Source organism: Tsuneonella litorea, from assembly GCF_025154015.1.
In the GTDB taxonomy this organism is placed as follows: Bacteria; Pseudomonadota; Alphaproteobacteria; order Sphingomonadales; family Sphingomonadaceae; genus Tsuneonella; species Tsuneonella litorea.
On sequence record NZ_JAOAMV010000003.1, the window covers coordinates 169,669 to 279,008 of the forward strand.

Annotated in this window: 123 protein-coding genes, 3 tRNA genes and 1 other RNA gene (2 of these 127 only partly in view); 57 read left to right on the forward strand and 70 right to left on the reverse strand. The window is 67.5% G+C overall.

Annotated features, from left to right (window positions below):
- Positions 1-36, reverse strand: partial view of a glycine--tRNA ligase subunit alpha gene (locus N0B51_RS07295; protein ID WP_259961654.1) — the start only. The gene continues 879 nt to the left of window position 1, outside the view; only the first 36 of its 915 coding nucleotides appear in the window; the start codon lies at positions 34-36; its stop codon lies off the left edge, out of view.
- Positions 37-193: 157 nt separating this feature from the next.
- Here N0B51_RS07295 and N0B51_RS07300 point away from each other — a divergent pair, with 157 nt between their 5' ends.
- The 5 genes from N0B51_RS07300 (at position 194) to pth (ending at position 4,338) form a co-directional block, all read left to right on the forward strand.
- Positions 194-1,114, forward strand: coding sequence for a TraB/GumN family protein (locus tag N0B51_RS07300; RefSeq protein ID WP_259961655.1), 921 nt, complete (start codon positions 194-196; stop codon positions 1,112-1,114).
- Positions 1,111-1,992 (forward strand): TraB/GumN family protein, encoded by an 882-nt coding sequence (locus N0B51_RS07305; protein WP_259961656.1) that lies wholly within the window; start codon positions 1,111-1,113, stop codon positions 1,990-1,992. Before N0B51_RS07300 ends, N0B51_RS07305 begins: the two co-directional genes overlap by 4 nt.
- 105 nt (positions 1,993-2,097) lie before the next feature.
- Positions 2,098-2,802 (forward strand): 50S ribosomal protein L25/general stress protein Ctc, encoded by a 705-nt coding sequence (locus N0B51_RS07310; protein WP_259961657.1) that lies wholly within the window; start codon positions 2,098-2,100, stop codon positions 2,800-2,802.
- Between the two features lie 241 nt (positions 2,803-3,043).
- Complete coding sequence (locus N0B51_RS07315) at positions 3,044-3,691, forward strand: glutathione S-transferase family protein (RefSeq protein WP_259961658.1); 648 nt, start codon at positions 3,044-3,046, stop codon at positions 3,689-3,691.
- A gap of 77 nt (positions 3,692-3,768) precedes the next feature.
- Positions 3,769-4,338, forward strand: coding sequence for an aminoacyl-tRNA hydrolase (gene pth / locus N0B51_RS07320; RefSeq protein ID WP_259961659.1), 570 nt, complete (start codon positions 3,769-3,771; stop codon positions 4,336-4,338).
- On the opposite strand, the gene N0B51_RS07325 is transcribed toward pth, so the two are convergent.
- Entirely contained in the window at positions 4,335-4,565 is a 231-nt protein-coding gene (locus N0B51_RS07325) for a hypothetical protein (protein ID WP_259961660.1), read from the reverse strand. The genes pth and N0B51_RS07325 overlap by 4 nt on opposite strands.
- A gap of 74 nt (positions 4,566-4,639) precedes the next feature.
- Here N0B51_RS07325 and N0B51_RS07330 point away from each other — a divergent pair, with 74 nt between their 5' ends.
- From N0B51_RS07330 to N0B51_RS07345, 4 genes are all read left to right on the forward strand, one after another.
- Positions 4,640-5,620, forward strand: a complete 981-nt coding sequence (locus N0B51_RS07330; RefSeq protein WP_259961661.1) for an SDR family oxidoreductase — start codon at positions 4,640-4,642, stop codon at positions 5,618-5,620.
- Positions 5,621-5,720: 100 nt separating this feature from the next.
- Positions 5,721-6,821 (forward strand): redox-regulated ATPase YchF, encoded by a 1,101-nt coding sequence (gene ychF, locus N0B51_RS07335; protein ID WP_259961662.1) that lies wholly within the window; start codon positions 5,721-5,723, stop codon positions 6,819-6,821.
- A 59-nt stretch (positions 6,822-6,880) separates the two neighbouring features.
- The gene (locus N0B51_RS07340; RefSeq protein ID WP_259961663.1) at positions 6,881-7,681 is read left to right on the forward strand and encodes a DUF1206 domain-containing protein; all 801 of its coding nucleotides are present in this window, start codon (positions 6,881-6,883) and stop codon (positions 7,679-7,681) included.
- Between the two features lie 108 nt (positions 7,682-7,789).
- On the forward strand, positions 7,790-8,254 hold the full coding sequence (locus tag N0B51_RS07345) for a MaoC family dehydratase (protein ID WP_259961664.1): 465 nt from the start codon (positions 7,790-7,792) through the stop codon (positions 8,252-8,254).
- 28 nt (positions 8,255-8,282) lie between these two features.
- Here N0B51_RS07345 and N0B51_RS07350 read toward each other — a convergent pair whose 3' ends face one another.
- Positions 8,283-8,783 carry a hypothetical protein gene (locus N0B51_RS07350; RefSeq protein ID WP_259961665.1) on the reverse strand — a complete coding sequence of 167 codons (501 nt, stop codon included), beginning with the start codon at positions 8,781-8,783 and terminating at the stop codon, positions 8,283-8,285.
- On the reverse strand, positions 8,783-10,624 hold the full coding sequence (mutL, locus tag N0B51_RS07355) for a DNA mismatch repair endonuclease MutL (RefSeq protein WP_259961666.1): 1,842 nt from the start codon (positions 10,622-10,624) through the stop codon (positions 8,783-8,785). Before mutL ends, N0B51_RS07350 begins: the two co-directional genes overlap by 1 nt.
- 190 nt (positions 10,625-10,814) lie before the next feature.
- Between mutL and N0B51_RS07360 the strand changes: the two genes are divergently transcribed.
- From N0B51_RS07360 to N0B51_RS07385, 6 genes are all read left to right on the forward strand, one after another.
- Positions 10,815-11,858 (forward strand): rod shape-determining protein, encoded by a 1,044-nt coding sequence (locus tag N0B51_RS07360; RefSeq protein ID WP_259961667.1) that lies wholly within the window; start codon positions 10,815-10,817, stop codon positions 11,856-11,858.
- Positions 11,859-11,875: 17 nt separating this feature from the next.
- Entirely contained in the window at positions 11,876-12,778 is a 903-nt protein-coding gene (gene mreC, locus N0B51_RS07365) for a rod shape-determining protein MreC (protein WP_259961668.1), read from the forward strand.
- Positions 12,775-13,332 (forward strand): rod shape-determining protein MreD, encoded by a 558-nt coding sequence (locus N0B51_RS07370; RefSeq protein WP_259961669.1) that lies wholly within the window; start codon positions 12,775-12,777, stop codon positions 13,330-13,332. Before mreC ends, N0B51_RS07370 begins: the two co-directional genes overlap by 4 nt.
- Positions 13,332-15,467 (forward strand): penicillin-binding protein 2, encoded by a 2,136-nt coding sequence (gene mrdA, locus N0B51_RS07375; RefSeq protein WP_259961670.1) that lies wholly within the window; start codon positions 13,332-13,334, stop codon positions 15,465-15,467. Before N0B51_RS07370 ends, mrdA begins: the two co-directional genes overlap by 1 nt.
- The gene (rodA, locus tag N0B51_RS07380; protein WP_259961671.1) at positions 15,464-16,579 is read left to right on the forward strand and encodes a rod shape-determining protein RodA; all 1,116 of its coding nucleotides are present in this window, start codon (positions 15,464-15,466) and stop codon (positions 16,577-16,579) included. Before mrdA ends, rodA begins: the two co-directional genes overlap by 4 nt.
- A 99-nt stretch (positions 16,580-16,678) precedes the next feature.
- Positions 16,679-16,754 (forward strand) — tRNA-Lys (locus N0B51_RS07385).
- Between the two features lie 10 nt (positions 16,755-16,764).
- Here N0B51_RS07385 and N0B51_RS07390 read toward each other — a convergent pair.
- Together N0B51_RS07390 and N0B51_RS07395 are read right to left on the reverse strand one after the other, a co-directional pair.
- Positions 16,765-17,478 (reverse strand): acyl-CoA dehydrogenase family protein, encoded by a 714-nt coding sequence (locus tag N0B51_RS07390; RefSeq protein ID WP_259961672.1) that lies wholly within the window; start codon positions 17,476-17,478, stop codon positions 16,765-16,767.
- A complete protein-coding gene (locus tag N0B51_RS07395) occupies positions 17,475-18,626 on the reverse strand; it encodes an acyl-CoA dehydrogenase family protein (protein ID WP_259961673.1) in 1,152 nt (383 codons plus the stop codon). Before N0B51_RS07395 ends, N0B51_RS07390 begins: the two co-directional genes overlap by 4 nt.
- A gap of 83 nt (positions 18,627-18,709) precedes the next feature.
- On the opposite strand from N0B51_RS07395, the gene N0B51_RS07400 reads away from it, so the two are divergent.
- Together N0B51_RS07400 and N0B51_RS07405 are read left to right on the forward strand one after the other, a co-directional pair.
- Entirely contained in the window at positions 18,710-19,510 is an 801-nt protein-coding gene (locus N0B51_RS07400) for a crotonase/enoyl-CoA hydratase family protein (protein ID WP_259961674.1), read from the forward strand.
- Positions 19,507-20,706 (forward strand): CaiB/BaiF CoA transferase family protein, encoded by a 1,200-nt coding sequence (locus tag N0B51_RS07405; protein ID WP_259961675.1) that lies wholly within the window; start codon positions 19,507-19,509, stop codon positions 20,704-20,706. The genes N0B51_RS07400 and N0B51_RS07405 overlap by 4 nt, the downstream gene beginning before the upstream one ends.
- On the opposite strand, the gene N0B51_RS07410 is transcribed toward N0B51_RS07405, so the two are convergent.
- The 5 genes from N0B51_RS07410 to N0B51_RS07430 form a co-directional block, all read right to left on the reverse strand.
- Positions 20,703-20,867, reverse strand: coding sequence for a hypothetical protein (locus tag N0B51_RS07410; protein ID WP_259961676.1), 165 nt, complete (start codon positions 20,865-20,867; stop codon positions 20,703-20,705). The genes N0B51_RS07405 and N0B51_RS07410 overlap by 4 nt on opposite strands.
- A gap of 96 nt (positions 20,868-20,963) precedes the next feature.
- Positions 20,964-22,379: a dihydrolipoyl dehydrogenase gene (lpdA, locus tag N0B51_RS07415; RefSeq protein ID WP_259961677.1), complete on the reverse strand. Its 1,416-nt coding sequence runs from the start codon at positions 22,377-22,379 to the stop codon at positions 20,964-20,966.
- Positions 22,380-22,388: 9 nt separating this feature from the next.
- The gene (locus tag N0B51_RS07420) at positions 22,389-22,742 is read right to left on the reverse strand and encodes an acyl-CoA thioesterase (RefSeq protein WP_259961678.1); all 354 of its coding nucleotides are present in this window, start codon (positions 22,740-22,742) and stop codon (positions 22,389-22,391) included.
- A gap of 32 nt (positions 22,743-22,774) precedes the next feature.
- A complete protein-coding gene (locus tag N0B51_RS07425) occupies positions 22,775-23,035 on the reverse strand; it encodes a hypothetical protein (RefSeq protein WP_259961679.1) in 261 nt (86 codons plus the stop codon).
- A gap of 3 nt (positions 23,036-23,038) precedes the next feature.
- A complete protein-coding gene (locus N0B51_RS07430; RefSeq protein ID WP_259961680.1) occupies positions 23,039-24,313 on the reverse strand; it encodes a pyruvate dehydrogenase complex dihydrolipoamide acetyltransferase in 1,275 nt (424 codons plus the stop codon).
- Positions 24,314-24,434: 121 nt separating this feature from the next.
- Between N0B51_RS07430 and N0B51_RS07435 the strand changes: the two genes are divergently transcribed.
- Complete coding sequence (locus N0B51_RS07435) at positions 24,435-24,887, forward strand: universal stress protein (RefSeq protein WP_259961681.1); 453 nt, start codon at positions 24,435-24,437, stop codon at positions 24,885-24,887.
- Between the two features lies 1 nt (position 24,888).
- On the opposite strand, the gene N0B51_RS07440 is transcribed toward N0B51_RS07435, so the two are convergent.
- The 9 genes from N0B51_RS07440 to radA form a co-directional block, all read right to left on the reverse strand.
- A complete protein-coding gene (locus tag N0B51_RS07440) occupies positions 24,889-27,153 on the reverse strand; it encodes a ribonuclease R family protein (protein WP_259961682.1) in 2,265 nt (754 codons plus the stop codon).
- A gap of 46 nt (positions 27,154-27,199) precedes the next feature.
- Entirely contained in the window at positions 27,200-28,579 is a 1,380-nt protein-coding gene (locus tag N0B51_RS07445) for a M28 family peptidase (RefSeq protein WP_259961683.1), read from the reverse strand.
- Positions 28,580-28,641: 62 nt separating this feature from the next.
- Positions 28,642-30,183 (reverse strand): aminoacyl--tRNA ligase-related protein, encoded by a 1,542-nt coding sequence (locus N0B51_RS07450; RefSeq protein ID WP_259961684.1) that lies wholly within the window; start codon positions 30,181-30,183, stop codon positions 28,642-28,644.
- A 58-nt stretch (positions 30,184-30,241) separates the two neighbouring features.
- Complete coding sequence (gene phaR, locus N0B51_RS07455) at positions 30,242-30,811, reverse strand: polyhydroxyalkanoate synthesis repressor PhaR (protein WP_259961685.1); 570 nt, start codon at positions 30,809-30,811, stop codon at positions 30,242-30,244.
- A gap of 91 nt (positions 30,812-30,902) precedes the next feature.
- Positions 30,903-31,943: an alanine racemase gene (gene alr, locus N0B51_RS07460; protein ID WP_259961686.1), complete on the reverse strand. Its 1,041-nt coding sequence runs from the start codon at positions 31,941-31,943 to the stop codon at positions 30,903-30,905.
- Positions 31,940-33,604: an MFS transporter gene (locus N0B51_RS07465; protein WP_259961687.1), complete on the reverse strand. Its 1,665-nt coding sequence runs from the start codon at positions 33,602-33,604 to the stop codon at positions 31,940-31,942. Before N0B51_RS07465 ends, alr begins: the two co-directional genes overlap by 4 nt.
- Before the next feature lie 36 nt (positions 33,605-33,640).
- Positions 33,641-34,087, reverse strand: a complete 447-nt coding sequence (locus N0B51_RS07470) for an iron-sulfur cluster assembly scaffold protein (protein WP_259961688.1) — start codon at positions 34,085-34,087, stop codon at positions 33,641-33,643.
- Entirely contained in the window at positions 34,084-34,614 is a 531-nt protein-coding gene (locus tag N0B51_RS07475; protein WP_259961689.1) for a CvpA family protein, read from the reverse strand. Before N0B51_RS07475 ends, N0B51_RS07470 begins: the two co-directional genes overlap by 4 nt.
- Before the next feature lie 17 nt (positions 34,615-34,631).
- On the reverse strand, positions 34,632-35,999 hold the full coding sequence (gene radA, locus N0B51_RS07480; RefSeq protein WP_259961690.1) for a DNA repair protein RadA: 1,368 nt from the start codon (positions 35,997-35,999) through the stop codon (positions 34,632-34,634).
- 73 nt (positions 36,000-36,072) lie between these two features.
- Here radA and N0B51_RS07485 point away from each other — a divergent pair, with 73 nt between their 5' ends.
- Positions 36,073-38,466, forward strand: coding sequence for a patatin-like protein (locus tag N0B51_RS07485; protein ID WP_259961691.1), 2,394 nt, complete (start codon positions 36,073-36,075; stop codon positions 38,464-38,466).
- On the opposite strand, the gene N0B51_RS07490 is transcribed toward N0B51_RS07485, so the two are convergent.
- The 3 genes from N0B51_RS07490 to dnaK form a co-directional block, all read right to left on the reverse strand.
- On the reverse strand, positions 38,382-38,852 hold the full coding sequence (locus tag N0B51_RS07490; RefSeq protein ID WP_259961692.1) for a low molecular weight protein-tyrosine-phosphatase: 471 nt from the start codon (positions 38,850-38,852) through the stop codon (positions 38,382-38,384). The genes N0B51_RS07485 and N0B51_RS07490 overlap by 85 nt on opposite strands.
- Positions 38,849-39,970 (reverse strand): molecular chaperone DnaJ, encoded by a 1,122-nt coding sequence (gene dnaJ / locus N0B51_RS07495; protein ID WP_259961693.1) that lies wholly within the window; start codon positions 39,968-39,970, stop codon positions 38,849-38,851. Before dnaJ ends, N0B51_RS07490 begins: the two co-directional genes overlap by 4 nt.
- A 75-nt stretch (positions 39,971-40,045) precedes the next feature.
- The gene (gene dnaK, locus N0B51_RS07500) at positions 40,046-41,980 is read right to left on the reverse strand and encodes a molecular chaperone DnaK (protein ID WP_259961694.1); all 1,935 of its coding nucleotides are present in this window, start codon (positions 41,978-41,980) and stop codon (positions 40,046-40,048) included.
- 187 nt (positions 41,981-42,167) lie between these two features.
- Here dnaK and N0B51_RS07505 point away from each other — a divergent pair, with 187 nt between their 5' ends.
- The 3 genes from N0B51_RS07505 (at position 42,168) to N0B51_RS07515 (ending at position 44,434) form a co-directional block, all read left to right on the forward strand.
- The gene (locus N0B51_RS07505; protein WP_259961695.1) at positions 42,168-42,629 is read left to right on the forward strand and encodes a copper chaperone PCu(A)C; all 462 of its coding nucleotides are present in this window, start codon (positions 42,168-42,170) and stop codon (positions 42,627-42,629) included.
- A gap of 80 nt (positions 42,630-42,709) precedes the next feature.
- A complete protein-coding gene (locus tag N0B51_RS07510) occupies positions 42,710-43,162 on the forward strand; it encodes a vgr related protein (RefSeq protein ID WP_259961854.1) in 453 nt (150 codons plus the stop codon).
- A 108-nt stretch (positions 43,163-43,270) separates the two neighbouring features.
- Positions 43,271-44,434, forward strand: a complete 1,164-nt coding sequence (locus N0B51_RS07515; RefSeq protein ID WP_259961696.1) for a PrnB family protein — start codon at positions 43,271-43,273, stop codon at positions 44,432-44,434.
- Between the two features lie 45 nt (positions 44,435-44,479).
- Here N0B51_RS07515 and N0B51_RS07520 read toward each other — a convergent pair whose 3' ends face one another.
- The 5 genes from N0B51_RS07520 to N0B51_RS07540 all read right to left on the reverse strand — a co-directional run bounded on the left by N0B51_RS07520 (position 44,480) and on the right by N0B51_RS07540 (position 48,167).
- Positions 44,480-44,773: a YMGG-like glycine zipper-containing protein gene (locus tag N0B51_RS07520; RefSeq protein ID WP_259961697.1), complete on the reverse strand. Its 294-nt coding sequence runs from the start codon at positions 44,771-44,773 to the stop codon at positions 44,480-44,482.
- A gap of 69 nt (positions 44,774-44,842) precedes the next feature.
- Positions 44,843-46,072 (reverse strand): threonine synthase, encoded by a 1,230-nt coding sequence (locus tag N0B51_RS07525; protein ID WP_259961698.1) that lies wholly within the window; start codon positions 46,070-46,072, stop codon positions 44,843-44,845.
- 4 nt (positions 46,073-46,076) lie between these two features.
- Entirely contained in the window at positions 46,077-46,652 is a 576-nt protein-coding gene (locus tag N0B51_RS07530) for a nucleotide exchange factor GrpE (RefSeq protein WP_259961699.1), read from the reverse strand.
- Positions 46,653-46,665: 13 nt separating this feature from the next.
- Positions 46,666-47,712 carry a heat-inducible transcriptional repressor HrcA gene (gene hrcA, locus N0B51_RS07535; protein WP_259961700.1) on the reverse strand — a complete coding sequence of 349 codons (1,047 nt, stop codon included), beginning with the start codon at positions 47,710-47,712 and terminating at the stop codon, positions 46,666-46,668.
- Positions 47,709-48,167, reverse strand: a complete 459-nt coding sequence (locus tag N0B51_RS07540; protein ID WP_259961701.1) for a hypothetical protein — start codon at positions 48,165-48,167, stop codon at positions 47,709-47,711. The genes hrcA and N0B51_RS07540 overlap by 4 nt, the downstream gene beginning before the upstream one ends.
- 101 nt (positions 48,168-48,268) lie before the next feature.
- On the opposite strand from N0B51_RS07540, the gene rph reads away from it, so the two are divergent.
- Both rph and rdgB read left to right on the forward strand, forming a co-directional pair.
- Positions 48,269-48,985 (forward strand): ribonuclease PH, encoded by a 717-nt coding sequence (gene rph, locus N0B51_RS07545; RefSeq protein WP_259961702.1) that lies wholly within the window; start codon positions 48,269-48,271, stop codon positions 48,983-48,985.
- Positions 48,982-49,608, forward strand: a complete 627-nt coding sequence (rdgB, locus tag N0B51_RS07550) for an RdgB/HAM1 family non-canonical purine NTP pyrophosphatase (protein WP_259961703.1) — start codon at positions 48,982-48,984, stop codon at positions 49,606-49,608. The genes rph and rdgB overlap by 4 nt, the downstream gene beginning before the upstream one ends.
- Before the next feature lie 3 nt (positions 49,609-49,611).
- Here the strand turns inward: rdgB and N0B51_RS07555 are convergent, their stop codons facing one another.
- Positions 49,612-50,133 carry a CAP domain-containing protein gene (locus N0B51_RS07555; protein ID WP_259961704.1) on the reverse strand — a complete coding sequence of 174 codons (522 nt, stop codon included), beginning with the start codon at positions 50,131-50,133 and terminating at the stop codon, positions 49,612-49,614.
- A gap of 72 nt (positions 50,134-50,205) precedes the next feature.
- Between N0B51_RS07555 and hemW the strand changes: the two genes are divergently transcribed.
- Together hemW and N0B51_RS07565 are read left to right on the forward strand one after the other, a co-directional pair.
- The gene (gene hemW, locus N0B51_RS07560; protein WP_259961705.1) at positions 50,206-51,357 is read left to right on the forward strand and encodes a radical SAM family heme chaperone HemW; all 1,152 of its coding nucleotides are present in this window, start codon (positions 50,206-50,208) and stop codon (positions 51,355-51,357) included.
- Entirely contained in the window at positions 51,354-52,241 is an 888-nt protein-coding gene (locus N0B51_RS07565) for a tyrosine recombinase XerC (RefSeq protein WP_259961706.1), read from the forward strand. Before hemW ends, N0B51_RS07565 begins: the two co-directional genes overlap by 4 nt.
- Here N0B51_RS07565 and N0B51_RS07570 read toward each other — a convergent pair.
- Positions 52,238-52,864 carry a DedA family protein gene (locus N0B51_RS07570; protein WP_259961707.1) on the reverse strand — a complete coding sequence of 209 codons (627 nt, stop codon included), beginning with the start codon at positions 52,862-52,864 and terminating at the stop codon, positions 52,238-52,240. The genes N0B51_RS07565 and N0B51_RS07570 overlap by 4 nt on opposite strands.
- Positions 52,865-52,936: 72 nt before the next feature.
- Between N0B51_RS07570 and N0B51_RS07575 the strand changes: the two genes are divergently transcribed.
- On the forward strand, positions 52,937-54,376 hold the full coding sequence (locus N0B51_RS07575; RefSeq protein ID WP_259961708.1) for an AMP nucleosidase: 1,440 nt from the start codon (positions 52,937-52,939) through the stop codon (positions 54,374-54,376).
- Here the strand turns inward: N0B51_RS07575 and N0B51_RS07580 are convergent.
- From N0B51_RS07580 to trmD, 9 genes are all read right to left on the reverse strand, one after another.
- Positions 54,354-54,884 (reverse strand): YbjN domain-containing protein, encoded by a 531-nt coding sequence (locus N0B51_RS07580; protein ID WP_259961709.1) that lies wholly within the window; start codon positions 54,882-54,884, stop codon positions 54,354-54,356. The genes N0B51_RS07575 and N0B51_RS07580 overlap by 23 nt on opposite strands.
- Before the next feature lie 58 nt (positions 54,885-54,942).
- Positions 54,943-55,698: an alpha/beta fold hydrolase gene (locus tag N0B51_RS07585; RefSeq protein ID WP_259961710.1), complete on the reverse strand. Its 756-nt coding sequence runs from the start codon at positions 55,696-55,698 to the stop codon at positions 54,943-54,945.
- A complete protein-coding gene (locus tag N0B51_RS07590) occupies positions 55,695-56,144 on the reverse strand; it encodes a GFA family protein (protein ID WP_259961711.1) in 450 nt (149 codons plus the stop codon). Before N0B51_RS07590 ends, N0B51_RS07585 begins: the two co-directional genes overlap by 4 nt.
- Entirely contained in the window at positions 56,141-56,785 is a 645-nt protein-coding gene (locus N0B51_RS07595) for a 2-hydroxychromene-2-carboxylate isomerase (RefSeq protein ID WP_259961712.1), read from the reverse strand. Before N0B51_RS07595 ends, N0B51_RS07590 begins: the two co-directional genes overlap by 4 nt.
- Positions 56,786-56,798: 13 nt before the next feature.
- On the reverse strand, positions 56,799-57,419 hold the full coding sequence (locus tag N0B51_RS07600) for an aspartate-semialdehyde dehydrogenase (protein WP_259961713.1): 621 nt from the start codon (positions 57,417-57,419) through the stop codon (positions 56,799-56,801).
- On the reverse strand, positions 57,416-58,441 hold the full coding sequence (locus tag N0B51_RS07605) for an aspartate-semialdehyde dehydrogenase (RefSeq protein ID WP_259961714.1): 1,026 nt from the start codon (positions 58,439-58,441) through the stop codon (positions 57,416-57,418). Before N0B51_RS07605 ends, N0B51_RS07600 begins: the two co-directional genes overlap by 4 nt.
- Before the next feature lie 183 nt (positions 58,442-58,624).
- A complete protein-coding gene (locus tag N0B51_RS07610; RefSeq protein ID WP_259961715.1) occupies positions 58,625-59,839 on the reverse strand; it encodes an APC family permease in 1,215 nt (404 codons plus the stop codon).
- A 112-nt stretch (positions 59,840-59,951) separates the two neighbouring features.
- Positions 59,952-60,317, reverse strand: coding sequence for a 50S ribosomal protein L19 (gene rplS / locus N0B51_RS07615; protein ID WP_311201831.1), 366 nt, complete (start codon positions 60,315-60,317; stop codon positions 59,952-59,954).
- A gap of 5 nt (positions 60,318-60,322) precedes the next feature.
- Positions 60,323-61,054: a tRNA (guanosine(37)-N1)-methyltransferase TrmD gene (gene trmD, locus N0B51_RS07620; RefSeq protein ID WP_259961716.1), complete on the reverse strand. Its 732-nt coding sequence runs from the start codon at positions 61,052-61,054 to the stop codon at positions 60,323-60,325.
- Positions 61,055-61,092: 38 nt separating this feature from the next.
- Between trmD and N0B51_RS07625 the strand changes: the two genes are divergently transcribed.
- Positions 61,093-62,043: an NAD(P)/FAD-dependent oxidoreductase gene (locus tag N0B51_RS07625; protein WP_259961717.1), complete on the forward strand. Its 951-nt coding sequence runs from the start codon at positions 61,093-61,095 to the stop codon at positions 62,041-62,043.
- Between the two features lie 36 nt (positions 62,044-62,079).
- Here N0B51_RS07625 and N0B51_RS07630 read toward each other — a convergent pair whose 3' ends face one another.
- The 6 genes from N0B51_RS07630 to N0B51_RS07655 form a co-directional block, all read right to left on the reverse strand.
- Entirely contained in the window at positions 62,080-62,808 is a 729-nt protein-coding gene (locus tag N0B51_RS07630) for a DUF5818 domain-containing protein (protein ID WP_259961718.1), read from the reverse strand.
- A gap of 43 nt (positions 62,809-62,851) precedes the next feature.
- On the reverse strand, positions 62,852-63,334 hold the full coding sequence (gene rimM / locus N0B51_RS07635) for a ribosome maturation factor RimM (RefSeq protein ID WP_259961719.1): 483 nt from the start codon (positions 63,332-63,334) through the stop codon (positions 62,852-62,854).
- Between the two features lie 9 nt (positions 63,335-63,343).
- Positions 63,344-63,865 carry a 30S ribosomal protein S16 gene (gene rpsP / locus N0B51_RS07640; RefSeq protein WP_259961720.1) on the reverse strand — a complete coding sequence of 174 codons (522 nt, stop codon included), beginning with the start codon at positions 63,863-63,865 and terminating at the stop codon, positions 63,344-63,346.
- A gap of 33 nt (positions 63,866-63,898) precedes the next feature.
- Complete coding sequence (ffh, locus tag N0B51_RS07645) at positions 63,899-65,377, reverse strand: signal recognition particle protein (RefSeq protein ID WP_259961721.1); 1,479 nt, start codon at positions 65,375-65,377, stop codon at positions 63,899-63,901.
- A 118-nt stretch (positions 65,378-65,495) separates the two neighbouring features.
- Positions 65,496-65,571, reverse strand: a tRNA-Ala gene (locus N0B51_RS07650).
- A gap of 106 nt (positions 65,572-65,677) precedes the next feature.
- Positions 65,678-66,004: a TIGR02300 family protein gene (locus N0B51_RS07655; protein ID WP_259961722.1), complete on the reverse strand. Its 327-nt coding sequence runs from the start codon at positions 66,002-66,004 to the stop codon at positions 65,678-65,680.
- A 111-nt stretch (positions 66,005-66,115) separates the two neighbouring features.
- Here N0B51_RS07655 and aroA point away from each other — a divergent pair, with 111 nt between their 5' ends.
- The 8 genes from aroA to N0B51_RS07695 all read left to right on the forward strand — a co-directional run bounded on the left by aroA (position 66,116) and on the right by N0B51_RS07695 (position 72,976).
- Positions 66,116-67,477 (forward strand): 3-phosphoshikimate 1-carboxyvinyltransferase, encoded by a 1,362-nt coding sequence (gene aroA / locus N0B51_RS07660; RefSeq protein WP_375545940.1) that lies wholly within the window; start codon positions 66,116-66,118, stop codon positions 67,475-67,477.
- Positions 67,474-67,731: a CBU_0592 family membrane protein gene (locus N0B51_RS07665; RefSeq protein ID WP_446033478.1), complete on the forward strand. Its 258-nt coding sequence runs from the start codon at positions 67,474-67,476 to the stop codon at positions 67,729-67,731. Before aroA ends, N0B51_RS07665 begins: the two co-directional genes overlap by 4 nt.
- Positions 67,728-68,357, forward strand: coding sequence for a (d)CMP kinase (locus tag N0B51_RS07670; RefSeq protein ID WP_259961723.1), 630 nt, complete (start codon positions 67,728-67,730; stop codon positions 68,355-68,357). The genes N0B51_RS07665 and N0B51_RS07670 overlap by 4 nt, the downstream gene beginning before the upstream one ends.
- 125 nt (positions 68,358-68,482) lie before the next feature.
- Positions 68,483-68,857, forward strand: coding sequence for a hypothetical protein (locus N0B51_RS07675; RefSeq protein ID WP_259961724.1), 375 nt, complete (start codon positions 68,483-68,485; stop codon positions 68,855-68,857).
- A gap of 251 nt (positions 68,858-69,108) precedes the next feature.
- Complete coding sequence (rpsA, locus tag N0B51_RS07680) at positions 69,109-70,824, forward strand: 30S ribosomal protein S1 (protein WP_259961725.1); 1,716 nt, start codon at positions 69,109-69,111, stop codon at positions 70,822-70,824.
- Positions 70,825-70,912: 88 nt separating this feature from the next.
- The gene (gene gloB / locus N0B51_RS07685) at positions 70,913-71,671 is read left to right on the forward strand and encodes a hydroxyacylglutathione hydrolase (protein WP_259961726.1); all 759 of its coding nucleotides are present in this window, start codon (positions 70,913-70,915) and stop codon (positions 71,669-71,671) included.
- Between the two features lie 2 nt (positions 71,672-71,673).
- On the forward strand, positions 71,674-72,000 hold the full coding sequence (locus tag N0B51_RS07690) for a DOPA 4,5-dioxygenase family protein (protein ID WP_259961727.1): 327 nt from the start codon (positions 71,674-71,676) through the stop codon (positions 71,998-72,000).
- 1 nt (position 72,001) lies between these two features.
- Positions 72,002-72,976: an NADPH:quinone oxidoreductase family protein gene (locus tag N0B51_RS07695; protein WP_259961728.1), complete on the forward strand. Its 975-nt coding sequence runs from the start codon at positions 72,002-72,004 to the stop codon at positions 72,974-72,976.
- On the opposite strand, the gene N0B51_RS07700 is transcribed toward N0B51_RS07695, so the two are convergent.
- The 6 genes from N0B51_RS07700 to N0B51_RS07725 all read right to left on the reverse strand — a co-directional run bounded on the left by N0B51_RS07700 (position 72,973) and on the right by N0B51_RS07725 (position 76,100).
- Entirely contained in the window at positions 72,973-73,581 is a 609-nt protein-coding gene (locus N0B51_RS07700; RefSeq protein WP_259961729.1) for a flavodoxin family protein, read from the reverse strand. The two genes, N0B51_RS07695 and N0B51_RS07700, sit on opposite strands and share 4 nt — an antisense overlap.
- Positions 73,582-73,640: 59 nt before the next feature.
- Positions 73,641-74,180, reverse strand: coding sequence for a F0F1 ATP synthase subunit B family protein (locus N0B51_RS07705; protein WP_259961730.1), 540 nt, complete (start codon positions 74,178-74,180; stop codon positions 73,641-73,643).
- Entirely contained in the window at positions 74,173-74,667 is a 495-nt protein-coding gene (locus N0B51_RS07710) for a F0F1 ATP synthase subunit B family protein (RefSeq protein WP_259961731.1), read from the reverse strand. The genes N0B51_RS07705 and N0B51_RS07710 overlap by 8 nt, the downstream gene beginning before the upstream one ends.
- A gap of 68 nt (positions 74,668-74,735) precedes the next feature.
- Positions 74,736-74,963: an ATP synthase subunit C-like protein gene (locus N0B51_RS07715; RefSeq protein ID WP_259961732.1), complete on the reverse strand. Its 228-nt coding sequence runs from the start codon at positions 74,961-74,963 to the stop codon at positions 74,736-74,738.
- Positions 74,964-74,996: 33 nt separating this feature from the next.
- Positions 74,997-75,749 (reverse strand): F0F1 ATP synthase subunit A, encoded by a 753-nt coding sequence (locus N0B51_RS07720; protein ID WP_259961858.1) that lies wholly within the window; start codon positions 75,747-75,749, stop codon positions 74,997-74,999.
- A gap of 42 nt (positions 75,750-75,791) precedes the next feature.
- Complete coding sequence (locus N0B51_RS07725) at positions 75,792-76,100, reverse strand: AtpZ/AtpI family protein (RefSeq protein ID WP_259961733.1); 309 nt, start codon at positions 76,098-76,100, stop codon at positions 75,792-75,794.
- Between the two features lie 168 nt (positions 76,101-76,268).
- Between N0B51_RS07725 and nhaA the strand changes: the two genes are divergently transcribed.
- A complete protein-coding gene (gene nhaA / locus N0B51_RS07730; RefSeq protein ID WP_259961734.1) occupies positions 76,269-77,453 on the forward strand; it encodes a Na+/H+ antiporter NhaA in 1,185 nt (394 codons plus the stop codon).
- A 19-nt stretch (positions 77,454-77,472) separates the two neighbouring features.
- On the opposite strand, the gene nhaD is transcribed toward nhaA, so the two are convergent.
- Entirely contained in the window at positions 77,473-78,777 is a 1,305-nt protein-coding gene (nhaD, locus tag N0B51_RS07735; RefSeq protein ID WP_259961735.1) for a sodium:proton antiporter NhaD, read from the reverse strand.
- Between the two features lie 64 nt (positions 78,778-78,841).
- Entirely contained in the window at positions 78,842-79,279 is a 438-nt protein-coding gene (locus N0B51_RS07740) for a VOC family protein (RefSeq protein WP_259961736.1), read from the reverse strand.
- 86 nt (positions 79,280-79,365) lie between these two features.
- Here N0B51_RS07740 and N0B51_RS07745 point away from each other — a divergent pair, with 86 nt between their 5' ends.
- On the forward strand, positions 79,366-80,133 hold the full coding sequence (locus tag N0B51_RS07745) for an SIMPL domain-containing protein (RefSeq protein ID WP_259961737.1): 768 nt from the start codon (positions 79,366-79,368) through the stop codon (positions 80,131-80,133).
- Positions 80,134-80,174: 41 nt separating this feature from the next.
- Here N0B51_RS07745 and N0B51_RS07750 read toward each other — a convergent pair whose 3' ends face one another.
- Complete coding sequence (locus N0B51_RS07750; RefSeq protein ID WP_259961738.1) at positions 80,175-80,930, reverse strand: TorF family putative porin; 756 nt, start codon at positions 80,928-80,930, stop codon at positions 80,175-80,177.
- Positions 80,931-81,205: 275 nt separating this feature from the next.
- Here N0B51_RS07750 and N0B51_RS07755 point away from each other — a divergent pair, with 275 nt between their 5' ends.
- Both N0B51_RS07755 and N0B51_RS07760 read left to right on the forward strand, forming a co-directional pair.
- Complete coding sequence (locus N0B51_RS07755) at positions 81,206-82,009, forward strand: metallophosphoesterase family protein (protein ID WP_259961739.1); 804 nt, start codon at positions 81,206-81,208, stop codon at positions 82,007-82,009.
- A complete protein-coding gene (locus N0B51_RS07760) occupies positions 82,006-83,316 on the forward strand; it encodes a UDP-glucose dehydrogenase family protein (RefSeq protein ID WP_259961740.1) in 1,311 nt (436 codons plus the stop codon). The genes N0B51_RS07755 and N0B51_RS07760 overlap by 4 nt, the downstream gene beginning before the upstream one ends.
- Positions 83,317-83,319: 3 nt before the next feature.
- On the opposite strand, the gene rnpB is transcribed toward N0B51_RS07760, so the two are convergent.
- From rnpB to N0B51_RS07780, 4 genes are all read right to left on the reverse strand, one after another.
- An RNA gene (gene rnpB, locus N0B51_RS07765) (RNase P RNA component class A) lies at positions 83,320-83,708 on the reverse strand.
- A gap of 7 nt (positions 83,709-83,715) precedes the next feature.
- Positions 83,716-84,354, reverse strand: coding sequence for an N-acetylmuramoyl-L-alanine amidase (locus tag N0B51_RS07770; RefSeq protein ID WP_259961859.1), 639 nt, complete (start codon positions 84,352-84,354; stop codon positions 83,716-83,718).
- A gap of 68 nt (positions 84,355-84,422) precedes the next feature.
- Positions 84,423-85,067 (reverse strand): histidine phosphotransferase family protein, encoded by a 645-nt coding sequence (locus tag N0B51_RS07775; protein WP_259961741.1) that lies wholly within the window; start codon positions 85,065-85,067, stop codon positions 84,423-84,425.
- Between the two features lie 127 nt (positions 85,068-85,194).
- On the reverse strand, positions 85,195-85,602 hold the full coding sequence (locus N0B51_RS07780; RefSeq protein WP_259961742.1) for a M67 family metallopeptidase: 408 nt from the start codon (positions 85,600-85,602) through the stop codon (positions 85,195-85,197).
- A gap of 17 nt (positions 85,603-85,619) precedes the next feature.
- On the opposite strand from N0B51_RS07780, the gene N0B51_RS07785 reads away from it, so the two are divergent.
- From N0B51_RS07785 to N0B51_RS07800, 4 genes are all read left to right on the forward strand, one after another.
- On the forward strand, positions 85,620-86,564 hold the full coding sequence (locus N0B51_RS07785; protein ID WP_259961743.1) for an RluA family pseudouridine synthase: 945 nt from the start codon (positions 85,620-85,622) through the stop codon (positions 86,562-86,564).
- A 188-nt stretch (positions 86,565-86,752) separates the two neighbouring features.
- On the forward strand, positions 86,753-87,616 hold the full coding sequence (gene rpoH / locus N0B51_RS07790) for an RNA polymerase sigma factor RpoH (RefSeq protein WP_375545943.1): 864 nt from the start codon (positions 86,753-86,755) through the stop codon (positions 87,614-87,616).
- An 81-nt stretch (positions 87,617-87,697) separates the two neighbouring features.
- Entirely contained in the window at positions 87,698-89,227 is a 1,530-nt protein-coding gene (locus N0B51_RS07795) for a M28 family peptidase (RefSeq protein ID WP_259961745.1), read from the forward strand.
- Between the two features lie 57 nt (positions 89,228-89,284).
- Positions 89,285-89,683 carry a cupredoxin domain-containing protein gene (locus N0B51_RS07800; protein ID WP_259961746.1) on the forward strand — a complete coding sequence of 133 codons (399 nt, stop codon included), beginning with the start codon at positions 89,285-89,287 and terminating at the stop codon, positions 89,681-89,683.
- A gap of 7 nt (positions 89,684-89,690) precedes the next feature.
- Here N0B51_RS07800 and N0B51_RS07805 read toward each other — a convergent pair whose 3' ends face one another.
- Both N0B51_RS07805 and N0B51_RS07810 read right to left on the reverse strand, forming a co-directional pair.
- Positions 89,691-89,963, reverse strand: coding sequence for a DUF4242 domain-containing protein (locus tag N0B51_RS07805; protein ID WP_259961747.1), 273 nt, complete (start codon positions 89,961-89,963; stop codon positions 89,691-89,693).
- Between the two features lie 63 nt (positions 89,964-90,026).
- On the reverse strand, positions 90,027-90,563 hold the full coding sequence (locus N0B51_RS07810; protein WP_259961748.1) for a 2OG-Fe(II) oxygenase: 537 nt from the start codon (positions 90,561-90,563) through the stop codon (positions 90,027-90,029).
- A gap of 106 nt (positions 90,564-90,669) precedes the next feature.
- Between N0B51_RS07810 and mtgA the strand changes: the two genes are divergently transcribed.
- The 5 genes from mtgA (at position 90,670) to N0B51_RS07835 (ending at position 94,261) form a co-directional block, all read left to right on the forward strand.
- Entirely contained in the window at positions 90,670-91,338 is a 669-nt protein-coding gene (mtgA, locus tag N0B51_RS07815) for a monofunctional biosynthetic peptidoglycan transglycosylase (protein WP_259961749.1), read from the forward strand.
- Between the two features lie 4 nt (positions 91,339-91,342).
- On the forward strand, positions 91,343-92,248 hold the full coding sequence (locus N0B51_RS07820; protein ID WP_259961750.1) for a cation diffusion facilitator family transporter: 906 nt from the start codon (positions 91,343-91,345) through the stop codon (positions 92,246-92,248).
- Positions 92,249-92,302: 54 nt separating this feature from the next.
- The gene (locus N0B51_RS07825) at positions 92,303-92,866 is read left to right on the forward strand and encodes a sigma-70 family RNA polymerase sigma factor (protein WP_259961751.1); all 564 of its coding nucleotides are present in this window, start codon (positions 92,303-92,305) and stop codon (positions 92,864-92,866) included.
- Positions 92,863-93,576, forward strand: coding sequence for an anti-sigma factor (locus N0B51_RS07830; protein ID WP_259961752.1), 714 nt, complete (start codon positions 92,863-92,865; stop codon positions 93,574-93,576). Before N0B51_RS07825 ends, N0B51_RS07830 begins: the two co-directional genes overlap by 4 nt.
- 106 nt (positions 93,577-93,682) lie before the next feature.
- Positions 93,683-94,261 carry a fasciclin domain-containing protein gene (locus N0B51_RS07835; RefSeq protein ID WP_259961753.1) on the forward strand — a complete coding sequence of 193 codons (579 nt, stop codon included), beginning with the start codon at positions 93,683-93,685 and terminating at the stop codon, positions 94,259-94,261.
- Between the two features lie 235 nt (positions 94,262-94,496).
- On the opposite strand, the gene clpX is transcribed toward N0B51_RS07835, so the two are convergent.
- Both clpX and N0B51_RS07845 read right to left on the reverse strand, forming a co-directional pair.
- Positions 94,497-95,762, reverse strand: coding sequence for an ATP-dependent Clp protease ATP-binding subunit ClpX (clpX, locus tag N0B51_RS07840; protein WP_259961754.1), 1,266 nt, complete (start codon positions 95,760-95,762; stop codon positions 94,497-94,499).
- Positions 95,763-95,944: 182 nt separating this feature from the next.
- On the reverse strand, positions 95,945-96,646 hold the full coding sequence (locus N0B51_RS07845) for an ATP-dependent Clp protease proteolytic subunit (RefSeq protein WP_259961755.1): 702 nt from the start codon (positions 96,644-96,646) through the stop codon (positions 95,945-95,947).
- 199 nt (positions 96,647-96,845) lie between these two features.
- Here N0B51_RS07845 and N0B51_RS07850 point away from each other — a divergent pair, with 199 nt between their 5' ends.
- The gene (locus tag N0B51_RS07850; protein ID WP_259961756.1) at positions 96,846-98,942 is read left to right on the forward strand and encodes a TonB-dependent receptor plug domain-containing protein; all 2,097 of its coding nucleotides are present in this window, start codon (positions 96,846-96,848) and stop codon (positions 98,940-98,942) included.
- On the opposite strand, the gene N0B51_RS07855 is transcribed toward N0B51_RS07850, so the two are convergent.
- The 3 genes from N0B51_RS07855 to N0B51_RS07865 form a co-directional block, all read right to left on the reverse strand.
- Positions 98,939-99,316 carry a DUF1622 domain-containing protein gene (locus N0B51_RS07855; protein ID WP_259961757.1) on the reverse strand — a complete coding sequence of 126 codons (378 nt, stop codon included), beginning with the start codon at positions 99,314-99,316 and terminating at the stop codon, positions 98,939-98,941. The genes N0B51_RS07850 and N0B51_RS07855 overlap by 4 nt on opposite strands.
- Before the next feature lie 44 nt (positions 99,317-99,360).
- Positions 99,361-100,920, reverse strand: coding sequence for a trigger factor (gene tig / locus N0B51_RS07860; protein ID WP_259961758.1), 1,560 nt, complete (start codon positions 100,918-100,920; stop codon positions 99,361-99,363).
- Between the two features lie 61 nt (positions 100,921-100,981).
- Positions 100,982-101,066: transfer RNA gene (locus N0B51_RS07865), tRNA-Leu, on the reverse strand.
- A gap of 153 nt (positions 101,067-101,219) precedes the next feature.
- Between N0B51_RS07865 and N0B51_RS07870 the strand changes: the two genes are divergently transcribed.
- From N0B51_RS07870 to N0B51_RS07880, 3 genes are read left to right on the forward strand one after another with little or no spacing between them, the layout of a single operon-like run.
- Positions 101,220-101,402 carry a hypothetical protein gene (locus N0B51_RS07870; RefSeq protein WP_259961759.1) on the forward strand — a complete coding sequence of 61 codons (183 nt, stop codon included), beginning with the start codon at positions 101,220-101,222 and terminating at the stop codon, positions 101,400-101,402.
- The gene (locus N0B51_RS07875) at positions 101,399-101,560 is read left to right on the forward strand and encodes a hypothetical protein (RefSeq protein WP_259961760.1); all 162 of its coding nucleotides are present in this window, start codon (positions 101,399-101,401) and stop codon (positions 101,558-101,560) included. The genes N0B51_RS07870 and N0B51_RS07875 overlap by 4 nt, the downstream gene beginning before the upstream one ends.
- Positions 101,561-101,603: 43 nt before the next feature.
- Positions 101,604-101,885 carry a DUF3297 family protein gene (locus tag N0B51_RS07880; RefSeq protein ID WP_259961761.1) on the forward strand — a complete coding sequence of 94 codons (282 nt, stop codon included), beginning with the start codon at positions 101,604-101,606 and terminating at the stop codon, positions 101,883-101,885.
- Here N0B51_RS07880 and N0B51_RS07885 read toward each other — a convergent pair whose 3' ends face one another.
- Complete coding sequence (locus N0B51_RS07885; RefSeq protein WP_375545941.1) at positions 101,886-102,635, reverse strand: CHAP domain-containing protein; 750 nt, start codon at positions 102,633-102,635, stop codon at positions 101,886-101,888.
- A 133-nt stretch (positions 102,636-102,768) separates the two neighbouring features.
- On the opposite strand from N0B51_RS07885, the gene der reads away from it, so the two are divergent.
- A complete protein-coding gene (gene der, locus N0B51_RS07890) occupies positions 102,769-104,154 on the forward strand; it encodes a ribosome biogenesis GTPase Der (protein WP_259961762.1) in 1,386 nt (461 codons plus the stop codon).
- On the opposite strand, the gene bfr is transcribed toward der, so the two are convergent.
- From bfr to N0B51_RS07910, 4 genes are all read right to left on the reverse strand, one after another.
- Positions 104,151-104,642, reverse strand: coding sequence for a bacterioferritin (bfr, locus tag N0B51_RS07895; protein WP_259961763.1), 492 nt, complete (start codon positions 104,640-104,642; stop codon positions 104,151-104,153). The two genes, der and bfr, sit on opposite strands and share 4 nt — an antisense overlap.
- 110 nt (positions 104,643-104,752) lie before the next feature.
- Positions 104,753-104,941, reverse strand: a complete 189-nt coding sequence (locus N0B51_RS07900) for a (2Fe-2S)-binding protein (RefSeq protein WP_259961764.1) — start codon at positions 104,939-104,941, stop codon at positions 104,753-104,755.
- Between the two features lie 57 nt (positions 104,942-104,998).
- Positions 104,999-106,258, reverse strand: a complete 1,260-nt coding sequence (locus N0B51_RS07905; protein WP_259961765.1) for a DUF418 domain-containing protein — start codon at positions 106,256-106,258, stop codon at positions 104,999-105,001.
- Positions 106,259-106,303: 45 nt separating this feature from the next.
- Positions 106,304-107,449 (reverse strand): SPOR domain-containing protein, encoded by a 1,146-nt coding sequence (locus N0B51_RS07910; protein WP_259961766.1) that lies wholly within the window; start codon positions 107,447-107,449, stop codon positions 106,304-106,306.
- A gap of 230 nt (positions 107,450-107,679) precedes the next feature.
- Here N0B51_RS07910 and N0B51_RS07915 point away from each other — a divergent pair, with 230 nt between their 5' ends.
- The 3 genes in view from N0B51_RS07915 to N0B51_RS07925 are tightly spaced (at most 28 nt apart) and all read left to right on the forward strand, a layout consistent with a single transcriptional unit that may run on beyond the window.
- Positions 107,680-108,402 (forward strand): AAA family ATPase, encoded by a 723-nt coding sequence (locus tag N0B51_RS07915; protein ID WP_259961861.1) that lies wholly within the window; start codon positions 107,680-107,682, stop codon positions 108,400-108,402.
- A gap of 27 nt (positions 108,403-108,429) precedes the next feature.
- On the forward strand, positions 108,430-108,966 hold the full coding sequence (locus N0B51_RS07920) for a hypothetical protein (RefSeq protein ID WP_259961767.1): 537 nt from the start codon (positions 108,430-108,432) through the stop codon (positions 108,964-108,966).
- Positions 108,967-108,994: 28 nt separating this feature from the next.
- A protein-coding gene (locus tag N0B51_RS07925) for an SPOR domain-containing protein (RefSeq protein WP_259961768.1) crosses the window boundary here: on the forward strand, positions 108,995-109,340 show its 5' portion. The gene runs 1,028 nt beyond the window's last position; only the first 346 of its 1,374 coding nucleotides appear in the window; it begins with the start codon at positions 108,995-108,997; the stop codon falls past the right edge of the window.

Here is a 109,340-nt window from a genome sequence, read left to right on the forward strand (position 1 = left end):
GTTGGCCGGGTTCCTGGCAGGAGCGTCGCGCGTCATGGTGCGGCGCGCAATGGCGCAGGCGCGAAAGGGCGTCAACCGCGCCCCGCGCGGGCCGCACAGGGTTCGCGCCGCAGCCGGCTGGCGGGGAGTTGACAGGCTGCGACAGAAACCGATTTTGCTTTTCCTTTACGCCGGTATCGCAAACAAGGACGCCATGACCCGATTGCTGCGCACCCTTGCCCGCTCGTTCGCCCCCGCCACGCTGCTGCTCGCGGCCCCTGCCTGCGCGTCCACGCCGGCGACCGCGACCGCCGCCGTGGTCCCTGCACAGGCGGGCCCCGCGCTGTGGAAGGTCGCCGACGAGGATACGACGATTTACCTGTTCGGGACTGTCCACGTTCTGCCCAAGGGCGGTACCTGGTTCGACGATCGCATCTCCGGCGCGCTCGCCGCGTCCGACACGATCGTCACCGAACTGCCGCCGACCGCGATGTCCGACCCGAGCGCGCAGACGACCATCATGGCGCTCGCCATGTTGCCGCCCGAAAAGACCCTGCGCGCCATGCTGACCGACGAGCAGCGCGCGACCTACGAGGCGGCACTCGGCAAGCTGAAGATGCCCCCGCAGGCGCTCGACCGGTTCGAGCCGTGGTTCGCCGCCATGACCCTTTCGATGTTGCCGCTGCTCCAGAACGGTTACGCCGCCGACAGCGGGGTCGAGAAGGTTCTCGAGGCGAAGGCGGCCGCCAACGTCAAGCGCGAGGCGGTCGAGACGCTCGAAGGCCAGCTCAGGCTGTTCGACGAACTGCCTGCCGATGAGCAGGCGGCCTTCCTCGCCAGCGTGTCCGAGCAGATCGACCAGGTGGTCCCGCAACTGGCCGAGATGGTCACCGCGTGGGAAGCCGGCGATGCCGACCGGCTCGCCGCGCTGATGAACGAATCGATGAAGGACGATCCCGTCCTCGCCGAGCGGCTGCTCTACGGCCGCAACCGGACCTGGGCCGGCTGGATCGCCGATCGTCTCGCGCAACCAGGCACCGTATTCATGGCGGTCGGCGCAGGGCACCTGGCGGGCGAGAAGAGCGTGCAGGAAGCACTCGCCGCTCGCGGCATCCAGAGCGTGCGGGTCCAGTGATCCGCAGCGCACTGGCGCTGTGGGTCACCGTCCTGCTCGCCGCCTGCGGGCAAGACGCGGCGGCGCCCGAGCTGCCGCCCGCCAACCCGGCCCTGTGGGAAGTCACCCGGGCCGACGGCGGAACGGCCGGGTGGCTGTTCGGCACGATCCACGCGCTGCCCGAAGGCGCCAGGTGGCGCACGCCCGTGGTCGACAAAGCCATCGTCGAGGCCGACATGCTCGTGGTCGAGGCGAAGGACCTGGCCGACGACGGAAAGCTCGCCGCCACCTTCACGCGGCTGTCGCACTCGGCCGACGGCCTGCCGCCGCTGTCCCAGCGCGTGCCCGAGGCCTTGCGCGCGCGGCTCCGGGCGCTGCTCGCGAAGGGCGGGTACCGCGAGGCCGATTTCAAGGCGATCGAGACCTGGGCCGCCGCGCTCATGCTCGCCCAGCTTGCCGACGATTCGATCGGCGAGAACGGCGTCGACCGTGCGCTCCTGCGTGATTTCCGGGCGCGGCGGGTCGAGGAACTGGAAGGGATCGAGGGGCAGTTCGCGATATTCGATTCGCTGCCCGAGGAAGACCAGCGCGACCTGTTGGGCGCGGTGGTCGAGGAGGACACGATGACCGCCGGCGACACCGCCAAGCTCGCCAAACTCTGGCTTGCGGGCGACATGACCGCAATCGCGAAGGAAGGCGACGAAGGGATGCTCGCCGATCCCGAGCTCAGGGCCGCTCTCCTCACCGACCGCAACATCGCGTGGGCCGAACGGCTGGAATCGTTCTACAAGGCCGGATACCGGCCGTTCGTGGCGGTCGGCGCCGCGCACCTCGCGCCGCCCGGCGGCCTGCCCGAGCTGCTCGAAGCGCGGGGCTACACGGTGCGCCGCGTGCGTTAGCCTTGCTTTTCGCCCCCGCGCCCGCTAACGGCCCGCCCTTCGGCGTCATGGTCATCCCTGGAGGCGTGACGGACCGAAGTTCAAACGCATTCGAAAGGCACTACGATGAGCGACGCTCTGACCCTGCCGGCCGAGGCGCGCGAACGGGCTGGCAAGGGAGCCTCCCGTGTACTGCGCCGCGAAGGCCGTGTTCCCGCCGTTATCTACGGCGGCAAGGAAGAACCCACCCCGATTCACGTCGAGGCCAAGGAGCTGATCCGCCAGCTCGGCACCGGCCACTTCATGAACTCGATCGTGATGATCGAAGTCGGCGGCAAGAAGGTTCGCACGCTCCCCAAGGACGTCGCGTTCCACCCCGTCAGCGACCGGCCGATCCACGTCGACTTCCTGCGCCTGGCCAAGAACGCCAAGGTCGAGGTGATGGTCCCCGTGGTGTTCCTGAACGAGGAAAAGAGCCCGGGCCTCAAGAAGGGCGGCGTGCTCAACGTGGTGCGCCACGAACTCGACCTCATCTGTGAAGCGGACAAGATTCCGGCCGAGATCGAGATCGACGTGACCGGCAAGGAAGTCGGCGATTCGATCCACATCAGCGAGGTTACCCTCCCCGCCGGTGCGGAAAGCGCGATCACCGACCGCGATTTCACCATCGCGACGCTCGTCGCTCCGTCGGCGCTCAAGAAGGCCGAAGGTGCCGAGAGTGCCGCTTCGGGCGAAGGTGCCGGTGCCGACATGGAAGCGGGCGAAACCGCCGCGACCGAACAGGGCCCGGACGACGACGCGGCCGACGAGCAGGAAGAGAAGAGCGAGTAACGCTTTCCTCCAGCTTGACGCACAGCAAGCGCCGGTCCTCGCAAGAGGGCCGGCGTTTTGCATTTCAGCGCCGAGCAAACACCGCTCGGGCCGCAAGTCGCGAATCGCTCTGCCAAGCCGTCACAACAGTTCATCTCCCTTCCTGCAGACAAGAGCAGGGCGATGCTCTAAACAATACGCCTTCGGGCCTGCTCAAAACACAATCGCAATGATCGGAGGTATTGGCACAAGGAGAGGACGGATGCTCTTTTACGACAGCTTTGGCATGAACCCGCGCATGGTCAGGTTCTATCTGGACGAGAAGAACCTGAAACCCGACCGGATCTCGGTCGATATCTTCGGCCTCGAGAATCGCAAGGAACCCTACCTCGGCAAGAATCCGTCCGGGCAGACCCCCCTGCTCGAACTCGACGACGGGTTCTGCCTCTCCGAAACGGCAGCGATCTGCGAATACCTCGAAGAGTTGAACCCCGATCCCCCGTTGATCGGAAGCACGCCCCGGGAGCGGGCGGAAACCCGGATGTGGTGGCGACGGGTCGAAATCAACATCTGCCTCCCGCTCGTCTATGGCTTCTACTTCGACGAGGGGTACGAGATCTTCAAGGATCGCACGCATTGTCCGCGCGACGCCGCCAAGGGCATGAAGGAACGTGCGCAAAAAGGAATGGAGTGGCTGGATCCCCTGCTGGACGGCCGCACCTGGATCGCCGGCGACCGGTTCACAATGGCCGACATCTGCCTCTACGTGTACATCGACGCAGTTCGTGACGTGAACCAGCCCATGCCCGAAGGCTGCGACAACCTTTCGGGGTGGTTTCACCGCGTCCAAGCCCGCCCAGCGGCCGGTAAGAGTCAAATGCTCAAGACCGATTTTGGACTGGTAGGTTAAGTACCCGGCCTACCGGGACCAGTAGCAGTACGGCATCGTGCCTTGGCTGGTATCGCCGGCTGGGCTAGGCGCGCGCCATGCAAGTCTGGACAGGCCTCGGAAACCCCGGTCCGCAGTACGCGATGCACCGGCACAACGTCGGGTTCATGGCCGTGGACGCCATTGCCGAAGTGCACGGGTTCGGCCCGGTGCAGAAGAAGTTTTCCGGCTGGGTGCAGGAAGGACGGATCGGGACCGAGAAAATCCTCCTGCTGAAACCCGCGACGTTCATGAACGAGAGCGGCCGGGCGGTGGGTGAGGCCCTGCGGTTCTACAAGCTGGATCCCGAGGCGCTGACCGTGTTCCACGACGAACTCGACCTCGCGCCGTTCAAGGTCAAGGCGCGCGTCGGCGGCGGACTTGCCGGGCACAACGGGTTGCGCTCGATTGACCAGCACCTCGGTCCCGACTTCCGGCGCGTGCGGATCGGCATCGGTCACCCGGGCCACAAGGACCGCGTGACCGGCCACGTTCTCGGCAACTACGCCAAGGCCGAGATCGACGACCTCGCCGCCATGCTCGGTGCGATCGCGGCAGAGGCGGAGTGGCTGGCGAAGGGCGACGACGCGCGCTTCATGAGCGAGATCGCGCTGCGCCAGCAGGCCTAGAGGTCGATCGAGGCGCCCGGTTTCGGCGTCCAGCCGAGCGCGCCCATGCAGGCGACGAAGAAATCGCGCCTGTTCTGCACCTTCGCGATTGTCTCCAGAAGCTCCGTGCAGCTCTTCTCAGCCTGACCGAACGGGGTGCGCGTTCCGCCGGACCAGTCATCCGGATCGGTCGTGCTGCACGCGGTCATCGCGAGCAGGACCGGCAAGGCGAAAAGGGTGCGACGCATGGCCCCATGCCTTAGCCCGTGCGGCTCGACGCGCAAGACGATTGCCGATAGCCTGTCAGCCGAAGGAGAGGTCCATGCCGATTGCCCGCCGCCATCTGCTTGCCGGTGCCGCAGCTGCCGGGACGCTTGCCGCGACCGCGCGCGCCGCCGGCCCTTCCTCCGCGCCCTCGCTCGCGGGCAAGGCGATCCTGATCACCGGCACCTCGTCGGGTTTCGGCCGCGCCGGTGCCGAACACTACGCGCGTCTCGGCGCCAAGGTCTTCGCGACCATGCGCAACATGCCCCGTGCCGAGGCCGATGAGCTGCGCAAGCTGGCCACGGACGCGAAGCTCGACCTGACCGTCCTCGAACTCGACGTGCTCGACGAGGACATGGTGAACCGTGCGGTCGGGGAGGCCGAGCGGCTGACCGGACGCGGGCTCGACGTTCTGGTCAACAACGCCGGTATCGGCATCACCGGCCCGGTCGAAGTGCAGGACATGGAGGCGACCCGTCTCGCGTTCGATACCAACGTCTTCGGCTATCATCGCCTCGCCCGCGCGGTCCTGCCGGGAATGCGGGCGCGCAAGAGCGGGCTGATCGTCGCGGTGTCGAGCCAGCTCGGCCGGGTGATCGTGCCCTTCGCCGGGCACTATTCGGCGACCAAGTTCGCGGTCGAGGCGATGTTCGAGCAGCTCGCCTACGAAGTCGCCCCGCACGGGATCGAGGTGACGATCATCGAGCCGGGCGGATACCCGACCAAGGTCTGGGTCAACCGCAATCGCTATTCGGCGGAGCTCAGGAAACGCGCAGCCGAGCGTCACACCGCTGGCTACCCCGCCGTGGTCGCGCGGATGGGCGAAGAGGACGGGTCGGGCCGCTCCGCGGACGTGATGGACATCCCGCGCGCGATTGCCGAGATAGCCGCGATGCCGGCCGGCTCCCGCCCGCTGCGCCGCCCCGTCGCGGCGGGCACTGTGCCGCAGGTCGCGATCAACGAGGTATCGGCCCGCACGCAGCTTGCGATGCTCGGCAACTCGCCGCTGGGCGCGTTCGTCAAGGACGTGCTCGACTAGTATCGCAGGCGCAGCGCGTTCGGAAAGCGATCCAAGGGTGGCGCCCGCCGCTGCCCGGCGCTAAGGCGCGCGCCATCACCTTCACGAGGAAGAAATCACGATGGGATTCCGCTGCGGAATCGTCGGGCTGCCCAATGTCGGCAAGTCGACCCTGTTCAACGCCCTCACCGAAACGCAGGCCGCCCAGGCGGCGAACTACCCGTTCTGCACGATCGAGCCCAACGTCGGCCAGGTCGCGGTCCCCGACGAGCGGCTCGACGCGATCGCCCGCATCGCCAAGTCGGCCAAGATCGTGCCGACCCAGCTCGCCTTCGTCGACATCGCCGGCCTGGTGAAGGGCGCCAGCAAGGGCGAGGGCCTCGGCAACCAGTTCCTCGGCAACATCCGCGAGGTCGACGCGATCGTCCACGTCCTGCGCTGCTTCGAGGACGACGACATCCAGCACGTTGCCAACAAGGTGGACCCGATCGCCGACGCCGAGGTGGTTGAGACCGAACTGATGCTGGCCGACCTCGAGAGCCTCGAAAAGCGCGTTCCGGCCGCGCAGAAGCGCGCGACCGGCGGCGACAAGGAAGCCAAGGTCATGGCGAGCGTGCTCGGCCAGGCGCTCGAGCTGCTGCGCGAAGGCAAGCCCGCCCGCCTCACCGAGCCCAATGGCGACGACGAGGAAAAGGTGTTCGCGCAGGCCCAGCTGCTGACCGCCAAGCCCGTCCTTTATGTCTGCAACGTCGCCGAGGAGGACGCCGCCGAAGGCAACGCGCTCTCCGCGCTGGTATTCGAGAAGGCTAAGGCCGAAGGGGCAGAAGCGGTTGTCGTCTCGGCCGCGATCGAGAGCGAACTCGTCGCGATGCCGGCAGAGGACCGCGCGGAATACCTCGAGGCACTCGGCCTCGACGAGAGTGGCCTCAGCCGGGTCATCCGGGCGGGTTACAAGCTGCTCGGCCTCAAGACCTTCTTCACCGCCGGTCCCAAGGAGGCACGCGCGTGGACTTTCCCGGCCGGCGCGCGGGCACCGCAGGCCGCCGGCGAGATCCACACCGACTTCGAGCGCGGCTTCATCCGCGCCGAGACGATCGCGTACGACGACTACGTCGCGCTCGGCGGCGAGGCCGGAGCGAAGGAAGCCGGCAAGCTGCGCCAGGAGGGCAAGGACTATGTCGTGCAGGACGGCGACGTGATGATGTTCAAGTTCAACGTCTGATTGCCCGGACCCATTGCCGCCTTCGCCCGTTCAGGTTCGAAACGGGGAGATTGCACGCGATGGTCGACAAGTCCGAAAAGTTCAGCTGGCTGGTACGCCTCGGCTATGCGGCGCGCGGCCTGGTCTATCTGCTGCTCGGCTACATCGCGCTGGAAACGGCGGGCAAGGCGAAGGATGGGCAGGCCGCCGTGTTCGACATGGTCCAGGACGTCCCGCTGGGCACCGCGATGCTCTACGTCATCGCGATCGGTCTCGTGGCGTACTCGGCATTCAAGGCGATCGACGCGGCGACCAATCTCGAAAACCACGACGACGATGCCGAGGGCAAGGCCAAGCGCATCGGTTCGGCGGCGAGCGCGGTGGCGTACTTGTCGCTTGCCTGGACCGCGTGGCAATTCGCCACGGGCGACCAGCAGCAGTCCTCGTCCTCGGCCGGTGATACGCAGGAAAGGGTCAGTACGCTTCTGAGCTGGGATATCGGTCCCGTGGTGCTCGGCGTCGTGGGGCTCGGCTTTCTCGCCGCCGCCGCAATGCAGGCGAGGAAGGCGATGGACGCGCACTTCATGAAGCACGTGAGCGGGCGCGCGCCCAGCTATGTCGAGCCGCTCGGCCGCGCGGGATATGCGGCCCGTGCGGTCGTGTTCCTGCTGATCGGCTGGTCGCTGATGAAGGGCGCGTGGTTCGACCAGTCGAGCGAGGTGAAGGGGCTCGGCGACGCGATCGTTTCACTCAGCGACATGGGCGTGCTCTACACGCTGGTCGCCATCGGCCTGGTCCTGTTCGGGATATTCACGCTGATCGTGGCGCGCTACCGGATCATCCCGGACATCGGCCACGGCGACCTCAGGCCGCGGGCCTGATCGCCTCGACCCGGCCCGACCCGATCCGGCCCGGCGCGACAGTCCTTACGCAATCCTTCCGATCAGCTAAACGCCATCGCTCGACTCGGCGTTGGAGGAAACGGGCGCGTGCAATATTTCGAGGATCTCGAGCTGGGCAGGACCGCCCGCTTCGGCCGCTACGAAGTCACCCGCGAGGAAGTCGTCGCCTTCGCCTCGAAGTACGATCCGCAGCCCTTCCATCTCGATGACGACGCGGCGGCCGCCACGCATTTCGGCCGCCTCTCGGCAAGTGGCTGGCATACCTGCGCGATGACCATGGCGATGCTGGTCGAGAACCTGAAGGCCAACCGCCAGGCGGGCCTCGGTTCGCCGGGCATCGATCAACTGCGCTGGATCAAGCCGGTGTTTCCCGGCGACACGCTGCGCTGCGAAAGTGCGGTGATCGAGAAGCGCCGCAGCAGGTCGCGACCCGAGATGGGCATATTCAAGTCGAGCCTGACCGTGTTCAACCAGAACGACGAGCCGGTGATGAGCATGATCTCGAACGGGCTCATCGCGGTGCGCGATCCTGCCGCCCCGATTGAGGACTAGCCCGGCAGGCCCTTTCTGCAGGCCAGCCTCAGCTGCCGCATTGCGCCACTCCGCTGGCTTCGTAGACGATCTGGTCGCGGTCGTTGCGCAGGATCAGGCGCGCGGGGAAGTTGACCGTCTCGATGCCGTCCTGCTCCCCCTCGCCCTCGCCAATGTCGAGCATGAACGACCAGGCCGCGGCGGTATACTTGCCCTTGGCGCCCAGCGGCAGATCGGAACTGCCGGCGTCGGGGGCGAACCCCTCGAGCTTGCCGTCGATCTTCATGTACCCGTGACCGGGCTGCGCAAGCGCGATCGCGGCCATGCTGCCATCGGGCGCGAAGTTGCAGCCCGCGCCGTAGAGATCGTATTTCTCGATATCGGGGTACAGGATCTTGTCCGGCGTCACCGGCACCGGCGGCGCTTCCTGCGCCGCCTTCACCGCCGCGACGTCGGCCTCGTCGCGCAGGGCCTGCTCGCGGGCACTCGGCTCTTTGCTGTCACACCCCGCCGCGGCGAGCGCCAGCGGCAGTACCCAGATCGCTCGCATCAATGTCTCCCGAAGAGCTTTTCGACATCTTCCATGCGGAGCTTAACCCACGTGGGCCGCCCATGGTTGCATTGGCCCGAGCGGGGCGTGCGTTCCATTTCGCGCAGGAGCGCGTTCATCTCGGCGACGGTGAGCGTGCGCCCGGCGCGGACCGAGCCATGGCAGGCCATCGTCGCCAGCACGAGGTCGAGCTTCTCGCCCAGCAGCAACGCTTCTCCATGGTGCGCGAGATCGTCGGCGATGTCGCGCAGGAGCTTGCCCGGGTCTGCCTTCGCCAGCGCGTGCGGCAGGCTGCGCACGAGCATCGCGCCGGGGCCGAACCGCTCGACCTGGAGGCCGAGTTCGGCGAGCTTGGCGGCGGCGCCCTCGAGCCGGTCGCAGTCGACCTCGTCCAACTCGACCACGTCGGGAATCAGCAGCGCCTGCGGCCGGGCCGTCGCCTCGCCCGCGCCGGCGGCCTTGAGGCGTTCGAGGACGAGCCGTTCGTGCGCGGCGTGCTGGTCGACGATCACGAGCCCGTCCGCCGCCTCGGCGACGATGTAGGTCTGCGCGACCTGACCACGGGCGACGCCGAGCGGAAACGCCTCTGGCGCCTCGGGCAGCGGCGCGGCTTCTTCGGCGCGGCCCAGCGGCTCTGCCCCGGAGCGGTCCATCACCTCGCCCTCGTAGGCGCGCCACGCCTGCGACGCCTCGCGCACCGATGCCGATGGCCGCGTCCAGTCCCGCCCGGCGAAGATCGAGGCCAGTGCAGGCGCGGGCTCCGCGCGCACCGGCTCGCTGATCCACCGGCCCATTGCGGCCCCGTCGGGCGCCTGCGCGCTGCGCCGGTCGCCGCTAGCAAGCGAGTGCCGCAGGCCCGAGACGATGAATCCGCGCACCGCTGCCGCGTGGCGAAAGCGCACCTCCGTCTTGGCGGGGTGGACGTTGACGTCGACTTCCTCGGGCGGGAGGTCGAGAAACAGCGCCAGAACCGCGTGCCGGTCGCGCGCGAGCATGTCGGAATAGGCCCCGCGCACCGCGCCCACCAGGAGCCGGTCCTTCACCGGTCGTCCGTTCACGAACAGGTACTGGTGATCGGCGACCCCGCGGTTGTAGGTCGGCAGGCCGGCGATCCCGGTCAGCCGCATCGTGCCCGCTCCGCTCGGCTGCTCGAGGTCGATCGCGACGCCGTTGTCCTTGAGCTCGCGCGCGACGACCTGCGCGACCCGGTCGGCCAGGTCCTGCCCCGGTTGCAGCGAGAGGATCGTCCGCCCGCCCCCTCCACCCGTCGCATGGTCGAGCGTGAAGCCGATCTCGGGCCGGGCCATCGCGAGGCGCTTCACGACGTCGGCGCAAGCGGCGTACTCGCTGCGCGCCGTGCGCAGGAACTTTCGGCGTGCCGGGACCTTGCCGAACAGGTTTTCCACCCGCACGCGGGTGCCCGGCGGCAGCGCGGCCGGGCCTTCGGCGGTCAGCGTCCCGTGATCGACCACCCGCCGCCAGCCCTGTTCCGCACCGCGCACCCGGCTCTCGACGGTGAACTTCGCGACGCTCGCGATGCTCGGCAGTGCCTCGCCGCGAAAGCCGAGCGTCGCGACGAGCTCGATGCTTTCGTCGGGCAGCTTCGAGGTCGCGTGGCGTTCGAGCGCGAGCGCCATCTCGGCCGGGCTCATGCCGCAGCCGTCGTCGGTCACCTCGATCCGCTCGAGTCCGCCCTCGACCAGCGTGACCGCTATCCGGGTGGCGCCGGCGTCGATCGCGTTCTCGACCAGCTCCTTGAGCGCGGCCGCCGGCCGCTCGACCACTTCGCCCGCGGCGATGCGGTTGACCAGGCTTTCGGGCAGGCGGCGGATTTCGGCCATTAACCGCGACTAGCGACCAAACGTCATAATTTCGAGGCGATCTGTTGAGATAGCGGTGGATCGCACAAGAAAAATTTTGGCGTTTTGAGGCGTGTTTCGATAAGGGACGCGCATCCCCCGTCACACCCGGGTCGCGACTGTCGCAGGTCCTGCGGCAAGGGCCTGAAACATATATGGAACGCGCACCGCAATGGGCTTTTTCTCGAATCTCCTGAAATTCGGCTCGCAGAACATGGCGATCGACCTCGGCACCGCGAACACGCTGGTCTACGTCGAGGGCCAGGGAATCATCCTGAACGAGCCGTCGGTCGTCGCAATCGAGACTCAGAACGGCATCAAGCGCGTGAAGGCCGTCGGCGACGACGCGAAGATGATGATGGGCAAGACGCCCGACAACATCGAGGCGATCCGTCCGCTGCGCGACGGCGTCATCGCCGACATCGAGATTGCGGAAGAGATGATCAAGCACTTCATCCGCAAGGTGCACGGCAAGAAGAGTCTGCTGCGCTATCCGGAAATCGTGATCTGCGTGCCTTCGGGCTCGACCTCGGTCGAACGCCGCGCGATCCGTGACGCGGCGAGCAACGCGGGCGCCAGCCAGGTCTACCTCATCCTCGAACCGATGGCGGCGGCAATCGGCGCCGATATGCCGGTGACCGAACCGGTCGGCAGCATGGTCGTCGACATCGGGGGCGGCACGACCGAGGTCGCGGTTCTCTCGCTTCGGGGCCTCGCCTACACCACCTCGGTCCGCACCGGCGGCGACAAGATGGACGAGGCGATCGTCAGCTACGTGCGTCGCCACCACAACCTGCTGATCGGCGAGGCGACCGCCGAGCGCATCAAGAAGGATTACGGCATCGCCCGTCCGCCGGAGGACGGCGTGGGCGAGACCATCACGATCAAGGGCCGCGACCTCGTCAACGGGGTGCCCAAGGAGATCCAGATCAACCAGGGCCACATCGCCGAGGCGCTCTCCGAACCGATCGGCGCAATCGTCGAGGGAGTACGCATCGCGCTGGAGAACACCGCGCCCGAACTCGCTGCCGACATCGTCGACCAGGGCATCGTGCTCACCGGGGGCGGCGCGCTGATCAGCGGGCTCGACGACCACTTGCGCGAAGAGACCGGCCTTCCCGTCTCGATCGCGGAAGACCCGCTGTCCTGCGTCGCGATCGGCACTGGCCGGGCGATGGAAGACCCGGTCTATCGCGGCGTGCTGATGACCGCCTGACCTGAAGGACGATTGAAATGGCGCCGCCTTCCTCACGGCGCTCCGGGCATTCGCGCAGGGCGCAATACGGACAGTTCACGGGCTACGTGCTCGCCGCGATCGGCGCTGCGCTCGGCGCGGTGCTGCTCGGCATCTCGCTGTGGCGTCCGACCTCGTTCAACGGGGTGCGCACCGCAGCGGCGGACACGGTCGCCCCCGCCGGCGAAGCGGGCGCAGTCGTGCGCACCGAGGGCCAGAGCCTGTTCGACAAGATCTCGGGCTACCTCCAGGCCGGCGCGCAAAACGCCGAACTGCGCAAGGAAGTCGAACTCGCCCGCATCCGCCTCAAGGAAGCGGAGGCGGTGCGCGAGGAAAACGCACGGCTCAAGGCATTGCTGGGCTTCCGCGAATCCGAGGTCAAGCCGGTGGCCGTGGCGCGACTGGTCGCATCGACCGCGACGAGCACCCGCCGCTTCGCCTATCTCGGCGCAGGGCGCGACCAGGGCGTCGGCGTGGGAATGCCGGTTCGCTCCCCCCGCGGCGTCGTGGGCCGCGTGCTCGAAGTCGGTGACGACAGCGCGCGGGTCCTGCTTCTCGGCGACAGCGAAAGCGTAATCCCGGTCCGCCGCGCGAAGGACGAGGTGGTCGCCTTCGCCGAGGGGCGCGGCGACGGGCGCCTGCGCATCCGGCTCATCAACCTCGGCATCAACCCGCTCCGGAGAGGCGACGTCTTCGTCACCAGCGGCGCGGGCGGGTACTACCGCCCCGGCATCGCGGTGGCGATCGTCCAGGAAGTCACGCCCGACGGGGCGGTGGCGGCGGTCATCAGCGATCCGGCGGCGACCGACTTCGTCTCGGTCGAACCGATCTGGCAGCCACGCGCGGTCGACGCCGCCAAGACCCCCGTCAGCCAGGAAGTCGGCGGGCCCGCCGGCGAATGATCGGCGAGCTTTCAAGCCGCGCACGCCGCGATCGCTACGGGTCGAAGATCAATCGCACCCACTCGCCGATCCGCGCCTATGTCGTCCCGTGGGCGTCGATCATGCTCGGCTCGGTCCTGCCACTGTTCGTGATCGCGAGCGCGGTGCCGCTCATACCGCCGCTGGGATTCCTCATGCTGCTGTCCTGGCGACTGGTGCGTCCGGGCCTGTTGCCGGTCTGGGCGGGTTTTCCGCTGGGTCTGTTCGACGACATGTTCAGCGGTCAGCCATTCGGCAGCGCTATCATGCTTTGGTCACTCACAATGATCGCGCTCGAAATCATCGAAACCCGGTTTCCCTGGCGGGGGTTTTTCCAGGACTGGGCAGTCTCGGGCTTCCTGGCGATCTGCTACCTCATCGCCGCCGCGGTCTTCTCCGGCGGACGCGTGGGACCGACGATGCTGCTGGTCCTCGCCCCGCAGGCCTTGCTTACCCTCGCGCTTATCCCGGTGCTCTCGCGCTTCGTCGCCGGGCTCGACCGGTTCCGCCTTGCGCGCGTCAGGGGGATCGACTGATGGCCCTGCTCCGGAGGCGCCGGGCAAGCCGCGCGAAGCCGATCACCAGCCCTGCGACGCTGTCGGCCAGCTTCGAGCGGCGCAGCTTCGTCGTCGGCGCGGTCCAGGGCGGCGTCGGGCTGCTGCTCGCGGGGCGGATGACCTACCTCTCGGTATTCGAGAGCGAGAAATACACGCTCGAATCCGAGAGCAACCGGGTCAACCTGTCGCTGATCCCCCCGCGGCGCGGCTGGATTCTCGATCGCAACGGCGCGCCGCTTGCATCGAACAAGGCCGACTTTCGCGTCGACATCATCCCCGACAGGATGCGCGACCCCAAGGCCGAACTTGCCACGCTCGCGCCGCTGCTCGGCCTCGATGCGGACAAGCTGCGCGATCTCCACGACAAGATCGACGCCAACCACGGTTTCCAGCCGATCGAGGTCGCCAGCGGGCTCAATTACGAGCAATTTGCCGCAGTCAGCGTGCGCCTGCCCGATCTTCCCGGGGTCGTGCCGCAGCGCGGTTTCTCGCGCTTCTATCCGACCGGCCCCGCAGTGGGCCACCTGATCGGATTCGTCGGTCCGGCCAACGCCGAGGAATACCAGAAGGATCGCAACCCGATCCTGATCACGCCGGGCTACAAGATCGGCAAGGACGGGATCGAAAAGCAGTTCGAACAGCGGTTGCGCGGGGTCCCCGGCGCGCGCCGGGTCGAGGTTACCGCGACGGGCCGCATGGTGCGCGACCTCGCTACGCGCGAGGACGTGCAGGGCGATCCGGTCCAGCTGACGATCGACGGGCCTCTGCAGGATTACGCAGCGCGCCGGCTCGGCCTCGAATCCGGCTCGGTGGTGGTGATCGACTGCCAGACCGGCGATTTGCTCTGCATGGCGTCGATGCCGAGTTTCGATCCCAACAGCTTTTCCGACGGCATAGGGCGCGTCGAATACTCGATGCTCAGCCAGGACGAGCGCGTGCCCTTGCGCAACAAGGTGCTGAAAGGACTGTATCCGCCCGGCTCGACGGTGAAGCCAATGGTTGCAATGAGCTTTCTCGAGGCCGGGCTTGATCCCAATGCCGCGACCAGTTGCGCGGGCGGACTGCGGGTGGGCAATCGGGTGTTCCACTGCTGGAATCGCCGCGGCCACGGCCATGTCGACATGGCCAAGGGCATCTACCAGTCCTGCGACGTCTATTTCTATCACTTCGCGCAGCAGATCGGCATGGACACCATAGCCGCGATGGCGCGGCGCTGCGGCATGGGGCAGGAATTCCCGCTTCCGGTGCTGAGCCAGTTCTACGGCACCGTCCCCGACCCGGCGTGGAAGCTGAAGAAATATGGCCAGGAGTGGCAGGCGTACGACACCGTCAACGCGACCATCGGCCAGGGCTACATGCTGGCCAATCCGCTGCAGCTGGCGGTGATGGCGGGGCGCCTTGCGACGGGCAAGAAGCTGATGCCGCGGCTTCAGCTCAATCCCGACGAACCCAACCCCGCGTCGATGAACTTCCACGGCGACCATGTGCAGGTGATCCAGAACGCGATGAGCGACGTCGTCAACGGGCCTGGCACAGCCGGCCGTGCGCGCCTGCCGATCGACGACGTGCTGATGGCCGGCAAGACCGGGACCGCGCAGGTCGTCGGGCTCAACATCTCGTCGGGCAAGGGCGGAATCTGGAAATACCGCGACCACGGGTTGTTCATCTTCTTCGCCCCGTTCGACAACCCGCGCTACGCGGGGGCCGTGGTCATCGAGCACGGCGGCGGATCGGGCGCGGCATATCCGATCGCGCGCGATGTGATGACCTTCATGTTCGATCCGCAAAAGGGGCTCGAGGCGCTTTACGCGCTCGAGAAGCAGTGGGGCGGCACGGCGCAGGAGCGGCTTACCGCGCGCTACGCCGCGTTCGCCGCCGCCGCGGGCCAGAACATCGGTCCCGCCCCCAGGCGCGAGGAAGACGTCTTTGCGCGGGTCGACGCCGAATCGCGCGCCGCCCAGACCCGGCCCCAGCCGCTTGAAACGGGCGCGGTCGCCCCGCCCCCGGAACCCGTTGCCAACACCGTGCCGCCCAATGCCGACCAGGCGATACCGGTGCCCTCGCCCGGCCCTTCGCCGCTGCCGTCGCCCGCGCCTTTCCCGGAGCCGCGATGAATTCGGTCGTGCCCGCTCCCGTCGCGCGGCAGCCGTGGGCGATGCTCGCTCCGCTGATCCTGCTCACCCTGTTCGGGTCGGCGGTGCTGTTTTCCGCGGCGGGAGGGAACCTGCAGCCATTCGCCCTGTCGCACCTGGTGCGCTTTGCGATCTTCCTGACGATGGCGAGCGTGATGACGCTGTTCAGCCGGGAATTCGTTCGACTGTTCGCCTATCCGGCATACGCCGTCATCCTGCTCCTGCTGGTGGGGGTCGAGGCACTCGGCTTTGTCGGCGGGGGTAGCCAGAGGTGGATCAACTTGGGTCCCATCGTGCTTCAGCCTTCGGAACTGATGAAGCCGGCGGTCGTCCTTGCCCTTGCCCGCTTCTACGGCGACCTGCCGTCGGGAATGGTGCCGACCTGGCGCTCTCTCGTGCCGGCAGGGGTGATGATCGGGGTCCCCATGCTGCTGGTCCTCGCGCAGCCCGACCTCGGCACCGCGCTCGCGATCGGGTTCGGCGGCGCGATCGTCATGTTTCTCGCCGGCCTTCCGCTCAAGTGGTTCGGCGGCGCGGCGGCGGCGGGCGCGGCGCTCGCACCGCTGGCGTTCTTCTTCGGCCTGAAGCCCTATCAGCAGCGGCGGGTATTCACCTTCCTCGATCCCGAAAGCGATCCGCTGGGGGACGGCTATCACATCACCCAGTCCAAGATCGCGATCGGTTCGGGGGGTATAACCGGCAAGGGCTTCAACGAAGGGTCACAGAGCCACCTCAACTATCTGCCCGAACCGCACACCGATTTCGTGTTCGCGACGATGGCCGAGGAGTGGGGACTGATCGGCGGGTTGTTCGTCCTGCTCGCCTTCTTTCTGATCCTGCGTTGGGGTTGGAAGGTGGCGCTGGCTTCGGAGGACCGCTTCTCGCGGCTGCTGGCCGGCGGCATGGTCGCGACGGTGTTCTTCTACGTCGCGATCAACCTGATGATGGTCATGGGCCTGGCCCCGGTGGTCGGCATCCCGCTTCCGTTCATGAGCCACGGGGGCAGCTCAATGATGACCAACATGATCTGCCTGGGCACCTTGATGATGATCCATCGCTGGAACGTGCGGAGCGGGCGGCGCGGACTTTCGTAAGGCGGCCGGATTGGCCCTTGGCATCTGCGAGAGGGACGCTATATGCGCCTCTCCCGACGATTCGGGGCCTGCGCAATCGGGCCTTCAGGATGCCGGAACGGACGCATAGCTCAGTTGGTAGAGCAGCTGACTCTTAATCAGCGGGTCCTAGGTTCGAGCCCTAGTGCGTCCACCATCCTTCCCCTTCAGAACAGCACATTGCGGATCCAGTCGAGGGCGTTTTCGTCGCTGGCCAGCAGCGCGCGGCCGAGAGCGATCGACCACGCTGTCTCTCCGCCTTCCTCGAGGCGCCAGGCGTGCAGGCGGCGCGTGTAGAGCTGAAGGTCGTGTTCGGCGCTGATGCCGATCGCGCCGTGGACGGCGTGGGCCGTGCTGGCGACGTGGGGGGCATGCATGGCGGCGACCGCCTTTGCGAGCGCTGCGCGTTCCGCGGTTGGCCAATCACAATCCGCCGCAAGCTGGACCGCCATTCGTATCGCCACGACCTCCTCGGCCATGAGCGCAAGCTGCTGCTGCACCGCCTGCTGCCGCCCGATCGGCTTGCCGAACTGGCTTCGCTCGCCGGCATAGGCGGTCGTCATATCGAGCACGCGGTCGGCCGCTCCCGAAATCGCGGCGGCAAGGAGGACCGGTTGCGCGGTGTCCGGGTCCCGACCCGACCGTCCGATCATCGCTTTTCCGATGGCGAGCGGCGCCGCGCGGCGGCCGATCGCGCGCCACAATGCCGCGACCTCTGCGAACGGCAGCGCCATGTCGGGCGCCAGCGCGTCGAGGAAGCCCGATTGCTCGATCTCCACGCGCTCAGGGCTCCAGTCGCCTCCTGCATCGATCGCGCGCACCCGCGCGGGCAGAAACAGCTTGTCCAGCATCGCCTCGAACGGGGACAGGAACGCGCTCATCGGAGGCCCATCCCGCGGGCGATTATCCCGCGCAGGATCTCGCGCGTGCCGCCCCTGAGCGAGAAGCTGGGCGCGACCAGCGTGAGGTAGCGCAGCGCCGCCACCAACTCCGTATCGGCCGATTCGTCTGGATGGGCGGCGAGGTCGTCGGCGATGGCAAGCGGGAGCTCCTGCTCGAACGCGGTGCCGAGGTCCTTGACGAGCGATGCTTCGACCACCGGGCTCTCTCCGGCGGCGAGCCGCGCGGTGCAGGCGATCGACATCGCGCGCAGGGCCGCCAGCCGCGCCGCGAAGCCCCCGACGAGCGCCGCCGCCCGGTCATCCGTTCGGCCAACGGCGCGCAGGTGCGCAATCCAGGCCTCGAGCACGACATGGCTCGAATAGATGCGCTCTGGCCCGCTTCGCTCGAAGGCGAGTTCGGCGGTTACCTGTGCCCAGCCCTGCCCCTCCTCGCCGATCAGCGCGTCGGCGGCGAGGTCGACGTCCTCGAAAAAGACCTCGTTGAAATGCGCGTCGCCCGCGAGATCCCGGATCGGACGCACCGAGACGCCGGGTGCCTTGAGCGGGACGATCAGCTGCGACAGGCCCGCATGGCGATCCTCGGGCCCGCCGGACGTCCGCACGAGCGCGATCATGTAGTCGACGTGGTGCGCGCCGGTGGTCCACAGCTTCTGGCCATTGAGGCGCCAGCCGTCCCCGGTTCGCTCGGCGCGGGTGCGCACCGCGGCCAGGTCGGAACCCGCGCCCGGTTCGCTCATCCCGATGCAGAACAGGGCCTCGCCCCGGCAGATCCGCGGGATGTATGCGCGCCGCTGCACCTCGGTGCCATAGTTCAGGATCAACGGTGCGCTCTGCCGGTCGGCAATCCAGTGCGCACCCACCGGGGCCCCGGCTGCCAGGAGTTCCTCGACGACAACGAAGCGCGCGAAGGGGCCGCGACCACCGCCGCCGTATTCGGTCGGAAGGGTCAGGCCGAGCAGGCCCGCCGCGCCAAGCCGGCGGCTGAACGCCGGGTCGAACCCCATCCACGAGCGCGCGCGCCGATCGAGCGCCATCCCGGCGACCGCCTCGCGGGCGAGCGCGCGGACCTGCGCCCGCAACGCTTCGTCTTCCGGCGGAATCGCCGCGAGGGTCAGGGTATCGAACACGCGAGGGCCTGTCTGGGACACCGCGGCCTCGATCGCAATCCCGCGCATTGCGGCGCCGGGTCGCCCGTCCTACAGCCCGCCCTATGGGAGACTTCCTCAAGACAGAACGCGACGGCCCGGTGCTGACCGTCACGATGAACCGGCCCGCAGACCGCAATGCGATCACGGATCCCGACCAGAGCGCGGAGTTCGTCGCACTCGCCGAAGAGCTGGCCCGCGACCGCTCGGTCCGCGCGATGGTCCTTACCGGGGCGGGCAAGTCGTTCTGCGCAGGCGGCAACGTCAAGTCGATGAAGGAGAAGACCGGCCTGTTCGCCGGGTCGCCGTTCGACCAGCGCACCCATTACCGGACGACCGTCCAGACCATCGGCAAGGCGCTGTGGGAGCTCGAAGTGCCGGTCGTCGCGGCGATCAATGGCCACGCCATCGGCCTCGGACTCGACATCGCGCTGATGTGCGACGTCCGGGTCATGGCCGAGGACGCGCTGGTCGCCGAAAGCTACGTCAGGCTCGGCATCATTCCCGGCGGCGGAGGCGCGTGGCTGCTGCCACGGGTCGTCGGCCTGTCGAACGCGAGTTTGTTGACCCTGACCGGAGACACGATCGATGCGCCGACGGCGCTGCGCTACGGGCTCGCGAGCGAGGTCGTGCCGACTGCGGATGTCCTGCCGCGTGCGCAGGAAATCGCCCGCGCCATCGCCGCCAATCCCGGCCACGCGACGCGCATGGCGAAGCGGCTGATGCGCGAAGGAATGGACCAGAAGCTGCCTACGCACCTCGAAATGGCCGCCGCCTACCAGGCATTGTCGCACCACACCGCGGACCACGCCGAGGCGATCGACGCCTTCCTCGGCAAGCGCCCCCCGGAGCTACGCGACACGTGACCGGCGCGCTCGAGGGGATTCGGGTGCTGGATCTATCGCGCGTGCTCGCGGGACCGTGGAGCGCGCAGGTGCTTGGCGATCTGGGGGCCGAGGTGATCAAGGTCGAACAACCCGGCGCGGGGGACGACACGCGCGCGTGGGGGCCGCCGTTCCTGCCCGATTCGAACGATTCAGCCTATTTCTCGTGTGCGAACCGCAACAAGCGTTCGATCGCCATCGACATCGCCTGCGATGAGGGTGCCGAGCTGGTCCGCAAGCTCGCCGCGCGCTCCGACGTGGTGATCGAGAACTTCCGCGTCGGCGGGCTTGCCAAGTACGGCCTCGACTACGACGACCTGCGCGCGGTAAAGCCCGACCTCGTCTGGTGCTCGATCACCGGGTTCGGGCAAACCGGTCCGGAGAAAGACCGCGGGGGGTACGACTTCCTGATCCAGGGAATGAGCGGGCTGATGAGCGTCACCGGCGCGGCGGACGGCCCGCCGACCAAGGTGGGCGTGCCGATCAGCGACCTGACCACCGGGCTCTACGCCGCGATCTCGATCCTCGCCGCGTTGCGCCACCGCGACCGCACCGGCGAAGGTCAGCGCATCGATCTCGCGCTGCTCGATGCGCAGGTGGCGCTGATGAGCAACCAAGCGGCAAACTGGCTCAACGGCGGGCCGGAACCGCGCCGGCTCGGCAACCAGCATCCCAACATCGTGCCCTACCAGGTGTTCGCCTGCGCCGATGGCGACATCCTGATCGCAACCGCGAACGACCGGCAATTTGCCAAGCTGTGCCGGGTCCTCGGCCTCCCGGAACTGGCAGATGATCCCCGGTTCGCCGCGATGAGCGCGCGGGGGACAAACCGGAATGTACTGCTGGCGATCATCGAGCCGGTGATCGCCGGCTGGAGATCGGACGACCTCGTCGCCGCGCTCAACGACGCGGGCGTGCCGGGCGGACGGGTGAATACCGTGCCCGAGGCGCTGACGCATCCGCAGATCGCGGCGCGCGAGCTTGTCGGGTCGATCGAGCGGCACGACGGCACCGCGGTTCGCTTCGTCGGCTACCCCGCCAAGCTCTCGGCCACGCCGGCGGCGTACCGGTCTGCCCCCCCTCGCGCGGGCGAGGACGCGGACGCCGTGCTGCAATCCGTACTCGATCTCGACGAAGCCGAGATCGCCCGCCTGCGCGATGCCGGGGCTATCGGCTAGGAAAGCGGTTCCTGATCCGGGATGCGCACCGCGCGGTCCAGCATATCGGGCCGCGTCACTTCCGCATCGCGGCGATCGCGCTGGGGGCTGATGAAGCGGTCCGAGTACCGATACCAGACCATTCCATCCGGTTGCGGGCTTTCCTCGATCTCGAATTCCATGCCTGCGACTCCTCTCCCGACCGAAATGCCGGGAGGCGAGCCGCGTTCCGCGAATTTGCGACGAATTGCAGGGACTTGCGACGAAGCGATGGCGCCTCAGATGTGCAGCGCGCGGCCATAGGCGGCCAGCACGCTCTCATGCATCGATTCGCTGATCGTCGGGTGCGGGAAGATCGTGTTCATCAGTTCCGCCTCGGTCGTCTCGAGCGTCTTGCCGACGACGTAGCCCTGGATCATCTCGGTCACTTCGGCCCCGACCATGTGCGCGCCCAATAGCTCGCCGGTCTTTGCGTCGAACACGGTCTTCACGAAACCTTCCGCCTCGCCGAGCGCGATCGCCTTGCCGTTGCCGATGAACGGGAAGGTCCCGGCCTTGACCGCGTAGCCCGCTTCCTTCGCCTTCGCCTCGGTCAGGCCGACGCTGGCGATCTGCGGGTGGCAATAGGTGCAGCCCGGGATGTTGTTGCGGTCGAGCGGGTGAGGGTGGACATCCTTGTTGCCCAGTTCCTTCGCGATCGCCTCGGCGGCGGTGACGCCCTCGTGGCTCGCCTTGTGCGCCAGCCACGGACCCGGCGTGCAGTCGCCGATCGCCCACAGGCCCTTCGACTTCGTACGGCCATAGGGATCGATCTGGATGAACCCGCGGTCCATTTCGACGAGCTTTTCGAGGCCCACGTTCTCGGTGTTCGGCACGATGCCGACCGCGACGATGCAGTGGGTGAAATCGGTCTCGGAGACCTTGCCCGTTTTGTCCTTGATCTTCGCCTTCACGCCGCTGCCGGAAACCTTGATGTCCTCGACCCCCGCGCCGGTCATGATCGTCATGCCCTGCTTGGTCAGGCTCTTTTCGAGGAAGGCGGAGACGTCGGCGTCCTCGACCGGAACGATCCGGTCGAGCATTTCGACGACCGTCACCTCGCAACCCATGTCATTGTAGAAACTGGCGAATTCGATCCCGATCGCGCCCGAACCGATGACGAGCAGCTTCTTCGGCATTTCCGGCGGGGTCATCGCGTGGCGATAGGTCCACACGCGCTTGCCATCGGCCTTGGCGAACGGCAGGTCGCGCGCGCGGGCGCCGGTGGCGACGATCACGTGCCTGGCGGTAAGCTTTTCCTCCCCCTTCTCGCCCTTCACCGTCAGCGAAGTCGGGCCGGTCAGCGTGCCAACACCCATGTGCACCGCGATCTTGTTCTTCTTCATCAGGTGCGTGACGCCCTGGTTGAGCTGCTTGGCGACGCCGCGGCTGCGCTTCACCACCGCCTCGAGGTCCGCCTCGATGCTGCCGGCGATCTTGAGGCCGTAGTCCTTGGCGTGCTGCGCATAGTGCAGGATCTCGGCACTTCGGAGCAGCGCCTTGGTCGGGATGCACCCCCAGTTGAGGCAGATCCCGCCGAGCAACTCGCGCTCGACGATCGCGGTCTTGAGGCCCAACTGCGCGGCTCGGATCGCCGCGACATAGCCGCCGGGGCCGCTGCCGAGCACGATGACGTCGTATTGGGTGTCAGCCATGGGTCTTTCCTAGTCGTTCGCCGTAAGCGCGGCTTCGGCCACCGCGCGCGGCTTGTTGTCGTCATCGAGAAGCACGAACTTGAACGTGCCGCTGCACACCTTGGTCGTCGCCTCGCCATTGCGCTCCCGCGCGATGCCCTCGGCGGCGACGGTGAGCGAGGTGCGCCCGGTCGCGGCGACCTCGCAATAGACGCTGAGCTCGTCCCCCACCGCCATCGCGCCGGGAAAGGCAAAGTCGGTCGCCGAGACCACCACCGCCCTGCCCTTGCCGACACGCGACGCCAGCGCGCCTGCGCCCAATGCCATCTGGCCCATCAGCCAGCCGCCGAACACGCCGCCATAGGGGTTGGTGTCGGAAGGCATCGCGGTCACGCGGATGAGGGGAGCGCGGTCGGTCAAACCAGTAACCGCGAGTCTTGATCGACGAGCCTAGGATCGACGGAAGACTCGCAGGCGAGCGCCGTGCAAAATCGTAGGAAAGCATCTGGTTGATCGGGTGCTCTCGGAACAATTCGGCAGAGGCTCGACCAAACGTCGCCTACAGTTACCCACTTGGGCGCATCTTCGATCGGCACGTCGACGCCAAAGCGGGCAAACGCGTTTTCAATGGCGATGGCTTCGTCGCCATCACCTCCAAGGCCGACGGACTCAAGCATGGCTCAAGCCACCAGCCCCAGCGGCGCTTCCACCAGCGTCTTGAACGCCTGCATCAGTTCGGCCCCGTCGGCGCCGTCGATGGCGCGGTGGTCGAAGCTGCCGGTGGCGCTCATCACGGTGGCGATGGCGAGTGCGTCGTCGACGACGTACGGGCGCTTCTCGCCCGCGCCGATCGCCATGATCATGCCCTGCGGCGGGTTGATCACCGCCTCGAACTGCTTGATCCCGTACATGCCCATGTTCGACAGGCTGGCGGTGCCTCCCTGGAACTCCTCGAGCTTGAGCTTGCCCTCCTTGGCGCGGCCGGCAAGGTCCTTCATCTCTGTGCTGATTGCGCTGACCGACTTGGCGCCGGCGTCCTTGACGATCGGGGTGATGAGGCCGGTGGGCACCGACACCGCGACCGAGATGTCGGCGCGGCTGAAGGTCAGCAGCTCGTCGCCCGCGAACTGGACGTTGCACTTGGGCACCTGGAGCAGCGCCTTGGCGAGCGCCTTGATCATCAGGTCGTTGACCGACAGCTTCACGCCCTGCGGCTCGAGCGCGGCGTTGAGTTCGCTCCGCAGCTTGAGCAGCGCGTCGAGGCGCACGTCGACGGTCAGGTAGATGTGCGGCACCTGCTGCTTCGATTCGGTCAGGCGGCGCGCGATTGTCTTGCGCATCCCGCTGAGCTTCTCGCTCGTGTGCGGAATGCCGAAGTCCTGCGCGGCGGCGGGTGCCGGTGTCGGGGCGGCGCTCGGCGCGGGAGCGGCGGCGGTAGCCTGGGCGGTGGCGCCCGCCTGCGCGCCTTCTACGTCGGCCTTGACGATGCGGCCGTTCGGACCCGAACCCTTCACGCCCTTGAGGTCGATGCCCTTCTGTTCGGCGATACGTTTCGCCAGCGGCGACGCGATGACGCGGTCGCCCGATGGCTTGGGCGCGCTGGCCGCGGGAGCAGGCGATGGAGTGGCGGCGGGGGCGGCTTTCGCCTCCTCCTTCGCCGGAGCGGGTGCGGGTGCCGGTGTCGGCGCGGCAGCCGCCTCTCCCGCGTCCTCGCCCTCGCCCGCGAGCATGGCGATCACGGTGCCGACCTTTACGCCTTCGGTGCCCTCGGCCACCTCGATCTTCGCGATCGTGCCTTCGTCTACCGCCTCGAATTCCATCGTCGCCTTGTCGGTCTCGATCTCGGCCATGACGTCGCCGGCCGAAACCGTGTCACCCTCCTTCACGAGCCATCTGGCGAGCGTGCCCTCTTCCATCGTCGGCGAGAGGGCGGGCATCTTGATCGGCGTCGGCATGGCTGTCCTTCACTGGGGAGTGATCGTCGCCCGCTTTGGCAAAGCCGTAGCGTCCGGGCAAGCGGCTTGCCCTGAATACGTTTTCCGCCGATATCGCTGCGCTGAGAGGGGGCGGGCCGCCATGCGTGTCTATCTGGTGATTATGGACGAGACCGACGAGGCCCTGCGCGCGCTGCGGTTCGCCAGCCGCCGGGCGATGAAGACGGGGGGATCGGTCCACATCCTCGCCCTTGTCCAGCGCGAGAACTTCAACGCTTTCGGCGCGATCCAGGCGACGATCGAGCAGGAAGCGCGCGACCGGGCCGAGATGGTCGCCAGCAGCGCCGCCGGATCGATCTTCGCGGAAAGTGGCAAGATGCCGGTTATCTCGGTCAGAACGGGCGGCGCGCAGGAAGTCATCAAGCAGTACCTCGACGAACACCCCGAAGTCGCCGCCCTGGTGCTGGGGGCCGCTGCCGAAGGTGGGCCAGGACCGCTGGTGACGCATTTCAGCGCCGCCGCGGGGCACCTGCCCTGCCCCCTGTTCGTCGTCCCCGGCGGGCTCACCGACGAGGACATCGATCGCCTGAGCTAGCCTATTTCTTGCCCCCCCTGCCCTGGTGGCGGATATTGCCCGGGCGGCCGCGCCTGCCCTGTGCGTGTTTCGGTTTCGGCTTACCGGACGGCTTTCCCTTCGCCGGCGGGCGATTGCCGCGCGGCTCGATCCGGCCTTCCTGCCCCGGCAGCTCGAACTTGAGCGCGCCGGTAAGCGGGTTCGCCTCTGCCAGCCGCAGTTCGAGCTTGTCGCCCGGTGCATAGGTGGTCCCGCTGTCCTGCCCCACGAGCCGCTGCGAAGCCTCGTCGTAGCTGAAGTACTCGCGGCCAAGCGTCGAGACCGGGACCAGTCCGTCGCCGCCCACGCCCACGATCGTCGCGAAGAACCCGAAGCCCTGAACGCCGGTGATGCGGGTCTCGAATACCTCGCCCACTCTCCCTGAGAGCCACGCGGCGACGTAGCGGTCGATCGTGTCGCGTTCTGCCTCCATCGCGCGGCGCTCGGCCTGGCTTATCGCTTCGGACACCTTCGACAGGTCCGCCTTGTCACGGTCGGACAGGCCGCTGGTCTCGGGGATGCCCGTCGGCGGCTTGGGCTGCTCAAGCTTGTAGGCGTCGACCAGCGCCCGGTGCACGAGCAGGTCGGCATAGCGCCGGATCGGCGAGGTGAAATGCGCATAGGAGCCGAGCGCGAGGCCGAAATGTCCTGCGTTCGCCGGTCCGTAATAAGCCTGGGTCTGGCTGCGCAGCACGGCTTCCATCACCTGCGCCTTTTCGCTCTCGTCGCCGATGTCCTTGAGCATCCGGTTGAACAGGCTTGGGGTGATGACCTGGCCCAGCGCGAGGCTGTGGCCGAAGGTCTTCATGTAATCGCGCAGCGCCACCAGCTTCTCGCGCCCCGGTGCCTCGTGGACGCGGTAGACCACCGGCGCGGTCTTGGCCTCGAGCGCCTTTGCGGCGGCCACGTTGGCGGCGATCATGAAATCCTCGACCACGCGGTGCGCGTCGAGCCGTTCGCGCACGGCGATCTCGGTTATCTTGCCCTGATCGTCGAGCCTGACCTGTCGCTCGGGCAGTTCGAGTTCGAGTGGGTCGCGTTCGGCACGGGCGGCGGCGAGGAGCTTCCATGCGCCCCACAGGTGCTGCAGGTGTTCGGGCGCGCTGCCGTCGTCGATCTGCGCCTGCGCGTCCTCGTAGGCGACGTTGTGCGCGATGCGCACCAGCGCGCGGGTGAAGCGCCACTTGGTGACCTTGCCCTGCGGGGAGATGCGCAGGTGACACGCCATCGCCGCGCGGTCCTCGCCCTCCTTCAGCGAACAGACGTCGGCGCTGAGCACTTCGGGCAGCATCGGGACGACCCGGTCGGGGAAATAGACCGAGTTGCCGCGCTTCCTCGCCTCGCGGTCGAGCTGTCCGCCGGGGCGGACGTAGAACGACACATCCGCGATGGCGACGAGCGCGCGGTAGCCACCCTCGCCGTCGGGTTCGGCCCAGATCGCATCGTCATGGTCGCGCGCATCGGCCGGGTCGATCGCGACGATCGGCAGGCCGGTCAGGTCCTCGCGGTGCTCCTTCGAAAGCGGCAGCTTCGCCGCGCGCTCCGCCTCGGCGAGCACCTCGTCCGAAAAGACGTGCGGGATGCCGTGCTTGGCGATCGCGATCAGGCTGAAGGACCGGGGTTCGAGCGGGTCGCCGAGGACCTCGACGACCTTGACGCCCGAGCGCGGGCTCTTGCCGGCGGGCTCGGCGAGCACGAGCTGGCCTTCCTCCGCCCCGCCAAGATCGGCGATCGGCGCGGAACTGCGGACCTTCTTGTCCACCGGGGCGAGCCAGCCCTTGCCGCTGCGGTCGATCTCGACCACGCCCATCAGCCCGTCCTCGCGGGCGGGCAGCTTCTTCATCGGGTGCGCGCGCCACCCGCGCCCGGTTTCCTCGGTGCGGGCAAGGATGCGGTCGCCGACCTTGAGCGCGGGAATCTTGGCGTTGCCCCTGCCCTTCTTTCCCTCGATCACCCGCAGGCGCGGGGGCGGCGCGCCGTCGTCGGGCGACCAGGCGTCGGGGATCGCATAAGGCTCGCCGTCGTCGATCTCCGCGATGCGCAGCACGGTGACCTTCGGCACCCCGCCCATGCGGTGATAGGCGGTCTTCTTGCCGTCGATCAGGCCTTCCTCGGCCATGTCCTTGAGCAGCGCCTTGAGCGCGATCTTTTCCTGTCCTTTCAGCCCGAACGCCTTGGCGATCTCGCGCTTGCCGGCGATCTTGTCGGACGACTGGAGGAACTCGAGGACCTGCGCCCGGGTGGGCATGGCGGATTTGGAACGTTTCTGCATCGCGCCCGATATGGGGGCGGTCCTAGGGCTTGTCACCTTCCGGTTCGGCCAGGGGCGTAAAGGCACCGCCGGGCACTGCGCTGGCGACCGGGCTGCACACGTCCCCGGTCGCGCACGAACTGACTCCGAAGATCCAGTCGTCGCCGCGCAGCTTGGCGACGAACGCGAAATCGCGCTGGTCGACCGGCGTGACCGGGCGGACGTCCGCCGCCGTTTCCGAATGGACGATGGCGACAGGCTCTCCCCAGTCGGCCGCATCGGTCCGGCGGGCGAAGACCCGGTAGCCGGTCGCCCCGGCCACGCCCTTCCACGCTATCGAAGTATCCGTGCGAACGGCAGCGTCGGCCATCGGCGCGGGCGGCATCGGCGCGTGCGCCAGCCGGTCGAGCGCGCGAACGTTCAGCGAGGTCACCCTGGCGAGATAGGCGAAGTCCATCTCGTCCACCGTGTCGCCGAACTTCGTGCCGCCCTCGGTCCTCAGGTCCTGGTGCTGGTGCTCGTAATCCTCGACCGCGACCGAGAAGCGGATCGCGGGATACCCCTTGTCGAGGAACGGCAGGTGATCGCCGCCCCGGCCCATGCGGTCGGCCCGCCAGATCGGACGCACTTCGAGCGAAGGACTATCGAGTCCGTCGATGAAGCGCGAGAGATTGCGGCTTGGGCTGTCGTTCTCGCCGCCGTCGCGGCGCTGCGCAGCGCGCGCCGCATCGTTGAGGTCGGCGCGCGGCCCTTCGGAAAAAACGCGCACGTGGTCTGGATCGCAGTAGCCATCCGAACCGCACGAATTGCCGACGATGTCGTTGTTGAGCACGGCCTTCACTGTCCAGCCCTGCGCCTCGGCATAGTCGGCCAGCAGTCTTCCGCCGAGAAGCCCCTGCTCCTCGCCCGAGAGCAATGCGTAGACGATCGTCGTCGGGTACTTGTGCTGCGACAGCACCCGCGCGGCTTCGATCACGAGCGCGGTGCCGCTGCCGTCGTCGTTCGCGCCAGGCGCGTCGGAGGTGAAGTCCATCACGTCGCTCACCCGGCTGTCGATGTGCCCCTGCACGATGACCACCTCGTCGGGCCGCTCGAAGCCGCGCTGGATTGCGACGACATCGACGATCTTCGTCGGGCGCGAGATGCGGCCGCCTTCGACCACGCGCTCGGGCAGCACGATCTCGAGGCAGCCGCCACAGGCCTTGCTCGTCTTGCGCAGCTCAGCCTCGCCCCAGCGCCGCGCGGCGCCGATGCCGCGGGTCTTGTGATGGGGATCCGACATCGTGTGGCGGGTGCCGAACCCCACCAGCCGCTCGACGTCGGACTTCAGGCGCGCCTCTGACACGCCCTCTGGCGGCCGGTCAGCGGCGCTGAGGGGAACGGCGGCGAAAAGCGCGGCGGTGGCGAAAAAGCGTGTCTGCATCGGGCCTTGTTAGTCCCCCCGGCGCGGTTGGCAAGCGCCAGGGGGCCGCGCCGATCGCGTCGTCAATATGCCTTGGCGACCAGCACGCGTTCGACCGCCGGGCTACCGGTGAAGATGCAGGTTCCATCGGCCGGCGGCGCCCCGACCGGCACGTTGCGCAGCGTGAGCTTGAGCGCCTTGAGCCTTTCGGTCACGGCGTCCAGCGCGGCGCCGGTGGGCTTGGACCACTGGACCTCGGCCCAGCCGGGATGCTTCACCCCTTCGCCGAAAAAGGCCTCGAGCCCGGCGAAATCGGTGATCGCACGATCGATCCGGCGGTCGCGGATCGCCGCCGCCTCGGCAAGCAGGCTCGCCTGCATTGTTTCGAGCGCGGCGGGAATTGCCGATGCGGCATCGTCCAGCGAAGGGAAAGTGAAGGCGGGCTTGCCGTTTTCGCCCCACAGCGCGTCGCGGCGCAGCAGGCTGACCTTGCCGCCTTCCATGTCGCGCCCGCCGACCTCGACGATCAGCGGGGCACCCTTGCGCACCCAGTCCCACCGCTTGGCCGTGGCCTTGCCGGGCTTCGCGTCGAGCAGCACGCGAACCGGTTCGCCGAGCGCGCTGGCGCCTGCGAGCCTGGCGCGAAGCCCCTCGCAATAGTCGATCAGCGCGCCGTCGCCGTCGTCCTCGCGCAGCATCGGGACGATAACCACCTGCCACGGCGCGATCGCCGGCGGGACCTTGAGCCCGTCGTCGTCGCCGTGGACCATGATCACGCCGCCGATCATGCGGGTCGAGACGCCCCAGCTGGTCGTGTGGGCGAGCTGCTGGCCGCCGTCGCGGTCCTGAAACCGGATGCCCGACGCCTCGGCGAAATTGGTGCCGAGGTAGTGGCTCGTGCCCGCCTGCAGCGCCTTGCCGTCCTGCATCATCGCCTCGATTGACCAGGTTTCGACCGCGCCGGGAAAACGCTCGTTCTCGGGCTTTTCCCCGGCGATGACCGGCAGCGCGAGGTCTTCCTCGGCGCAGGCGCGGTAGACCTCGAGCATCCGCAGCGTATGCTCCTTCGCCTCAACCGCCGTCTCGTGCGCGGTATGGCCTTCCTGCCAGAGGAACTCGCTGGTGCGCAGGAACATCCGCGTGCGCATTTCCCAGCGCATCACGTTGGCCCACTGGTTGAGCTTGAGCGGCAGGTCGCGCCAAGACTGGACCCAGCGTGCCATCGCGTCGCCGATGATCGTCTCGCTCGTCGGGCGAATGACGAGCGGCTCTTCGAGTTTCGCCTCCGGGTCAGGGACCAGTCCGCCCTTGCCGTCGGCGATCAGCCGGTGATGGGTGACGACCGCCATTTCCTTGGCGAAGCCTTCGACGTGCTCGGCCTCACGCTCGAAGTTCCTGAGGGGGATGAGCAGCGGGAAATAGGCGTTGTCGTGACCCGTCGCCTTGATCCGGTTGTCGAGCAGGCGCTGGATGCGTTCCCAGATTCCGTAGCCCCACGGCTTGATCACCATGCACCCCCGCACGCCCGATTCCTCGGCCATGTCGGCGGCGGAGATGACTTCCTGGTACCAGGCGGCGAAATCGTCGGCGCGCTTGACCGACAGGGCATGGCGAATCTGGGACACGGAGTAATCTTCCTAGCGGTGGCCGGCGCCCCCTAGCGAGCGAGCGGCGAAGCCGCAATTACTGGCCGAGATCGTCGAGCTTCTTCTGCATCGCGGCCATCTGCGCGCGAAGTTCGGCGATCTCGTCGGAGTTCTTCGCCGCAGAAGGCGAAGCGGACGAGGTCGCCTTCTCGCCCCGCTTGGGCATCAGCGCGTCGGACGCGGCGCGCATCATCGCCATGTTCGTTTCGGCGATCTTGGCAAATGGCGTACCCTGCGCCCGGGCCATGAAGCTCTCGTGGAGCTTGGCCTGGTTGGCGCGGAAATTATCCATCATCGCGTCGAGATAGGCCGGCATCATCGACTGCATCGAATTGCCGTACATCGAGATAAGCTGGCGCAGGAAACCGATCGGGAGCATCTGCTCGCCGCCGCTCGATTCCTCTTCCATGATGATCTGGGTCAGGATGGTGTGGGTGATGTCCTCGCCGGTCTTGGCGTCGAGCACCTTGAAGTCGACGCCGTCGCGGGTCATTTTCGCGAGGTCATCGAGCGTGATGTAGCTCGACGTGCCGGTGTTGTAGAGCCGCCGGTTGGCGTATTTCTTGATGACGATCGCGCCGTCTTCGTCGGTTGCCCGCTTGGCCATGTGCCTGAGACCCTGGTTGATTGCCGTTCACTCTTAGCACTCGCAGCATTTGCAGCGCAACAAATGCTGCAAACTTTGTGCGCAGCATCGTTCAGCGCCGGAGACGGACGCCTGTCGTCGTCAGCACCTCGTATTGCGAAAGTCCCGACCGTGCCGCTTCGTCCGGCAGGTCGAACGGGACCTCGACCCAGTCGCCTTCCCCAAGTTCAGGCGCGGCAGCAAGGTCGACGACCACCATGTCCATCGACACCTTGCCGAGCAGGGGCAAGGCCGCCCCCTCGTGCCGGAAGGCGTGGTCCCGGCCGCGAGCGCGCAGGAAACCGTCGGCATAGCCAAGCGAGACGACACCGACCCGCATCGCCTCGCGCGCGCGGAAACTGGCATTGTAGCCGATGCCGTCCCCGGGAGCGATCCGGCGCACCTGCACGATGGCTGCTCGGGGCCTCGCGACCTGGCGGATCACGCCTTCGAACGCACTGCGCGGGACGCCGCCGTACAGCGCGATGCCGGGCCGGGTGACGTCGAATGCAAAATCCCCGCCGAGCGCGATGCCGGCGCTGTTGGCGAGGCTGCGGCGCCTTGCCGGGATCGCAGCGGTCGCCTGGCGAAAGCGCGCGAGCTGCTCGGCGTTCTGCGGCACGTCCTCGTCGGCGCTCGCGAGATGGGACATGAGGATTTCGACCTCGAGGCCGTCGATCACGGGATCGCCGATTGCCTCCATCGGCAGCCCGAGGCGGTTGATCCCGCTATCGACCATCAGGTCGCAGGCACCCCCGCCGCTCGCCTGCCACCGCGCGGCCTGCTCGATGCTGTTGAGCACCGGACGCACCCCGGTGGCGCGGGCGAAGGCGCAGTCTGCCTCGTTCCGCGGCCCGTGGAGGACGGAAACCTGCGCCGGAGGAACGTGCGCGATGACCCCGGGCACTTCGCTCCAGTGCGCCACGAAGAAATCCCGCGCCCCCGCCCGCGCGAGCACCGGCAGAACGTTCGCCGCGCCCAATCCGTAGCCGTCCGCCTTGACCGCCGCGCCTGCGCGCGCCGCGCCCGACATCTTGTCGAGCGCGCGCCAGTTGGCGGCCAGCGCCTCCGCGTCGAGATCGAGCCGCAGGCTGGGCGGCGGGAGGTCGGTCATGGCGTCGCGGGCGATACCGGTGGCGCCTCGCCGCTGTCCTCGAAATCACGCGGCGGCCCGCCGCGGATGCCCCACCAGGCGACCAACAGCCCGAACGCGACGATGCCCCAGGTGTACCACAGCCCGGCATAGGCGTTGCCCGTCGTGGCGACGATGTAGCCCGCGATCAGCGGCAGGAAACCGCCGAGGTAGCCGGCGCCGATATGATAGGGGATCGACATCGAGGAATAGCGGATCTGCGGCGGGAACATCTCCGCCAGCAGCGCCGCTACCGACCCGTAGGTCAGCGCCGAGAGCATCCCGAGCGCGCAGACCAGCGCGACGATGCCGATCAGGTTGGCGAGCGGAGGGTGCTGCGGTGAGAAGTCATATCCCTTCGCCTCGAGCGCCGCCTGGAATGCGGCCTTGCCGCTGGCGCCCTCGAGGATATCGACCGAGAGCACATCCGAACCCGCGGTCACGACGGTCGCGCCTTCGCCCGGTGCCACGTCATAGCTGACGCCGAGCGCGGTCAGGTCTGACAGCACCCGCCCGCACTCGGTCGCCTGGACGCTCGCGAACGGATCGTAGGTGCAGCCGTCGCCCGAGACGACCACCGGCTCGCTCCGCGCGCTCGCGGCAAGGCCAGGGTTGGCGAGCGCGCCGATGCCCCAGAAGATCGGGAACAGCAGCACCAGCGAAAGCGCCGCGCCGACGACGATCGGCAGCTTGCGCCCGACCCGGTCGGACCACTTGCCCACCACGAGGTAGAAGCTCATCGAGATGCCGCCCGCGATCAGCATGATCCATTCGCTGGTCGCCGCGTCGACCCGCATCGGTCCCTTGAGGAAGCTGAGCCCGGAAAAGAACGCGGTGTACCAGATCGTCGTCAGCACGCCGGTAATGCCGAACAGCGCAACGAAGATCCGCTTCTTGTTGCCCGGGTAGGTAAAGCTTTCCACGAAGGGATTTCCGGCCATTTCGCCGGCCTCCTTCATCGCCTTGAACACCGGGCTCTCGGAAAGCTTCAACCGCATCCACAGGCTGATCCCGAGCAGGATCAGGCTGAGCAGGAACGGCACGCGCCAGCCCCAGGCGTTGAAGGCGTCCTCGGGAATGAAGGTCCGGCAGGCGATCACCACGATGATCGACAGAACGAAACCGCCGACGACGCTGGCCTGGATGAAGCTGGTGTAGAACCCGCGCTTTTCAGGCGGCGCGTGTTCGGCGACATAGATCGCCGCGCCGCCGTATTCGCCGCCGAGCGCAAGGCCCTGAAGGATGCGCAGCAGTATCACGATGGCCGGCGCGAGCAGGCCGATCGTCGCCGCGCCGGGCACCAGGCCGACGCCCGCGGTCGCCACCCCCATCAGCGTGACAGTGACCAGGAAGGTGTACTTGCGCCCCAGTTTGTCGCCGAGGAACCCGAACAGGATCGCGCCCAGCGGACGGAACCCGAAGCCGACCGCGAAACCGGCCCAGACGAGCAGCAGTTGCAGCGTCTCGTTGTCGGCCGGGAAGAAGGCCTTGCCGATCAGCGCGGCGAGCGTGCCGTAGATGAAGAAGTCATACCATTCGAAGACCGTGCCCGCGCTCGAAGCAGCGATGACGAGGCGGATCTCTTTCGCGCTCGGCTGGTGATGCGTCGACCGTGCTCCCGGCGCGGCGGCGATTTCGCTCATGGCGGCGTGGCTCCCCTTCCTGTTCGGGCGCAAGCTCTAGCGAGGCGACTCCTGCTTGGAAAGCGCGGCCAGCGCCGCATCCCATGGCAGCAGGATCGCGCCGTGCCGCGCAGGGTGCGCGCGGGCCGGTTCGAGCACCGACAGGCCCGGCCACGCGGACGCCGGCTCCAATCCCGCCAGCCAGCCGGCGATCTGTGCCCGAGCCGCCGCGATTTCGTCTTCTGCGCACCCGGTCGCCGCGTTCGCGAACAGCGCGGCCGCGGCCTGCCCCACCGCGCAGGCGCTCACCCGCAGGCCCAGGCGCTCGATCCGACGATCATCGCCGAGCGCGGCAGACAGCAGGAGCGCGCTTCCGCAAGTCCGCGAGCGGGCCTCGCCGATCAGCGGCATCGACGGATCGAATGGAAGCGTGCCGAGCGATACGGCAAGCGCGAGCAGGTCGGGCGTGTAGAGCGCAGATCCCCCGCGGGCCGGTGCGGTCACCGGCGGACCGGGATCCGCGACTGCGCCTTGCGCCGTTCCTCGTCGCGATCCTCGATCAGCTGGACCAGGGCATCGGCGCTGGCGTTGACCAGCGGATACGTGCGGGCCTGCTTGATCCAGTCGGGCCGCCCGGCGATGCCCCATGCCGCATCGTAGCCAAGCACCAGCAGTGCGAAGCCGCAAACCACCACGATGGCGCCCTTGATCGCGCCGAATCCGAAACCCAGGACCCGATCGATCGGACCGAGCATCGAAACCCGGCTGCTCTCGCCGAACCGCCCCACGATCAGCTTGATCCCGGCGTAGGGTATGAGGAGCAGCATCGCAAAGGCCGCCGTCGCCGCCGCCGGCGGGCTGCCGACCTTGGGGAGAAGGAAATCATAGAGGGGGGTATGCAGGTTATGGATTGCAAGAATCGCGACGGCCCAGACGATGAGCGAGAGCAATTCCTGCACGAAACCGCGCATGAAACCGCCTACCGCCGCCGTCCCGACGACCAGGAGAACAATTAGATCGAAACCCGTCATTCGCGATCCCGGCCCTGTTATGCCGATGCCATTACCCGGTCAACGAGATTGGCGAGCCGGCTTAGACCGCGATAGTTAAGTCCCGATGAACCGGCATCCACGTCGGCCGGGCCGTACCCGGTGCCGAAGCCGAGCTTGGCCGCCTCGCGCAGCCGCAGCCCGGCGTGGGCAACGGGGCGGATTTCCCCTGCCAGCGAGATCTCGCCGAACCACACGCCGCGGGTTTCGAGCGGCTTGTCCGCGAGCGCGGATACGAGCGCGGCGGCTACCGCGACGTCTGCCGCCGGGTCCGAAAGCCGGTAGCCCCCCGCGACGTTGAGATAGACTTCGGCCGACGAGAAATTGAGCCCGCAGCGCGATTCGAGCACCGCGAGAAGCATTGCGAGCCGCCCGCTGTCCCAGCCCACCACCGCGCGGCGCGGGGTAGCGCCCGACTGCAGCTTCACGATCAGCGCCTGGATCTCGACCAGCACCGGCCGCGTCCCCTCGAGCGCGGGGAACACCGCGCTGCCGGCGAGCGGTTCGTCACGGCCCGACAGGAACAGCATCGACGGGTTGCCGACCTCCGCAAGGCCCGCCCCCTCCATTGCGAACACGCCGATCTCGTCGACCGCGCCGAAGCGGTTCTTGAGCGCGCGCAGGATGCGGTACTGGTGGCTCCGCTCGCCCTCGAAGCTCATCACCACGTCGACCATGTGCTCGAGCACGCGCGGCCCGGCGATGGTGCCGTCCTTGGTCACGTGACCGACGAGCACCAGCGCGACGCCGTTTTCCTTGGCATACCGGATCAGCTCAAACGCGCAGCCGCGCACCTGACTGACCGTGCCCGGCGCGCCCTCGATCGTGTCGGAGTGCATCGTCTGGATCGAATCGACGACCAGCAGCGAGGGCGGCTCCATTGCTCCAAGCGTGGTCAGCAGGTCACGCACGCTGGTCGAACTGGCGAGTTTGATCGGCGCATCGGCCAGCCCCAGCCGGCCGGCGCGCATCCGCACCTGGCCGGCCGCTTCCTCTCCGCTCAGGTAGACCACCGGCAGCCCGCGCTTGGCCACCGCGCCCGCGCTCTGCAGCAGGAGTGTCGATTTGCCGATGCCCGGATCGCCGCCCATCAGGACTGCCGATCCCGGGACAAGCCCGCCGCCCAGCGCGCGGTCGAACTCGGCCAGCCCGGTCGGCAGCCGCACCAGCGGTTCGCCCGGCGCGTCGAGCGCCTCGAACGCGAGTCTGCGCCCCCCGCTCGACAGATCGTGCTTCATCGAGAACACCGTCGCCGGCGCGTCCTCGACCAGCGTGTTCCATTCTGCACAGTCGGCGCACTGGCCCTGCCAGCGGCTGCTCACCGAACCGCAGTTCTGGCACACGTAGCGGCGTTTCGTCTTGGCCATCGCCTCGACGCGTAACCGGAACATTCGTGGAACGCAATTGCGCTTCCGCCTTTTGCCCGGCACAAGCAGTGCCATGCGGCAGAAAGAACTCCGATTGGCACTCGTATGCTACGGCGGGGTCAGTCTGGCGGTCTACATGCACGGGGTCACCAAGGAGCTCTGGCACCTTGCCCGGGCAAGCCGCGACCATGTCGGCGACAGCCCCCCGGCCGCAGGGGTACGCGCGGTGTACCGCGATCTGCTAGCGCGAATCGAAGGCGAACACGGCCTGCGGCTGCGGGTCCTGCCCGACATCGTCACGGGGGCGAGCGCGGGCGGCATCAACGCGATCTTCCTGGCCGAGGCGATTCATTCGGGCGCCAGCCTCGAACCGCTGACCGAACTGTGGCTGGAGACCGCCGACGTCGACCGGCTGCTCGATCCCAAGGCGCGCCCCTGGTCGCGCGCGGCGAAGTTGTGGGCCATGCCGCTCGTCTGGTGGCTGCTGCGCCGGCCCGGCAACGCGGTGAGCGAAAGCGTCGCACCCGAAACGCGCGCCGAAGTGCGCCGCAAGGTTTCCCACCTGATCCGCGGGCGCTGGTTCGAGCCGCCGTTTTCGGGACTGGGCTTTTCCAAGCTGCTCTACGACGGCCTGATGGCCATGGCGGCGGAAACGCCCGAGCCGCCTCTCCTCCCGCCCGGTCACCCGCTCGACCTGCTCGTCACCGCGACCGATTTTCGCGGGCACCTGTCACTGCTGAGGCTCAACAGTCCGCCGGCGGTCGAAGAGAGCGAGCACCGCCTGCCGATCGGCTTTCGCAGCAAGGTGCCCGCGCAGGGCGGCGAGCCGCTGGCCGAGCCTCTCGAACTGACGTTGGCGGCGCGCGCGACGGCGAGCTTTCCGGGTGCCTTTCCGCCCCTCCAGCTGGGCGAGATCGACGAGCTGGCCCTCGACCGCGGGCGCGAATGGGCCACCCGGTCGCAGTTCGTCGAACGGGTCATGCCGGTGCACGCCCGCCAGGGCAACGCCGAGAACGTCTCGCTCATCGATGGCTCGGTGCTGATCAACGCGCCTTTCGCCGCCGCGCGGGCCGCGCTTCCGTCGCGCCCGGCCCAGCGCGAGGTCGACCGGCGCTTCGTCTACATCGATCCAACCCCCGATCGCTTCGGCACGGTCGGCGCGCGGATCGACAAGCCGGTCGGCTTCTTCGCGGCGATCGTCGGCTCGATCTCGGCCATCCCGCGCGAGCAGCCGATCCGGGACAACCTCGAGGCGCTGGAGAAGCAGACCCGCGAGGCGATCAAGTTGCAGCGCATCGTCGGTGCGCTGCGACCCCAGGTCGAGGAATCGGTCGAGCGCCTGTTCGGCCTCACCCTGTTCCTCGACAAGCCGACGCCCAAGCGGCTCGCAAGCTGGCGCAACAAGGCGCAAACCGCCGCAGCGGAGAAGGCCGGCTACGCCTTCCATCCCTATGCGCAGGCGAAAGTCGCGGGCATCGTCGACACGCTGGCACGGACCGTGCTCGAGTCGGCGCCTGCGCTCAAGCTCGCCGACGCCGAGCCGATCGTGCTGCGGCTGCGCGAGGAACTCGACGCGCGCGGCCTCGCCTCGCTGGTCGAGCCATCGGGCACCGCGAGCCCCGAGGCGATTGCATTCCTGCGGGCGCACGATCTTGCCTTCCGCATCCGGCGGTTGCGCCTGATCGCCCGCCGGCTGTCGCGCGAATGGGAAGCGGATCCCTCGATCCCGGATGAGGCGCTCGAGGCAGCCCGCGAGGCGATCTACCGCATCCTGGCCCTGTATTTCGCGCGCGAGGGCACCGGCCACCTGGGCGACGACTTCGCGGTTATCGCCGAGAACGTGATGAGCGATCCGGGCGCGGTGCTCGACGCACTCGCCGAGCGGCGGCTGCTACCGGAAATTGACGCCCAGGCCGAGCAGCTGCTCGCCGACGCGCTGGAGGCCATGCCCAAGGAGCTGCGCCGCCGGGTGCTGCTCGCCTATCTCGGGTTTCCCTATTACGATGTCGCCACGCTCCCGCTTCTCCAGAACGAGGGGTTGACCGAGTTCGACGCGGTGAAGGTCGATCGCATCAGCCCCGAGGACGCACGCTCGATCCGCGCCGGGGGCACCGGCGCGACGCTGCGCGGGACCGAGTTCTACAATTTCGGCGCGTTCTTCAGCCGCGCCTACCGGGAAAACGACTATCTGTGGGGGCGGCTCCACGGTGCGGAACGGATGATCGACCTTGTCTGTTCGACCCACCCAGGCTTCGAGGAAAGCGATTGCGCCGAGTTCAAGCGGCGCGCGTTCCTGGCCATCCTCGACGAGGAAGAAGGCCGGTTGCTGGCGGATCCGCGGCTCGTCTCGGATATCCGCGCCGAGATCGGCGCGGCGCGCGGTCAGCCTGCCAGGGACGAGACGATCATGCGCGCGGCAAGCGAAACGTCGTCCCAGGTGTCTTCGAACAGTTGCTCGCCGCCGTAATAGGGGTCGCGGACGCTGGCGCCTTCGCGTCCCGGTACCGCGTCGAGCAGGAGCGCAACGCGCGCGGTCGCATCGCGGGGCATGACCGCGTGCAAGTCGGCGAGGTTCTGCGCGTCCATCGCAAAGATGTGCGTGAAACGGCAAAAGTCATCGGAAGTGACCTGCCGCGCACGCAGGTCGGAAATGTCCGTTCCCGCCGCCCGGGCGACCGCCTGCGCACGCGGATCAGGCGGATTACCGGCGTGCCAGTCGCCGGTACCCGCCGAATCGATCTCGATCGACAGCCCCGCGCGCTCGGCTTCGATCCTCAGAGCGGCTTCCGCCAGCGGCGAACGGCAGATATTGCCGAGGCAAACCAGCAGGATCGCCGGACGCCCGGTGGTCACCCGCCGAACGCTGTCCTGAGCCGGTCGAAGAAGCCCTTGCTGTCCGGGCATTCGTCACCGGTTTCGGTTTCGCGGAATTGCTCGAGGATCTCGCGCTGCGCACGGGTCAGCTTCGTCGGTGTCTCGACCACGATCTCGACCACCATGTCGCCGCGCCCGCGACCTTGCAGCACGGGCATCCCGGCGCCGCGCACGCGCAGCTGCTTGCCGCTCTGGATGCCCGCCGGGATGGTGACCTGATGGTGGTCACCGCCCAGGTCGGGAATCTCGATGCTGTCGCCCAGCGCGGCGGTGGTGAAGCTGATCGGCACGCGGGTGAGCAGCGTCGTGCCCTCGCGCTGGAACACCGGGTGCGGTCTTACGTGCACGAAGATGTAGAGGTCACCCGGTGGCGCCCCGCGCGGTCCGGCCTCGCCCTTGCCGGAAAGGCGGATGCGCGTGCCGGTATCGACGCCCGGCGGGATCTCGACGTCGAGCGCCTGCGGCCGGTCGATCCGCCCTTCGCCGCGGCAATCGCGGCACGGGCTCTCGATCACCTCGCCGCGGCCATGGCAGTTGGGGCACGCGCGCTCGACGACGAAGAAGCCCTGCTTGGCGCGCACCTTGCCCATGCCCCCGCAAAGGTTGCAGCGGCGCGCCGACGTGCCCGGCGTCGCCCCCGACCCTTCGCATGTGTCGCAGGTCTGGCTGACTTCGATCTCGATCTGGCGCTCCCTGCCGTGGAACGCCTCGTCGAGGGTGATCTCCATGTCGTAGCGCAGGTCGGCGCCGCGGCGCGGCTGCTGGCGCCCGCCGCCGCCAAAGGCGCTGCCGAAGATGGTCTCGAAGATGTCGCCGATGTCGCCGAAGTCCTGGCCGCCGAAGCCGCCGGGACCGCCGCCGCCCTGCTGGAAGGCGGCATGGCCGTAGCGGTCGTAGGCCGCGCGCTTCTGCGGGTCCTTGAGGCATTCGTAGGCCGCCGAAACGGCCTTGAACTTGTCCTCGTTTTCCTTGCACCCGGCATTGCGGTCCGGGTGGTACTGCATCGCGAGCTTGCGATAGGCGCTCTTGATCGTGGCCGCGTCCGCATCGCGGGCAACGCCGAGCACTTCGTAGAAATCGATTTCGGTAGCCGACATTGCTTGCCCCGCCCTAAACCGTTCCGCCACCGATGCGGATTCGCACCGGTGGCGGTTGGGTTTCCATTCGGGCTATCAGCCCTTGGCGTCTTCGTCGACTTCGGAGAACTCGGCGTCGACCACCTCTTCCTCCGATCCGGAACCGTCGGCGGCCCCGTCAGCAGCGCCACCGGCGGGGGCATCGGCCGAAGCCTGCTCCTGCTGGTAGATCTGCTGGCCCATCTTCATGGCAACGTCGGTCAGCGCCTGCGCCTTGGCGTTGATCGCGTCGACGTCGTCGCCTTCGAGCGCGGTCTTGGCCTCGGCGATCGCCGTCTCGACCTGGCCCTTGAGGTCCGCGTCGATCTTGTCGCCGTGCTCGGACAGCTGCTTCTCGGTCGCGTGGACGAGGCTGTCGGCCTGGTTGCGCGCCTCGGCGGACGCACGCCGCTTCTTGTCCTCTTCGGCGAACTTCTCGGCGTCCTGCACCATCTGTTCGATGTCGGAATCCGACAGGCCGCCAGAGGCCTGGATACGGATCTGCTGCTCCTTGCCGGTGCCCTTGTCCTTGGCCGAGACGTTGACGATGCCGTTGGCGTCGATGTCGAAGGTGACCTCGATCTGCGGCACGCCACGCGGCGCCGGGGGAATGCCGACGAGGTCGAACTGGCCGAGCAGCTTGTTATCCTGCGCCATCTCGCGCTCGCCCTGGAAGACGCGGATGGTCACCGCGTTCTGGTTGTCCTCGGCGGTCGAATAGGTCTGGCTCTTCTTGGTCGGAATCGTCGTGTTGCGGTCGATCATCTTGGTCATGATGCCGCCCAGCGTCTCGATGCCCAGCGACAGCGGGGTGACGTCGAGCAGCAGCACGTCCTTGACGTCGCCCTGCAGCACACCGGCCTGGATCGCCGCGCCCATCGCCACGACCTCGTCAGGGTTCACGCCCGTGTGCGGTTCCTTGCCGAAGAACTCCTTCACGAACTCGCGCACGCGGGGCATCCGGGTCATGCCGCCGACGAGCACGACGTCGTCGATCTCGCTGGCCTTGATGCCCGCGTCCTCGAGCGCCTTCTTCATCGGACCCTTGGTGCGTTCGATGAGGCCGGACACCATCTTTTCGAGGTCCGCGCGGCTGATCGTCTCGACCAGGTGCAGCGGGGTGGTGCTGCCGCCTTCCATGCGCGCAGTGATGAACGGCAGGTTGATCTCGGTGGTCTGCGCGCTCGACAGCTCGATCTTGGCCTTCTCGGCGGCTTCCTTGAGCCGCTGGAGGGCGAGCTTGTCGGTGCGAAGGTCCATGTTCTCCTTCGACTTGAAGCGATCCGCGAGCCACTCGACGATCGCCGCGTCGAAGTCCTCGCCGCCGAGGAAGGTGTCGCCGTTGGTCGACTTAACCTCGAACACGCCGTCGCCGATCTCGAGGATCGAGACGTCGAAGGTGCCGCCGCCAAGGTCGTAGACCGCGATCGTCTTGCCCTCGCTTTTCTCGAGGCCATAGGCCAGCGCGGCCGCGGTCGGCTCGTTGATGATGCGCAGCACTTCGAGGCCGGCGATCTGGCCGGCGTCCTTGGTCGCCTGGCGCTGGGCGTCGTTGAAGTACGCGGGAACGGTGATGACCGCCTGGGTGACGGTTTCACCGAGGTAGCTCTCGGCCGTTTCCTTCATCTTCTGGAGGATGAACGCGCTGACTTCCGACGGGGACAGGTCCTTGCCGCCGGCCTTGACCCAGGCGTCGCCGTTCTTGCCCTTGACGATGGTGTAGGGAACCAGCTCGGTGTCCTTCTTGGTCACCGGATCGTCGAAGCGGCGGCCGATCAGGCGCTTGACCGCGAAGACGGTGTTGTCGGGGTTGGTGACCGCCTGGCGCTTGGCCGGCTGGCCGATCAGCCGCTCGCCGTCCTTGGTGAATGCGACGATCGAAGGCGTGGTGCGCGCGCCTTCCGAATTCTCGATCACCTTCGGCTTGCCGCCATCCATGACGGCAACGCACGAGTTCGTGGTGCCGAGGTCGATACCGATAACTTTGGCCATGGTTTCCCTATTCGTCTGGTACGTTGTTGGACACCGCCCTTCGGACCCCCCGCAGCTGCGGCAAGACCCTCTCGGCGGCTCGGATTGCGCGGGCGATATAGGTGCGGAATTTCTTGGCACAAGGGACCGGGACCGCTACCTGATCGGCCTGTTTCATAGGGGGAAAACGATGTTCTCAAGGTCGCTCATGGCTCTCGCGCTCGGTTGCGCCGCGCTTTCGCTCGGGGGATGCGGGGAAACCCCGGCAGAGGCGCCCGCGGAAGAGGCCGGCATTCCAGGCATGGCGATCACCAATGCCCGCCTGGTCCTGCCCCCCGTCGCCGGCAACCCGGCGGCGGTCTATTTCGACCTCGATTACGAGGGCGACCGCAATCTCGCCCTCAACCGCGCCGAGGTTAAGGGCGCCAGGAGCGCGACGTTCCACGACTACGGCGAATACGACATGAAGGTGCAGATGATGGACATGCTGCCCATGCCCATCAAGAAAGGCGACAAGGTCAGCTTCGAGCCGGGCGGCAAGCACATCATGGTGATGGAACCGGACGACACGCTGAAGCCCGGCGGTACGGCGGAAGTCACCATCATCGTGTCGGGCGGCAAGAGCCAGACCTTCGATGCGCCGATCAAGGCGGCCGGGGACGAACGCTGACGCGGACGGTCGACAGTCTCGGCCTCGAGAACCACGACGAGGCTGTCGCCCCCTCCTGCCCCGCCGGCGGCAAGCGCGCACTGACGCCGGGCGAGATCGCGCTCGCCCGGTCCGTTTTCGGCAGCGCGATCGACTACTCCACGGTCACGGTCCGGCGCCGCAAGTTCTTCCCGTTCCAGCCCCGCCACGTCACCATGGCCCCGCGCGGCCACCTGCATTTCCATCCCGGCGGGAAGGGTTATTGCGACGACTTCGCGCGCGCTCCGAAACTTGCCCAGGGGCTGTTCATCCACGAAATGACGCACGTCTGGCAGACCCAGACGCGCGGCGAATGGTACCTCCTGCTCCACCGCCACCCCTTCTGCCGCTACGACTACAGCCTCAAGCCCGGGTGGAGCCTCGAACGCTACGGCATCGAGCAGCAGGCGCAGATCGTGAAGCACGCGTTCTGGCTGCGCAACGGCGTGGCGGTGGCGGGCGTGGCGGATGCAGGCGCGTATGACCTGCTGGTCCGGTTCCCCGGCGCCGGATAGTCCGGGTGGTTTATCCACCGGTCCGGGTTGAGCCGCCCGGTTTCAGTTGATACCTGTTGCCCATCGATCCGGGCGGCCCAACCCGCGCCCGGCAAGCGGTGCATTCCAATGGAGATCACAGACTACGGAATGTCGCGGGAACGCGGCTTCCTTTCGCATTACGAGATCGACGAGATCGCCCTGCCCTCGATGTTCGACGCGGTCCGCGAGGCCGCCGGAAACCTCTCCGGCCTCCTGTCCACCGGGCGTGTCCGGCACTGGCTCGACCAGCTTGCCGATCCGGGCCTCGAGGACTGGGCCCGCGAGGCGGCTGAAGAGGAAGTCCGCACCGCGATGGTGCATTACAGCTTCCTGGTGCAGGCCTATGTCTGGGGCGAGCCGATGCCGCCCGAGCATCTTCCCGCCAACCTTGCCCGGCCGATGGTGGCGATCGCCGACCGGCTCGGCCAGGCGCCGCTCCTGCCCTATTCGGCCTACGTGCTCGACAACTGGGCGCGGCTCGACAAGTCGGGTCCGATCGCGCTCGAGAACATCTACATGGTCCAGAACTTCCTCGGCGGGGACGACGAGAACTGGTTCGTGATGATCCACGTCGCGATCGAGGGCGAGGCGGGCGTGCTGCTCGACAACGCGGCGAAGCTGGTAACGGTCGCCCGCAACGGCGATGACGCCGAAGCCGAGCGCCTGCTGGTCGAGATGGATGCCGCGTGGGAGCGCATCTACGGCCATTTCGCGCGGATGCCCGAGCGGTGCGATCCGTACATCTATTTCCACCGGGTGCGGCCCTATATCCACGGCTGGGCGAACAACCCCGCCCTCAAAGGCGGGGGCCTGGTGTACGAGGGCGTGGACCGGTTCGAGATGAAGCCGATGGCCTATCGTGGGCAGACCGGCAGCCAGTCGTCGATCGTCCCGGCGATGGACGCGCTGTTCCAGGTGGGACATTCCGACGACCCGCTGCGCCAGTTCCTCGACGAGTTGCACCAGTACCGCCCCGTGCCGCATCGCCGGTTCATCGAGGACCTCGCCGCGCAGTCCAACCTGCGCGCGTTCGTGAGCGGTTCCTCGTCGCAGAGCCTCAAGGACGCGTTCAACGCCTGCCTCGAACAATCCGCGCGGTTCCGCACCCGTCACCTCGAATATGCCGCGAGCTACATCAACAAGCAGGCCGGCAGCATCGCGGGCAATGACCCCGACGTCGGCACCGGCGGCACCCCGTTCATGAAATACTTGAAAAAGCACCGCGACGAGAACGCCGCGCAGCTGGTCTGAACGAATGGGCCGCCCAGCCGGGCGGCCCATTTTCGTTGGCCTTGATCAGTAGCGAGGATCGGCCGGATAGCCGGCGGTCCCAAAGCAGTCGTCGTCGAGGTAACGGTTATCATAGTAACCGTCGCAATCGTCATTCTTATCGACGAAGTACCCAGCAAGGCCGCCAGCGGCTGCGCCTGCCAGCGCGTAGGTCTTGATGTCGGCGCCGGTCAGGGCGGCGACACCGGCACCGAGCGCGGCTCCGCCCAACGCGCCCTCGGCGGCGTAGTTCTGCGCGCACGCGCCCAGCGGAATCGTCGCAATCGCTACTGCGGGAGCGATCAACATACGGGTATTCATGACATTTCTCTCCGTTGTCCCTGTCGGGGATTTACGGACCCGCTGATGCTTTGTTCCGGAAGGGGGCGCCTAGAGCGTCGCGAGGTCGGGCAACTCGTTCTTGTCCAGCGTCTGCGAAAAATCCGCCAGCGGGTACTTGAGGCCGGTCGCGCAGTTGAACAGCACCGCCTCGTCGCCTTCGTCGATCCAGCCTTCGGCGACCGCCTTGCGCCATGCGGCGAGGGTTGCCCCGCCCTCGGGGCACAGCAGCAGTCCGTCGCGCCTTCCGCAGTCGTCGACGGCGGCCAGCGTATCGGCGTCGTCGACCGCGATGGCCCGGCCGCCGCTTTCGCGCACCGCCCGCAGGATCAGGAAGTCGCCGACCGCCTTGGGCACCCGGATGCCCATGGCGATAGTCTGTGCGTCCTCCCACCGCTCGGCGTGCTCGACCCCGTCTTCCCAGGCTTTCACGATGGGAGCGCAGCCGCTCGCCTGCACGGCGAACATCTTCGGCCGTTCGCTGCCGATCCAGCCGAGCGCCTCGAGTTCGTCGAATGCCTTCCACATCCCGATAAGGCCGGTTCCCCCACCCGTCGGATAGAAGATCGCCTTCGGCAGGCGCCAGCCGAGCTGGGCGGCAAGTTCCAGCCCCATCGTCTTCTTGCCCTCGATCCGGTACGGCTCCTTCAGCGTCGAGAAGTCGAACCACAGCCCTTCGGCCGCACCCTTGCCCACTATCGCACCGCATTCGTCGATCAGGCCGTTGACCCGGTAGACCCGGGCGCCCTGCGCGGCGATCTCGCGCACGTTGATCTCGGGCGTGTCGTCGGGACACAGGACCACCGTCTCGATACCGGCCCGCGTGGCATAGGCGGCGAGCGCCGCGCCCGCGTTGCCGTTGGTCGGCATGGCGATGCGCGTGACGCCGAGCTCCTTTGCCATCGCAACCGCCATGACCAGCCCGCGCGCCTTGAACGAGCCGGTCGGCAGGCGCCCTTCGTCCTTGACGATGACGCCGCGCGCCGCCGCGCCGGGGATCGGGATCAGCGGCGTCTCGATCTCTCCCAGGCTGACGATGCTGGCGGCGTGCCGGACGGGCAGGAGTTCACGCCAGCGCCACAGGTCGGTCGGACGCGTTTCCAGCGCGCCGCGCGACAATGCCTTGCCGGCCACGGCAAGATCGTAGCGGACCAGCAGCGGCCGTCCCGCCGCTGACAATCCGTGGAGCGTGTCGGCCTCGTACCGCTCGCCGGTCAGCGAGCATTCGAGGTGGGTTACGAAAGTCGGGCGCTCGCCGACCAGGTTGCCGGTGAGCGCCACGGCGTCAGGGCTTCTTCGCCACGCCGACCATCGCCGGGCGCAGCAGGCGGTTCTTGATCATCCACCCGCTCTGCATTTCCTGCACCACGGTGCCGGGCTCGTGCTCCTCGGTCGGAATCTCGAGCATGGCCTGGTGCTGGTTGGGGTCGAGCGGCAGGCCGGTCGACGCGATGCGGGTGATCCCGTGCGACGCGAAGACTTTTTCCACCTCGCGCTGGGTCGCCTCGATACCGGTGACCATCGCCTTCATGCGCGGATCGTCGTGCAGGTCGGGGGGGATCGCCTCGATCGCGCGGACGAGGTTGTCGTAGACCGACAGGATGTCGCGCGCGAAGCCGGTCGCGGCATAGGCGCGCGCGTCGGCGATGTCCTTTTCCAGCCGGCGGCGCACGTTCTGCGTCTCGGCGCGGGCGTAGAGGATGTCCTGGTTGGCCTTGTCGAGATCGTCCTTGAGCGCAGACAGGGCGTCGGACAGGCTGCCTTCCTCTTCCTTGCCCTCGTCGTCGATCATGTCGGCGGGAACGCCGTCGAGTTCTTTCGCCACGGCCTCGTCGGCCGCCTGCTTGTCATCTTCGATCATTGTTTTTTCGTCGTTATCCGATGATTTTGCCCAGTGAGCGGGCCGTGAAATCCACCATGGGGACGACCCGCGCGTAATTCAACCGCGTCGGCCCGATCACCCCGAGCACGCCGACCACCCGCCCCTCACGGTCGCGGTAGGGCGAGGCGATGACCGACGAGCCGGACAGCGCGAACAGCCGGTTCTCGCTGCCGATGAAGATCCGGGTCGCTTCCGCGCTGCGCGCCGATTCGAGCAGTTCTGCCACCGCTTGCTTGTCCTCCAGATCCTCGAGCAGCTGGCGCACCCGGTCGATGTCGCCCAGCGCGCTCTCGTCGAGCAGGTTCGCAGCGCCACGCACGATCAGGACCGGGCGCCGCGCGGCATCCTCGCTCCATACCGCAAGGCCGCGTTCGACGAGGTCGCGGCTCGCGGCGTCGAGCTGCGAGCGGCCGGTGACGAGTTCGCGGCGCATCGCGGCGGCCGCCTCGGCCAGCGTGCGTCCGGCAAGGCGCGCGGTGATGTAGTTGCCGGCGGCCTCGAGCGCCGAGGCGCTCGCCGGCGCGTCGAGTTCGAGCACCCTGTTCTCGATCCCCCCGTCCTCGCCCACCAGCACCGCGAGCGCGCGGTTCCCGCCCAGCGGGACCAGCGTGAGCTGGGCCAGCCGCGGTTCGCGGCGCGGCACCATCACCATGCCCGCCGCGCCCGAGATGTCGGACAGCAGCGCGCTCGTCGCCTCGAGCGCGGCCTCGATCGGCCCGGGTGCCGAAATCCGCTTCTGGATCGCGCGGCGCTCTTCCGCCGAAGGCTCCGCGACCTGCATCATGCCGTCGACGAACAGGCGCAGCCCGGTCTCGGTCGGCATCCGCCCAGCGCTGGTATGCGGCGCAGCGAGCAGGCCGAGGCCTTCGAGTTCGGCGAGCACCGACCGGATCGACGCGGGCGAGAGGTTGAGGCCGCCCTCCCCTGCCAGCGTCTTCGAACCCACCGGCTGGCCGCTGGTGAGGTAGCCTTCGACCACCAGCCGAAAAATGTCCCGCGCGCGGGTGCTCAGCTCGGGAATGGAGGCTTCGTTGCTCACTGCTCCAGCTTCAATTCGACCACGTCCTCGTCGCTGTCTGCGGTGCGCCCCTCGATCATCTGGCCGATGGGCCGCAGCGCATCGAGGAGGCCCACCGGAATACCCTTGCAGCTATCGGCGAAGGTGGCGGAGTGGATCGTGCCCTGCTCGCGCCACGACAGCCTGAATGATAGAACATCGGTTGAACCGGGTACGCATGGCTCGCCCGCAAGCCCTCTGAAGCGCGCGAGCTGTTCGCGGGCCTTGGCGAAAGTCCCGGCCTCAGCTTGCGAAACCTCCGGCGCGGTCGCGCCCCGGTGAGGGTCGTTATCGAACAGCTCGACGCGCTCGGTCGCATCGATGCGAAATCCGCTTGCCGGACCGAGGCCGACGAGGATTTCGAACATCACTTCGTCAGGAGGCGGGACGGCAGCAGCCGCCGCTTCGGTCGCCAGCAGTATTGCAAGCAGGTTCATCCCTGCGGATTTAGCGCGTCGCGTCCCGCGCTCAAGGCCCATACTGGCAAAGTCACCGTCTAGCGCCTAGGCGCTCCGCAGCGACTCACAAAGGATTCCCCATGCGACCTTCCGGCCGCGCGCCCGACGAGATGCGCGCCATTTCGATCGAGACCGGGTTCACCAAGCACGCCGAGGGCTCCTGCCTCGTCAGCTTCGGCGACACCCGCGTGCTCGTCACCGCCTCGGTCGAGGACCGCATACCGCCATGGCTGCGCGGCAAGGGCGAAGGCTGGGTCACCGCCGAATACTCGATGCTGCCGCGCGCCACGCACACCCGCGGCCAGCGCGAAGCAGCCAAGGGCAAGCAGAGCGGCCGCACGCAGGAGATTCAGCGGCTGATCGGGCGCAGCTTGCGCTCGGTGGTCGACCTCAGGAAGCTCGGCGAGCGGCAGGTGGTGCTCGACTGCGACGTGATCCAGGCCGACGGCGGAACCCGCACGGCCGCGATCAGCGGCGCGTGGGTCGCGCTGCGGCTCGCGGTCGACAAGCTGATGGCTTCAGGCGCTATTACGGATGACCCGATCGAGGCCAAGGTCGCGGCGATCAGCTGCGGCATCTGCAAGGGAACCCCGGTGCTCGACCTCGACTACCACGAGGATTCCTCCGCCGACGCCGACGCGAACTTCGTCCTGATTGAGGGCGGACGAATCGCCGAAGTGCAGGCCACCGCCGAAGGCGCGACCTACGACGAGGAAGGCCTGCTGCGCCTCCTTCGGCTCGCCCAGATCGGCTGCGCGCAGGTGTTCCGGGCGCAGGAGGAGGCGACCCGGACATGACCCGCCGGATAGGCGCGGGCACGCTGGTCATTGCGACCCACAACGCGGGCAAGCTGAAGGAAATCGGCGCGCTGCTCGAACCGCACGGCGTGAAATGCATCAGCGCAGGCTCGCTCGGCCTCCCCGAGCCGAAGGAGACCGGCACCACGTTCGTCCAGAACGCGCTGATCAAGGCGGGGGCGGCGGCCGAGGCCTCGGGTCTCGCGGCGCTGGCGGACGACAGCGGGCTGTCGGTCGCCGCGCTCGACGGGCGGCCGGGCGTCTATACCGCCGACTGGGCCGAGCGGCAGTGGTTCGAGGGCGAGCCGGGCCGCGACTGGTACATGGCGATGGGCAAGGTCGAGGGGATGCTCCAGGCAAAGGGACCCGACACCCCGCGCGATGCGTGGTTTTCCTGCGTCCTCGCGATTGCCTGGCCCGACGGCGAGAGCGCGGTCTACGAGGGGCGGGTCGACGGCAGCCTCACCTGGCCGCCGCGCGGAACGCTGGGCTTCGGCTATGACCCGGTGTTCGTGCCGCAGGGGCGCGACGTGACCTTCGCCCAGCTCGATCCGGACGAAAAGCACCGCATCAGCCACCGGGCCGACGCATTTGCGAAACTCGTCGCCGAGCAGTTCGGCTAGGGCTCAGCCGACTTTCTCGCCGAAGGTGTTGCCCGGCGGATTGTAGCGGCACACGAGGAAGTCGTTGACCGCCCCCTTGGCGACAGCGCAGCCGACCTCGGTCGTCGTGGGCCAGATGATCTGCGTGTAATGCCCGACGTCGGACCAGTTGCCGGTCCGGCTCACTTGCGGGAACGTGCCGGGACGGAACTTGTCGCGTTCGGCCAGGAAGCCGCCGACCATCGTTTCGGCACTGTAGTAGCCGGCCGATCCCATCCACAGGTTCTCGCCCATGTTCCGGCGCTGGGCGTTACTCGAATGCTCGAGCGTCCCCTTTTTCGACAGCACCACCGCCCAGGCCTGCGCCTCCTGCGCGAGGCGGCTCGACCACGAAAGGCGCGGCAATCCCGCACGGTCGCGCTCGACGTTGTGCGCGGCGAGCAGGCGAAAGGCAAACGAGGGCTGCTGCGCCTCGGCGGGCAGCGCCGTCACGCCTGTTACTGCGATGGCAAGCGCGGCCAGACCCCGCGTGACGACACGACCCATAGCGATACCCCATCCTCCGTCCGGATGGGCTATAGCCGGGGCGCTTAACCGATTCTGAAGCATACAGGGTAAATGGCGCGCGCACTCTACATCCACTGGCCGTTCTGTCTGAAGAAGTGCCCGTACTGCGATTTTAACTCGCACGTGCGGGACACGGTGGACGTGGGTGCATGGCAGGACGCCCTGATCGCGGACATGCGTCACGAGGCCGCATTGGCGGGCGGCGAGCGTCTCGATTCGATATTCTTCGGCGGCGGCACGCCCAGCCTGATGCCGCCCGCGCTCGTCGGCGCGCTGCTCGCCGAGGCGGAGCGGCTCTGGGGCTTCGCGCAAGGCATCGAGATCACGCTCGAAGCCAACCCCTCGTCGGTCGAGGCGGCGGCCTTCGCCGGCCTCGCCGCGGCGGGCGTGAACCGGGTTTCCCTGGGCCTGCAATCGCTCGACGACGCGGCGCTGTGCTTTCTCGGCCGGTTGCACGATGCCGAGGAGGGCCTGCGCGCGCTCGAGACCGCGCAGGGCGTGTTCGCCCGGGTCAACGCCGATTTCATCTACGCCCGGCCCGGCCAGTCCGAAGCGGACTGGCGCAGCGAACTCGGCCGCGCGCTGGCGCTGGGAACCGACCATCTCTCGCTCTACCAGCTCACCATCGAACCCGGCACGCGGTTCGCGACCGACGTGCGGCGCGGCGCGTTCGATCCGCTGGCCGACGACCCGGCTGCCGATCTCTTCGCGCTGACACGCGAGATGACCGCGGCTGCTGGCCTCCCTGCCTACGAGGTGTCGAACCACGCGCGGCCCGGCCAGGAGAGCCGCCACAACCTCGCTTACTGGCGATACCGCGACTACGCGGGAGTCGGGCCCGGCGCACACGGCCGGCGCGGTGGCGCGGCGACGATCCGGCACAAGAAACCCGAGAACTGGCTCGCGGCGGTGGCCGAGCACGGGCACGGCATCGCCGAAGAACGAGCGCTGGGTGTGCGTGAGCAGGCGTCCGAGGCGCTGCTCATGGGCCTGCGCCTTGCCGAAGGGGTCGACCTTGCCGCGCTTGGCGCGCGCTTCGGGATCGCGAGCGACGACCTGGTCGACCGCGATCGCCTTGCGCTGCACCGCTCGCTCGGCCTCGTCGCACAAGAGGGCCAGCGCGTTCACGTCACTCCCGCCGGGATGCCGCTGCTCGACGCGCTGCTGGGCGAACTCGTGCCCGCTGCGTTGGTCGAGGCGTGAGCAAGGCCGACATCCTGGTCGCCTGGGGCGATCACCTGCGCACCGGCCGCCGGCGGTCGCCGCACACGGTGCGTGCCTATCTCGCGGCGGCCGACCGCCTTCTCGCAGCGACAGGGATCGAGGAATGGAGCGCGCTGGCCGCGCTCGACGGACCGGCGCTGCGCCGCCAGCTTGCGCGGCGGCGGGCCGACGGGCTCGGCAATGCATCGACCGCGCGCGAGCTGTCGGCCCTCAAGGGCTTCATCGCCTTCGCCCGCTCGCAAGTGGGCGAGGACGCCGCGGCCCCACGTCTGCGCGGCCCGCGGCTCAAGAAGGGTCTGCCCCGCCCGGTGACCCCGGACGAGGCCGTCAACCTCGCGGACCTCGTCGCCGGAAATGCGGGGGAGGACTGGATCGGCGCGCGCGACCGGGCGGTTCTGCTGCTGATGTACGGCGCGGGCCTCCGCATCGCTGAGGCGCTGTCGCTGACGGGTGGCGACCTGCCGCTCGGCGACACGCTGGTCGTGACCGGCAAGGGTGGCAAGCAGCGGGTCGTGCCCCTGTTGCCGCTGGTCCGCGAAGCGGTGGCCGCCTACGTCGCGCGCAATCCATGGCCGCTGGCGAAGGACCAGCCCCTGTTTCGCGGCGCAAAAGGGGGGCCGCTCGGCCAGGGCATGGTGCAGAAGGCGATGGCCCGCGCACGCATCGCGCTCGGCCTGCCCGCCACCGCAACGCCCCACGCCCTGCGCCACAGTTTCGCGACGCACCTGCTGGGCGCAGGAGCGGACCTTCGCTCGCTGCAGGAACTGCTCGGCCACGCGAGCCTCGGCTCGACGCAGATCTATACGAAAGTGGACGCGGCGACGCTGCTCGACACCTACCGCAAGGCCCATCCCCGCTCCTAGGCCGGGTCCTGCGACGGTCCGCGGCCCTCGCGCGGCTTCCACGTCATCACCCGCCACAGGTAGCCGAGCACGGTCAATACGATCAGGCCGAGGATTCCCCAGCCCATCACCGCCTCGTATTCGCTCAACCACCGCGCGAGGATCGTGCCGCCGAGGATCAGCAACGCGTTCCAGATCGCCGAGCCCAGCGTGGTGAAGATCAGGAAGCGCGGCAGGCTCATGTGCGCGAGGCCCGCCGGAAGGGAGATCATCGTGCGCATGAAGGGGCTGAAACGGAGAAAGAACACCACCCATTGCCCGTGCCGGCGAAAGAACCGGCTGGCGCTTTCGATGTGCTCCCAGTCGATCGTCAGCCACCGGCACCAGCGATCGATGAACGGCTTGGTGCGCTCGTAGCCCCAGTGATCACCGATCCAGTACCAGGCGTAGTTGCCTGCTACCGTGCCCACCGTCCCCCACAGCAGCAGCGGCCAGAACGTCATGTCGCCGCGCGCAACGAGCACGCCGCCCACGCCCATGATCACTTCGCTCGGGATCGGCGGAAAGATGTTCTCGAGCGCCATCAGGACGAAGATGCCTAAGTATCCCCCCCACGCGATCGTTTCGATGATGAGGCTGTGCATGGGCTGTCAACGGACGGGGCGCCGAAAGGGTTCTCCCTTTGCCTTGCCAGCGGAGCGCGCTATCCGCCCTCGATGGAATCGGTCGAAACAATCCTCGATGCGCTGACGGCACATTACGAGCGCGCGGTCGAGACGCTGCGCGCTGACATCGTCGCCTTTGCCCGCGACGGCTCGCTGCCCCCGGCGCAAAAGCGCCTCGACGGCAGCTACGCCTATCCCGAGCTGGTGATCCGCTATGGCGGCGAGCCCCCCGCCAGTTCGCGCGGGCTCGCCTACGGACGGCTCAACGAGGCCGGTACCTACGCGACCACGGTGACCCGGCCGCAATTGTTCGCCGCCTACCTCGCCGAACAGCTCGAACTGATCGCCGAGGACTACGCGGTCGAGGTCGAGGTGCGCGCATCGCGGCAGGAGATCCCGTTTCCTTACGTGCTCGACGGCGTCGCCGGTGCCGAGCTTGCAGGGATCGAGCCACAACTGCTCGCCCGCCATTTCCCCGCGACCGAGCTGGCGCTGATCGGCGACGAGCTGGCCGACGGGATCGAACTCGGCGATCCGGACGATACGATCCCGCTTTCGCTGTTCAACGGGCTGCGGACCGACTTCAGTCTCGCCCGGCTCGCCCACTACACCGGCACCAATCCCGAGCACTTCCAGCGGTTCGTCCTGTTCACCAACTACCATCGCTACGTCGACGAATTCGTCGACTGGGCGGCCGAACAGCTGGGCGAGAACGGCTGCACCGCGCTCGCCGGCGCGGGCGGGCTGATGTTGACCGAAAAGCGCCAGAACGCGCGGCTACAGCTGTCCGACACGGCGTGGCGGCGGCATCAGATGCCCGCCTATCACCTGATCGGCGAGGACAAGAGCGGCATCACGCTGGTCAACATCGGGGTGGGGCCCTCGAACGCCAAGACGATCACGGATCACCTCGCGGTCCTGCGCCCCGAGGCATGGCTGATGATCGGCCACTGCGGCGGCCTGCGGCCGAGCCAGAAGATCGGCGATTACGTGCTCGCCCACGCCTACTTGCGGGACGACCACGTGCTCGATCAGGTGCTTCCGCCCGAAATCCCGCTGCCCGCGATCGCCGAGGTCCAGCAGGCGCTCTACGGGGCGGCAGAAGAAGTCTCGGGCGCGCAAGGGGCCGACCTCAAGCAAAGGATGCGCACCGGAACGGTCGTCACGACCGACGACCGCAACTGGGAACTGCAGTACACCAAGTCCGCGCACCGGATGTCGCTTTCGCGCGCGGTCGGAGTCGACATGGAGAGCGCGACGATCGCCGGGCAGGGATACCGCTTCCGCGTGCCCTACGGGACGCTGCTGTGCGTGAGCGACAAGCCGCTCCACGGCGAGATCAAGCTGCCCGGCCAGGCCAACCGCTTCTACGAAGAGGCGATCGCCGCCCACCTCCAGATCGGCGTCGCGGCGTGCCGACGCCTGCGCGAGGAAGGCGACCGCCTGCACAGCCGCAAGCTGCGCGCCTTCAACGAGCCCCCGTTCCGGTAGCGTCCGCCTCGGCCCGCTCCTCGGCGAACACGTCGTCGGCGACGGCAGCGAAATTGCCCTCAAAGGCCTTGAGTGCGGCGATGAAGTTGGCCGCGGGCACGCCGCTGCCGATGTAGACGTCGTGGTTGACCCAGGGGTCGCCCTCCTTGTCGAGCCAGAGGGCGATGAAGCGGTACTTGCGGACGATCTGGTTCATCAGCTCCGGCGTGACCGGCGCCTTGCGGTCGAGCCCGACGCGGAACTGGATCGAATCGCAGCCGGTATGGTTCGCCTCGTCGCAGCCGTAGAAGTATATCGACCCGGCATATCCGGCGAAGGTCGTGCGGATCAGCGGGTCGCCGTACCCGTCGGTGTCGAGCTGAGCGACGTAGCCCGCCGCCTCCATCGCGCCGGCGACCTGTGCCGGGTCGGACGCGGCCACCGTGCCTTCCGACGCCGCGAGAGATGCCGCGACGGCGAACCAGGCGCCCGCCCCGAGAACCGCATTCCTGCCAAGTGTCATGTCCATTCCCCCGGCACCTCGTCCCGTCCGGTTTCGGCGCGATCCGCGCGCGGCGCAAGCGCGATCACGCCGCGAGGAAATCGACTATCCCATCGCCCAGCGCCGCCTCGGTCACCGAACTCATGTGGGTTCCCGGCACCTCGAGGTGGCGGGCGTCTGGCAGCGCCTCCGCCAGCTTGACCGGATCGCCGTTATCGCGGTCCTTCGCGCCGCACAGCACGAGCGTGGGCATGGCGATCTTCTCGAGTTCGGCGGGATCGGTATCGCCCACCGACTCGAGCAGCAGCCGGGCGGCCACCCGGTCGACCTTCTGGGTCTTCATGAAGGCGACCGCCATGAACGCCGGGTCGCCATGCTTCACTGCGTCGAACCGCGCGATCGCGTCGAGGAAGAATGCCGAGCGACGGTTCCAGCCCGCGAGGCCCTCCAGCCCCATTCCGGCGAGAACCAGTCGGCGAGGCTCGAGACCCGCGATGACCGCCCGGGCCGCGGTTCGAGAACCAAGCGAGAAGCCGACGAGGTCGTAGTCCGTTAGGCCCATTTCCTCGACCAGTGCAAACGTATCGCGCACCAGGACGTCGGGGGGATAGGCGACGGGATCGTGCGGCTTCGCGCTTTGGCCGTGCGCTCGGAAATCGGGCATGATCGCCTCGAATCCGGCGTGGGCCAGCCGCCGGGCGTGCCCGTACTTGATCCAGTTGGTGGCGGCATCGGAAAACAGCCCGTGGAGCAAAAGCACGGGGCGCCCTTCGCCCATCCGGTGAACCGCAAGGGGTGCGCCATCGAAGCCGGGGTGCGTCTCTGTCGCTGGCAGGGTCATTCGGGCACCTCGAGGCCCGCGGCGTGCCACCGGCTGACGACGCTCTCGGTCTCGTCGCTGCGCTGGCGAGGCAGGTCGCTGGTGTCGATCCACGCCTCGTGCAGGCTCTCGACACCCGCGTGTCCGGTGGGAACGAACCCGGAAGGGTCATCGAAGCTGCCGAAGGTCAGGTCCATCTTGTCCGAGCCGTCGAACCGGAAGCCGAGCGGCGAACCGCAGTGCGAACAGAACGGCCGCTTCGCGATCGGCGAGCTCGCGTACCAGTCGGGTTCGTGCGCCCACTCGATCGCGTCGACGGGCAGGAAGACGAATGTCGCGGCGAAACCGCCGGTCGCCTTCTGGCACATCCGGCAGTGGCAGTGGTAGGCCGCCGCCTCGCTTATGTCGGCGGTGTAGCGCACCCGGCCGCACTGGCAGCCGCCGGCCTTGCGGGTTTCCTCGCTCATCGTTTCGACAGCCCTTTCTGCTCCATGCGCCATTTTGCCATGGCGATGCGATCCTGCCCGAAGAACGGCTCGCCGTCGAACACCAGCGTGGGCACGCCCCAGTGCCCGGCATCCTCGAGCGCCTGCTGGTTGGCGGCGATTTCCTCGTCGAGCGCCTCGCCGTCAGCCGCGACCTCGGCTTCGAGTTCGGCGAAGTCGAGCCCTGCCCGCTCCGCCGCTCCGGCCAGGTGATCGCCCTCGTGCCAGTTTTCCGCCCCGCCCCAGATGAGCCGCCCGGCCTCGGCCGCGAAGGCAAGCCCCCTGCCGCGCCGCGCTGCCGCCTGGCCAAGCCGCGTCACCCGGCGGATGTAGGGCTGGTCGGCTGCGATCGTGCGCGTCGCCACGTCCTGCACGATCGGGTCGGGGCGCGGCGGGCCGAAGGGTATCCCCTCCATCTGGCTTACGCGGAACATGTCGAGCATGGTGTAGCGCAGCCAGTTCGGATGATTGCGCTCGAAGAAATCGGGCTGCCGGATCGCGAGCGGATAGACCGGGCGCAACGCGATATCGACCGCGGAGGTCTCCGCCAGCTGCCGGTACCGGCCCACCGCAAGGTAGCTGTAGGGGCTGCGGAAGCTGAAATAGAGGTCGGCCGTCAGCATCGCTTCGCACCCCTCAGCGAAAAAAGCAGTTCACCCCTGCATAGAGGCTTTCGATCGTCGCGTCGCGCCCCGTACCGCGCACGAACCCGCCGATCGTGTGGCCGTCGGCGGCGAGGTAATCGAATTCGCCCTCGAGCGTGCTGTCCTTGATGAGGCGCGCGCTGCGGGCGACCTCCAGGTCGCGCAGGAGCTTGCCGGGCACGATGCCGTCGCTGGTGACGATCGCCGGGTCCTCCCGGGCGAACCATCCGACCAGCCTGTCGTCCTGCCAATTGAGCGTGAGGCCGCCGTACCGGGTGAACGCCATCGGGCCTGCGCCGCATTCCTCGTTCGCGCTTCGCTCCGCAGTGCCGAGCCAGGCGTCGCCGGCCGCCTCGACCGCCGCGCGCGGAGCACCGAAGGCGAAGTGTTGCGCCGTCCCCGGAGCCCGGCCGATCGACAGGCCGCGCGCGTCGAGGATGGCGTGGCGCAACCGGTCACGCCGGGCAGCGGCGGCCGCATCCGAGGCGGACGCCCGGCTCGGCGCAGTCGATGCATTCGCGGTCGCGCTGGGCGCGCCGTCCGCGCGCTGCTGCTGGCATCCCGCCAGCGCGAGCGCGAGGGCGGCCAGCGTCAGCCCGCGCACCGTGTTCACCCCTTTTTGAGGCAGCGCCGCCCGAGCAGTTCGGCGATCTGCACCGCGTTGAGCGCCGCGCCCTTGCGCAGGTTGTCGCTGACGCACCAGATGTTGAGGCCGTTCTCGACCGTGGGATCCTCGCGCACGCGGCTGACGAAGGTCGCGCCGTCGCCGACGCATTCGATCGGGGTGACGTATCCGCCGTCCTCGCGCTTGTCGACGAGCATCACGCCCGGCGCCTCGCGCAGGATGTCCATCGCCTTTTCAGCCGACAGCTCGCGCTCGAACTCGAGGTTGATCGCCTCGGAGTGGCCGACGAAAACCGGCACGCGCACGCAGGTCGCGGTGACCTTGATGGCGGGATCGAGGATCTTCTTGGTCTCGACCACCATCTTCCATTCTTCCTTGGTCGATCCGTCGTCGAGGAAGCTGTCGATGTGCGGGATCACGTTGAAGGCGATCTGCTTGGTGAACTTGTTGCTCTCGACCTGGTCGCCGACGAAGATCGCGCGGCTCTGGGCGAACAGCTCGTCCATGCCCGCCTTGCCGGCGCCGGAGGTCGACTGGTAGGTGCTCACGACCACGCGCCTGATCCCCGCCGCGTCGTGCAGCGGCTTGAGCGCGACCACCATCTGCGCGGTCGAGCAGTTCGGATTGGCGATGATGTTTTTCTTGGCGTAGCCGTCGATTGCGCCGGGATTCACCTCGGGCACGATCAGCGGCACGTCGGGATCCATGCGGTAGAACGACGAATTGTCGATCACCACGCAGCCCGCCGCGGCGGCCTTGGGCGCGTATTCCTTCGCCGGGCCGCTGCCGGCCGAAAACAGCGCGATGTCCCAGCCCGCGAAGTCGAAGTGCTCGATGTTCCTGCACTTGAGCATCTTGCCGGTGTCGCCGAACTCGACCTCGGTGCCCGTCGAGCGGGCGCTCGCCACCGCGGCGACCTCGTCGCACGGGAACTCGCGCTCGGCGAGGACAGCAAGCATCTCGCGTCCCACGTTGCCGGTCGCTCCGACCACCGCTACCCGGTAACCCACGGCATTCACTCCTTCGCACCTGCAAAAATTCGCGAGGGCCCCCTTACGCTTCCCCGCGAAAAGCGCAACGCCGCGGCGACGTATGCAGGCCGGTCGACGACCTGGCCGCACTCAATCGATGATTGGCGAGGCCCCGTCGCCGTTGCGCCCGATTACCGCGAAGACGCGCGCCGGTTCGGTCCGTCAGACCTGCCCTGCAAGGTGCAGCACGAGCATCACCGCGCCTCCCCCGGACCCGGCAAGGCCCACCATTGCGGCCCAGTGGTGCGGAATGCGGCGCTCGATCGCGATCCAGTTTACAAGCGCGAAAACGCCGAGAAACACGAAACTCGCCCCTTCGACGAGCGCCTCGATGCCGCCGATCAGCGTCAACCCCATCGCGACCGCCGAAATCAGGACGGTGCCCGCCCACGGCGCGCCTTCGGAATCGCGGCGGGCGAATGCGGCGGGCATCTCGCCTTCCTCTGCCGCCTGCAGCGCCAGGCGGGCGGTGGCGAAGATCGTGGCGTTGATCGCGGAAGCGGCTGAAAACGTCGCGGCCAGCGATACCGCGAGGAACCCGAAGGTGCCCAGCGCCTCGCGCCCGGCGATCGCCAGGGCGACCTCCTTGTGCGCGACGATCTGCGATGCACCCGCCAGCATGGCCGCGCCGATGGCGACCACGATGTAGGTCACGGCGGTCGTGACGATGGCCGCGGGCATCGCGCGCGCGATCGTGCGCTTCGCGTCTTTCATGTCGGCGTAGTCGTAGCTCAGCAGCTGGAAACCCTCATAGGCCATGAACACCACCCCCATCCCGACGAGCGCGCCCGCAAAGCCGACGGGCTGGTTGGCCTCCAGCACCAGGCGATCGGGCGCCCAGTGGGCCAGGCCGATCCCGGCAAGCCCGAGAAGGATCGCCAGCTTGCCCCAGACCGCGACCTTCTCGAGCGTGTTGGCCTTTGCCGCGCCGGCAAGGTTCACCCCCGCGAGCAACGCGATTGCCGCCAGGGCGGCGCCGTCCCTGATCCATGCCGGGGCGGACAGGGCGTAGGCCGCGTACGCTCCGAACGTCACCGCATAGACCGCCACCGTGAGCGTGTAGCCGAGGACCAGCACCCACACGACCACCCGGGCAAGGCGATCGCGTCCCAGCGCCCGCAGGTAGGCGTACGAGCCGCCCGCCTTGCCGATCTGGCGCGTGAGACCGGAATAGCTGTGCCCGGTCGCCAGCGCGATTACCCCGCCCATCAGGAAACTTAGCCAGGCCCACTCCCCGGCGACGGAAATGACGACCCCCAACGTCGAGAAGATGCCGCCGCCGATCATGCCGCCGACCGCCATTGCCCAGGCGCCGCCAACGCCGAGCACCTGCTCCCGGCCGCTCTCGCTGCCGTGGCCTGCCTCTTCCTGGCTCATTCGCGCGATCTCCGCAGACCCGAACGCAAAAGGGCGGCTCCCACCGGGGAACCGCCCTTCGCGTGTCTCTCAGGGATTTCCAGGAGGCGCAACCTCCCTTCCATCGGATCGCTTACGCGTTCTCGCGACGCTCGGCGATACGGGCGCGCTTGCCGGTGCGGCCGCGCAGGTAATAGAGCTTCGCCCGGCGCACGATGCCGCGGCGGACCACGGTGATGCTCTCGATGTTGGGCGAATAGAGCGGGAAGACGCGCTCGACGCCCTCGCCGAAGCTGATCTTGCGAACGGTGAAGTTCGATCCCATGCCGCGGTTCGAACGCGCGATGCACACGCCTTCGAAGTTCTGGGTACGGGTGCGGGTGCCTTCGACGACGCGCACGCCGACGCGCACGGTGTCGCCCGCGCGGAAATCGGGGATGTCCTTGCCCTGGGTCAGGGCCTCGGCCGCTTCGGCCTCGAGCTGCTGGATCAGGTTCACTGGTCCTAGTCCTTCGTTTCGCGCTGCGCACCAGAGGCAGGACGGGCCCGAGCGCCACTGTAGCGCTCCCAAAGGTCCGGCCTGCGTAGCCGTGTATCGTGTTCGCTCATGGCCTTGCGCCATGCCGCGATCTTCGCATGATCCCCCGATCGCAGCACTTCGGGGATCGTGCGCCCTTCCCATTCGTATGGTCGGGTATATTGCGGATATTCGAGCAACCCTTCCTCGAAGGATTCCTCGGCTCCGCTAAGCGGGGCGCCCATTACGCCGGGAAGCAGGCGAATGCAAGCGTCGAGCAGCGCCAGCGCGGCGGGCTCTCCCCCCGACAGCACGATGTCGCCCAGGCTGACCTGCTCGATCGTCGGCCGGGCATCGAAAATACGCTCGTCGAACCCTTCGAACCGCCCGCACAGGATGGTGATCCCCGGCCCTGCCGCCAGCTGGCGTACCCGTGCCTGATCGACCGGCTTTCCGCGCGGGGTCATGGCAAAGACCGGTCGCCCCGGCTCCACGCTGTCGAGCGCGGCGGCGAGCACGTCGGCCTTCAGGACCATCCCGGCCCCGCCCCCTGCAGGCGTGTCGTCGACGGTGCGGTGCCGGTCGGTCGCGAAATCGCGCAATTGCACCGCCTCGAGGCTCCAGTCGCCGCGCTCGAGCGCGCGTCCCGCCAGCGAAACGCCGAGCGGGCCGGGAAACATCTCGGGGTAGAGCGTTATGACGGTAGCGGCGAAGGTCATCCCTCGCCCATGCGCAAGGCGGAAGGGCAAGGCAAGGAATGAGCGACGATGACCGGCCCGAACCCGACGACTGCATCATCATCGGCGCCGGCCCTGCGGGGCTGACGGCGGCGATCTACCTGGCCCGCTACCACCTTTCGATCCGGCTGTTCGATTCCGGCGAAAGCCGCGCCGCGTGGATTCCCTGCACGCACAACCACGCGGGCTTTCCCGAGGGCATTTCGGGCAAGGAACTGCTCGACCGGATGCGGCGCCAGGCGCGCAAGTATGGCGCAGTGCGAGAAGAGAAGCGGGTCGAGCATCTCGCGAAGACCGGCGACCGGTTCACCGTCGGCACCGACGCCGGGACGTACACCGCGCGCAGCGTCCTGCTGGCGACGGGCGTGGTCAACCGCCGCCCCGATTCGCTCGGCGACGAACTTCACGACGAAGCACTCGCCAAGGGCCTGCTGCGCTATTGCCCGGTGTGCGACGGCTACGAGGTGACCGACAGGCGCGTGGCGGTCATCGGTACGGGGACGCATGGCACCGCCGAGGCGCTGTTCCTGCGCGGGTTCACCGGCAACCTCACGCTCATCAGCCCCCACGGGGGCCACGATCTCGACGCGGAATGCACGCGGACGCTCGACGATGCGGGGATCGTGCGGGTGTCAGGCCCATGCGGCGGCTGGGCGATCGAGGGGGACAGGCTTGCACTCGACACCGCGGACGAGCGACTTGCGTTCGACAGCGTCTATCCCGCGCTCGGCAGCCACGTGCGTTCCGAATTAGCCGAACTGGCCGGTGCCGACACCGCGGAAGACGGAAGCATCAAGACCGACGACCACCTCGAAACATCGGTGTCCGGCCTTTTCGCCGCGGGCGACGTAGTGCTCGGGCTCGACCAGATCAGCCACGCCATGGGCCAGGCAGGAGTCGCGGCAACGACGATCCGCAATCACCTCGCGGCAGAAAGACCGCTGCGCCGCGAACCGGATGGGACCGGCTGACCGTTCGGTCACATCCGGCATACCCGGCCACTTGTGTCAGCCGCATCTTACGAAGACCACCCCGTCGCCGACGATGCGATGGCCGGCGATGGTGACGGTCTTGCCGGATTTCGCCGGCAGGACCGCAAGTCCGTCGGGACCGCGGGTTTCGATCGGCAGGGTCGGGAGCGGTTCGTCCCATTGCAGGGCGGGGGTGGAGCCGACATCGACGACGCCGGTCTCCGGGTAGCCGTTCACGCGGGTCTCGATGATGCTCATTCCGTTGGCATTCCTGGTAACGGCGAAGTCGGGCTTCGCGCAGTCCGCGCCGGGGCCTTTTGCCACCCAGTCGCCCTGGACGTAGCCGGTGGAAACGGCCCGCCCGCCCGAGCGCGCCGGATCGCGATCCCGCGCCGGGGTATCGATCGAATCGATGCGCGAGGGATCGATCGTACCGCGCCCCTGCTGGCAATAGCTCGTTTCGGCGCGCGTGCCGGTCACGCGGACATAGTCGCCCGGGCCGAAATCGGCCTCGCCGAGCGCCAGCGCCCAAAGCTCGCCGTCGGGCGTGCGCAGCACGGGACATTCCGCTCCTGACTCGATCCGGCCTTCCTTCACAAGTGTGCCCCCCGCTTCGGTGGGCGAATCCCCGCGATCGGCCACAGGTTCGGTGGCGGGCGCTGAGCCGTCAGGTCGTGGGGTCTGCTCGTCTTCCGCCGGACCGGAATTGCACGCGACCAGCATGAGCGCGGCGGCGAGCGGTGAGATCGTCTTGAAGCAGGTCATATCGAACCAGCGCAACAGCGGCTCGACGGTTCCGAAAGCGCCCCTAGTCCGCGAATCCGTCCGCGATGACCGCGCGCTCCCCGTTCCAGTCCGGCACCGCGTGGAGCGTCATGGGCACCATGAACCGCTTCCCGTCCGGTTTTTCGATCTCGAGAATGTCGCCGGCGCCGAAATTCTCCACCGCCACGACCGTGCCCAGCGAGGCGCCGGCAGGGCTTACCGCGGCCAATCCGACCAGATCGGCGTGGTAGTATTCTCCTTCCGCGAGCGGCGGCATCGCCCAACGAGGAACAGTGAGCGCGGTGCCGCGCAATTTCTCGGCCGCAGTACGGTCGGACACTTCGGCAAAGCGGGCGATCGCCCCGCCCTTCCCGTCGTCGCGCAGCTTCTTCAGCGTCAGCGCGCCGTCGTTGAAGCTCTTGTAGGCCGAAAGCGCCTCAACGCCCTCGCCGAACAGCTTGAGGCGGACTTCGCCCGCCACCCCGTGCGCACCGGCGATGGCGGCGAGGGTGACGGGCTTGTCCATGTGCCGGGCCTAGCCTTCGGCCTTCTCGTCGGTGGCCGCTTCGGCAGCAGGCGCGTCGGCAGCAGCCTCTTCAGCAGCGGGCGCTTCGGCTTCGGCGGTCGCCTCTTCGGCGGCCGGAGCGTCTTCGGCGGCCGGGGTTTCCTCGACTTCCGGCTCGGGAGCGGCAGCGGCTTCGGCGGCAGCGGCCTTGGCGGCCTCTTCCTTCTCGGCCTTCTCTTCGGCGCGGGCCTTGGCGTTCTCGCCCGGCTCGCCCTTCTTGGGGTTGTTGCGGGCCGCACGCTCGCGCACGCCGGCGGCGTCGAGGAAGCGGGCCACGCGGTCCGACGGCTGCGCGCCGACCGAGAGCCAGTGCTTCGCGCGGTCGGTGTCGATCTTCACGCGGTTCTCGTCGTCCTTGGCGAGGAGCGGGTTGTAGGTCCCGATCTGCTCGAGATACTTGCCATCGCGGGCCGAGCGGCTGTCGGACACGACGATGCGATAGTAAGGACGCTTCTTCGCGCCACCGCGCGAAAGACGGATTGCAACTGCCATTTTACTTCACCTTTCCAAAATACAAAACTGAAATCACTTCTTTTTCATCAAATCGTTGAGGTTCGCGGGCATCGCGCCCCCGCCGAGGCCGGGAAGCGATGGCGCACCGCCGCTGCCGCCCATGCCGCCCATCCCCATGCCGCCGAGCGCGCCGCCGAGGCCGCCCTCGCCGAACGCGGCGGCGAGACCCTTGAACCCGCCCATCTTGCGGATCTGCTTCATCGCACGGGCCATTTCCTGGTGCATCTTGAGCAACTTGTTGACGTCCTGCACCTCGAGCCCCGCGCCCGCCGCGACGCGCTTCTTGCGCTTGGCGTTCATAAGTTCGGGCCGCGCCCGTTCCTTCGGGGTCATCGACCCGATGATCGCGTCCATGTGGACGAGCACCTTGTCGTCCACCCCCGACTGCGCCATCGCCGCCTTGGCCTTCTTCATGCCCGGCATCATGCCGGCCAGCATTCCCAGCCCACCCATGTTCTGCATCTGCTTCAGCTGCATCCGCAGGTCGTTGAGGTCGAACTGGCCCTTCGCCATGCGCCGGGCGAGCTGTTCGGCCTCTTCTTCCTTGATCGTCGCCGCGGCCTTCTCGACCAGGCTGACGACGTCGCCCATGCCGAGAATCCGGTCGGCGACCCGGCCCGGGTGAAATGCCTCGAGCGCGTCGAGTTTCTCGCCGGTACCCGCGAACTTGATCGGCTTGCCGGTGACGTGCCGCATCGACAGCGCCGCACCGCCGCGCGCGTCGCCATCCATCCGGGTGAGCACGACGCCGGTGAGCGGCACCTCGCCCGAGAACGACTGCGCGACGTTCACCGCGTCCTGGCCGGTCAGCGAATCGACGACGAGCAGGACTTCGGTCGGAGTCGAGACGCCGGCGACCGCCTTCATCTCGTCCATCAGCGCCTGGTCGACGTGAAGACGCCCGGCAGTATCGAGAAGGAGGACGTCAACGTTCTGCAGACGCGCCGATTCGAGCGCGCGCCGCGCGATGTCGACCGGCTGCTGGCCCTGGACGATCGGCAGCGTCGCGACGTCGACCTGCGTGCCGAGCACCGCCAGCTGTTCCTGCGCCGCGGGCCGCGCCACGTCGAGCGAGGCCATAAGGGCCTTCTTGCCGTGCTTTTCGCGGATCCACTTGGCGAGCTTGGCGGTGGTCGTTGTCTTGCCCGAGCCCTGGAGGCCGACCATCATCACCACGACCGGCGGCCTGGCGGCAAGGTTCAGCGGCTCGGCCTGAGCACCGCTTTCCCCGCCGAGCATCTCGACAAGCTCGTCGTGGACGATCTTGACGACCTGCTGGCCGGGCGTGACCGACCGCAGGACGTCCTGCCCGATCGCCTTCTCGGTCACCGCATCGATGAAGCGGCGCGCAACGGGCAGCGCGACGTCCGCCTCGAGCAGCGCGATGCGCACCTCGCGCATGGCATCGCGCACGTCCTGCTCGCTCAGCGCGCCCCGGCCGCGCAGGCGGTCGAAGACGGTGCCGAGACGATCGGACAGGTTGTCGAACATGCGCTACCTCAACTTGCGGCGGTGCCGGGGCGCCGCCAAATGCCAAAAACGCCGGCGGACGAAACCTCGTCGGCCAGCGTGCGGAAACCCCGGGGGCCACCGACTTTTCCTGTTTCGATGGTGGAGCCTAGCGGGATCGAACCGCTGACCTCCTGCATGCCATGCAGGCGCTCTCCCAGCTGAGCTAAGGCCCCGTGCCATCGATGTGTGCCGAACCGAGGTCCGGCGGGCCGCCCCTTTATGGAGGGCGGCCCCGGTTGGCAAGCCCGAAATCGGGCCGCCGGGATTACTGGTCGCGGATTACTCGTCGTTGTCGTCGTCGTCGCCGCCGGTCTTCACGCCGAGGTCGTCGTCGCCGCCGAGGTCGACGTCGTTGTCGGGCGAATCCTCGTCGTCGTCGACGTCGAGATCCTCCAGGTCGTCGTCATCGGACAGGTCGCTGTCGGCTTCCTTGTCCTTCTTCTTCTCTTCCTCGAACGGAATCGGCTGCTTCGACTTGAGCACCGGCTCGGGGAACCACTTCTCGCCGCACTCGATGCATTCGACCGGCTCGTCGCTGCCGAGATCGTAGAAGCGTTCACCGCACTTGGGGCACTGACGCTTCGTGCCCCACTCTGGCTTGACCATTGTATATCCTCAGATGCTGCCTGCCCGACTGGAGACAGGACGGAAAATTCACAGGGCTTGATGGGTAACCGGCGCACCGGAATCAAGAGCGGGCGCGCCTTGCCACAGGGTATGGGCGCTGTCAAAGAGCCGCCCCTGACCGCCATGAACACCCAGCAACCCTCCCCCCGCCTTTTCCAGCCCGCCGGCCCCTTGCGCGGACGGCTCCGCGTTCCCGGCGACAAGTCGATCAGCCACCGCTCGGTCATGCTCGGCGCGCTCGCGGTGGGCGAGACGCGCGTGACCGGGCTGCTCGAGGGCGAGGACGTGATGGCGACCGCAGCCGCCATGCGGGCGATGGGCGCCACGGTGGAGAAGTCGGGCGACGAATGGCGCATCCACGGCGTCGGCGTAGGCGGATTGCTCCAACCCGCCGCCGCGCTCGAGATGGGCAATTCGGGCACTTCGACCCGGCTCTTGATGGGCCTTCTGGCAAGCCACGCGATCACCGCGGCATTCACCGGCGATGCGAGCCTCTCGAAACGCCCGATGGGCCGCGTGATCGAGCCGCTGAGTCGCATCGGCGCGCAGTTCACGCCTTCTCCCGGCGGCACGCTGCCCTTGATGATGACCGGCGCACGCGTACCCGTGCCGATCGAATACCGCCTGCCGGTCGCCAGCGCCCAGGTAAAGAGCGCGATTCTGCTGGCCGGCCTCAACACGGCCGGCATGACCACGGTGATCGAGCCGGTGCCGACTCGCGATCATTCCGAGCGGATGCTGCGCGGCTTCGGGGCCGAGCTCGCTGTCGAGGAAGCGGACGGAGACCGGATCATCACGATCCGGGGCGAGGCAGAGCTCCAGCCGCAGACGATCGAGGTCCCCGGCGACCCCTCGTCCGCCGCGTTCTTCATGGTGGCGGCGTCGCTCGTGCCGGGCAGCGACCTCGTGATCGAGAACGTCGGCCTCAACCCGACTCGCGCCGGGCTGGTGGAGGTCCTGCGCCTGATGGGCGCCAGCATCGAGGAAATGGACGCGCGCGAAGTCGGCGGAGAGCCGGTCGCGGACCTGCGCGTGCGGCACGCCGCCCTTGGCGGCATCGAGGTCAACCCCGCGCTGGCGCCGAGCATGATCGACGAATTTCCAGTCCTGTTCGTGGCCGCCGCGCTCGCCGAGGGACGCACCGTGACGCGCGGACTCGACGAGCTGCGGGTCAAGGAATCCGATCGCCTCGCCGCGATGGCCGCCGCGCTCGCCGCGGCCGGCGCGCGGGTCGAGGAAACAGAGGACGGGCTGGTCATCGAGGGCACCGGGGGCGAAGCGCTGCGCGGCACCGCGGACGAGCAGATCACGACCCATCTCGATCACCGCATCGCGATGGCGATGGCGGTCGCCGGACTCGTTTCGCGGAACGGGGTGGAGATCGACGACACCCGCCCCATCGCCACCAGCTTCCCGGCGTTCGAGGCATTGCTCGAGCGGGCCAGCGCGTGAGCAGTTTCGATATCTATACCCTTGTCGGTTTCGCGGGGATGGCGTGCATCATCGCCGCCTATGCCTACCTCACCTTCAGCGACGCGCCGAACCCGTTCGTACTGCACGGCACCAACCTCGCGGGCGCGGGGCTGCTGACCGTGTCCCTGCTGGTCCACACCAACCTGCCCAGCCTCGTGCTCGAGGGGTTCTGGGCAGCCATCGCGATCTACGGACTGGTCAAGGCCGCGATCGCGCGCAGGAAACCGGCATGATCATCGCCGTCGACGGACCGACCGCGTCGGGCAAGGGCACCGTCGCGAAGGGCCTGGCGGCGCATTTCGGGCTGCCGCACCTCGACACCGGACTGCTCTATCGCGCGGTGGGCCGACAGGTCTTCCTCGACGGCGGCGATCCCGACGATCCGGGCGATGCGCTGGCCGCGACGGCCTTTCCCGACAGCCTGCTGGGCGATCCGCACCTGCGCAGCGAGGAAACCGGCGGCCTAGCGAGCCGCGTCTCGGTCCATCCGTCAGTGCGCCAGGCGCTCTACCGGCGACAGCGGGCCTTTGCCGAGCAACCTGGCGGGGCGGTGCTCGACGGACGCGACATCGCCACGGTGATCGCCCCCGATGCCGACGTGAAACTGTTCGTCACCGCCAGCATCCAGGCACGCGGGATGCGCCGCTGGCTCGAGATGCAGGAGCGCGAGCTCGACCTCGAACTGCGCGAGATCGAGGCCGACATCGCCGCCCGCGACAAGCGCGATATCGAGCGCCCGGATGCCCCGCTGCGCGTGGCCGAGGGCGCGATTGTCATCGATACATCGGCAATGGACCGGGACCAGGCGCTCGCCGCCGCCATCGCCGCGGTCGAGAAGGTGCGCACCGGGACAAGCTGAACCGGTTGCCTTGCGGGTCAATTCGGCGCAGCATGGCTGCGGTCGCGATGCGGGTCGCTCCGGAAGGGAATCCGGGGACGCGTAACCTGTCCTGCCCGGATTTCCTCCATCGACGGGGGAATCCCATGAAAAAGACGACCATTGCAGCCGCTGTCGTGCTGAGCTTCGCCGCGACGCCCGCGCAGGCCGAATACTGGGACGTCATCAGTTTCCAGCTCAAGGACGACTGCCCGATCGGCAAGTACATGGCGATCGTGAAGGACTTCAACGAGTGGGGCAAGACGCAGGGCTATACGGCCAGCATCCTTACCCCGGTGCAGAACAGCGACCAGTCGCTGATGTACTGGATCGGCAAGACCCGGAATGCCGCCACGTTCGGTTCCGCGTGGGACGCCTGGCGCGACGCCCAGCCCGATTCCGGCAGCACGGCGGCACGGCTGCAGGCGCGTTTCTCGGCGTGCTCGGTCAACAAGTCGCGAAGCGGATTCGACGCCTGGTGACCGGCAGGGCGAAGCCGGGGCTATCGATGTCCGAAACCCCGGCTACGCTCTTCCTTGCTTTTTGGCGCGGCAGCGCATAGGGGCGCGCTCGTCCCGACAGCATCCGCTCGACCGGACCTTCGTACGGCATACGGCCGTGCGGAGACCTCGGCCCTCTTGCCCCGTTGGCCCCGCAATCCCGCGGGAGACGGGTAAAGACCCCGGTAAAACCGGTGGCCGGTAGCAAACAGTGAACAGGATACCCTGAGACCATGGCAACCACTGCCAATCCCACGCGCGCCGATTTCGAGGCGCTTCTCAACGAACAGCTCGGCGGCGCCGGCGACGAGGGCTTCGAAGGCCGCGTCGTCAAGGGCACGGTCACCGCGATCGAGAACGGCATGGCCGTGATCGACGTCGGCCTGAAGAGCGAGGGCCGCGTGGCCCTCAAGGAATTCGAGCGCGGCGAGGAAGACGGCTCGCACGGCCTGACCGTCGGCTCCGAGGTCGAAGTCTTCGTCGACCGCGTCGAGAACGCCGACGGCGAAGCGATGCTGTCGCGCGACCGCGCCCGCCGCGAAGCCGCGTGGGACAAGCTCGAAAGCGAATTCGGCGAAGGCAAGCGCGTCGACGGCCGCATCTTCGGCCGCGTCAAGGGCGGTTTCACCGTCGATCTCGACGGCGCCGTGGCGTTCCTTCCCGGCAGCCAGGTCGATATCCGCCCGGTGCGTGACGTCGGCCCGCTGATGGACATGCCGCAGCCGTTCCAGATCCTGAAGATGGATCGCCGCCGCGGCAACATCGTCGTCTCGCGCCGCGCGGTGCTCGAGGAAACCCGCGCCGAGCAGCGCAGCGAGCTGATCGACAAGCTGGCCGAGGGCCAGGTGATCGACGGCGTCGTCAAGAACATCACCGACTACGGCGCGTTCGTCGACCTGGGCGGCATCGACGGCCTGCTGCACGTCACCGACATGAGCTACAAGCGGGTCAACCACCCGAACGAAGTGATCAACATCGGCGACACCGTCACCGTCCAGATTATTCGCATCAACCCCGAAACCCAGCGCATCAGCCTCGGCATGAAGCAGCTCGAGAGCGATCCGTGGGACGGCGTCGGCGCGAAGTACCCGGTCGGCATGAAGCTCACCGGCACGGTCACCAACATCACCGAATACGGCGCGTTCGTCGAGATCGAGCCGGGCATCGAGGGCCTCGTCCACGTGTCCGAGATGAGCTGGACCAAGAAGAACGTGCACCCGGGCAAGATCGTCTCGACCTCGCAGGAAGTCGAAGTGATGGTGCTCGAGGTCGACAGCGAGAAGCGTCGCATCAGCCTTGGCCTCAAGCAGGCCCAGCGTAATCCGTGGGAAGAGTTCGCGGACGCGCACCCGGTCGGCTCGAAGGTCACCGGCGAAGTCAAGAACGCGACCGAGTTCGGCCTGTTCATCGGCCTGCCCGGCGACGTCGACGGCATGGTCCACATGTCGGACATCGCCTGGGGCATCTCGGGCGAGGACGCGCTCGCGCTGCACCGCAAGGGTGAAGAGGTCGAGGCGGTCGTTCTCGACGTCGACGTCGAGAAGGAGCGCATCAGCCTTGGCATGAAGCAGCTCGAGAAGGGCGCCCCGGCCGCCGGTGTCGCCGCTGCGGGCGGCAGCCTGAAGCGCAATGACGTCGTCACCGTGACCGTGCTCGAAGTCCGCGACGGTGGCCTCGAAGTCCAGGTCGGCGACGACGGGGCGACCGGCTTCATCAAGCGCAGCGACCTTGGCCGCGACCGCGACGAGCAGCGTCCGGACCGCTTCCAGGTCGGCCAGAAGCTCGACGCGATGGTCACCGGCTTCGATCGTTCGAAGAAGCCCAACTTCTCGGTCAAGGCACGCCAGATCGCCGAAGAGAAGGAGGCGGTGGCCCAGTTCGGTTCGTCCGATTCGGGTGCCTCGCTCGGCGACATCCTCGGCGAAGCGCTGAAGAAGCAGGGCGAATAAGCCCCGCTCCAGTCGAACAGGAAGGCCCGCCCTCCCCTCGGGGATGGCGGGCCTTTTCCTTATCGAGCGCCGGGCGTAGGATTGTCCCATGCCGCTCGAGATCCACCAGTTCCCCTGCCTGTCCGACAACTACGGATTCCTCGTCCACGACCCGGTGAGCGAGGAGACGACCTGCATCGATACGCCGGACGGCGACACCTACTTGCGCGAGGCGGCCGCGCGGGGCTGGCAGATCACCCAGGTCTGGAACACCCACTGGCATCCCGACCACGCCGGCGGCAACGCGGCGATCAAGGCTGCTACCGGGTGTACGATCGTCGCCCCGGCGGAGGTCGAGCGCATCTCGCCGATCGATCGCGTCGTGAAGCACGGCGATACCGTGACCTTGGGCAACCACGAGGCCGAAGTCATCGACGTCGGCGGCCATACCAGCGGGCACATTGCCTACTACCTCGACGAGGATGAGGTCGCCTTTGTCGGCGACAGCGTGTTCGCGCTGGGATGCGGGCGCATGTTCGAAGGGGAACCCAGGCAGTTCTGGGCCAGCCTCGAGCGGATCAGGGCCTTGCCGCCCGAAACGATGCTCTATTGCGCGCACGAATACACCCAGGCGAACGCGAAGTTCGCGCTGCACGCCGATCCCGACAACCTCGACCTGCAGCTTTACGCCCAGGAAATCGACGAACGCCGCGCCCGCCGGCAGCCCACCGTGCCGATGAAGCTCGAGCGCGAGCTGCTGACCAATCCCTTCCTCCGGGCCGACCGGGAGGACCTGCGCAATCGCTGGGGCGGCGCGAGCCCGCACGAGACGTTCGCGAAACTGCGCGCGGCCAAGGATGATTTCTGACCGTGGCGATCCGGGGTTTCCACGCACACATCTACTTTGACCCGGACGAGCTGGACGCGGCCCGCGCGCTGGCCGAGGCGGCGAAGGACCTCCTGGGCTGTCCTGTGGGGCACTTTCACGCAGCGCCGGTCGGGCCACATCCGCGCGGCTCCGTCCAGCTTTCGCTGCGGCCCGACCAGTTCGCCCGCTTCGCAGCGTGGGCGCCCGAGGCACGCGGAAGCCTGACGATCTTCGCCCACGGCCTCAGCGGAGACGATATTGCCGATCACACGCGGTATGTCGTGTGGTTCGGGCCGTCCGAGACGCTCGACATGACGGCCTTCGCCTGACGTGAGAGCGTTGCTGGTCGAGAGACTGTCCGATGACCTGTCCGGCGTATCCCTCGCCGAACGCCCGGAGCCCGAACGGCGTCCAGGCGAGGCGCTCGTCGCGGTGCGCGCCGCCTCGCTCAACTATCCCGACCTGCTCATGACCCGCGGCGCGTACCAGTTCAAACCCGGTCTGCCGTTCGTCATCGGGCTGGAAATGGCCGGCGTCGTCGTCGAGGCTGAGGCGGATAGTGGCCTGACGCCGGGCGACCGGGTGATGGGCGGCACCAAGACCGGCGCCTTTGCCGAGCAAGCGAGCTTTCCGGTGACGGCGCTGAGACCCGTGCCCCGGGGCTTAGACTTTGCGACGGCCGCAGCGCTGGGCGCGGCCTACACCACCGCCTACACCGCGCTCGTCGAGATCGGCGGCCTGCGCGAGGGCCAGTGGGTCCTCGTTCACGGCGCCAGCGGCGGCGTCGGCCTCGCAGCGTGCGACCTTGCCCGCGCGAAGGGGGCCCGCGTGATCGCCGCGACTCATGACCCGGCCAAGGTCGAGGCGATCCGCGCTGCGGCCCGCCCAGACGCGATGATCGTCAATCGCGGCCGCTTTCGCGAAGAGATCATCGACCTGACCGGCGGCGCGCTGTGCGATATCGTCTACGATCCGGTGGGCGGCGACGTGTTCGACGAGAGCACGCGGTGCGTCGCGTTCGGCGGCAAGCTGCTCGTGATCGGGTTCGCGTCGGGACGCATCCCGCAAGTCCCGGTCAACATCCCGCTCATCAAGGGCTTTTCCGTCGTCGGCGTGCGGGCGGGCGAATACGCGCGGCGCGTTCCCGCGCGGGGCAAGGCAATTGCCGCCGAGGTCGCCCGGCTTGCCCAGGCGCGATCGATCGAACCGGTCATCGACCGCGTCCTCCCGCTCGAAGGCTGGCGCGAGGGATTCGAGGCGATGGCGCGCGGCGAGCTGGTCGGGAAGGTCGTTTTCGAACCCTAGCCCGGATAAGGCGCGCCCTTCAGCAGGCCCGCCAGGTGGGCAGCGTTGCTCGCCACCATGCGGGCGGTCTCGGTCACCTTGCGCGGACGATGCTCGAGGTCGACGAAATCGGTCGAATGCATCGCCTCGCCGACCCAATAACAGGCCGCGACCGCAGGGATCGTCCAACCCGTGTCGTTGAGGCTCTGGAACAGCTGCGAGGTCGCCCAGTGGGCGCCGTCCTCGTTGCCGACGATCGCGGCCACCGCGACCTTGGAATAGCTCGGCATTCTACCCGCGTCATCGGTCTCCGCCAGGAAGGCGTCCATCCGCTCGAGCACGCGCTTGGCGATCGAGCTGGCCTGCCCCATCCAGATCGGTGTTCCGAAGACCAGGATGTCGTGCGCGAGGATCTTCTCCCGGATGCCGGGCCAATCATCGTCCGGACCCTCGTCCGAAGTGACGCCAGGCTCGACGTTGTAGTCGGCGATACGGATCGTCTCGGCGATCGCCACGTCGTGCGCGGCAAACGCCTCTCCGAGCACGCCGATCATCGCGTCGGTCGAGCTCTTGCGGGCGCGCGTCCTGGCGAGCGAGCAATTGATGGCGAGTGCTGAAAGGGCCACGGCGTTCTCCTGTCATTCGACAGAAGAGCGCGTGGCCCCGTCAACGCGTTCCGAAAAAGTCAGATGCCGGCGATGATCTCGTCGGCGAGCTTGCGATCCGCGTCCTCGCCATGCTTGTCGGCGATAAGCTGACGTGCGGCGGCCGCGGCGGCCGTCGCGGCCTTGGTCCGCAATTCGGCAATCGCGTTGCGCTCGGCAGCGGCGATCTTCTCGGCGCTCGCAGCCTTGTGGCGCGCGATCATCGCGGCGGCGTCGGCCTTCGCTTTCTCGACGATCTCGGCCGCGTTGCGTTCGGCCGAGGCCTTCATCGCCTCAATGTCCTTTTCCGCCTCGGCAGCCTTCCTGGCGTAATCGTCGCGCAGCGCCTGCGCTTCGGCGCGCAACTGCTTCGCTTCCTCGAGCTGGGTGCGGATACCCGCGATCCGGGCATCGAGCAGGCGCGCGATGATCCCCGGCACGCCGGCCGCCAGCATGATCGCGAACACCACCAGCATGGCCAGCGCGACGAACGTTCCGGGCGTCAGCCAGTGAATGCCGAACGCGGCGGCCTCGGCGTGTTCCTCCGCCCCTTCGGCGGCAGCGACAAGCAGATCAAGCACGGTTCATCGCTCCTGCGACGGCCTTGCGCGCGGCCGCTTCGGTGACCGTGGAGCCGGTCAGCTTGGCGACGATGTCGCGCGCGGCTTCGGCGGCCACGCCTTCGAGTTCGGCCAGCGCACTGGCGCGGGCGGCATCGAGTTCGGCTTCGGCTGCCGCGGTTTTCTTGGCGAGGTCGGCGTTGGCCTTGGCGATGCGCTTGTCGGCATCGGCCGTGGCCTTGGCCTTGGCTTCCGCCGCCTGGGCGGCGGCCGCGGCGTGAACCTCGTTCATCCTCGTGCGCCAGCCTTCCTCGTCGGCATCGGCCTCGGCACGCAGGCGCTCTGCTTCCGCGAGGTCGGCGGCGATCTGGGCGTCGCGCGCGTCGACGGTGTCTTCCACCTTGGGCACAATCCCGCGCCCGGCGATGAAATAGATCGCAGCCAGCGTCAGCAGCAGCCAGAATAGCTGCGACTGAAGGACGAGGCCGAGTTGGGCGAGTTGTGGCATCGGACTACCTTACACGAGAACCTGACGGGCTAGCCCGGCGGCGCGAAACCGCCGGGCGTACCGACAAATCAGCGCGCGTAGAGGATGATCATCGCCACGGCGAACGCCATCAGGCCGAGCAGCTCGGCGGCGGCGAAGCCGATGTACAGCGTGCCGGTCTGGCCGCCGGCGGCCGCCGGGTTGCGCAGCGCGCCCTGAAGGAACGAACCGAACACGAAGCCCACGCCGGCGGCGGCAGCGCCGACGCCGATCGCCGCGATACCGGCACCGATAACCTGAGCAGAAGCGAGTTCCATTGTCTTAACTCCGATTGGTATTTACTTGAAAGATCAGTGAAGATTGACAGCGTCGTTGATGTACAGCGCCGTCAGGAGAGCAAACACGAACGCCTGGATCGCGCCGACCAGCAGTTCCAGCGCATTCACGAACACGACGAAGACGAAGGCGAGCAGCGAAATGCCGTAGCCCATCGGGCCGCCAGCATTCAGGCCCTGCACGACGAAATTGCCGAACACCTCGAGCAGGATGTGCCCGGCGAACATCGCGATGAACGGTCGCAGGCCAAGGCTGAAAGGACGCACCAGGAACGAGACGAACTCGATCGGGGCGACGATGAACTTCAGCGGCAGCGGGGTGCCGTGCGGCACGAACAGGCTGAAGAAGTGCAGCCCGTGCTTCCAGAAGCCCACGCCGAGCACGATCGCGAAGCTGATGATGCTCATCGTGCCGGTGACGGTGAACTGGCTGGTCACCGTGAAGGGATGTGCGCCCGGGACGATCGCGAACGGCATCGCGCCGATCCAGTTGGCGGCGAGGATGAACACGAATGCCGTGAACACCCACGGCAGGTACTTGCGCCCTTCAGGCCCGATGTTCTGGCGGGTGACATTGTCGAGGAACCCGGTGAGCATCTCCACCGCGGCCTGCCAGCGGCCCGGCACCAGCTCGCGCTTGGTGCCGCCCCACATGAACACCAGAATCGCGACGAGGACGATGATCATCCACAGCGCGGAATTGGTGAACTGGAACGGGGTGGCGGCCAGTTGATCGCTGCCGATCGGCGCGATCATGAACTGGTGCATCGGATCGATCTTGGCGGGGGCAGCCACAGTCAGGTCCTATTCTCAGCGGTTCTTGGACATGCGGGCGACGTGCATGAGCGCGCCCGCGAAAGCGAGGAACATCAAGCCGATGGTAATCCACGGGAGCGTGTCGAACACGTTGTCGAGCACGAGTCCGACGAGAATCCCGCCTAGCGGATAACCGAGCATGGTCGAAGCGATCTGGATCCCCGCGCTGCGACCGTCCCGCATGGGGGCGTGCTCCTTTGCCATCCGCTCGTCCTCCGCATGGCGCGCACGCGCGATGCGGTCCTCGAGCGAATCGAGCTTGGGGTCCTCGCCAATGGGGGCGTTTTCGGGATCGTTCGCCACGAAGAGCGTTAGCCTCGCACGGAGTTCATAGAAAAACGCGGCCAGCAAGGCCGGCCGCAGACGCGCCGCCCTTAGGTTGGGGGCAAGCGCGAGTCAACCGCGCGGGAGCCCTTTCGCGCACGACCAAGACGTCTTGCCAGCGCCACCTGCATCGTCAAGGACAAGGCCATGCAGCAACTTCGTTCCCCGCTCGAACGCGCGGTCGCCCCGGTTCGCGCGCTGTTTGTATCGGATTCGCGCGAAGGCGTGCTCCTGATAACCGTGGCCATCGTGGCCATGGCACTCGCCAATTCGGCGCTGTCCGATGCGTACCACGCAGTGTTCCACGGGACGCTCGCGTGGACGCCGATCCCCAAGCTGTCGAATCTCCACCTGTGGATCAACGATGCCTTGATGGCGATATTCTTCTTCGTGGTCGGCCTCGAAGTGAAGCGCGAACTGGCCGAGGGCGACCTGTCGGACCCCGAGGCGCGGCGGCTCCCGGTGATCGCCGCCGTCGCCGGCATGGCTATCCCTGCGGCGCTGTTCGTCGCGCTGGTCGGGGACGATCCGCGGCTCGACCGGGGTTGGGCGATTCCGGCAGCGACCGACATAGCCTTTGCCATGGGCGTGGTGGGCTTGCTCGGAAACCGCGTGCCCGGCTCGCTGCGCCTGTTCCTGCTGACCGTCGCGATCGTCGACGACATCGGCGCGGTCATCATCATCGCGGTATTCTACACCGTGCAGGTCAAGGCACTGTGGCTGATCGGCGCGGTCGTGGTCGCTTCGGCGATGGCGGTGATGAACCTCCGCCAGGTCGACCGGACGTGGCCCTACGTGGCGGCCGCGGTCCTGCTCTGGGTCTGCGTGCTCCATTCGGGCATCCACGCGACCATCGCCGGGGTCGTCGCCGCGCTGACGATACCGATGCGCCGCCGCGACGACACGCCCTTTCTCGAGAAGGTCGAGCACGGGCTCGCGCCGTGGAACGCGTATCTCGTGGTTCCCGTCTTTGCTCTTGCGAACGCCGGAGTCGACCTGCGCGGCATCGGCCCGGAGGGCTTCCTTGCCCCGCTACCGCTGGCAATTGCCGGCGGCCTGTTCGTGGGCAAGCAGGTCGGCATTCTGGGCGCCGTGGCGGGCGCCCGCTGGCTCGGCCTTGCACGCCCCCCCGAGGACGCGAGCTGGATTCAGCTGTGGGGCGTCGCGGTCCTGTGCGGAATCGGTTTCACGATGAGCCTGTTCATCGGCACGATGGCGTTCGCCGACGCGCCCGAGCTGTACGAACAGGCGAAGATCGGCGTGCTCGCCGGGACGTTCGCCTCGCTCGTGCTCGGCTACGTGCTGCTACGGTTATCGGCCCGAAAGGACTGACCGCGCGGGCGCCGGGCCGTCAGACAAGTGCCGCATGGCGCAGGACTTCTTCCTGCAGGATGTAGACCCCGGCCCCCGCCAGGTAGCCGATCAATGCCAGCAGGCTGAAACGCTTCAGGTACCAGATGAAATCAATCTTCTCGATGCCCATCGCCGCGACGCCCGCCGCCGAACCGATGATGAGGATCGAACCGCCGGTGCCCGCACAATAGGCGAGGAATTCCCACAGGAAGCTGTCCGCCGGGTGCGCATCGAGACTGTACATCCCCATGGCGCCCGCCACCATCGGCACGTTGTCGACCACCGCGCTGACGAGGCCGATCACCAGCACGATCAGGTCGAGCCGGCCGAGGGTGTTGTCGAGGATCGTCGCAAGTGCTGCGAGCACCCCGGCGTGCTGGAGCGTGGCGACCGCGAGCAGGATGCCGATGAAGAAGGTGATCGCGCTCATGTCGATGCGGGCGAGCGCATTGGCGATCGTGACTCGGCTGCGCTCCTCGTAAGGCTTTTCGCGGTGGACGCGGTCGGCGATCACCCACAGGATCCCCAGGCCGAACAGAACGCCGAGGAACGGCGGGAGGTGGGTCACCGCCTTGAAGATCGGCACCGAGACCAGCGCCGCGAGACCTGCCCCGAAGATCAGGTTGCGCTCGAACGGGGTAGTGACCCGGTGTTCCGACGACGACGGCGCCGGCACTTCGGGAGCGAGAATCTCCTTGCCGCGCAGGCTCCAAGCCACGATCGCCAGTGGCAAGACCATGTTCGCCAGCGACGGGACGATCAGCTTGGTGACGATCGCGCCCGCCGTCACCTGCCCACCGATCCACAGCATCGTGGTTGTGACGTCGCCCATCGGCGACCAGGCGCCGCCGGCATTCGCGGAAATCACGATCATGCCCGCGAACAGGAGGCGGTCGGCCTTTTCCTGCAACAACCGTCGGCAAAGCGAGATCATGACAATCGTGGTCGTCAGGTTGTCGAGAATCGCGCTGAGAAAGAACGTCACCGAACAAATAAACAGCAGCAGGGTCGCAAGCGTCTTCGACTTGAGCCGGCTGGTGATGACGTCGAAGCCGTCGTGCGAATCGATCACCTCGACGATCGTCATCGCGCCAAGGAGGAAGAAGGCGATCTGCGCCGTTTCCACCAGCGATTCGTTCAGCTGCTCGTCGACCGCCTCGGGCATTCCCGTGGACAGCGCGTAGATCGTCCACAGGAGGCCCGCGCCGACGAGCGCCGCAGCGGACTTGTTCGTCCGCAACGGCTCCTCGAGCGCGATGGCGGCGTAGGCGAGGACGAAAACGACGATGAGGGTGGCTGTCATGTCCGCCCTCAAGCAAATCCGCGGGCCAATGGCCAGCCAAACCGGACTCGCCGTCCCGGATTACTCACCAGCTGCCGGTGTTGGGCATGCTGGCCCACGGTTCCTGGGGAGGCAGGTTGCCCTCCTGGAGCAATTCGACCGAGATGCCGTCAGGCGACTTGACGAAGGCCATGTGCCCGTCGCGCGGCGGGCGATGGATCGTGTGGCCCGCCGCCTGCAGTCGCGCGCACGTCTCGTAGACGTTGTCGACCCGGTAGGCGAGGTGCCCGAAATTGCGACCGCCGGTATATGTTTCCGGCGAACTGCCGTCTGCGGGCGGCCAGTTGTAGGTCAGTTCGACCTCGGCGATGCCTTCCTGCCCCGGCGCGGCAAGGAAGATCAGCGTGAAGCGACCCTGCTCGCTGTCGAACCGCCGGGTTTCCTTCAGGCCGATGAGTTCGAAGAACGCGACCGTCGCGTCGGGATCGGTCACCCGGATCATCGTGTGCAGGTATTTCACCATCGGGCGGGCTCCATTCAAAAACGGTTCATCGACAGAAATGCACGGTTCGTCTTGCGGGTCGCGCTGCATCAGGGAGTGCCTTAGCGATGGCCGACACCGACGATCAATCCTCAACCGCCCCAAGCGCACGCCGGTTCCGGTTTGCGACCGACGCGACATCGCTGCGATGGCTGGGCACCTCCTCGGTGCTGGCGACCGGGCTGATCGCGGGCGGATACCTGCTTGGCGACGGGTTGCTGAGGGCCAAGGAGGCGGATCGCGCGGTGACGGTCCGCGGGCTCGCCGAACGCAACGTCACCGCAGATCTTGCCACCTGGACCATCTCCTATTCCGCCACCGGCGAAGACCTGCCGGCGGTCCAGGCAAAAGTGCGCGCCGACACGCGCGCGATCGAGGCGTTCTTTGCCGGCCTCGGGTTTCCCGCGGATGCGCTCCAACCGACTGGCGCGAACGTGTCGACCTACACCGATCGGGGGGTGACGCGGTACACCGTGCGCCAGCGGCTCGCCCTGCGGACGAAGGACATCGCGCGGGCGCAGCGCGCTGTCGCGCGGCAGTTCGACCTGGTAAACCGGGGCGTACTGCTCGAGGAAGGCAGCGGCATGGCCTATACCTTCACCGGCCTGAACGCAATCAAGCCGGCGATGGTGGCGGAAGCGACCCGCGACGCCCGCGCCGCGGCAGAACAGTTCGCCAAGGACAGCGGCACCAGCGTGGGCGCGATCCGCGACGCCACGCAGGGGTATTTCGAGATCGAATCGCGCGATGGCGACAGCGGCGGCGGCTGGGGCGTTTCCGACACGCCCTACAAGAAGGTGCGCGTGGTCACGACGGTGAACTTCTCGCTGGGATGAACCGAAGGCGGGAGCGGCCGGGCCGCCCCCGCCCCTGCGGATCAGAAGCTGGCGCCGATCGAGAACACCACCGCATCGTCGGTGAAGCCCTTGATCGAGGGACCTTCGACCCCGACGTACGAGACGCCGAGCGAGAGGCTGCCGAGAACGGTCGCGCTGGCGCCGATCGACCAGTCCCAACCCGTGTCGTCGCCCGTGCCCGCGAGCAGCGGCGGCGCCAGCACTCCATCGGTGTACCCGAGGTGCGCCGACAGGCTGAGCGGCGTCTGCGGGATCGCGGTGCTCAGTTCGGTATGGATGTAGAGGTTGTCGTCGTCGCCGAGCGAGGACTGGTCCCAGGCATAGTTGACGCCCAGCTTGGCTTCGACCGGGCCAAGCTGCCCCGAAATGGTGGCGTAAGGCTCCCAGTACTGGGCCTTGATGCCGTCCGCGTTGGTCGGATAGGCGTAGAGCAGGAGACCGACGTCGAGACCGACGCCCTCCGCCAGATCGCCACTCCAGCCGCCGAACACGTCGAGTTCCATGTCGCCGTAAACGTCGGTGCCGGCGTCGTCGATCGAACTGCCCCAGGTGCCGACGTAGAAGCCGCTGTCGTGGGACACGGTGATGCCGCCCTGGACGGCCGGATCGCCGCCCGACAGCGAAACGCCGCGGAAACGGTAATCGGAAACCAGGGTGACGCTGCCCGAAACGGTAACGGGGCCGGCGGCCTCGTCCTGGGCGATGGCGGGAGCCGCGACGAACGCGGAAGCGGAGAGAACGGATGCGGCAACGAGGCCGCGGATGGACGTGAGCATGGCAAACTCCTTTGGGTTTGTGCCTCGTCCCACCTGCGCACACGCCGGGGACCCGTCATTTCCGCGGGCCTCCTTACGGCAGATGCGCAACTTTCTTGCCCGCTCATGCTGCATCGCACAAGATAGAAAACCTGTTTGCCGCAATCGCCGGGGCAAGTGTTGATTTTGTGCACCAGCATCCCAGTTCACCGGGCGCTCATGGATTGCCGCCGATGGGTGGCTCGCCTATGCGGCGCCTCGACCCCTTCATCATGGACCGCCCCACACGAATTCGCATGTTCGAACCCCTGCGCCAGATCTTCCGCTCCAGGCCGGCCCCGGTTCGCGCGGCCGTACCCGCCGGGGAACGATATTATGCGGTGGGCGACATCCATGGCCGCCGCGACCTGTTCGCCGCGCTGGTCGATGCGATCGAAGCCGACGGCCGCGGCGGGGGTGCGGCGCGCAGCACGGCGGTCCTGCTCGGCGACCTCATCGATCGCGGGCCCGACAGCGCGGGCGTGGTCGAACTCGCGATGCAGTGGTCCGCCGACCGGCCGGTCGAACTGCTTGCCGGCAATCACGAGGAAATGTTTCTCGAATCGTTTGAGGACGAGGCCGTGCTTCGCCATTTCCTCCGCCACGGCGGACGCGAAACCGTGCTCAGCTACGGCATCGAAAAGTCCGTTTACGACGGCGCGACGCTGCGGGAAATCCAGTCCCTGATGCACGAGGCGGTACCGGCGGCGCATCGCGCATTTCTGGCCGCTGGCCGCGATAACCTCGTCGCGGGGGATTACCTGTTCGTGCACGCCGGCATCGCCCCGAACGTGCCGCTGGCAGAGCAGAAACAGCATCACTTCCGCTGGATCCGCGAACCGTTCCTCGATCACGACGCGCCGCACGAACACTTCGTCGTCCACGGGCACACCATTACCCAGGGCATCGACGTGAGGACGAACCGTCTCGGGATCGACACGGGCGCCTATCGCACGGGCCGGCTCACCGCGCTGGTGCTGGAAGGGGAAGGCCGGCGGATCATACAGGCGGTCGAAACCGACGGCGAAATCGCCATCGAAACAGGGGATTGCGACCAATGAAGATTGCGATGGTCGGTTCGGGCTACGTCGGACTGGTATCCGGCGCATGCTTCGCCGATTTCGGCCACGAGGTCGTGTGCATCGACAAGGACCAGTCGAAGATCGACCGGCTGCGCGATGGCATCATGCCGATCTACGAGCCTGGCCTCGACGCGCTCGTCGAAAGCAACGTCAAGGCGGGCCGGCTGTCGTTCACGACCGATCTTGCCGAGGGTATCGCCGGAGCGGCCGCCGTGTTCATCGCGGTGGGCACGCCGAGCCGCCGCGGCGACGGGCACGCGGACCTGTCCTATGTCTACGCCGTGGCGCGGGAAGTGGGCGAGAGCCTCGACCACGACGCCGTTGTGGTGACCAAGTCGACCGTCCCCGTAGGCACCGGTGACGAGGTCGAGCGGATTATCGCGGATACCGGCTGCAGCCACCGCGTCTCGGTGGTGTCGAACCCCGAATTCCTGCGCGAAGGCGCGGCGATCGGCGACTTCAAGCGCCCCGACCGGATCGTGATCGGCGCGGAGGACGACTTTGGACGCGAGGTCATGCGCGAGGTCTATCGCCCGCTGTTCCTCAATGAATCGCCGATCCTGTTCACCGGGCGGCGCACGAGCGAACTGATCAAGTACGCCGCCAACGCCTTCCTCGCGACGAAGATCACCTTCATCAACGAGATGGCCGATCTGTGCGAGAAAGTCGGCGCCGACGTGCAGGACGTCTCGCGCGGGATCGGCATGGACGGGCGGATCGGCGCCAAGTTCCTCCACGCCGGCCCGGGCTACGGCGGCAGCTGCTTTCCCAAGGACACGCTGGCACTGCTCAAGACCGCCGAGGACGCGGGCAGCCCGACGCGGATCGTCGAGGCGGTGGTCAAGGTCAACGACAGCCGCAAGCGGGCGATGGGCCGCAAGGTGATCGACGCGCTCGGCGGCGTGGACGCGGCGCGCGGCAAGACGGTCGCGCTGCTTGGCCTGACGTTCAAGCCGAACACCGACGACATGCGCGACAGCCCCGCGATCGCGATCGCGCAGGCACTGGTCGACAATGGCGTTGCCGTGACCGCCTACGACCCGGAAGGGATGGAGCTGGCCAGGCCCCTGATGCCCGAGGTGACGATGTGCGACAGCGCCTACGCGGCGCTCGAAGGCGCGGACGCCGCGGCGATCGTGACCGAATGGGACGCATTCCGGGCACTCGACTTCGGCAGGATGAAGCGCCTCATGAACGCGCCGGTGCTGGTCGACCTCAGGAACATCTATCGCCCCGACGACGTGCGGGCGGCCGGGTTCGAGTACGCCAGCATCGGGCGGAGCTGAGGTGGAGCCAGGGGGCCTGTAAGCCGGGTTCTGTCCGGCGGGCGGTATCGCTAGCGACCCACGCCGCCGGGGCAGCCATTCATCTCGGCGACGGATTGCTCCGTGCGCTCAAGCAGCCAACCCGGGTCTCTCGGGACGAAACGCCCCTGCTTTCGCGCGAGACCCCTATTTGGCCTTGCTCCGGGTGGGGTTTGCCGTGCGAGCCCTGTCGCCAGGGCCCCGGTGCGCTCTTACCGCACCCTTTCAGCCTTACCTGCGGGTCGCAGGCGGTCTACTCTCTGTGGCACTGTCCCTCGGGTTTCCCCGGGCGGGCGTTACCCGCCACCCTCGTTTCGTGGAGCCCGGACTTTCCTCGACGCTCTGGCGAGCGACGCGGCTGCCCGGCCCCCTGGCAATTCGCTATCTAGCCCGCCCCCGGTCGCGATCCAAGAGCAATCGGAACAGGATCGCCCGCACCTGCCCGTCGACCTCGCCGTCAATCTTTTCCGGCCGCCAGCGGCGCTGGAACGCCTCGACCGCCTTGTGCCCCTCGGTGACGTCGTAACCGAAGCGCTCGAGCGCGAGATAGAACGAGGCGTCGTTGTCGAACGGGTCGCCCGCTTCCAGCTTGTCGGGGCGCGCCAGGCACAGCTTGTATTCGGCAAGGCGATCCCACGGAAACAGCTCGCCCGGATCGATCTTGCGCGCCGGTGCGACGTCCGAGTGGCCGACGACGTTGGCGCGGGGTATCTCGTAGCGATCGACGATCCGCGCCAGCAGCGGGACGAGCGCCTCGAACTGGGCATCGGAAAATTCCCGGTAGCCCAATGCGTGGCCCGGATGATCGAGCTCGATCCCGATGCTCGCGGAATTGACGTCGCGGTGCCCCCGCCAGAAGCTGACTCCCGCGTGCCAGGCCCGCTTGTCTTCCTCTACCAGCCGGATGACCTCGCCCGCCTCGCTTATCAGATAATGGGCGCTCACCTTCGATTCGGGATCGGTCAACCGTTCCAGCGCGGCATCGGCGTCCGGCATTTCGGTATAATGCAGCACGACCATCGAGATCGGCAGTTTGCGCTCGTCCCAGTTGGGCGAAGGAACCGTGCGGTGGACGAGCTCGTCCACGGTCAGCCTTCGGGCAGCACCGCGCCGAGCACCAGCGCGTCGTCGGACAGAACGTATTGCAGGCCGCCGCCCGCCTGTCTGGCGAGCAACGCGAGCATATGCGCGGCCGCCGTGCGGCTGGACAGCTCGCCCGGCTCGAGCCGGTTCTCGAGCGCGCGCCCGATGGTCTCGTCGAAGGCGATGCGCGGCCCCGCGGCCCGCACCACGATCTCGCTCGCCCCGCCGCGGCTTTCCGCACCCACGTCGAGCGTTCCGCCGCGGACCAGCGCATCGAGCCCGATCTGCGCGAAGTTGAGGAGGACCTTCACCGCGCCCTTGGGCAGGCGATCAGCGCTGAGGCCCCAGTTGAGTTCGACCCGGCGCGCATCACCAACCAGCGCCTCGGTCACCTTGCGCGCTTCGTCGACCGGAACGCTCTCGCCAAATCCCCCCGCTGCGCCGAACGCGAGGCGGAAGAACTTCAGCTTGTCGGCGCTGATCTTCGCGCTCTGCTCGAGCAGTTCGAGGCACTTCTGGCGCATTTCCGGGTCCCGCTCGTCGGCGAGGAGTTCAAGCCCGTTCGTCAGCGCTCCCACCGGCGAGAGCAGATCGTGGCACAGGCGCGAACAGAGCATCGCGGCGAGGTCGAGTTCGGAGGTGTCGTTCATCTAGAATGGGCAATTCCTGAAGCGTGTCACACGTGTCACACTGTCCTGGTGCAAGATATCCGGCCTTCGCGCGGTTGTTCGGAGACGCCGCGCGACGGAGGAATGCTGGACAGCCATGCGCGTCGTCCTAGCGGCGCGACGCGCGGTAGGAAAGCGGTTCGAACCCGCGCTCGGCATCGCGCCACCAGCCGACCCTTCCCCCGGCACGCTCGAACGCGACGATCGCCCAGACCCTGCCGTCACCCGTGGCGTGGCTGCGGTCGGTTGCCGAGGGCGCGGGCGGCCCCAACGGGTGCGAATGCCAGTAGCCGAGGACTTGGGGACCGCCTGCGCGCGCGGTGCGGTGCGCGTCGACCAGCGCCTGCGGGTCGATCTCGAAATGCGTCTCGGGCGTGGAGTGCACATTGACGCAGGTGATCGCGCTCTCGACGACTTCGTCCCTGCCCAGCAGCAGGCCGCAGGCCTCGCGGGGGCGCGCGGCGGACGCCTGCGCGACGATAGTCGCCACGACCCCGCTTGAGACTTCGATCTCCATCGCCCATTTCCCTAGCAATGGGGGACGCCGAAATCATCACCGGAGCGATCGCCAGCGCGGGTCGGCTCGACAAGGCGCTGGCCGAAGCGACCGGGCTGTCGCGCGAGCGGGTCAAGTCGCTCATCGCCGATGGCGCGGTGGAGGTGGGCGGCAGGCGCGCGGCGAGCGCCTCGGCAAAGGTGTCCCAAGGGGATGCCTACACGGTCGCGCTGCCCGCGCCCGCGCCGCTCGACACGCCCGCGCAGGACATCCCGCTCGACATCGTGTTCGAGGATGCGCACCTCATCGTCGTGAACAAGCCCGCAGGGCTGGTCGTCCACCCTGCCGCCGGCAATCTCGACGGGACGATGGTCAACGCGCTGCTGCACCACTGCGCGGGGCGGCTGTCGGGCATCAACGGGACGCTGCGCCCCGGGATCGTCCACCGTATCGACAAGGACACCTCGGGCCTTCTCGTGGTCGCCAAGAGCGACGCCGCGCACGAGGGGCTGGCGCGCCAGTTCGCGGATCACTCGATCGAGCGCACCTACCTTGCCGTTACCGGCGGCCAGCCGCGCCCGGCCGCGGGGCGAATCGAGGGGCGGATCGGCCGCTCGGACGCCAATCGAAAGAAGATGGCAGTGATTTCCGATGCTTCGTCCCGCGGCAAGCACGCGGTGACGCACTACCGCACGCTCCGTGCGCTGGGTAACGCGGCGGTGGTCGAGTGCCGGCTGGAAACCGGCCGCACACACCAAGTCAGGGTTCACCTTGCGTCAATCGGAAATGCGCTACTGGGGGACCCTGTGTACGGTCGAACGCCCGCACCATTGCGCCCCGTCCTCGCGGACCTCGGCTTTCGCCGACAGGCGCTCCATGCGTCCAGCCTCGGCTTCGTTCATCCGGTTACCGGCGATCGCCTCGCCTTTGCGGCGGAACTTCCCGCCGACATGGCGGAACTAATCGACCGAGTAGCTCATTGAAATCGACGAAAAGCACTCAACAGGCGACAGTGCTACCTCTATATATGGTGGAGCGTGCCCCATCCGACGGATGCCCATCCGGGGTCCCGACAACGAGGGCGACGCGAAGAAAGGTCAGGGTAGAAGTGAACAAGTCCAAGACGTTGTCTGTCCCGGCCCTGGGCGGTGAGGCGAGCCTCAACCGCTATCTGGCCGAGATCAAGAAATTCCCGATTCTCACGCCCGAGCAGGAATACATGCTCGCGAAGCGTTATGCCGAGCACGAGGACCCCGAAGCGGCCGCGCAGCTCGTCACCAGCCACCTGCGGCTCGTGGCAAAGATCGCCATGGGCTATCGCGGCTACGGCCTGCCCGTCAGCGACCTCATCTCCGAGGGCAACGTCGGCCTGATGCAGGGCGTCAAGAAGTTCGAACCCGATCGCGGCTTCCGCCTCGCGACGTACGCGATGTGGTGGATCAAGGCGTCGATCCAGGAGTTCATCCTGCGCTCGTGGAGCCTCGTGAAGATGGGGACCACGGCGGCGCAGAAGAAGCTGTTCTTCAACCTGCGGCGGATGAAGAAGGAGCTCGAGGCCTACGAGGATTCGGACCTCCATCCCGACGACGTGACCAAGATCGCGACCGACCTCGGCGTGCCCGAGCAGGAAGTGATCAACATGAACCGCCGGATGATGATGGGCGGCGACGGATCGCTCAACGTCTCGATGCGCGGTGCCGAGGAAGGCTCGGGCGAGTGGCAGGACTGGCTGCAGGACGACCGTCCGCTCCAGGACGAGACCGCCGCCGAGGCCGAAGAGGCACAGGTCCGCCACGAGATGCTGCTCGAGGCGATGGACAGCCTCAACGACCGCGAGAAGCACATCCTCACCGAACGGCGGCTGACCGATAACCCGCAGACTCTCGAGGAACTGAGCCAGGTCTACGACGTCAGCCGCGAACGCATCCGGCAGATCGAGGTGCGCGCGTTCGAAAAGCTCCAGAAGGCGATGCAGCGCATCGCCGGAGAGCGGCTCGCACCCAGCGGCAGCATCGCGGCGCTCGCCGCGGGCTAAGCTTGGCCAATTGTGTACAGCGCCCTGCCGCACTGCGGCGGGGCGCTTGTCGTGCGCATCGTTTGCCGTAAGGTCCATTGGATGAGAAACCTTGCGAAGGCGCCTGTCGCCTGCGCCGCGTTGCTGCTGCTTGCCGGCAACGCCGCGCCCGGCCCCGTGGATCCGGATTCGCGCGCGTGGTGGGCGCTCGCCACCGAGCTTTCGAGCGATTCGATGGAAGGGCGCGACGCGGGGTCGGGCGGATACGAACGCGCTGCACGGCTGGTCGCTGAAAGGATGGCGGCGGCGGGCCTCCAGCCGCTCGGTGAGGACGGCACCTGGTTCCAGCGCGTTTCGCTCCAGGAACGTGCCGTGACGGACGCAACGCTGAACGGTCCGGGCGGTAATCTGGCGTTTCTCGACGAATTCACCGTCGATCCGCAGCCGGGCCTCCCTTCCTCGATCGAGCTGCCGATCGCCTATCGCGGATATTGCGGCGCGGGCGTGCTCGGCGACGTGCGCGGCAAGCTCGTCATCTGCCATGGCACGCGCCGCGACGGACTGCCGAACGGAAAGGAACGCGACGCCGCGCTGCGCAACGCAGGCGCGGCGGGGCTCGCGGAGATCGCGGACCCCGGCTTCGAGATCGAGCCGCCGCGGTGGCCCTACGCGTATGCCCGCCGCGTGATCAGGTCGGCCGAAGCAGAGAATAGCGAAGCGTTCATCGACCTCACGATCAACGCCGATGCGCTGGACAAGCTGATCGGGTCCGGGCGCGCAGCCGCACTCGTCGCCGATGGTGCCACGGGACGGGACCTGCCTTCGTTTGACGGCGGCGTCGCGCGAATGACGTTTGCCATGCGGACCGCGCAGTATTCATCCCCGAATGTCATCGGCTATCTGCCCGGCACCGATCCCGCGCTGGCCGACCAGGCGATAGTGCTCGGCGCGCACCTCGATGGATACGGCTTCGGCCGCGCGGTCGACGGCGATGCGATCTATAACGGCACGCTCGACGATGCGGCTTACGTGGCGCTGATCGTTCATCTGATGGAACTGCGCAAACGCGAAGGATACCGCCGCCCGATCGTCGTCGGCATCTGGACCGGCGAAGAGAAGGGTCTCCACGGCTCGCGCTGGTTTGTCGACCATCCGACGATCCCGCTGTCGCGCGTCGCGGCGAACATCAACCTTGACCAGCTCAGGCCGATATTTCCGCTCGAACTTCTGACGATACACGCGCGGGACGACACGACGCTGGGGCGGGACGCCTCTTCGATCGCCGAGGCGATGGGCATCGTGCCGCAGGACGATCCCGAACCGGAACGCAACCTCATCCGCCGGACCGACCACTGGCCGTTCATCCAGGCGGGCATTCCGGCGGTCAACTTCGTGTTCGGATTTGCCCCAGGCAGCGCGAGCGAGGCGGTCTATCGCGAGTGGTACAGAACCGGCTACCACAAGCCGCAGGACGACGTGAACCAGCCGATCGACTGGCAGGCCGCCGCCGACTTCAACCGGTTCTTCTATGCACTTGTCGATCGTGTCGCCAATGCCGACGCCGCGCCCGCGTGGTTGCCGGACAGCGAACTGGCGCCCAGGAAAAGTGTCGCGGCGGGTTCCGTCGACTGACGTTGCCTGGGCGATCGTCGGGGTCTATTCGGGAAGTCCCGGCCCAAGGAGGCCACGATGATCCCACGTTCGCTTGCCCCGCTTGTCGCCCTCGCCGCCGGCTTTCTCGCGTCCCCGGCCCCGTCAGCCGATCCGCCTGGATCCACGATCGCGGTCGAGCTGTCCAACTTCGCGTTCGCGCCTGCCACGATCGAGCTCGTCCACGGTCGCGCCTATGCGTTGCAGCTGACCAATACCGGTTCGGGCGGGCACAATTTCGCCGCCCCGCGGTTTTTCGCCGCAGCCGCGGTCGATCCGGCCGACCGGCGGTCCATCCGCAAGGGCGGGATCGAGGTTGGCAAGGGCGCCACGGTAACGGTCAGGTTCACCGCTCCCGCGGCAGGCCACTACGACGTCAGGTGCACCCACTTCCTTCATTCGACCTTCGGAATGAAGGGCGAAATCGTCGTATCGTGATCTGCGCTTACTCGGCCGTGGTCGGATCGATTACGCTGCGGACCTGCGAAATCCTGTTCGCCGGAAACCCTGCCGTCTCCGCGTGCTGCCGGATAAGCTCCTCGCTGGGCGCTCGGTAGATGCAGTAGATCCTGTCGTCGGTGACGTAGCTGTGGACCCACTGTATCTCGGGTCCCAGATCGCGAAGGACACTGCACGATTGCTGCGAGGCGCCCTGCAGGTCGCTCGCCCCGAGCGAGCCGACGCCGGGCATTTCGCGTTCGATAACGAATTGGGGCATGGCAATTCTCCCTTGCGACCCGGGCGTGTCTTGCGCTTCCCGACACGCAGAGTCGATAGGTGTTCAGGCCCCGCCCGCGCCTGCGTCGCGCCGCCGGAAAACCTGAAGCGAGAACCGGGGTTCGGGAGCCCCGGGAAGAACCGGGGTCGTGCAGTGGTCGATCCCGGAATCGTTGCGTAAACCGCGATTGAACCGCGGAACAACGACCGACGGCCGGGCGCCCTTCGACGCGCGGTGAAGAAACAGCCCACCCCACTCCGGTTCCCATCGCTCGTTCAGGTAAACCGTGGCCGCACCGCCATGCTTGCCGTCCCGGTGCCAGGGAATGAAACTGCCGACAGGCCATGCGTGGAACAGGACATTGGCCTCGCCGGGCTCCAGCATCCCCCCTTCGCGCAGGAATGCGCAGACGATTCCGGCCGCACGCTCGTTCAGCCGGTGGACGCGCACCGGCTCTTCCCCCCGCTGCAGATCGGGATGCCATAACGCGTTGCTATCGGGAAATCCGCCCTCTTCGGTGTAGAATCGGCGTGCTTCGCCCAGCAGCCAGCGACAAAGCGCGGGCGCGAACACGTCGTCGACCACGGCGAGGCCGCTCAAGCCACCGCCCCCCACCGCCGGAAGGCCCGTTTTCGCAGAACCGGACATGGTGGGTTCTCGTGGCCCGCTTGCCCCGCCTTGTCTATACCCCTAGCAATCGTCGGCGATGCTGTGGTTCGCGAAGCTCATCGCCAAGCTGTTCGTTGGGTTCGTGGCGCTCAGCCTAGCGCTCGTGCTGCTGTTTCGGTTCGTGCCCGTTCCGGTCACGGCGACGATGCTGATGGACGGCAACGGGATCACCAGGGACTGGGAATCGCTGGCGAACATCGACCGCAACCTCGTCTTGGCAGTCATCGCGGCCGAGGACGGCAAGTTCTGCAGCCACGACGGGTTCGACCGCGAGGCGATCGAACAGGCCATCGAACGCAACGCGCGAGGCGGGCGGATCAGGGGCGGTTCCACGATCAGCCAGCAGACCGCGAAGAACGTGTTCCTGTGGCAAGGCGGCGGTTACCTGCGGAAGGGTTTCGAGGCCTGGTTCACCTTCCTCATCGAACACCTGTGGGGGAAGCGTCGGATCATGGAGGTCTATCTCAACGTCGCCGAGACAGGCATCGGCACGTACGGCGCCGAAGCCGGCGCGCAGCGATATTTCGGGCATTCGGCGGCGCGCCTTTCGCGGACCGAAGCGGCGCGCATGGCGGCGGCGCTGCCGCTGCCCAAGAAGCGTTCGGTGGTCAATCCAACCGGTTTCACCCGGCGCTACGGCAACACCATCGCCGCGCGCATCGGCATCGTCCGGCGTGACGGCCTCGATTCCTGCGTCTACGAGTAGATCGATGGGCGCGGGGCATTCACACGATCATTCGCACGGCAGGCAGCAACGCGATTTCGGCGCCGCATTCGGCTGGGGGGTGGTACTCAACCTCGCCTTCGTCGCGGTCGAGGCGGTCTACGGCTTCATCTCCGGCTCGATGGCACTCATCGCGGATGCCGGACACAATCTCAGCGACGTGCTCAGCCTGGCGCTCGCGTGGGGCGCGAGCGTCCTGGCCAAACGGCCACCCGATGGCCGGTTCACCTATGGCTTCAAGAGCTCGACGATACTCGCCGCACTGGCCAACGCCGCGCTGCTGCTGGTGGCGATCGGCGGTATCGCGTTCGAGACGATCAACCGGCTCGGCGAACCGCCCGCCGTGGAAGGGCGGACGATGATGATCGTTGCGGGGATCGGCATCGTCATCAACGCGGGCACCGCCATGCTGTTCGCGCGGGGCCGCAAGCACGACATCAACATTCGCGGCGCCTTCCTGCATATGGCCGCCGATGCGCTGGTCAGCCTGGGTGTCGTGGTCGCTGGCGCCCTGATCCTGTGGACCGGTGCGCGGTGGATAGACCCCGCGACGAGCCTGCTCATCGTTCTGGTGATCGCCTGGGGCACCTGGGGCCTGCTCAAGGATAGCGTGAAGCTTGGCCTCAACGCGGTACCGGACCACATCGACGAGCAGGGCGTTCGAGCGCACCTGGCCGGGCTTCCGGGCGTGGCGGCAGTGCATGATCTGCACATCTGGCCGATGAGCACGACCGAGGCTGCGCTGACCGCGCACCTGGTCATGCCGGGCGGGCACCCCGGAGACGCCTTCCTGCGCGACCTGGGCGAGGCGCTGGAGCACCGCTTCCACATCGGCCACGTGACGGTCCAGGTGGAAACCGGCGCTTGCGGGATGCGGCACGCGCATGACTAGTACCGCACCGGCACGCCAGTCGAGAGCGCGCCTCGCACGCCGGCGGGTGCCTAGATGAGCGCCGAGCAGGCGCGCGCCCGGCTCGCGGCTGCCCTCGTCCGCCTCGGCGCGGGCGACAAGGCTGCGCTCGAGCAGGTCTACCGGGCAACCTCGGCGAAGCTTTTCGGCATCTGCCTGCGTATCTTGGGTGACCGAAAGGAGGCCGAAGACACCTTGCAGGAGGTTTACCTGACGCTGTGGCGCCGCGCCGACCGGTTCGATCCGGCGCGGGCAAGCCCGATTACCTGGATTGCCGTCCTCGCCCGGAACCGGGCGATCGACCGTCTGCGCCGCAAGCGCACCCTCGGGCCAGCGGTTCCGGTGGAAGCTGCACGCGAGGTCGCCGACGAGACTCCCTCGGCCGAAGACAGCCTGATCGAGGACGAAGGCCAAGCACGCATCCACCATTGTCTCGAAACGCTCGAATCCGCACAGCGATCGGGCATCAAGGAGGCTTTCTTCGGCGGCTTCACCTATGCCGACCTCGCCCAGCGGGCAGGAATACCGCTGGGCACGATGAAAAGCCGCATACGGCGGGGCCTCGCCCGCCTGAAGACGTGCCTGGAGGCGGGCGAGTGACGCCTGACGACCGCCTTGCCGCCGAATTCGCGATCGGCCTGCTCGAAGGCCAGGACCTGCTCGACGCGCGCGGCCGGCGCGCGAGCGATCCGGCGTTCGCAAAGGCGGTCGATTGGTGGGAAGCGCGTCTTGCGCCTCTGCTCGACACGATCCCGGCCGTCGTTCCGCCCGAATACCTGCTCGCCCGGATCTCGGCGGCGATGGCGGACACTCCTGACGGAGGCGCCGAAGTGGTCAGGCTGCGTCAACGGGTACGGTTCTGGCAGCGCGGCGCGGCGGCCGGCGCGATCGCGGCCAGCGCGGCACTCGCCGCCCTGGTCCTGACCCCGCAGAACCGCACCCCGGCAGATGTCCCTGTCCGGGCCGCATCGGCACCTCTCGTCGCTTCGATCCCGATCGGCGATTCGGCGCTGCGCCTTGGTGTCACCTATCTGCCCGACCGGAAGGAACTGCTGGTTTCGGCCAGCGGCCTGGCAAGCGACGGGGTTCACGATCACGAGCTGTGGCTGGTGCCTGACGGCGGGGGCGCGCTGCGCTCGCTCGGCGTGGTCCAGCCGGGCCGCGAGCGGCGGGTTTCGCTCGACCCGGCCACCGCCGCGCTCATCCACGACGGCAGCGCGATGGTCCTCACGCGCGAGCCACTCGGCGGCAAGCCGCCCGCGGCCGACGCCGGCCCCGTCGTTGCCGAAGGCAGTTTCGACAGGGTCTGATCCCACTCGAAAAAAAATTGGCTCGCGGTGCATCCGGGGCGCATCGGGCTGCGTAACTCCTCCCGCAAGCTGGACGGGGCTTGCCAACCAAAGGAGCTTACGCATCATGATTTCCCCCAAGTTGAAAGCCGCCTCGTTCGCCGCCATGGCAACCATGGGCGCCTTCGCCCTCGCTGCCGGCGCGCCAGCGGCGGCCCACAACCATTCCAGCCATGCGGGCCACGGCGCCGAAAAGTCACAGAAGACCATCGTCGGGACCGCGATGGGCACGGGCATGCATTCGACGCTGGTCGCGGCGGTCAAGGCCGCCGACCTTGTCGACACCCTCTCCGGCCCTGGGCCGTTCACGGTCTTCGCGCCGGTCGATTCTGCGTTTGCGGCGCTTCCCGATGGCACCGTCGACACCCTGCTGCAGCCCGCCCAGAAGGGCACGCTGACCAAGGTCCTGACCTACCACGTGGTCGCTGGCCGCGTACCCGCCACACAGCTGGTCCAGGCGATCCGCAAGAACGGCGGTTCCTATGCGTTCGATACGGTCGCGGGCGAAAAGCTGACCGCTCGCCTCGACGGCGAAACGGTGACGATCACCGACGCGGCCGGTCGCACGTCGCGCGTATCCATGGCCGACGTGAAGGCGACCAACGGTGTCATCCACGTGACCGACGGGGTCTTCCTCCCCGCCTGACCGGGTTCCCTGGCGCCGTCCCTGGCCGGGGCGGCGCCCACTCCCAGCCCCGTCCGGCCATTCCTTCCCAGCGCCGGACGGGGCCTTTTTTTTCGAGCCGCTCGCTGTTCGCCTGGAAGCGCGATTCGCCCGGGATTCCGGCGCCCAAAACGAATAGACCCCGCACCTGTGTGCGGGGTCCTTCGCATTCCGTCCTTCCTTGCCAGGAACGGCGATCGGTGGCCGGATCAGCGGGTCAGGCCGCCTCTTCCTTGCCCTTCTTGCCGTCCATCACGCGAACCGGGTCCTTGCGGCCCTCGACCACGTCCTTGTCGACGACGATCTCGGTCACCCCGTCCATGTCGGGCAGGTCGAACATGGTGTCGAGCAGGATGCCCTCGACGATCGAGCGCAGGCCCCGCGCGCCGGTCTTGCGCTGGATCGCCTTCTCGGCGACCGCCTTCAGCGCGTCCTCGGTGAACGTCAGCTCGACGTCCTCGAGTTCGAACAGCTTGCAGTACTGCTTGACCAGTGCGTTCTTCGGCTCGGTCAGGATCATCACCAGCGCATCGACGTCGAGGTCGTTGAGGGTGGCGATCACCGGCAGGCGGCCGACGAACTCGGGGATCAGCCCGAACTTGAGCAGGTCCTCCGGCTCGCACTTCTGAAGCAGCTCGCCCACGCGGCGCTTGTCGGGATCGGCGACGTGCGCGCCGAAGCCGATCGAACGCTTCTGCAGGCGATCGGCGATGATCTTTTCCAGCCCCGCGAACGCGCCGCCGCAGATGAACAGGATGTTGGTCGTGTCGACCTGGAGGAATTCCTGCTGCGGATGCTTGCGCCCGCCCTGCGGCGGGACCGAGGCGGTGGTGCCCTCCATCAGCTTGAGGAGCGCCTGCTGCACGCCCTCGCCCGATACGTCGCGGGTGATCGAGGGATTTTCCGCCTTGCGGGTGATCTTGTCGATCTCGTCGATGTAGACGATGCCGTGCTGCGCCTTCTCGACGTTGTAGTCGCTCGCCTGCAGCAGCTTGAGGATGATGTTCTCGACGTCCTCGCCGACGTAGCCGGCTTCGGTCAGCGTGGTCGCGTCGGCCATGGTGAACGGAACGTCGAACGTCCGCGCCAGCGTCTGCGCGAGAAGGGTCTTGCCCGAACCCGTGGGGCCGACGAGCAGGATGTTCGACTTCGCAAGCTCGACCTCGCCCGACTTGCCCGAGTGCTTGAGCCGCTTGTAGTGGTTGTGCACCGCGACCGAGAGCACGCGCTTGGCGCGATCCTGCCCGATTACGTAGTCGTTGAGCGTGGTGAAGATGTCGAGCGGCGTGGGTACGTCGCCTTCCTTGCGCCCGGCGATTCCGGCCTTGGTCTCTTCCCGGATGATGTCGTTGCACAGCTCGACGCATTCATCGCAGATGAACACGGTCGGCCCTGCGATAAGCTTGCGCACCTCGTGCTGCGACTTGCCGCAGAAGCTGCAGTACAGGGTGCTCTTGCTGTCGGTTCCGCTCAACTTTGTCATATCCTGGCTTTCGAAGCCCCGGTCCCGCTCGGGGAGCCGGGGGATTCGCCGACCCTAAGGCCGGATTTTCGATAATCAACTCATAGCGCCTAGCAGCAATGCCCTTGCGGCAAGCTGAAGCGGCAGGGTTGCCGAAATGCTACGCCCGGCGTCCCGCCATGGGTCGCCCGGCACCCTGCTGGTTACTCCGGCGCCCCGCCCGAGCCGTCCGCTTCGGGGGAATCCCCCTCGGGGCGGGTTTCGAACACCTTGTCGACGATGCCGAACGCCATCGCCTCGTCCGCCTCGAGGAAGGTGTCGCGGTCCATCGCCTTCTCGATCTCGCTCAGGGCCTTGCCGGTGTACTTGGCATAGAGGTCGTTCATGCGCGTGCGCATCCGCAGGATCTCGCGCGCCTGGATCTCGATGTCGGACGCCATGCCGCGCGCGCCGCCCGACGGTTGGTGGACCATGATCCGCGCATTGGGGAGCGCGATGCGCATCCCCGGCTCGCCCGCCGCCAGCAGGAAGCTGCCCATCGAAGCCGCCTGGCCGACGCAGACGGTCGAAACGCGCGGCTTGATGTACTGCATGGTGTCGTGGATCGCCATGCCCGCCGTCACCACCCCGCCGGGGGAGTTGATGTACATGCTGATCGGCTTGGAGGGATTCTCGCTCTCGAGAAACAGCAGCTGGGCGACGATCAGCGAGGCCATGTTGTCCTCGATCTGGTCGGTGACGAACACGATCCGCTCGCGCAAAAGGCGGCTGAAGATGTCGAAGCTACGCTCGCCGCGGCTGGTCTGCTCGACCACCACCGGCACCAGCGCCCCGGTCACCGGATCGCGAGTGAAGCGGCCCTGGCTTCCGTAGACCTCGTGCGATCCACCGAAAACGTCGATCATGAAAACTCGTCCTTTCGTCTCTCGTCGGCCGCCTATGTCGCGAGTGCGCGAGGGATGTTCAAGGGCATTAACCCGCGCTCTGCCCAGCTCTCGCGATTACGGGCGTTTTTGATCGGCGCGCGATGGTCGTTCGTCGAGCTCGCCGCGACACGGCGTATCAGCCGCGCAACACACCCGTCCGGGTAACAAGGATTTCAGTGTGTCGCACTCCCCCGCCGTCGCTCGATTTGTGGCGATCCTGCTGGCCGGCGCCGCCGCGCCCGCGATCGCCGAGGATGTCCCCGTCGCAGACGCGCCGCCACCCCCGCAAACCGTCGCGCCGGCCGCGGTCGATGGTCGCGAGAGTTACACCGCGGCCGATTTCGCGCGTTATTCGCCGAAGAGCGCGCTTGATATGCTGCGCAACGTCCCGGGCTTTCAGATCAAGGCCGAGCGCGAACCGGGACGCGGTCTCGGTCAGGCCAACACGAACGTGCTGGTCAACGGCCAGCGGTTGGCCTCCAAGTCGGACAGCCTGTTCGATCAGCTTGCGCGGATCCCCGCAACCAGCGTGGTGCGGATCGACATCGTCGACGGTGCATCGCTGACGATCCCCGGCCTGTCGGGCCAGGTGGCCGACATCGTCACCCGTTCGGGCGGACTTTCGGGCCAGTATAACTGGCGCGGCGAGGTCCGCCCTCACTTCTCGCATCCCGGCTTTCTCAGCGGCGACATTTCGCTCAAAGGAAGCACCGGTGCGCTCGAATACACGGTGGCGCTGGCGAACGAGGAAGGCCGCGGAGCGTTTGGCGGGGAATACCGCATCCTCAACGGAGACGGCACGTTGCGCGAGGTGCGCGACGGCCGGTTCTGGTCCGACTACGATGCGCCCAAGGCGAGCGCGAACCTGACATGGAACCGCGGCGGCGACATCGGCCATCTCAGCGGCTCGTATCGCCGGGAATACAGCACGTTTAACGAGAACGAGGATCGTTTCCCGGTCGCCGGCGTCCCGCGCAATCGCGATCTCTACGGACGAGAAAGAGGCTACGACTATGAGATCGGCGGCGATTATGCCTTTGACCTTGGCGGGGGCAGGCTCAAGCTCATCGGACTCGATCGCTATCGCCGCGGTCGGTATTCGGAGGACGCAGTCCTGGCCGTCGCCGACGGGTCACCGCAGGTCGGAGGCCGCTATGCCCAGGTTTCCGAGAGCGGCGAAGTCATCGGCCGGGCGGAATTCGGCTGGAAATGGGGCAAGGCAGACTGGCAGATCGCAGCGGAGGCCGCTTTCAACCGCTACGACAAGGACGCTAGCCTGTTCGATCTCGCGCCGTCCGGCGCGTTTGTCGAGGTCCCGTTCCCGGGAGGGGATGGCGGCGTGCGCGAGGATCGCTACGAAGCCGTCCTCAGCTATGGCCGCCCGATTACCGGCAAGCTGACAATGCAGTTGTCCGCGGGTGCGGAAAATTCGACCATCAGCCAGAGCGGAGCCAACACCCTTTCGCGCACGTTTACGCGTCCCAAGGGCAGCCTGAACCTTGGCTGGGCGCCCCAGAAGGGGCTCGACATCTCCCTCAACATCGAGCGCACTGTCGGCCAGCTCGACTTCGGCGATTTCCTCGCCCGCGCATTCCTCGATCAGGGGAACCAGAATTCCAACAACGCCGAGCTGGTCCCGACGCAGAGCTGGAACTTCATTGCCGCGATCAAGAAGGATCTCGGCAAATGGGGCAGCACGAACCTGCGGCTGTTCGATCGCCGGTTAGAGGATTTCATTACCATCATCCCTCTGCCGGACGGCGGCGAAGGCCGCGGGAATGTCGCCAGGGCGCACCGCTACGGGTTCGAATGGACAAGCACGGTCAATCTCGACCCGATCGGCTTCAAGGGCGCCAAGATCGATGGCAACCTCATCCTGCAAACGTCCGCCATTCGTGACCCGCTGACGGGGGAGACGCGCCAGATCAGCAACCTGACCCAGCGGCATATCGAAGTGGATTTGCGCCATGATGTACCCGGTACCGACTGGGCGTGGGGGGCCGGCTTCCAGAACACCAAGAGAGCACCCTATTATCGCGTGTTCGAAGTCGGGCGTGACTCGGAAGGTCCGGTGTTCGATTCCTATTTCATCGAGCACAAGGACGTGCTGGGAATGACCGTACGCCTGCAGGCCATTAACTTTGCCAACGCGCGCCACCGGCTCTACCGGACGGTTTATGCAGGCCCGCGCAACCTGGCGCCGGTCGCGTTCGTCGAGGATCGCGCGCAGCTCATCGGGCCGCTATTCCGCCTGAGCGTGAAAGGCACCTTCTAGGCGCGCTCAGCTTCCCGCTCGCGCCGCGCCTGCGCCGCATCGATCTCGCGCTGGAGGAAGAAATTGAGGCCCGTGCGGATCGTGGCAATCGCGGCGAGCTGCCCGATTTCCGACCAGCTCGGCGCGACCGCCGTGCGCAGGATGTCGGCGCCCAGCAGGAGTTCGAGCGCCAGGGCCAGCCAGCGACCCAGCCGCAGGCGAATATTCTCCTTAGCGTCGTGGGCCCGCGTGGCCACGCTTCCACTATGCTGTGGGATCGACAGGACCAGCCGCACGATGGCCTCGGCGACGGCATAGGCCACGATCAGCGCGGCCATCCCCTCCACCACCAGCGAGGTGGCGGACGTGATCTCGCGAATCCAGTCTTCGAGCATGATGCGGTAACCGGCGCACGACCGCGCCGGTTCCGCTCACGGTCCTACTTCTTGGCGGCCGCCTTCTTCGCCGGAGCCTTCTTGGCGGCGGGCTTGTCGCCTTCTGCCTTCTTCGCGGGGGCCTTCTTCGCCGGCGCCTTCTTGGCGGCGGGCTTGGCCTCGCCTGCGTCGGCCTTGGCGGCAGCCTTCTTCGGGGCCGGTTCGGCCTTGGCCTCGTCCTTCTTTGACGCGGCCTTCTTGGCAGGGGCCTTTTTCTTGGCCGGAGCCGGAGCGGATTCCTCCGCCTCGATCGCGGCCTGGAGTTCCTCGCGGGTCACCTCACGCTCGGTGACTTCGGCCTTGTCGAACAGGAAATCGACGACCTTGTCCTCGTAAAGCGGGGCACGCAGCTGAGCGGCGGCCATGTCGTTGGTGCGGATGATCTCCATGAACCGGTCGCGGTCTTCCGGGCGGTACTGCTGGGCCGCCTGCTGGACCAGCATCGACATTTCCTGCTGGGTCACCTGCACGCCGTTGGCCTGCCCGATTTCCGACAGCAGCAGGCCAAGGCGCACGCGGCGCTCGGCGATCTGGCGGTAATCGTCCTTCTCGCTCTCGATTTCCTTGAGCGCGGCGGCGGGATCCGCGTCCTGCGCGGCTTCCTGCTGCAGTTGCGCCCAGATCTGCTCGAACTCGGCATCGACCATGCCCTGCGGCACGGGGAAGTCGTGGCCAGAAGCCAGCGCGTCGAGCAGCTGGCGCTTCATCGCCGTGCGGGTGAGGCCGCCGAGCTCCTGCTCGAGCTGGCCCCTGAGCAACCCGCGCAGCTGTTCGAGGCTCTCGAGGCCGAGGTTCTTGGCGAACTCCTCGTCGACTTTCGTTTCGTCCTCGACCTGGACCTTGTGCACGTGGATCGCGAACTGCGCGTCCTTGCCCGCCAGTTCCTTGGCCGGGTAATCCTTCGGGAACGTGACGGTGATCGTCTTGTCGTCGCCGGCCTTCACGCCGGTGAGCTGTTCCTCGAAGCCGGGAATGAAGCGACCGGCACCGAGCTGGAGCGGGGTCTCCTCGGCCTTGCCGCCTTCGAATTCGACGCCATCGATCGAACCGGTGAAGTCGATGATGATCTGGTCGCCGTCTGCTGCCTTCTTGGTCTTGGGGGCGTCCTTCCAGCTTTTCTGCTGGCCGGCGATGTTCTGCACCGCCTCGTCGACTTCGGCGTCGCTAACCGGAACGGTCAGCTTTTCCAGCTTGAGACCGTCGGTCGAAGGCGCCTCGATGTCGGGCAGCACTTCGAGATCGACGGTCAGCGTCGCGTCCTTGCCCTGCTCGTAACCCTGGCCGAACTCGACGCGCGGCTGCATCGCCGGGCGCAGCTTCTTGTCCTTCATCAGCGAATCGACCGCGTTCGTGATCTGCTCGTTGACGACCTGGCCGTGGATCGCCTCGCCATGCATCTTCCTGACGAGGTTGGCGGGCACCTTGCCCGGGCGGAAGCCGGGCATGCGCACCTGCGGCGCGATCTTCTTGATCTCTGCGGATACCGCGGCATCGATCTCCTTGGCCGGGATCGTCAGCTTGTAGGCGCGGTGCAGGCCCTCGTTGGTGGTCTCTTCGATCTTCATGGGAGGTCAAAAGCCTTTGTAAAACAAGAATCTCGTGATCGCTCGAGACCGGGGCGGCGGCTGGTGCGGGCGAAGGGACTCGAACCCCCACATCTTGCGATACTGGTACCTAAAACCAGCGCGTCTACCAATTCCGCCACGCCCGCAAACCCGAACGAAGCCGCGCGGGCGGGCAGGCCCGCTCGCGAACAGGGGTGCGCCGTTACAGCGGGCGGGCGCAAAGGGCAAGCCAAGGAACAGCCAAAGGGAACGCCATTGGCGTGCCGACCGTTCTGCATTGGAACGAGAGGATCGCGACGATGGCCACCCAGCCGCCCGAAAAGCCCGACACGATCGAACCGGCCGCACCCCCGGAGACACCGTCCTCGCCGCAGCCAGCCGAAGAACCCGTCCGGCAGCCCGACGAGATCACCCCGCCCCAACCCGATGTGGCGGATCCGAATCAGCGACCGGCCGAAGTCCCGGCTCCGGACGGAAAATGAGTGGCGCGCGCACTCGGCCCGAAAAAGAGCCCGGCGACGGTCCGCTGGCCGACACCGGCCCGAGCGAGATCGAGATCGAGCGCAGGCAGGCCGGGGTGGAGGAGGACGAGGACGAAGGCACTGCCGTTCCGCCCGAGGCGGAGCTGCCGCCCGATTGATCCGCTTGCCCGCGGCTCGCGGCACGACTAATGGCCCGGCCCCATGAGCGACGAGAAAGCCCAGACCCCGCCCGACCGCCTCTCGGTCAACCCGCGCAGCCCGCACTTCGACCAGGAGTCGCTCGAGCGCGGCATCGGCATCCGGTTCAAGGAGCGCGTGCGCACCGATGTCGAGGAATACTCGATCTCGGAGGGCTGGATCCGGGTGCAGGCGGGCAAGACCGTCGATCGCAAGGGGCAACCGCTGACGCTCAAGCTCAACGGCCCGGTCGAGGCGTGGTTCGAGGACCTTGGCGACGATCCGCCGGTCGCGAAGAAGGACTGATCAGCTGCCGTAACGGGCAATCGCGGCGTCGATCGGGTCGCGCGGCTTCACCGAAGCGGCGGCGACGACGCGCGGGCGGCTGTCCCGGATCGCCGGCGGCGTTGCCTGGCGCACGGGACGCGGAGCCGCCGTGCGCGGCTCGCCCAGTCCCGCGAATGCATCGGAAAATGCTTTCGACGGCTGCGCCGGCGCGCTGGGCGAATAGGTTGCGTTGACGAGCACCCGGTCCCCGCCGAGCGGAGCGCCTCCGTCGGGCTCGTTGTAGATGAACCCGGCGACGGGCCACGCCGTCGTGCCGATGTCGTTCAGCGGCGCATACCACACGCGGACCTGGCTCCAGTCGTTGGCGGGCGAAACGTCGATCGCCTTGACCCCGCGCTCGATCTGGCCGCGGCGACCGTCGATCGGCGACCAGTTGGCGTGGTCGAGCAGCACGGTGCGATTGTCGATCACTCTCGATACCGCCGCGACGTGCCCTAGCGTCATCGCGCCATAGGGCCGGAACGTCATGACCGCGCCGGGCCTCGGCCGGTTGCCGCGCTTGTATCGGCCCTCGGCCTGGTCCCACCACGTGCGCGCGTCGCCGAAAATCTGCACGCCCGAGCGCTCGCGCGCATAGGGCACGCATTGGAGATAGGCCGGCAGTTCGGCGGCCCCGCCCGGGCTTGCCATGTCGGCGCTTTCAGCCGAAGCGATGCCCGGAACGGCGAGCGCGAGCGCCCCGACGACGATCCCCAGTGTTCCCCTCATGGTGGGCAGACATGGGACCACACGGTAAGGATCGCCTTGCGACGCATGGTTAACCGATTTCAACTAATCGCGGACCGCGCTTGCCAAGCGGCGCGCCAGCGGCCACCTGCGCGGCAGAGATGAAAGCCCCGCAGTGAAACCGACCGTCATCATCATCGGCCGTCCCAATGTCGGCAAGTCGACGCTGTTCAACCGGCTCGTCGGCAAGAAGCTCGCGCTGGTCGACGACCAGCCGGGGGTGACGCGCGACCGCCGTTTCGGCGACGCGACGATCGCCGGGCTCGAATTCACCGTGGTCGACACCGCCGGGTGGGAAGACGAGGACGCCGAGACCCTTCCGGGCCGGATGCGGCGCCAGACCGAGGTCAGCGTCGAGGGCGCCGACGCGGCGCTGTTCGTGATCGACGCGCGCGCCGGGCTGACCCCGCTCGACGAGGAAATCGCCCGCTGGCTGCGCACGCAGGAAATCCCGGTCGTCGCGGTCGCCAACAAGGCGGAAGGGTCGGCGGGCGACGCGGGATTGCTCGAGGCGTTCTCGCTGGGCTTCGGCGAACCGGTTGCGCTGTCCGCGGAGCATGGCGAGGGCGTCGCGGACCTGTTCGACGCGCTGTGGCCGATCATCGGCGAGAAAGCCGAGGGCGGCGAGCGCGACGGCGAAGAGAATGAGGACGAGGAGGCGGGCCCGCTCAAGCTCGCCATCGTCGGGCGCCCCAACGCGGGCAAGTCGACGCTGATCAACCGCCTACTCGGCGAAGACCGGCTGCTGACCGGGCCGGAAGCCGGGATCACCCGCGATTCGATCGCGGTCGACTGGCAGTGGACTGATCCCGATGGCACGGTCCGCGACATCCGCCTCATCGACACGGCGGGGATGCGCAAGCGGTCGAACGTGGTCGAAAAGCTCGAGAAGCTCTCGGTCGCCGATGCCAAGCGCGCGATCGATTTCGCCGAAGTCGTCGTGCTGCTGCTCGACGCGACCCGCGGGCTCGAGCACCAGGATCTCAAGATCGCCAGCATGGTGCTCGAGGAAGGCCGGGCGCTGATGATCGCGATCAACAAGTGGGACATGGCCGGGTCCGAGCAGGTCGGCGACGCCAGCCGACTGTTCAACGGCATCAAGGGCGCGCTCGACGAAGGGCTCGCGCAGGCGCGCGGGCTTCCGCTGTTCGCGGTGTCGGCGAAGACCGGCAAGGGGCTCGACCAGATGCTCAAGGCCGCGTTCGAGATTCGCGAGGCGTGGTCGAAGCGGGTACCGACCGCCGCGCTCAACCGCTGGTTCGACGATGCGCTCGAAGCCAATCCCCCGCCCGCCCCCAAGGGCAAGCGGATCAAGCTGCGCTACATCACCCAGGCGGGCACACGCCCGCCGCGCTTCGTCGTCTTCGGTACCCGGCTGGACATGCTGCCCAAGAGCTACGAGCGGTACCTGGTGAACGGCATCCGCAAGGAACTGGGGTTCGACGCGGTGCCCGTGCGCGTGGTGCTGAAGGCGCCGAAGAACCCCTACGCCAAGGGCTAGCTCTCGCCGCCCTCGCCCGCCGGTTCGCTCTGGAGCTGGATGTAGTTCTGCAGGCCCATCCGCTCGATCATGTCGAACTGGGTTTCGAGGAAATCGACGTGCTCCTCCTCGCTTTCGAGGATGCGCTCGAAGATTTCGCGACTGACGTAATCGCGCACGCTTTCGCAGTACTCGATCGCGTCCTTGAGAAGCGGGATCGCCTCCATCTCGAGCGCGAGGTCGGACTTGAGGATTTCCTCGACGCTTTCGCCGACCTTCAGCTTGTGGATGGCCTGGAAGTTGGGCAGCCCGTCAAGGAACAGCACCCGCTCCGCCAGAACGTCAGCGTGCTTCATCTCGTCGATCGATTCGTGGCGCTCGTACTCGGCGAGCTTGCGGATGCCCCAGTGGTGCAGCACGCGATAGTGCAGCCAGTACTGGTTGATCGCCGTCAGTTCGTTGGTCAGCGCCTGGTTGAGAAAGTCGATGACCTTCGAGTCGCCCTTCATGGAACGGTCTCCTGAGGAAAGCGGAGACTATGCGCCGCGAGACGCCGCGAGGCAACACTCGGGCCGAAAAAATGGCGGAATTCCGCCATTTTTGCGACTGCCTCGCATGTTCAGGCTGCGAAGGGGACCGAGGCCAGTTCACGCTCCTCGAAGACGATCGCGTCGGCATCGGCAAGGCAGGTGCCGCAGTTCGGGCGCTTGCCGAGCTTCGCGTAAACCGCTTCCGCGTCGCCCGGCGTGCGCACGGCCGCGCGGCGCAGTTCGCTTTCGCGGATGGCATTGCAGATGCAGACGTACATGCGTTTCGGCTCCTGATCGAATCAAGAGCTAATGAGAACCACTCGCAATTGCAAGCCCTACCTTCGCAGGGCGAACAGGCGACGATATGTGAGGCAGCGCCACAGCCATTCGAGGGGGCCGAAGCGGTAGCGTCTCAGCCAGGGCTTGGACCACAGCAGCATGAGGATGCAGCCCGCGATCGCGATAAGATAGAGCTGCTCGCGCGAGAGGACCCCGAACAGGCCGAGCGCCCAGCCCTGGAAGACCAGCAGCATGACCAGCGATGTGCCGACGTAGTTGGTGAACGCGGCCCGGCCCGCGGCGATCACGCGGCTCGAGAACCAGCCGGCAGGGTTGCTGCCCGACAGGCCCAGCAGCGCCGCGAGGCCGAGGATCATCGGCAGGCGGGTCAGCCCCATCGGGCCGAGCTGGGCGAGCAGCGTGCCGGTGTAGGTGAACCCGCCGAAATAGACCCACAAGCCCAGCGGAAGCGTGAGCAGGATGCCGACGAAGACCCCTGCCCATCCCCACAGCGCCTGCGTCCGGCGATCGAGCCGGCCGTCGAACAAGCCCATCCGGTACAGCGCCATGCCGATCAGCATCAGGGGCAACGCCTCGCTCGCGTAGTAGACGAACTGGTCGACCCACTCCCAGCGGTGGACCGTGGCGACGTGCACGACATGGTCCAGCCAGGTGCCGTTCTTCGCGATTGCCGCCTCGCGCAGGGCATCGGCGCGATCGCTCGCGATCAATGCCTCGGTCGCCTCGGCAACGCCCGCGTATTCGGGCAGCTGCCCGCGCACGGTTTCGTTGGCCGCCCACAGCGGCGCGATCTGGACCGTGTTCCACACCACTCCGGCGAGATATGCGACCAGCCCGGCGGCGAGTTGCTGGGGCCATGACCAGTTCACCGCCACGAGCGCGATCGCCCCGCACAGCGCGTAGAGCGTCAGGATGTCCCCGCGCCACAACAGGTAATAGTGCAGCAACCCGAACACGAGCAGCCAGAACAATCGCAGCAGAGCAAGCGCGACCCACCCGCCCTTGGCGCGCGCACGGTCGGTGAAAAGGACCAGTCCCGCCCCGAAGAGGAGCGTGAACAGGCCCCGCATCTTGCCGTCGATCAGGACGAACTGGGCGACCCACAGGCCATCCGCCAGCCCGTCGTGCGGGCTCAGGAAGCCCCCCGGCCACGCGTAGGCGGAATAGGGCTGGCCCATGCCGATGATGTTGGCGAACAGGATCCCCATCACGGCGATGCCCCGCGTGTAGTCGAGGCTCATCAGCCGGTCGCTGCCGATCACCGGCACCGCCGCGCCGGCGCCGGGCCTCGCCATTACAACGGTGGAATGCTTGCTCGTGGGGTGCCCGCCGCCCACGATTCAGCGGGTCACGATGCAGGCGTGGCCGCCCGCCTTTAGGGCCGCGCAGGCCGAGTGCGCCGCCGACCGGTCGGGCCAACCGGCCGCGAGCAGCCGGGTCAGCCTGCCCGAGGGATCGATCAGCTTCACCTTGCCCGCAAGTGCAGCGCTGCCGGCGACCTGGGCCCATGCCCGGTCGGCGTTCGATTTGACGGAAAACGCGCCCAGCTGCAGTTTCCACGGGCCATCCGCCGCGGTGGAGGCGGAATGTCGGCCCGGCCGGGTCTCCTTACCGGCTTCATTGTCCGGCGCGGCATTGGTCGCGTCACGCCGCGCAAAGTCCGCACCTGCGTCTCGCGGGCTGTCCGTGCCGGTCGCGCGCAGGGCCTCGGCGACCGCGGCCTCGGCTGCGCCAATCGACGGCGGGAGGGCAACCCGCGCCACGGGTTGCGGGACGCGCGGACCGCGAAACGGGGCGGCCGGAGCAGTCGTTCCCGCGCCGCTCGCGGGCCGCGCCAGAGCAGGAAATGCCGGAGCGCCATCCGACAGGTCGGCGGATGCCATCTGCGTGGCGCGGCGCGCGTCAGCCTCGCCCCGCAAGGTCGAGGCCAGTTCCTGCGCCTCCTGACGCTGGGCGAGCGGGACGAAGTCGTCCATCTGCCCGATAGCCGTGGCGGCCTGCGGCAACCCGGCGGCGTTGGCGAGGGTCAGCAGCGCGTACGCGCGGACCCAGTCCTTGGGCACGAGGTCGCCATTGAAATGGGCGATGCCGAGCAGGTACTGCGCGCGCGGATCGCCGCGTTCGGCCGCAGCGGTGACATACGGCATCGCCTGCTGGCGGCGCCCGTCCTGAAACAGCAGCAAGCCGTAATTGTCCGCCGCCTTGAGATGGCCGCTCGCCGCTGCGCGCGCATAGAAGTCTTCGGCCTGCCGCAGGTCTTCGGCAACCCCGCGGCCCAACCGGTATGCCTGCGCGAGGTTGAACAGCGCGTCGGGATCGCCCCTGGCCGCCGGGCCGCGCCATTCGGCGACCGCTCTGGCATAGTCGCCCGCGCTCCAGGCATCGACCCCGGCCTTGACGTCGGCGTGCGCGGGGCCGGACAGCGCGAGCGCGGCGATGCCGGCCAACCCGGTCGCGCGTGCCACAGCCGGCTTCCAACGGTGCATCGCGTCCTCAATCCCACGTTCCGCGCACCCCTGTCGCGGGTGCCGAGCAAACTGACATAGTGAACGGCCCGTTAGCAAAGGGTTTCTTTTTGCGCGCCTTTCGGGTTCGCCGAACGCCACCGGGACCTTCGAATCTTTAACCCAATATTAGGGCAATGCTGCGATCTCGTCTCGGCGCGGAGTGCATGGGTGCACTTTTTTCCGCGATGGGATTTAACGGGGGATCAGCCTTGCGGGTATTGGCATTGGCTTCGCAGAAGGGCGGTTCGGGAAAGACCACCCTGTCCGGGCACCTCGCGGTGCAGGCGCAACGCGCCGGTGCGGGTCCGGTCGTCCTGATCGACATCGACCCACAAGGGTCGCTCGCCGACTGGTGGAACGAGCGGGAGGCCGAGTACCCGGCGTTCGCCCAGACCACCGTCGCGCGGCTTGCCAGCGACCTTCAAGTCCTGCGGCAGCAGGGCTTCAAGCTCGCCGTCATCGACACGCCGCCGGCGATCACCATGGCGATCCAGTCGGTCATCGGCGTGGCGGAACTGATCGTGGTTCCCACCCGTCCGTCGCCGCACGACCTGCGGGCCGTGGGCGCCACGGTCGACCTTTGCGAGCGGGCTGGAAAGCCGCTGATCTTCGTCGTGAATGCGGCCACTCCAAAGGCCAAGATCACTTCGGAAGCGGCGGTCGCGCTGAGCCAGCACGGAACCGTCGCCCCGATCACGCTTCACCACCGCACCGACTTCGCCGCCTCGATGATCGACGGCCGCACGGTCATGGAAGTCGATCCCGAAGGCCGCTCGGCCGCCGAGATGGCCGCGTTGTGGAACTACATTTCCGACCGGCTCGAGAAGAACTTCCGCCGCACCGTGTTCGCCGCACCGAACGCGATGCATCAGCAGGCGCCGGGAGCCGCTTATCGTCCGCAGGGCGGCTTCGGTCGCCGCGTGGCCCAGTAAGCGCCAGGGCGGAAAGGCCGAACCATCATGGCCGAAGCTTCCTTCGCCTCGCTGAGCCCTTCGCTCCTCGCCCGCAAGGGCGGCGCCAAGCCGGCCATGCGGCCGCAGCACGCGGCACTGGCGGCGATGGCTGCATCCGGCCCCCAACCCGACCCCGAAAAGCTCGAGGATCTCGGCTGGAACGACATGGGCGAGAACGACGACCAGCCCGCAACGGCCGAGGTCGTCTCGTTGAGCCCGGCGGGCCGCGCTGCCGAATCAGTCGCCCAGGGCGAACCGGCCGGCGAACCCGAGGTCCTGCGCCAGCGCGATGCCTTTGCCGATCGGATCGCGAGCCGCCAGCAACCGGCCGCCCAGGCCGCAGCGCCCCGGCAAAGGCCGGTCCGCGGCGGCAATCGTGCGGCATTTACTCTGCGGCTCGACACCGACCGCCACCTCAAACTGCGCCTGGCCTGCACCGTGCGCGACTGCAGCGCGCAGGCGCTGGTGACCGAGGCGCTCGACGCCTTGCTGGGCGAGATGCCCGAACTCGAAGCGCTCGCCGCGCAGGTCAAGCGGCGCTGAACAACCGGATCGACAGGGGGAAATGACCATGAGCCGCTCCGCCAGGACCCACCGTATGCTGACGCTGGCTGCGGGCACCGCGCTCGCGTCGGCGATGCTCGGAGGCTGCACGACGCAGTCCGCACCGCGTGCCGACATTTCCGCCAGCCGCGCCGATGTCGCGCTCAAGAAGGGCAACGTGGCCGATGCCGTGGCACACGCCGAGGCGGCCGTTCTTGCCGACCCGCGCAATGCGTCATACCGCACCACGCTTGGGGCGGCATACATGGAGGCGGGCCGCTTCCTGTCGGCGCGGACCAGCTTCGACGACGCCATGGCGCTCGGCGACGAGAGCCCGCGCACAGCCCTGGGCTTTGCCCTGGCCGCGATAGCGA

Coding starts and splice junctions, on each gene's coding strand:
- N0B51_RS07300 (WP_259961655.1), top strand. CDS start 194: ATGACCCGATTGCTGCGCACCCTTGCCCGCTCGTTCGCCCCCGCCACG.
- N0B51_RS07310 (WP_259961657.1), top strand. CDS start 2,098: ATGAGCGACGCTCTGACCCTGCCGGCCGAGGCGCGCGAACGGGCTGGC.
- N0B51_RS07315 (WP_259961658.1), top strand. CDS start 3,044: ATGCTCTTTTACGACAGCTTTGGCATGAACCCGCGCATGGTCAGGTTC.
- pth (WP_259961659.1), top strand. CDS start 3,769: ATGCAAGTCTGGACAGGCCTCGGAAACCCCGGTCCGCAGTACGCGATG.
- N0B51_RS07325 (WP_259961660.1), bottom strand. CDS start 4,565: ATGCGTCGCACCCTTTTCGCCTTGCCGGTCCTGCTCGCGATGACCGCG.
- N0B51_RS07330 (WP_259961661.1), top strand. CDS start 4,640: ATGCCGATTGCCCGCCGCCATCTGCTTGCCGGTGCCGCAGCTGCCGGG.
- ychF (WP_259961662.1), top strand. CDS start 5,721: ATGGGATTCCGCTGCGGAATCGTCGGGCTGCCCAATGTCGGCAAGTCG.
- N0B51_RS07340 (WP_259961663.1), top strand. CDS start 6,881: ATGGTCGACAAGTCCGAAAAGTTCAGCTGGCTGGTACGCCTCGGCTAT.
- N0B51_RS07350 (WP_259961665.1), bottom strand. CDS start 8,783: ATGCGAGCGATCTGGGTACTGCCGCTGGCGCTCGCCGCGGCGGGGTGT.
- mutL (WP_259961666.1), bottom strand. CDS start 10,624: ATGGCCGAAATCCGCCGCCTGCCCGAAAGCCTGGTCAACCGCATCGCC.
- N0B51_RS07360 (WP_259961667.1), top strand. CDS start 10,815: ATGGGCTTTTTCTCGAATCTCCTGAAATTCGGCTCGCAGAACATGGCG.
- mreC (WP_259961668.1), top strand. CDS start 11,876: ATGGCGCCGCCTTCCTCACGGCGCTCCGGGCATTCGCGCAGGGCGCAA.
- N0B51_RS07370 (WP_259961669.1), top strand. CDS start 12,775: ATGATCGGCGAGCTTTCAAGCCGCGCACGCCGCGATCGCTACGGGTCG.
- mrdA (WP_259961670.1), top strand. CDS start 13,332: ATGGCCCTGCTCCGGAGGCGCCGGGCAAGCCGCGCGAAGCCGATCACC.
- rodA (WP_259961671.1), top strand. CDS start 15,464: ATGAATTCGGTCGTGCCCGCTCCCGTCGCGCGGCAGCCGTGGGCGATG.
- N0B51_RS07390 (WP_259961672.1), bottom strand. CDS start 17,478: ATGAGCGCGTTCCTGTCCCCGTTCGAGGCGATGCTGGACAAGCTGTTT.
- N0B51_RS07400 (WP_259961674.1), top strand. CDS start 18,710: ATGGGAGACTTCCTCAAGACAGAACGCGACGGCCCGGTGCTGACCGTC.
- N0B51_RS07410 (WP_259961676.1), bottom strand. CDS start 20,867: ATGGAATTCGAGATCGAGGAAAGCCCGCAACCGGATGGAATGGTCTGG.
- lpdA (WP_259961677.1), bottom strand. CDS start 22,379: ATGGCTGACACCCAATACGACGTCATCGTGCTCGGCAGCGGCCCCGGC.
- N0B51_RS07420 (WP_259961678.1), bottom strand. CDS start 22,742: ATGCCTTCCGACACCAACCCCTATGGCGGCGTGTTCGGCGGCTGGCTG.
- N0B51_RS07425 (WP_259961679.1), bottom strand. CDS start 23,035: ATGCTTGAGTCCGTCGGCCTTGGAGGTGATGGCGACGAAGCCATCGCC.
- N0B51_RS07430 (WP_259961680.1), bottom strand. CDS start 24,313: ATGCCGACGCCGATCAAGATGCCCGCCCTCTCGCCGACGATGGAAGAG.
- N0B51_RS07435 (WP_259961681.1), top strand. CDS start 24,435: ATGCGTGTCTATCTGGTGATTATGGACGAGACCGACGAGGCCCTGCGC.
- N0B51_RS07440 (WP_259961682.1), bottom strand. CDS start 27,153: ATGCCCACCCGGGCGCAGGTCCTCGAGTTCCTCCAGTCGTCCGACAAG.
- N0B51_RS07445 (WP_259961683.1), bottom strand. CDS start 28,579: ATGCAGACACGCTTTTTCGCCACCGCCGCGCTTTTCGCCGCCGTTCCC.
- phaR (WP_259961685.1), bottom strand. CDS start 30,811: ATGGCCAAGCGGGCAACCGACGAAGACGGCGCGATCGTCATCAAGAAA.
- alr (WP_259961686.1), bottom strand. CDS start 31,943: ATGACCGACCTCCCGCCGCCCAGCCTGCGGCTCGATCTCGACGCGGAG.
- N0B51_RS07465 (WP_259961687.1), bottom strand. CDS start 33,604: ATGAGCGAAATCGCCGCCGCGCCGGGAGCACGGTCGACGCATCACCAG.
- N0B51_RS07475 (WP_259961689.1), bottom strand. CDS start 34,614: ATGACGGGTTTCGATCTAATTGTTCTCCTGGTCGTCGGGACGGCGGCG.
- radA (WP_259961690.1), bottom strand. CDS start 35,999: ATGGCCAAGACGAAACGCCGCTACGTGTGCCAGAACTGCGGTTCGGTG.
- N0B51_RS07485 (WP_259961691.1), top strand. CDS start 36,073: ATGCGGCAGAAAGAACTCCGATTGGCACTCGTATGCTACGGCGGGGTC.
- dnaJ (WP_259961693.1), bottom strand. CDS start 39,970: ATGTCGGCTACCGAAATCGATTTCTACGAAGTGCTCGGCGTTGCCCGC.
- dnaK (WP_259961694.1), bottom strand. CDS start 41,980: ATGGCCAAAGTTATCGGTATCGACCTCGGCACCACGAACTCGTGCGTT.
- N0B51_RS07505 (WP_259961695.1), top strand. CDS start 42,168: ATGGCTCTCGCGCTCGGTTGCGCCGCGCTTTCGCTCGGGGGATGCGGG.
- N0B51_RS07515 (WP_259961696.1), top strand. CDS start 43,271: ATGGAGATCACAGACTACGGAATGTCGCGGGAACGCGGCTTCCTTTCG.
- N0B51_RS07520 (WP_259961697.1), bottom strand. CDS start 44,773: ATGAATACCCGTATGTTGATCGCTCCCGCAGTAGCGATTGCGACGATT.
- N0B51_RS07530 (WP_259961699.1), bottom strand. CDS start 46,652: ATGATCGAAGATGACAAGCAGGCGGCCGACGAGGCCGTGGCGAAAGAA.
- N0B51_RS07540 (WP_259961701.1), bottom strand. CDS start 48,167: ATGAACCTGCTTGCAATACTGCTGGCGACCGAAGCGGCGGCTGCTGCC.
- rph (WP_259961702.1), top strand. CDS start 48,269: ATGCGACCTTCCGGCCGCGCGCCCGACGAGATGCGCGCCATTTCGATC.
- rdgB (WP_259961703.1), top strand. CDS start 48,982: ATGACCCGCCGGATAGGCGCGGGCACGCTGGTCATTGCGACCCACAAC.
- N0B51_RS07555 (WP_259961704.1), bottom strand. CDS start 50,133: ATGGGTCGTGTCGTCACGCGGGGTCTGGCCGCGCTTGCCATCGCAGTA.
- hemW (WP_259961705.1), top strand. CDS start 50,206: ATGGCGCGCGCACTCTACATCCACTGGCCGTTCTGTCTGAAGAAGTGC.
- N0B51_RS07570 (WP_259961707.1), bottom strand. CDS start 52,864: ATGCACAGCCTCATCATCGAAACGATCGCGTGGGGGGGATACTTAGGC.
- N0B51_RS07575 (WP_259961708.1), top strand. CDS start 52,937: ATGGAATCGGTCGAAACAATCCTCGATGCGCTGACGGCACATTACGAG.
- N0B51_RS07580 (WP_259961709.1), bottom strand. CDS start 54,884: ATGGACATGACACTTGGCAGGAATGCGGTTCTCGGGGCGGGCGCCTGG.
- N0B51_RS07585 (WP_259961710.1), bottom strand. CDS start 55,698: ATGACCCTGCCAGCGACAGAGACGCACCCCGGCTTCGATGGCGCACCC.
- N0B51_RS07590 (WP_259961711.1), bottom strand. CDS start 56,144: ATGAGCGAGGAAACCCGCAAGGCCGGCGGCTGCCAGTGCGGCCGGGTG.
- N0B51_RS07595 (WP_259961712.1), bottom strand. CDS start 56,785: ATGCTGACGGCCGACCTCTATTTCAGCTTCCGCAGCCCCTACAGCTAC.
- N0B51_RS07610 (WP_259961715.1), bottom strand. CDS start 59,839: ATGAGCCAGGAAGAGGCAGGCCACGGCAGCGAGAGCGGCCGGGAGCAG.
- trmD (WP_259961716.1), bottom strand. CDS start 61,054: ATGACCTTCGCCGCTACCGTCATAACGCTCTACCCCGAGATGTTTCCC.
- N0B51_RS07625 (WP_259961717.1), top strand. CDS start 61,093: ATGAGCGACGATGACCGGCCCGAACCCGACGACTGCATCATCATCGGC.
- N0B51_RS07630 (WP_259961718.1), bottom strand. CDS start 62,808: ATGACCTGCTTCAAGACGATCTCACCGCTCGCCGCCGCGCTCATGCTG.
- rimM (WP_259961719.1), bottom strand. CDS start 63,334: ATGGACAAGCCCGTCACCCTCGCCGCCATCGCCGGTGCGCACGGGGTG.
- rpsP (WP_259961720.1), bottom strand. CDS start 63,865: ATGGCAGTTGCAATCCGTCTTTCGCGCGGTGGCGCGAAGAAGCGTCCT.
- ffh (WP_259961721.1), bottom strand. CDS start 65,377: ATGTTCGACAACCTGTCCGATCGTCTCGGCACCGTCTTCGACCGCCTG.
- N0B51_RS07655 (WP_259961722.1), bottom strand. CDS start 66,004: ATGGTCAAGCCAGAGTGGGGCACGAAGCGTCAGTGCCCCAAGTGCGGT.
- aroA (WP_375545940.1), top strand. CDS start 66,116: ATGGGCGCTGTCAAAGAGCCGCCCCTGACCGCCATGAACACCCAGCAA.
- N0B51_RS07670 (WP_259961723.1), top strand. CDS start 67,728: ATGATCATCGCCGTCGACGGACCGACCGCGTCGGGCAAGGGCACCGTC.
- N0B51_RS07675 (WP_259961724.1), top strand. CDS start 68,483: ATGAAAAAGACGACCATTGCAGCCGCTGTCGTGCTGAGCTTCGCCGCG.
- rpsA (WP_259961725.1), top strand. CDS start 69,109: ATGGCAACCACTGCCAATCCCACGCGCGCCGATTTCGAGGCGCTTCTC.
- gloB (WP_259961726.1), top strand. CDS start 70,913: ATGCCGCTCGAGATCCACCAGTTCCCCTGCCTGTCCGACAACTACGGA.
- N0B51_RS07710 (WP_259961731.1), bottom strand. CDS start 74,667: ATGCCACAACTCGCCCAACTCGGCCTCGTCCTTCAGTCGCAGCTATTC.
- N0B51_RS07715 (WP_259961732.1), bottom strand. CDS start 74,963: ATGGAACTCGCTTCTGCTCAGGTTATCGGTGCCGGTATCGCGGCGATC.
- N0B51_RS07720 (WP_259961858.1), bottom strand. CDS start 75,749: ATGCACCAGTTCATGATCGCGCCGATCGGCAGCGATCAACTGGCCGCC.
- nhaA (WP_259961734.1), top strand. CDS start 76,269: ATGCAGCAACTTCGTTCCCCGCTCGAACGCGCGGTCGCCCCGGTTCGC.
- nhaD (WP_259961735.1), bottom strand. CDS start 78,777: ATGACAGCCACCCTCATCGTCGTTTTCGTCCTCGCCTACGCCGCCATC.
- N0B51_RS07740 (WP_259961736.1), bottom strand. CDS start 79,279: ATGGTGAAATACCTGCACACGATGATCCGGGTGACCGATCCCGACGCG.
- N0B51_RS07745 (WP_259961737.1), top strand. CDS start 79,366: ATGGCCGACACCGACGATCAATCCTCAACCGCCCCAAGCGCACGCCGG.
- N0B51_RS07750 (WP_259961738.1), bottom strand. CDS start 80,930: ATGCTCACGTCCATCCGCGGCCTCGTTGCCGCATCCGTTCTCTCCGCT.
- N0B51_RS07755 (WP_259961739.1), top strand. CDS start 81,206: ATGTTCGAACCCCTGCGCCAGATCTTCCGCTCCAGGCCGGCCCCGGTT.
- N0B51_RS07760 (WP_259961740.1), top strand. CDS start 82,006: ATGAAGATTGCGATGGTCGGTTCGGGCTACGTCGGACTGGTATCCGGC.
- N0B51_RS07770 (WP_259961859.1), bottom strand. CDS start 84,354: ATGGTCGTGCTGCATTATACCGAAATGCCGGACGCCGATGCCGCGCTG.
- N0B51_RS07775 (WP_259961741.1), bottom strand. CDS start 85,067: ATGAACGACACCTCCGAACTCGACCTCGCCGCGATGCTCTGTTCGCGC.
- N0B51_RS07780 (WP_259961742.1), bottom strand. CDS start 85,602: ATGGAGATCGAAGTCTCAAGCGGGGTCGTGGCGACTATCGTCGCGCAG.
- N0B51_RS07785 (WP_259961743.1), top strand. CDS start 85,620: ATGGGGGACGCCGAAATCATCACCGGAGCGATCGCCAGCGCGGGTCGG.
- N0B51_RS07795 (WP_259961745.1), top strand. CDS start 87,698: ATGAGAAACCTTGCGAAGGCGCCTGTCGCCTGCGCCGCGTTGCTGCTG.
- N0B51_RS07800 (WP_259961746.1), top strand. CDS start 89,285: ATGATCCCACGTTCGCTTGCCCCGCTTGTCGCCCTCGCCGCCGGCTTT.
- N0B51_RS07805 (WP_259961747.1), bottom strand. CDS start 89,963: ATGCCCCAATTCGTTATCGAACGCGAAATGCCCGGCGTCGGCTCGCTC.
- mtgA (WP_259961749.1), top strand. CDS start 90,670: ATGCTGTGGTTCGCGAAGCTCATCGCCAAGCTGTTCGTTGGGTTCGTG.
- N0B51_RS07820 (WP_259961750.1), top strand. CDS start 91,343: ATGGGCGCGGGGCATTCACACGATCATTCGCACGGCAGGCAGCAACGC.
- N0B51_RS07825 (WP_259961751.1), top strand. CDS start 92,303: ATGAGCGCCGAGCAGGCGCGCGCCCGGCTCGCGGCTGCCCTCGTCCGC.
- N0B51_RS07835 (WP_259961753.1), top strand. CDS start 93,683: ATGATTTCCCCCAAGTTGAAAGCCGCCTCGTTCGCCGCCATGGCAACC.
- clpX (WP_259961754.1), bottom strand. CDS start 95,762: ATGACAAAGTTGAGCGGAACCGACAGCAAGAGCACCCTGTACTGCAGC.
- N0B51_RS07845 (WP_259961755.1), bottom strand. CDS start 96,646: ATGATCGACGTTTTCGGTGGATCGCACGAGGTCTACGGAAGCCAGGGC.
- N0B51_RS07855 (WP_259961757.1), bottom strand. CDS start 99,316: ATGCTCGAAGACTGGATTCGCGAGATCACGTCCGCCACCTCGCTGGTG.
- tig (WP_259961758.1), bottom strand. CDS start 100,920: ATGAAGATCGAAGAGACCACCAACGAGGGCCTGCACCGCGCCTACAAG.
- N0B51_RS07870 (WP_259961759.1), top strand. CDS start 101,220: ATGGCCACCCAGCCGCCCGAAAAGCCCGACACGATCGAACCGGCCGCA.
- N0B51_RS07875 (WP_259961760.1), top strand. CDS start 101,399: ATGAGTGGCGCGCGCACTCGGCCCGAAAAAGAGCCCGGCGACGGTCCG.
- N0B51_RS07880 (WP_259961761.1), top strand. CDS start 101,604: ATGAGCGACGAGAAAGCCCAGACCCCGCCCGACCGCCTCTCGGTCAAC.
- N0B51_RS07885 (WP_375545941.1), bottom strand. CDS start 102,635: ATGAGGGGAACACTGGGGATCGTCGTCGGGGCGCTCGCGCTCGCCGTT.
- bfr (WP_259961763.1), bottom strand. CDS start 104,642: ATGAAGGGCGACTCGAAGGTCATCGACTTTCTCAACCAGGCGCTGACC.
- N0B51_RS07900 (WP_259961764.1), bottom strand. CDS start 104,941: ATGTACGTCTGCATCTGCAATGCCATCCGCGAAAGCGAACTGCGCCGC.
- N0B51_RS07905 (WP_259961765.1), bottom strand. CDS start 106,258: ATGGCGAGGCCCGGCGCCGGCGCGGCGGTGCCGGTGATCGGCAGCGAC.
- N0B51_RS07910 (WP_259961766.1), bottom strand. CDS start 107,449: ATGCACCGTTGGAAGCCGGCTGTGGCACGCGCGACCGGGTTGGCCGGC.
- N0B51_RS07920 (WP_259961767.1), top strand. CDS start 108,430: ATGGCCGAAGCTTCCTTCGCCTCGCTGAGCCCTTCGCTCCTCGCCCGC.